Here is a 115,343-nt window from a genome sequence, read left to right as displayed (position 1 = left end):
CTTCGGTTGAGGATATCCAAGACGAGAAAGTACCGAAAGCAAAACGGCTTGTATTTCTATCGGTTTATCATTGGTGAGATTGTAGTCTCCCTGAATAGAGTCAGACTGCGCAGCAAACAACATGTAGTCTGTTAAGCAATCAATATAAATTAAATCACCTATCACAGGCTCTTGTGTCGTAAATAGTGGCAATTTTCCTTTTTCAGCTGCTTTTAGAATACGAGGAAATAATACTTCATCACCAGGACCAAAGATTGCCCGAGGCCTTAATATAACTTTTTTTCCAGAATACTTTTGAATACACTGTTCACCAGCATATTTAGTCGCCGCATAATCGTTAATAAAATCAGGGCCAATTGGACTATTTTCGGTAATATCAAACTGCGGTTTATCGTGATAAAAAACCGAACTGGATGATATATAAATAAGTTTGGGATGGCCATTTTTTTCACAAAAATCAATAACATTTTCAGTAGACAAAATATTGCCTTCAAAAAAAGTTTTCTTACTTCCCCATGGAGATACATGTGCTGCAGCATGAATCACAACATCGGGTTTAAAGTCGATATCAATACCTTTAGATAAATCCACCTGTGAATAATTATCCCAAGGCATAGGGCGTCTAGATATCCCGTGAATCTCAATGCCTTCTTGATCAGAGAAGCGTTTCAAAAAGCTACCACCGACAAAACCAGAGGCACCCGTAATTAAAATTTTCATCATTGTTTTAGTCCACAAAACTTGGTTTTTGATAACAGGCAATCCGGCGCTGCTTCTTCATAAGATCTTGTTTAATGCCCACGTTAAAGTTTATTTCAGGCTTATCAACATTCAAGCCGGTAAATAATTCTGTCAATGTAGCCGTAATATCTTGCTCAGCCTTAGCTGCGTCATCACTTTTATAAGTAAAAGAAATAACGCCACCGTGTTGTGCGATACGGTAGTCAGATACCTGGGTTTGACATATATACATTGCTCGGCGTATCAAATCAGGAAAAATAGCAACTAGTGACCCGTTAGTCGAATGAGGTAACCACAACATATCATCCTCTCGCCCCTCAATTTTTTGTAATCGAGTAAAATGCGAACCACAAGGACAAGACGCTTTTTCTTCAATCAAAATATCATTTAAACGGTATCGAATAATAGGTAAAGTGCGTCGATTTAAGTCAGTGATAATGGGAGCAAAGCGACCACTCTCTTTATCTATCCATTCCTTTTCGACAATCAATATATCTTCATTAATATGTAAGTTACCATGAGAGCAACTAGAGGCAATATAGCCCTCAGTTGCTTGATATATCTCGTGCAATTTACAAGGAAAACAATCTTCTACTCTGTCTCTCATCGAATTTTCCAATACTTCGGCAACAGATATTATTTTATCCGGTTTAATAGTGCTCTGGTGTTTGGCAATAATATCAAGCACATGAGCTGGGGCGATCAAAATATGAGGGTTATACGCTTCAAGCTCTGCGATTAAATCATCAAACGATTTGGTAAGATCAAAAAAACGAAAGTCCATAAATAGTCCGTTCGTCGACTCATAGAGGTTACTGTTAGCCCTTAGAAATAATGCAACCTTCTTTTTGCGAAAACTAAATGGGATGTTTTTAGCAATAATATACCCTGCCCACAAAGCTTGTTCACAAGGCGAGACGAGAAAAACACCTCTCTGATTACTAGTACCAGATGAAAGACCAACTGAAACCCCCTTAAGAACAGCGTTAAAATCACGGTCACTTTCAGCTTTAAGTCCGTGCTCTTCGCACTGTTTGAGATCTAACCCTACAGTATTAATTTCATCAAAATGAGCTAAAAATAACGGTTTATCGATTATTGGAAATTTACTTAAGGTTTGATTTTTAAATCTACTGTAAAAATGAGATTTATCTGCAACATGATTAATTAATTTTTGAAAGCGTTGCTGCTGTCGATTAGCCGTTCGTTCTTGCGAGGCAGTCCTACACTTGATAGCAATCATATAGCCATAAATAAAGTAGCAGGCCTGCTTAACTTTCCCCAGCATAAAAGGCCTTATAACTTTGGGTGCAATGTGAAGGTAAAAGCGTTAACTCTGAATTTTGACTATGTAACCGACTCAGCTTGTCTAGTGTGTCGTAGTACTCTCTCGTATTACTAAGAATTATCTGACTGATCGGGTGAGGATATCTCTGCTCTTTGATCGATTCAATGGACCAGCATGCATCACCAATCAAAAAAACGGGTTGTTTATTGCGATAGACCATCAAACCATAATGTCCATGGGCATGCCCAGGTAAAGCTATTGCTATTAGAGAGCCGTCATTAAATACATCATAGCCATATTGAAATGGCGATAACTTACCTGATATTTTTATGGTTTTACACTCTTCGATAAAAATAGTACGTTTAGAAAAGTCATCAGGTAATAAACTCAACAAGCTACCTTGCAATAGATTACCCAAACGAGATCCCTGCATTATGGTTTGTAAAGCCAATTTAGAACATATAAAACGAGCGTTAGGAAAGTCTTTCAAACCAGCAATATGGTCTGCATGAAAGTGCGATATATAAATATACTTAATATCTTGTGCTGCAATATTCTTCTTTGCTAACTGATTCACAAGGCGCTCTGAATCAGGAAGACACATCGGCGTTATCCAGCGATAAAAACGCTCTGGAAACGGCTGAGTAGCAGTCGTAAAGTGGTCGGCATATCCTGTATCAAATATAATATAGCCCTTACTCGGATGCTTTATTAAGCTGACAATCGAAGGAAACTCCGTTGGTTTCCAACTCGCCCCTTTTAACACCATCCTTTCTGGATGAAAGCAGTGACCTACTTTTAATAACTCTAACCTCATAGCGTTAGAATAACTCCGCCAATGCTTAAACCCGCAGAGGTTCCAAGCATTAGTACTTTATCTCCAAATTTAGCTTTACCTGATTGTCGCAACTCATGTAAACCAGATGGAAGAGAGACGGAAATTTGATTGCCTCGATCGTGGAGCAGGTTTATCACTTTTTCTGGCTTAATTCCCAACTTTTTGAAAAGATGTTTCATTGCTAGACCACTAGCCTGATGAGGAATAAGCCAATCAATATCCGCCAACGTCAGCTCTGTTTTGGCAAACAACTCATCCAAAAAAGGCCCTATAACGCTAACAACAGTACGGTAAAGCTCCTTACCCTGCATTTCAAAATAACAGTAAGGAGTGTAATCTTCATTAATTTTGCTAGGATGATTTAAACTACCGCCTCCTCGAACCTGGCAAAGATTAAGACCAACGGGGTATGTTTTAAATTGAGATGCAAGAATTGTTTGATTGGTTTCAGATTCTAGTGAGGGACTGGTCAAAATCAATGCAGCGGCACCGTCACCAAATAAACCAGCACATTCAATATCTTCCCAATTAAGAGCTGGCGAAGCCAAGTCACTCGAAACAACAGCAATGCATTTGTATTGTTTAGTGAGCAATAAAGATGATGCTAAGTCCATAGCTAACAAGCCACTAAGGCAGGTGGCATTTACATCAAAACCAGTAATCGGTTCAAGTAAATTTAACTCGGCAAGAATATTAGCAGCATTACAGGGAATAGCTCGCTCCATAGTACCTGAGGCAGCAATTAAGCAGTCAATATCACTAAGGCTTATATTGGCATCAATTGAGGCTTGATTCAGTGCCTCAACAGCCATAACAGAAGCGGTTTCTATCTGTGCAAAGTGTCGATAGGAAACCCCTGTTCTTTTAACAATGGTGCCCTTTTTTAAACCATGTTTTTTATCGAGTTCTTCGGACGAAACTTGTAAAGGAGGTAGATAGACTCCACTGCCTAAAATTTTAAAAGTACGCATATTTCAAATAGTTTCCAACGGTATATTCCTGCTCTATCGGTATTATCAGAGGAGTTAGGTATAGCTTTTAGCCCTATTTCAAAACGGCTTATTATAAGACTTTAAATGAGCATAGTAACACTTTGTAGATCACTTACAAACACATGTAATTAAGAGGATTTCGTTGACTTGATAGCCTTTAAAGCCCACACCAACGTAGGAAGCTGAGTATTCAGGTTAGACTTCCCAGATTTCACTAAGCCTATTTATAGAAAGATATCTAACTAATTGACTATTAAATCTATCTCGCTCTGTGCCCCTAAACGCCTCAGGAAGCTAAATCGCGAAGTATCCTAAAGTGCACTGACTAACGAAAATTAAAGTTATCACTATAACTGGTTACTCAAAATGAAACATTAGCTCCATCAAAATATCATTAGAAAAACGAGTAAATGTTCCGTTAGGCAATTGCTGCATATAACCAACTTACCTAAGTTCCAGCCTACCGACTAAAAAGTTTCCACAGAATTCAGCTGCCTCGTATTACTGCGTGAAAAGGCTGATGTTGCTAAGCATAAGAAAGAGATCAACAACCATCAATCAGGTATATCAACAAAGTATTTTCAGCTAACCTAACTATATATGCAGATTAAAATCAAATAATACTAACCACGTCACATTTTGGTGGTGTAAACCGTTCTATTACACCAAAAATAAATATTTATAGTCACTCCCGAACTGCAGCGAACCGCAGTATAAGGAAACAAAACTATGACTGATTTAAATGACTTTAATACACACGCAACAAACCTCAATAACTGGCAACCCATGACTAAGGTTGCCGAGGTTTTCCCTCAATTTACTCACACGCAATTAAAACGCCTGTTTTGGCAAAGACAACTACACCAAGGATTATCGACTTGTTACAAACAAGTGGGTAAACGTGGTTATGTTTGCTTGCCATTATTTGGCTTATGGCTAGCTGGAAAATTACCAGAATAAACCACGCAACGGATAAAAAATCCGACACTACCTCCCTATTTACAAGGCCTGCCAAGATATTAGGCGTAAACGAGGCGTAAATAGGGGGTAATTTGAAGGGAGAAACTATAAATACAACATTATTTTAGATAGCAAAATGAAACAAATATTGAAGGCCAGCAATCACACGTAAAAAGTTTAGCTAATACGCAACAATGAACAAGGAAAAATAAATGAAAGTATTATCAACGGCAGAAGTCTGTCAAATAACAGGCCGTCCATACAGCACGATATATCGATGGTGGAAAATTAAGAAGGTTTTCCCAAAACCAATATTACACCACGAGCGAGCTGTTGGGTGGCGTCAAGAGGATGTTGCAGAATGGATGCGAGGTAAACAACCTATGCGTTAACTCAGCAATGACTGTGAAAACGAATGAACGCAAATGAAATACTTTAATCTAGTTTGCTATGTTTATACCCAGTTCTATTAATCAGCTATTGATTAACTAATGCCTATGAACACTATGCATAAAGCTATTAATACAATGAAAACAACTGGGTATTTAATAATATCTATGGTCTTGATCGATTCCTGAAATGTCAAAATATAAAAGTGAAAACCCCATATACAGAACCAAAAACAAAGTGTTTAGAGTAAATAGCGGTAAGAACAAGCCTATTTTTACACATCAAATGAGGAAGATTATTGAGCAAATGGAAAATACTATCACTAAGCATAGTCGAACATTTATTGTCGTATTTGATTTACGAGTTGCCACTTTTTCGTCTGATAACAACGGTCTAAAAATATTATTGAGTAAACTGCGCTTTTACTTAAGACGCTATTACAACATAAAAAGACTAGGTTACACATGGTGTCGAGAACAATATAAATCATCGAAGCAACATTATCATATGGCATTAATGCTTGATGGTTCAAAAATACAATACCCCCACAAACTACTTAAAACAATAAGCAGTATGTGGCATGACATAACAGATGGCGGTCATTTATATACCCCAAAAAATTGTTACTACATGATAAAAAGAGGAGATCCATCATTTGAAGAAACTAAAGCCGAAGCAATTTATCGATTATCGTATCAAGCAAAAGTAAAAACAAAAGAAAAAAACACAGCAAGTACAAATGACTATGGCACGAGTCAATTGAAGCAAAACAAGTAACAGCTAGATAGCTTCATGGTATGCACTAAACAAATAAATACACATTATAGAGTAGATAAATAATAGGAGTCCTTATGGCAACACAATGGCACAAACTACATCAACAGTTTTTAACGGAGTATGCTTACTCAGGAATATCAGTAAAAGCATGGTGTAAAAAGGAGCAAATAAATTATGCAACAGCCCGAAGACATATAAAAATAAATGCGCAGATTATGCCCCCTACGGTGCGCACAATGCGCAGTGATGAAAATGTAAAAACTACGCATTTACCGCTTATTACAGAATCGAATAAGATCAAAAATCAATTAGTTAACGAAATTAACATTGACACTTCTACACACAAAACCACAGATAAAGAAGCCAGCGCCAAGAAACGAGTTGCATCATTGGCTAATCAGAATGCACGTACTTTTGGTCATTACAGTGAATTCATTACGACAAGCGAAGATGCTGTACGATATGCTTCAGCCGCAACGACGAAATTAAATGACGAACTGAAGTTAATGCGTATGCAGCTATCTAATTTAATGGTTGCCATCAAAATGGTTGAAGAAGAGCTACATAGTAATGCCTCCGTTGATCAAAAAATACCATTACATGAATCCTATGAAAAATACCAAACAGCTGCCAGCGTTAAAGTTGCTCGCATAGAATCATTAGAAAATTCAATTATTCGCAACGAAAAAATGAAAGTTGATATACAAAAAACCATTGTTTTAACAGAAAAAGCGCAATTAGAAGCTGATAAATTACGTGCAGAATCAAGTAATGGGAACACCCCCCTTCAAGATATTTATAATGAGATTCTAGCGATGGATAATGATGGTATGATGAATAATATGGACTATTGCATTAACTGTTCAGCCAAAAACAATAATAAGTAAACTACACTTTACTGGACTGTAACCAAATCAAACTCACCTATGCTGGGGGGTATTGCCAATTAGCCCCTTATTTATGGGCGTATGACGCCCCTTAGTGAGCTAGATTGATAGAGCGCTACAACGCAATATATACAATCAATTTCACATATTAAATACAACGAAAAAACATTATTTATGCATCAAAAAGCCCACATTTAACATAACAGTCATTTTGTGCATTTATATCTAACGTGTGCGTCTGGGGTCAAATATTGCTTTTTACCTAAAAAGAAAAGGCAATCCCCTCCCCAAAATAATCACGCATTAAGCCAAGGGCGACGCCCTCCCCCCCCATAATCCAACCTAATTAAGCTAATTCAGCGAACTATCACTCCATTTAACCAACTAATTAATAAGAACAATTAATCAAGCAAAGATCACGACCTGTGAGTTATTGTATTTTTTATTTAAAATAATCAGGTAAAAATGAAAAATTATACAGCCTAGTTAGCCACTCAGACACTTGAAATGTAGGCACCCATAACCAACAAAAAAAATAATCATAAAAATAAAGTAATTATCAACTTTATTTTTATGTGATATATTTGTTATTTAATTAACGTCCTCTATATGGAATTAAAATGAGCATGCATGACACATTTCGATTTAATGAAAATCAGCTTAAAACTAAACTTTTATATGATTTAAATCAAAATAAACTATTTAAAAATATAGACAGCATACCCGAACTTAATGGCGCGGCTGTGATTTATATTGATAGCAGTTATACCATCGTAGAATTGAGACCATTTATTCCTACTTGTAGTTTACACCCTATTAAAGTTGTATTGCGAGAACCTCCAAAAATGATGAGTCAAAGTGAATTTGCCGCACATTTAAAAGGTGGTCAAGGGAATATTAGAGAGTCAAAACTTGTAGAAGAGGTTGCTGGTACTGTTTTGAGTTGTGGCGCAGCTTTTTTAGGTTGGATTGTTGTGCTTGGCAGTAGTGCTGCGATTCCTTTGTCGGGCGGAACAAGCTCTGCAATTACTTATCTTGCTGTAGCCGCAAGTGCAGCTAGTTCTGCACAATGCTTCAATGGTATTGCGCGAAGTGGTCTAGAAGTAGCAGCCCCTCAAGTTAATGATTTTCTTGATTCACAAGAGTGGTATCAAAATATGACTACTGCCTTAGATATTATCTCACTAGCAGGAGCTGTAGCTGCTGGTGCCGCTACATTAAAAACCGTAAAGCTTTTAATGGCTAATAGTGGAAAAAGCGCTTCATCAATTTTAAAAGGGTTATCTCGTTCTGAAAGAAAACGATTAACTCAAGAAGTTATTCGTTTAAATAACCCTGGTGTATCGAACAAGCTATTAAAAAGTATGGTGAACAGTGGGAGTTTTCCTAAGCGCTATTCAGGCATACAAATAACACAGTCTCTTAAATTGCAGTTAAAAGATACCATTGGTGCTGCAATGAGTTTTTCAGGTAGTGGATTATCTGGTAATGTTAACTCTATCGCTATAGGGATATATGAGGAGTTAGCTCAATAATGACAAATCAAGAAGGAAAAACAAATTTTCTATTTCCGCCTTGGAAACTGATGAGTAGGTTTCTTTTAGTTACTATGCTAATTATTATCGGGACAGCTCTTTCAGCTGTTATGATTTTTTTTGAATACTTTAACATGCACCCCTCATGGTTATTTGGAGTCGGCTTTCCTGTCATTATTATTTTTTCCATAATAAATTTCAGGGTAATTCGAGGTTCTTTTTTTTGTACTAAAGCTCTAAAATATTACACGTATTTTTTGATAACTGTATAGGGTCATAAAGAATGAGATTTAAAGAGAGATATGGAATTTGGTGAAATTTTACGGTGGTATGTGGTTGAATAAGTAAGTGTGGTGATGATTTTGGCGATAGTTTTATTGTGGTGTTCTAACGGCTGTAAAGCCTGTTGTGGCTTAGTTTAGAGGGGGTCTCTTCTGTTTGATTGCGTGCTGTCCTGGTGCGCTTTAATCTTCCTTTTTGTAATATGGTTATTTGGTTAGATCGTGATCTTGTAAAAATGAGATCTTTTAATCTGATTTGGGGAAAATGCCGTTTAAAATGAGAAACGGCATTTTTCTGTTAAACAAATTTAATGAATGTTTAAACGCTGTTCTTACACATCTTTTGCGATGTGTACTACCTTGCCGATTACATCAAATTGTTCCATGTCTGCTTTTTTTATTTCCATTGGTGGGTAGTGAGAGTTATCGCTGATTAACAGGTAACTACCGAATAAATTTACCTGCACTCTTTTGACTACCAGTTGATCTTCAAGCCTAAATATATAGATATTGCCATCTACAGGTTTGTTTTCTGCTGTATGGACGATTAACGTATTGTTATCACCAATACTTGGCTCCATCGAATCACCTTTCGCCCATAAGGCAATTAGGTCTTGTGGCTTGAACCCCTTGTACTGCAACCACTTCTTACGAAACGCCAAATGTCGAGTAGGAATTTTTTCATCATTACCTACTGAACCAAATCCAGCTGAAACTTGCACGCTATACCCAGGTATTAGTACAAAATCATCAAAATCAGATGGTTCACCTACCGTTGGCGCTTCAAGGTATTCAACCCTTTCAGCTACTTCTTCACCTGTTGCTAGCCACTGAACAGATACACCACCTGCATTAGCGATTGCAATCAACCTTTCAAGATTTGGTGTTGATTCACCATCTATATATTTTCGCAAAGCTGTTGGAGATACTCCAGCTTTCAAGGCTAAAGAGCGAGCGCTGTTTGTGCCAATGATTTTATTTAAGCGCGACTGGAAACATTCAAGTTCACCAGGTTTACTTGAACGAGTGCATTCAAGTTCTTTTTTATCAGTCATATTCTTTTAATCCATTGATAAATATGCTTTTTTGCCTTATTTAAGAGCAAAAGAGACAGTTACTAACTTGAATGGGTTCGTGAATCTCGCATTCAAGTTCAAAAACAACTTGCAATTAAACCCATACAGGTTTATCTTAATTGAAATCGTAAGCAAATGAGTTCACGAAAACAGTTAAATCAAGGAGCAAAAAAAATGCAAGCATTAAACTCACATCAAAATACAAAGCAGGATATGCATCGTGCCGACATTATCGCTGGTCTAAAAAAACGTGGCACCAGCCTCGCAGCCCTAGCTCGTGCACAGGGTTATTCTTCATCTACTTTGCAAAATGCACTTAACAGCAAGTGGCCTAAAGGCGAGCGGATTATTGCCAACGCCCTTGGCCTTGAACCAGCTGAAATTTGGCCAAGCCGTTATAACAAACCTGCTTTCGGAGGTTGCCATGCTTAAAATTCAAGTTCTTACTGCAATAAATCGTATTGTTCGACCTTTGCAAGTTGCAATCGTCCCTCTCCAATCAGCACACCAAAGCGAGCTGGAAACGTTGTTGGTAACAGACACACAATGTCACGACGACCGCCTTGAGCCTCAAACTCATAATTCACAATCTCATTCATCCGCTGGATTGCGCTGCTCAACCTTGCATGAAGCGTTTGAACCAATCGGTAATCTACATCGCGCATCAACTGCCTCACGCTATCGCTTTCGGGTGCAGCCGTACCAAGACGCGTTGTGATTTCATACATGAAATTTGACCACTCTAATTCAGAAAGATCATGTTTGCTGTTAGGTGGCATGTCGATTCCATCAATGAAACGTTGTAATTCGATCTCTATTTCGCCAGCAAAAAATAGTGAGAGGGTTTCTTCTCTTGGTAAAGGCATTGATCTGGTTACAGGTGGTTTCATTTTTAACTTCCTTGGTTATAGGTGTGCCTAGAAGTATATAACAGTTAAGTGTTATAGCGAAAGATGTTAACGAAACAGTTAAAGGGATTAGTAAAATGAAATATTGGTTTTCAGCAACAGAGTTATGTGAGGTGCCTAACCTGCCTAGCACTGTGCAGAACATAAATGCAAAAGCCAACAAAGAGCAATGGCAATCTCGTCCTCGCTCTGGTCAAGGTGGTGGTAAAGAGTTTCACATCGACTCATTACCAACCGAAACACGCGCTCATTTAATGCTTCAAGCATCACAAATTGAAGTGAATGGCACTGTGTTTGACCTACCGAAAAAAGACAGTAGCGAATTAAGTTACTGCCCTGAAGCGCTCTGGTATAGCTATGAAAAAGCAACCAGTAAGCATAAAGAAAAAGCACAGCATAAGTTTACTATTGCCTGTGCAGTCGCAGACTTACGTAGCCAAAACATTCCTATTAAAAATGCATTAGAGATGGTGGCTGAAAAGTTTGAATCTAGTGTGGGGACCGTTCGTCGTACTTTCTATACCGTTGATGGTTATGAACGTTGCGATTGGATCACCTTATTTGTTCCCAAATATAAAGCGCGTAAAGCAGCATTAGATGCAGAATTTACACCTGAAGCATGGGAGTTTTTAAAGGCTGATTATTTGCGCCTTGAGCAACCTTGTTTAACAACAAGTATCGAACGCACCATTATTGCAGGTGAAGATAAAGGTTGGGTTGTACCATCGGAATCTTCCATTATTCGCAAAATAAAGCGTGAAATCACCAAAGATGAAATCGTGCTACTTCGTGAAGGCGAGCATGCACTGATGAGCCTTTACCCATCGCAACGCAGAACGGTTTTAAACATGCATGCAATGGAGCATATCAACGGTGATGGTTACCAACACAATGTGTTTGTTCGTTGGCACAATGGTGAAATTGTTCGCCCTAAAACATGGTTTTGGCAGGACATTTACAGCCGTAAAATTGTGGGTTACTACACCGATATATCAGAAAACACCGACTCTATCCGCCTTGCTTTAATGAGTGTGATTGAACAGTACGGCATCCCGAAAGAAGTCACGATAGATAACACCCGTGCTGCCGCCAATAAAAAAATGACAGGTGGCGTTAAAAACCGTTACCGCTTCAAAGTCAAAGAGGATGACCCAAAAGGGATCATTCCGTTACTTGGCATTAAATTGCATTGGACAAGCATCAACTATGGCAAAGGTCACGGCCAAGCAAAACCGATTGAGCGTGCTTTTGGTGTGGGAGGTCTTGAAGAGATGATCGATAAGCACCCATTAAATGCGGGTGGTTATACAGGCGCTAACCCAATGGCTAAGCCTGACAATTACGGCTCTAAAGCGATTGCAGTTGATGCTTTTTTGCAATCAGTTGAAGCAGGTGTTGCTCAATTTAACGCACGTGCTAAGCGTGAAACTGAAGTCTGTATGGGGCTTTCCTCTTTTAATGAAGTGTTTGATGTGAGTTATCAAGCTTCACAAATCAAAAAAGCAACCAAAGAACAGTTACGTTTGTTAATGCTGACAGCTGAGAGCGTCACGCTACAAAAAGATGGCTCATTTACTCTGCAATCCGGTGGCACGATAGCTAATCGTAAAAACCGTTATAGCAACCTTGAGTTGATTGGAATGCAACTTAAAAGCAATAAATTAGAGATCCGCTTCGACCCAAGAAACCTACATAAAAGCGTGCTTTGCTACAGCCTTGATGGTCGTTTTATCTGTGAAGCTGAATGTATTGATATGGCTGGCTTTAATGATACTAGCGCTGCGCGTGAACAACATAGACACCGCACCCAATACACCAAAGCGACCAAGAAAGCAGCGCAAGCACAGCAAAAAATGGATATAGCAGAAGTGGCTGCACAAATGCCTGCTATTGAACCACCGCCACCGCCAGAAACAAAAATTGTAGAAATGTTCCAACAGGTGGGTAACACCCTACGTAAGCAGCAAGTAGAAGTAGATGAGCGGGAAGATGCATTTTGCAGAGCGATGGACTTAATCCAGCTAGGCGATGAGATATAAAAAAGCCTGCTTATAGGGCAAATATAAACAGGCTTTAAATAACAATTAACTTTCAATTAAGGACAATATTATGACAGAAGAAAATGTAATTTCAATTAACAGTAATGCCAATTCACTGCGTGAGTCAATTAACACGCTTATTAATAGCTCAAGCTACACACAGGCACAGATATCACGTGAAACATCGATTGGTAAAACACGCTTGTCGCAGTTTTTATCTAACAGTTATACCGGTGATAACGCGCCGATTATTAGCACATTAAGTCAATGGCTTGAGCTTCACACTAACAAACAAAGCGTCATGCCCAGTGCACCTGACTTTGTAAAAACAACGACTGCAAAGCAAGTTATTTCAACACTGCGTTATGCACAAGCGAGCCGTGGTGATGGTATGAGTGTCGTAATGGGGGCTCCTGGTGTTGGTAAAAGCGCAGCCGCTAAATATTACGCCGACAATGCACCAAACTGCTGGCTAGTCGTTGCTTCACCAAGTCTTTCTAGCCTTGTAGGTTTTTTCTATGAACTTGCAATGGAGCTAGGCATTGATAATCCACCGCGTCGTGCTAACTCACTTTGTCATGTTATCCGCCATCGTTTAGAGGGCACTAATGGTCTGATCGTGATTGACGAAGCCGACCACCTGCAGCTAGAAGTGATTGAAGAATTGCGCGTGATGCAACAAAAAGTGGGTGTTGGTCTTGCGTTAGTAGGCAACCCAACGGTGTACGGCAAGATGGTTGGCGACTCTCGCAAAGTTGACCTTTCACGCCTTGAATCACGCATTGCAAAACGCCTTTCTATTCCAAAAGTAAAGCAAAGTGATATTACCTCTATCGCCACTGCATGGGGACTAACCAGTGATGTAGAGCTTGATCTTATTAATAACATTGCAGGAAAACGTGGGCAGTTAAGAAAGTTAAGTCACACATTACGCCTTGCTTCAATGATTGCCCAAGGTAGTAACCAGCGTATGAATGAATCACATATTCGATCTGCTTTTAACGACCTAAAACAAGAGGGAGCCGACCATGTTTAACCGCCGTTTACCTAAAATTCGTGGTGAGTTTATCGTCACCACAAGCAACGATCAATACCTGCTTGATGATGGCTTGCAGTATGAAATATCTGTATCAACAGAAACCGAGTTTGACCTTGATATTGATCTTGATGAAGATTTTAACGTGTGTGAAAAATTAGTGGTCACCTTCCGCCCGAACCGTGCAGGTTGGAAAAAAGCGTACCGCCGTTTACGTCAACAGTTTAAAGGACGTATTCAGTGCTTTGACAAGCGCGTACCACCTACATTAGCAACACGTTTACGTCATAAAAAAATGCTTGAGCAGTTTCACGGCATTAAACAAGGAGCCACACCATGTGCCTAGTTAACAAACTTTTTACTCAGCAAGGTTTTGAAGTGGTCAACGTGAGCCGTACAGGTAAACGCCCAATGGTTTTAGTGCGAGGCATTCCTCATCACTACCGAATTAAAAAAACAGCCTCTCACTGTACTGATGAGTCAGGCATTCAATACCGTCTTGGCATGTGGCTTGGTTGCCATGTTGCCGTTATCCAATAACCAATAGTGCAATCAAAGGAAAACAGCATGAAAGATGAAAAAAACAACATCCCAGAGGGATACCGTCGCAACGCTCACGGCAACCTCGTTCGTATCGAAAACATTAAACAGATTGACCTGTTACGTGATGAGTTAGTCCTGAAAATCGCTGAAAAAGCACAAGGTTTACAAACCCTTATTGCCGAGCATAAAGCCTGGGCGATGGGTGAAATTAACGCCTTTGTTGAGTTGAGCGCCAACGAGTACGACAAAACATTGGGTGGCAAAAAAGGCAATGTGACGTTGCATAGCTTCGATGGTGAGTTTCGCATTAACCGTTCAAAAGCCGATGTACGTCATTTTGATGAACGTATTCAAATAGCAAAAGAGCTTATCGATGAATGTATTCATAGTTGGTCAGATGGTGCAAACCCGAACTTAATGACCATGGTTGATATGGCCTTTAAGGTAGATAAACAGGGCAATATTGATGTTAACCAAGTGCTGGCATTAGGTCGCTTAGATATTCAAGACGATAAATGGGAACAGGCAATGAAAGCCGCACGTGATGCGATTCAGGTCACGGCTTCAATACCTTACCTGCGTATTTATCGACGTGACAAAAACGAAGAGTACCGCCCTGTGGTGCTTGAATATTCCAAACTTTAACCGAGCGAAACACGCTCACTTAATTTAGTGGTCGTGTCTGCCTAGCGTTGTGGCTGGGTACTGATGAGCAGCAAGGAGAATTTTATGAGCTTTAAGATAACAGCATTGCAGATTGCATATGAAATGCAGCGTAATAGAAAATTTTATACCCGTAGAGGGTTAGCAACAGATATGGGTATCCAATACCAGTATTCGGCAAAAATATTTAAAGAGCTGGAAGAAAACCCTATTTATATTATACGCATTCAGGCATCTCCCTACTCAATCAAAGTGCTGAAAATATCTGCAGCGGCGCCAAGCGTTCAATATGACGCAGCTAATAGCCGCGACGCATTAGCAAAATTACGCAAACGTTGTTGGGATTTAGCACTTGGCATGAATGCCTCTCAAGGAGTGTGAACATGGCTTACCCCGTATCAATCAAAACATTAATCACCAAAATCCACATAGCAAAAGGTCAGTTGGGATTAGATGACGACCTTTACCGTGCAATTTTAAAAGAAGCAACAGACAAAACAAGCTGCTCTGAGATGAACTTTGCTGAACTGATGATGGTATTGCATTCTATGGAAAAACGCGGGTTCAAAGCGAAAGCCCCAACGAATAAAAACGGTAAACGTTTCTCTCGCCCAAGCGACCAAACCGCTTATAGCCGTAAACCACAGGATAAAATTGTGGCAATTTGGATAACCATGCAACGTCATGGGTTTGTGAAAGATGGTAGCGAAACGGCGCTTGATAAGTTTATCAACAATCAAACCCGTCAAACGGGCATGTTTGCCGTTACTAGCTTACGTTTTTTAAGCCCACAACAGGCAAGTAAAATCATCGAAACGCTAAAAAAATGGCATATCAGAGAAATGACAAAAGCATTAACGCCACACGAAGTAGTGGGAGTCATGCCTTATGCAGATTTAGTTAATCATTTCAATAATATGTTCCCTGGGCGTGATAGTACCCACCCAAGGCATGATATAGATGCAGAGGATGAAAAATAATGAAGCTAGGTCGTTGCCCGATTTGTCGCACCCACCTGCATTTAGATGCGTTAATCAGCGATGATGCAGGTCGTGAATTATTGGGTGCAATCAGCAAACTTGATAAGCGTTTAGGGCAAGCCGTGGTGAGTTATATCAGCCTGTTTCGTCCTGAAAAAAGCGATTTAAGCAATGCCCGCGCTCATAAATTAATGACCGAAACGCTGGATTTACATAAAAACCCAGCGTGTTTGGCTAAAGCACTCAATGACACAGTGCAAAGTTTACATGCAAAACGTCAGCAACAGCTTAGTTATAACCAAGTGCCTAAACCGTTGGCTAATCATAACTACCTCAAGCAAGTGTTAAACACCATTCAAGGTGAGTTTACTGCCAGTTCAACGCCGGTTAAACAAGGCTCAAGTATCGAGATTAAAGAGTTTGGTGGTGCAGTGACCGATGCCGAAAACGATGCAAAGAGAGATGCTTTGTTTAAGAAATTCAACGCAAAAGTAGGAGTGAAAACCAATGCCTGAAGAGAACCAATTAAGCCTATTGGGTGAGATTGACGAAACCGAGTTGAACGCCCTCAATAAACAGCTTGAAGCGCTGAGCGACGACGATCATCAATGGTCGGTATTGCGCTGGCCAGAACGACTACAAACCTTATATGCCGTGGTATTGCGTGAGCTACAAAGCTTAACATTTGACGATAACAGCAAACATCGTTTAGCGGTCAGCATCATCACTGCGCAATCACACTATTTAGGGGGGCGCGAATTATACCTGCCAACCAACAAAACCTTAAAAGAAGCGTTACGCGACTTGCACATATTCAATCGTTTTAGAGGCAATAACATTAGCCAGCTAGCCCGAGAGCATGATCTCACGGAACGCACTATTTACGACATTCTTGCTAAACAACGCAAAATTCAACTTAACCGCAGACAGAAGAGTTTGTTTTGAAGAAAGCGGTTAGCCGTTAGTTGTTAGTTAAACCACCGCCCCTTCATTGGGGCTTTTTGGTGCAAACCCACCACTTTTGATGGGTGAAAATAGGAAATTTATATGACATTAGAGCAATTTGATAAAACTAGTTTTGGTGCATCAATGAAGTGCATTTATAAGGGAAAGGAAAGATTAATTGGAGGAGTTGAATTTGAAGAGCGATTAATTGGCCTTGTAAATGAGTGTGATGAAGATGACCGCGATTGGGTGAGGTGTGAAAATATTAAGTTGATTTAATTAACCAAATATTTCAGCCCCTTCATTGGGGCTTTTTGGTGCAAACCCACCACTTTTGATGGGTGAAAACAGGAAATGAATATGAAACATGAATTAATTGCTAAACAAGCAGAGGCACAACTAATAGAGTCCAAAGCCATCCAGGCTAATTTAGAAGACCGATTTGGCGCGACTATTCCAGTAGATGAAACCGTCAGCGTATCAGCTGCAAACCTTGCGTTCATGAATGAAATTGTCGCAGAGTATGCACAGTTAAAGCTATCACTCGTTAAAATGATGGATCTTAAAACGATAAAAGCAGGCGAATTAACATTAGAAGGAGTTCATGCTGATATATTTAAATTTGGAATGTCTACTGCACTTGAACTTGTTGGCTCTCCCTGCGTCGAATGACGAAATCTAACTAAACAGATTAACCCTCGCCCCTTCATTGGGGCTTTTTTATGTATTAAATTCTGTTTTACGTGTCATTTAATTTATTAAATAATTAATCTATGTATGATTAGATTCATTATGAATAAAAACAGTCTGCTTGTTCCATACAAGGATATATATGATCAGCAAAACTAATACTTTTGAATTATTCAGATATCAAATTCTACCCGTAGATAGATATTTTCAAGGCGATTTATTTAGTGGAGCTAATAACATTGAAGATATCATTGCTCGTAAGAACTCTTTCTTTAAAGACGCTCTTGTAGGACAAAAAGATTTTTCAAATCAGACCTGTAAAACTGCGGTTAAGCTTTTACATCAGGAAGAAGATTTCTTCTTATATAGACTAGCACATAACAAAACACTACATCTTGAAACTCGGGATTTTAAAAACGAAGCTGTTGATAGTTGGCCATCAATCATGGTTGCAATCTGGAACCATCCAGAAAAGCAATACATTGCTGTACAGAAACGTACAACTGCGTTTGCAAAATGTGAAACGGTGGCGAAGTTAATCCTTGAAAAACTTGAACCTCAATTAACACACTTTCACCTCCGTGCAATCTATGAGCCTTTATTTGAGAAACAGCAATTTTGGACACTCTTAAGGCGGCATAGAGGGAAAATAAAATCAGTTGATTTTGAAATAATAACCCCTAACATGGCAAATATATCAGGCACATTACCTGATGATTTAAAACTATTCGCAAAATGCACCAATTCAACTCGAAACCATTTGAAAATTGAATCGGAACCAGATGCAGCGCTTTACTTAGAAGAAGATAATGCAGCCCTTAAGGGTTTAGTTGACTATAGCAGTGAAGGAGGTGGCAACATTTCAGTTAAAATAGATGGAATTAAAAAGCATCATCAAACCTCTCGCACAGTTAAAGAGTTAACATTAGGAGAAATAGAGATGACTGGCGGTGCAGAACAACTAGCCTCAATTTTAAAAGAGTTACTCAAATGATTTCGCATATTGTAAAAACTTCATTCTTAGCATTAGGTATCGGCTTTATCGCTGAAATTCTAAACCTGTGGCTTTGTTCTGAGTTTCTACATAAGTTTCTTAGTGAAAATTTAATAACAATTCTTATTGCATTGTTGGCAATAAACGCAACAACAATGGGAATTGTTTTAACCAAAGTTAGAGAAATGGTTGATGCGAAAGGTGGAGCTAGTTGTTTTAAAAGAACTAGGGATCAAATGCTTCTTTCCATAAAAGAGCAGATTTCTTTAATTGTTATTTCTATCATAGTTTTAAGCGTAAAAGGTTCTATTCATATATCTTCAATTGAAAACTTACCATTGCTTTTAAATGTTTTGATTATTGGAGTTTTTGCCTACTCGCTACTTGTGCTTTATGATACTGCAAAAAGTGTCCTTATCATTATCGACCATGAAGAATAATTAGAAGAATTAATCACCTACAATATTTTAAGAACACCTACAGCAAGTTATATATCCCGAATCACTTCAAATCCAATAAATCCCCAAGTTCAGCATACTCGAACCATTACCTAATTGGGATTGAGGTCATTCGGGATTAACAATGAAAATTACAAAACACTTCTCAAAAACAGAGTTTCAATGCGCCTGCTGTGGGGAGCAAAAGATAAATTTAGGCTTAGTTATCATCCTTGAAGACCTACGCGCTCACTTCAATGCCCCCGTTTACATCAACAGCGCCTACCGTTGTGAAAAACACAATAAAGCAGTGGGAGGTGCTGAAAATAGCCAACACGTTAAAGGTAATGCCGTTGATATTGTGATGCGCGGTGTTTCACCTCGTCATGTTTATGCCTATTTAGAAGATGCACCTTATGCCAATCTTTTAGGGTTAGGGTTTTACGCAACGTTCACCCATGTAGATTTGCGTGGCACCAAAGCCCGTTGGGGGGAAGTTAATGTGGGATAACATCAAAAATATTATCGGCAGTAGCGCACCATTAATCGGCACCTTAATTGGTGGTCCTGCTGGCGCTGCCGTTGGGGGGATGGTTGCTTCTGCACTGGGTTGTGACAATACGCCCGAAGCGATAGAGCAATCGCTTAAAAGCAATCCTGATGCGTTAATCATCCTTAAAAAATTAGAATTGGATAATCAAATTCAGTTGAAAAACCTCGCCTTTAAACATGCAGAGCTTGAAAGCGATGAACGCAAACATGCACTGCAACAGCAACACGTCACTATGCAAGCTGAACTCGCCAGTCACGATGCCTATGTCAGACGCTGGCGACCGACCTTTGGTTATGCAATGTGCCTCGCGTGGTGCTTGGTTTTTTTTGGGTTGACCTATGCCATGGTCTTTCATCCAGAAAAAGCAGCTGATTTAGTGAATAGCGTGGTTGCGCTTACGCCCCTGTTTGGTATCGCGCTGTCTGTGTTGGGCATTAGCATTCATAAGCGCTCGCTTGATAAACAAGTTGCAGCAGGTATTCAACCAGTCGGCATTTTACAAGGGATAAAGCAGGCCATTGTGAAAACTGGCACACAGGGAGATATAAGCAAATGAGCGACATCATTGATAACGCCAATCAACAGAATGAAGTGTGGTTAGAAAGTCATATCGCTGCACAAAGAGCGCATAAAAACGAGCCAGTACATGTGATTGGTAACACACATTATTGCATTGATTGTAACGAGCCGATTAATCCTGAACGCGTTGCAAAAATGCCATCCGCATCTCGTTGTGTTGACTGTCAAAGCGCAATAGAGAAAAAGGAAAAGCACTTTGTTTGAATTTATTGGGAAATACTGGGTACAAATCTATGCGCTTTTGTCTGTTATTTTTTATGGCACAACGTGGGCGATGAGAAAAACTTACGCTAGCAAAACACATGTTGATGATTTAGAGCGACGAATTACCCAAGTTGTCAATGATGTCAAGCAGTTGCCAACAGATAAAGACATGCACCAACTCGCACTAAAAATAGTTGAAATAGGCGGAAAAATGGATGGTGTGTCAGTGCAGTTATCAAAACTACAGCGCACTACCGAAATGTTGGTTGAAAACGAAATACAGGGAGAAAAAAGATAATGTCGATGAAACAGATCATGCAAGAGCATCAACGCTTGGTGGTTTTGCGCTTATTAAGTGAAGACTTAGGTTATGACTTAAATGAGTCAATTTTACAAGATGGCCTTGGTGTTTATAGCCTTTCTATTAGTCGCGACGCACTGAGAACACAGTTAGCATGGCTTGAAGAGCAAGATTGCATTGAGTTGACGGTATTACAAAACGGCACTCATTTAGCCAAATTAACCTCTCGTGGTTTGGATGTTGCAAAAGGATTGGCAATTCAACCAGGCATTAAGCGTCCACGTCCGGGGGAATAATATGAGCGATAAAGCCACGCGTGGAAAGCGCTCTAAAATTGATTTGCTTCCTGATGACGTTAAAAAACTGTTAGATAGCTTATTGCGTAACAGTAAGCATTCACAAAAAGAGATCGTCGAGGCGGTGCATAGCTACATTGACGAACAAGGTTATGACGAAAGCATTAAACCTTCAACATCGGGCGTTAACCGCTATTCATCGAAGATGGAAAAAGTAGGTAAAAACCTACGTGAAATGCGTGAAATATCACAAGTATGGGTCGCTGAATTGGGCGACAAACCAACGGGTGAAGTCACTAAGTTAGTGCTTGAAATGGGCCGTTCCAGTTATTTAAAGCGATGATGAACAGCGATGGTGATACTGACGTTGATGTTGGCATGATTAAAGATGTGATGCTTGCATGTCAGCGCTTAGAGCAAACCGCCATGCTCTCTCATAAGCGTGAAAAAGAGATCCGCAAAGCTTTTGCAGAAGAAGCTGCCGCGGTGGCTGATAAAGTAGTGAAAGCAGCTGGCTTAACCAAAGAAGCCGTTGACCAGCTGAAAGCTGAAATATTAGGGATTGCCTAATGGCACAACCAGATCTTACCAAACCCAATATATTTGATGGCACCTCTTTTGATGAAAAGGAAGTGCTATTAGGTTATCAAAAGCGTTGGATTGCTGATGAATCACCTTTAAAGATTGCCGAGAAATCACGTAGAACCGGTTAACTTGGGCGGAAGCAGCTGATGGAGTATTGACCGCCTCAGCACAAAAAGCGCACGGTGGTTGTCATCATTTTTACGTTGGCTCAAACAAAGAGATGGCGCGTGAATTTATTGATGCAGCCGCTATGTGGGCCAAGGTATTCAATAAAGCCGCAGGCGAAATTCAAGAAGAAGTATTCATCGATGCAGGTGATGGTAAAAGCGGAGACAAGGAGATATTAACCTTTGTTATCTACTTTGCCAGTGGCTTTAAAATTCAAGCGCTATCAAGTAACCCATCAAACCTACGGGGTATGCAAGGTAACGTGACCATTGATGAAGCCGCCTTTCATGACAGACTCGCGGAAGTATTAAAAGCCGCCTTAGCCCTGACTATGTGGGGCAGTAAAATTCGCTTAATCAGTACCCACAACAGCGTTGATAACCTCTTCAACCAACTGATTCAAGATAGTCGAGCAGGTAAAAAAGATTACAGCGTGCATACCATCACCCTTGATGATGCCTGCGCGGATGGGCTTTATAAACGTATCTGCCAAATCACTAAAAAGCCCTGGTCGCAACAAGCGCAAGACGATTGGATTGCAGGGCTACTCAAAGCCACAGCCAGTAAAGAAGATGCGCTAGAAGAGTATTACTGTGTGCCCAAGCAAGGCGGTGGCGCTTACCTGTTGCGAAGCCACATTGAACAGGCAATGAACGCCGATTACCCCATTGTTAAATATGAAGCAGGCGATGAGTTTATTACGTGGAGCAAGCACCGTCGCGAGTTAGAAATTGAAACATGGTGCGATGAAGTTTTAGCGCCCTTGCTTGAAACCTTGAATGATGACCATAGCCATTCCTTTGGGGAAGATTTCGCCCGTAAAGGCGATTTAACCGTTTTGATTCCGATGGAAATCCGCAAAGATTTAAGCAAACACGTGCCGTTTCAAGTAGAGCTGCGCAACCTGACCTACGACCAACAGCGACAAGTACTGTTTTATATGCTCGATTCTATCCCTCGCTTAGTGGGCATGGCCTTTGATGCAACGGGTAATGGCGGTTATTTAGCCGAGCAAGCGTTACTGAAATACGGCGCGGAGATGGTCGAGTGCATCATGCTCAATGAAAAATGGTATCGCGAATGGATGCCCAAACTTAAAGCCGAGTTTGAAGATGGCAATATTCAGCTACCTAAACATGCCGACAATCTTGATGATTTACGCCATATCAAAGTGATCAACGGTGTACCGAAAATAGAGAAAGGCAAAAGCAAAGGTGAAGACGGCAAACAGCGTCATGGTGATATGGCCGTTGGGCTGGCAATGGCAAATCGTGCCAGTGAGATGGAAGGTAGCGCCATTGAGTTTGAAGCGATTCCCGAAAGCGCTTCACGCTTTGACCCGTCAAACGATGACGATGATTTTAACGAATTTCAGCCTAGAGGTTGGTAGGAAAAACAATGCTAATAGATATTCACGGTAACCCGATTAAATCGACCAAACAGCTTGAGCAGCAACAAAGCGATGAATCACAGCTTGCACACTTGCATCAACATATTGATGAGCACCCAACCAGTGGGCTAACACCTACGCGACTGGCGACCATTCTAAAAGAAGCGGAGAGCGGTCATTTAATCTCACAAATGGAACTCGCTGAAGACATTCTTGAAAAAGATGCGCATGTGTACTGTGAAGTTGAAAAACGTCGCAAAGCTTTGTTATGTGTTGAATGGGATATCACCCCACCACGCGATGCAACGCCTGCTGAAATTGAAGATGCGCAGATGATTAAGCAGTCGCTAGATGACTCGATGCTGATGGATGATGCCATTTTAGACATGGCAGATGGTATCTTTAAAGGGTTTTCATGCCTTGAAATTAAATGGCGTAAAGACAATAACCAATGGGTAATTGACGATTTGCTGTTTCGCCCACAGTCTTGGTTTCAGCTAAACCCTGAAAACCGTGAGCAAATCATGCTTCGAGATAACTCGCTATTGGGTGCTGCATTACAACCGTTCGGTTGGGTGGTGCATCAACATAAAGCAAAATCAGGCTACTTAGGGCGTGCGGGTTTAGTGCGTCAAATCGCATGGCCGTTTCTGTTTAAAAACTTATCGGTGCGTGACTTAGCGGAGTTTTTAGAGATTTATGGCTTGCCACTGCGATTAGGTAAGTACCCAAGTGGAGCAAGTAAAGAAGAAAAAGCCACGTTGTTACGCGCAGTGATGAGTATCGGGCATAACGCGGGTGGCATTATTCCCAAAGGCATGGAGCTGGACTTTCACAGTGCTGCCGTGGGTGGTGCTGAGCCCTTTGAAGCGATGATAAGCTGGTGTGAGAAGTCACAATCTAAAGCGATCATTGGTGGAACGCTGACCTCACAGGCCGATGGGAAATCATCAACCAATGCATTAGGTAACGTACATAACGAAGTGCGCTTAGAGTTTCGTAACTCCGACTTAAAGCAGATAGCCGCCACTATTACCCGTGACATTGTTTACCCGTTATACGTAATGAATGGCTCAACGTATCAATCAGAGCGCCGATTACCACGCTTTGAATTCAATCTGGTTGAGCCTGATGATATGAAAAGTGTCGCTGACTCATTACCTGCATTGGTTGGCTTAGGCGCACGTATTCCCGTAAATTGGTTACACGATAGATTACAAATTCCGATTGCCGATAAAGACGAGGCGATATTAGGCACGCCAACTGTCGAGCCTGGTGAAACCAAAACAAGCAGAGTTAGTGGCATTAAGTGCCAAGGCAACCCTTCACAAAATTAAACAACTCAGTGATGAGCACGATGCCCCTAGTCAGTTCGCTAAACAATTAGGCGCACAGATGAGTGATAACCTAGACGCGATGAACCAAGCGATTTACCAGCTTGTTGAGCAAGCCAATAGCTTAGATGAGTTACAAACCTTATTGGCAGATACCCATTTATCACTGGATGATGTCACGGAGTTGATGGCGCAAGCGATGGCAACCAGTGAATTAGCGGGTCGTGCTGATGTAGCAAATGAAGCAGAGAGCGAAGCCAATGAGTAGCGCCCGTTATGGCTCGTTACCCTTTAAAGAGCAGATAGACTTCTTTCGGGCCAAGCTCAATATCAGCACAGAAGCGTGGGACGATATTTGGGGCAACGCCCATAACAGCGCATTTATGGTGGCTGGCGCAATGGAAAACGATCTGCTTAATAGTTTTCGTAAAGCGGTGGATATTGCCATTAGTGAAGGCAAAGGCATTGGCTGGTTTAAGTCTGAGTTTAACGAAATCGTAAAGAAGAACGGTTGGCAACATACGGGTAATAAAGATTGGCGTGCGCGTATCATTTACAATACCAACCTACGCCAAAGCTACAACGCAGGCCGATGGGCACAGTTGCAACAGTTTGAATTTTGGCAGTACCAACATGGCGATAGCTTTAATCCACGTATTCAGCACAAAGCGTGGCATGGTCTGACCCTGCCCAGAGATGATTCTTTTTGGCAAACGCATTTCCCATCAAATGGTTGGGGGTGTAAATGTAAAGTGTCTGGTAAACGCAAAGGCACAGATGACAAAGCACCTGATATTGAACTGGTTGATTACATCGACAAGAAAACGGGCGAAGTGATTAAAGTGCCCAAAGGGATTGATCCAAGTTTTGACTATGCGCCTCATGCAAGCGAACAATTAACGCGTCAAAAACAAAAGCTGATCGATTCTGCCGTACCTTATCAAACACCAGAGCGGATTGTGCCCACGGCATTTAGTAGTGTTGAAAAGGTGGATATTCATCGTTTAAATGATGTGTTAGATAAATTAATGTTAACGGATGCAGCCCCTCAAATTCAGCTGTTAAGTGCATTTATTAAAAAGAATAATCGCAAAACGCTATTTATTAAAGAGTCTGAAATGACGTTGAATGCACAGGCGGCTTTGATTGCTAATGACGTTGCTAAGTACCTTGATGTTGAACCTATGGATGCTTTAAAACTGTTTACTGTGAGAAGAGCAAATAAACCATTAGGCTTTACCCGTGCTGATTTTCAGCATATTGTGATCAACACTTTTTTAAACGCAGATCTTAAAAAGGTGAATACACAAGCTATACTTGATGATGTTAAGCTGATTATTCAGCAAGGTATTATGAAAAAAGGTCGTCACCATTTTGATGATGGAGATGAACGTTGGTATGCTTTTGCAGAGGCTGGCGGTGACCTCTATGACAATGAGGCTGTTTTTCTTACTTGGCTACATGAGATGGGGCATCAAGTGCATTACAAGTTAGGCGTTCCTGAGCGCCCAACTGATTTATACTTAACACGCTACGCCAACAAAGACAGCAAAGAGTGGTTTGCAGAGCATTTTACTGCTTACGTCTTAGATCGTAATGAGTTAAACAATCACTGGCCTGATATCGTGGCATGGTTTGATAATATGATGGAAAAATTAAATGAATAAGCTTTCTCTTTTACAGCAGTCAGAGTTAATTTTTAAACAAGATCCTTTAGCTGATGATGCATGGCAACAGCTTGAAGCATTAGAAGCGCAAGCGACAGGTAAAGAAAAAGAGTACATTTCTCTGAGCTTTGAAGCACTGATTGCCAGCGCCACACCTGAACAGTTTGAGCGTTGGAGCCCAGCGCCCACGATTGAAGAGATGGAAGCATTAGGGCTTAACGTATAATGGCAGGCGCATTCCTCTCAGTTGATTTAGTCGGTCAACAATCGATTGCTGATACATTGCAACAACTCGCCAACCGCACCAACAACCTCACCCCTGCACTCAGTGAAGTGGGTGAATACCTTAAAGAGATTCACGCGCAACGCTTCAAAGACCAAGTAGCTCCCGATGGCACACCTTGGCAAGCGGTGAGAGCTGAAACCTTAAAAAACAAAAAACGACCCGATCGTATATTACGTGAAGAGGGAACGCTTGCCGATTTGCTGACTTACCAGATTGGCGATCAACAACTCAGCTTTGGTACTAATATGGTTTATGGTGCGACACACCAATTTGGTCGAGAAGATGCCAATATCGTTGCGCGTGAATGGTTGGGGTTGAATAGTGAACAGGAGCAATCTGTACTCGATATCTTGGTGGGTTATATTCAAACGGCTTAAAGCTCAAAATCGCACGCTAAGCGTCGCAAACAACAAAACCACACAACGAGCGCTTTAAAAATAGTTAAACAAATCTGAGCGTTTTTAAACGGGTTTTAAACGCGGTTCTAATATAAATTGTATTTGCAAAATCCTCTGTTTCCATTTTTACGCAAAAAAGCCTTATAGCACTTCCTGAATCACTTCAATCACAACTCGATTGGCAATCTCGCTAATCTAGCCTCATGAAAAAATTAAATAGCACAAACATCGCGGCACTGGTTGCTGAAATTCTCGACGTAAATGATGGTTGGCATCAACTGCTACCTGCTGGCTTTTTTAAAGCGGTTGATGGTCGCCCTCATGATGTTGCCACTGGTCAATGGTATTTAGATGCGCAGGTTTTCGAGCAGATGAAAGCGCGCACACCGCACCAAGCTTCTGATTTGGTTATCGACTACGAACACCAGACCTTGAATGCTAAAAGCAATGGCAACCCAGCCCCTGCATCGGGATACTTCAATTTAACTGAGCTTGAATTTCGTGAAGGTGAAGGTCTATTTGTGAAGCCTCGCTTTACTGACAAAGCCCTCGCATTCATCAAAAACAAAGAATACCGCTATCTCTCTTGTGTTTTTGCATACGACACAGAGACCGGCAAACCCACTTACCTTCACAGCGCGGCATTGACTAATCGTCCTGGTGTGGATGGCATGGCCCCCCTTGCTGAACTCTCAGCACAACTTTTAATTAATTCACCTCAACACAAGGAAGCAACAATGAACAAACTGCTCATTGATATGCTCGCAAAACTGGGTATTGACCTGCCCGATGCGAACAATGTCACCCCCGAACAAGCCACGGCAGCGCTCTCTGCTCTGGATAATTTACAAACTGATGCCGCTAAGGTCGAGGGCTTAAAGACACAACTTGTTGCGTTAACGGCAGAAAGTACGGGCGTTGATTTAACAAAGTTTGTGCCCGTTGAAACCTATAACGCCTTGAACACTGAATTTGCAGCACTCAGTGCAAACAGCGGTAAAGCGCAGGTTGAAGGCTTAGTAAAGCAAGCTTTTGATGAAGGCAAAATTCGTAAAAGTGAAATGGGTTATTTAACCGATTTAGGCAATCAACACGGTATTGCTGCGCTAACGGCCTCACTCGATGTACGTGTACCGATTGCAGCACTCAATGCAACACAAACCGATGGCAAAGCCCCAACAGATAAAGTTGCTGGTCTTGCTCAACTCTCAGCAGAAGATGTTATTGCAGCCGATTTATTAGGCATTAGCCATGCAGACTTTGCTCAATCAAAAGGTGAAAAATAATGGCGTTAGTAACTCCTGCATTAATTTCAGCCCTGTTCACAGGCTTTAATCGTGAATTCCAAGGTGGCTTAACGGGTGTAGAAACGCAATACACTAAAATCGCCTCTGTTATTAAATCAAGCAGTAAAAGCAATACCTACGGCTGGTTGGGTAAATTTCCATCATTGGCTAAATGGGTCGGCGACCGTCAAATCAAGTCGATGCAAGCACACGGCTACCAAATCGTGAACGAAGATTACGAGTCAACGGTCGGTGTTGATAAGAACGATATCGAAGATGATGAGCTAGGTATCTATTCGCCACTCTTCCAAGAGATGGGTAATGCCGCCGCGATTCATCCTGATGAGTTAGTGTTTGGCATGTTGAGCGCCGGTTTCACGACCCTGTGTTATGACGGACAAAACTTCTTTGATACCGATCACCCCGTGAATGATGCCGTTGATGGCAGTGGTGCGGATGTGTCTGTGGCGAACATGATTGTCGATGGCGCTTATGTCGGTGCACCTTGGTTTATTTTGGATACCTCTCGCGCTATTAAACCACTGATTTATCAAGATCGTAAAGCACCGTCATTAGTCTCAATGACCAAGAATGACGATGAAGCGGTGTTTATGTCGCGTGAGTTCCGCTACGGCGTGGATAAACGTTGTGCGGTGGGCTTTGGTTTCTGGCAAATGGCCTTTGCGATGAAGAAAACACTGAACGGTGATTCTTTATGGGAAGCGATTGAAGCAATGCGCGCTATTAAAGGCGATGGTGGTAAAAAACTGGGTATTAAACCAACGATTCTAGTGGTCCCAACCTCACTTGAAAAAGTGGCTACGCGTTTGCTTGAGCGTGAATTAGATGCAAATAGCTCTAATGAACTCAAAGGTCGAATTGAGTTACTGGTGGCTGATTACCTTTAACCCTTACATTTTTAACTTAGTTCCCATGCTTTGCGTGGGAATTCAGACTTAACATGGAGTAAACATGAAATGGCTAACAAAAGTATTACTGTTTTTAATTCTTCCCATTCTGGCTATCGTCGTGCTGGCCTCGTCTTTAACAAAGGCGATAACGTCATCGACGATGCAACGGATGCGCAAATACACGCGATCACAAATGATAAGCGCTTGGTATTACAAGGAGCCGATAAAGCAGACACCGCTACGTCAGCGGACTTGGTGGCAGGGAATAACAGCCTACAGCAAAGCGTAGAAGGTGATGGCTCAGGTGACGCATTACCACCTGTAGTTGTACCACCTGAAAGTATCGCGTTTCTTGTTGCGATCATGCAATGGTTACAACGTGCAGGCACGTTAGAGCTGACAGGCTCAGGCGCACCTACTACAAAGTGTTTAGAAAATGCGATTGAAGATGATGTGCAAATCAGTGCAGCAATGCGTGATGAAGCGTGGAATTGGTTAAAAGAAAATCCCACTTATCAGGCAGAGCAGGAATCACCAGAAGTTGACGTGACAGAAGACGAAGTAACAGACGTTGAAACGCCTGAAACTGAGCCTGCGACAAGTGAAACTTCAGAAAGCGAAGGTAACGCCTAATGTATTGCAGTGTGAACGAGATGGCTAAGCGGTTCGGCCAAAAAGAGCTAGACAAATTAGCGCGAGCTGATGATAACTCCTTTGATGCCACGCAGGTTGAGCAAGCCATTACGGATGCCACAGACCGTATCGACGGTTATTTAGCCTCTCGTTATACACTGCCGTTTATTAGCGTTCCCACCGTGCTGAACCGTTTGTGTGCGGATATGAGTCGTTACTTTCTCTATGACAGTAACGCGCCAGAGCAAATCAAAACACGTTACGACGAAGCGATTAGCTTTCTGAAAAGTGTTAGCACTGGACAAGCATCATTAGGACTTACCGATGATAACAGCACTCCCGAAAGTAATGATCTGGCGGAAATACAATCCGCAGGCACTTTGTTTGGGCGTGCTGACTCAAAAGGGTTTATCTGATGAACTATTTAGCCTTGGGGGAATTGTTGATCTCGCGTTTAACCGATATCACCGAGTTTATTGATGTGCTATCAGGCGAACAGCTCAGCAAAGTCACGGAAGAGAACCTTAGTACCCCTGCTGCGCATGTTGTGTACCTTGGTGATGCGATTGATAAAACAGCCCAAGGCGGTGTTATCAGCAAAATCAAACAACGCTGGATGGTGGTCATTGCGGTGCAGACCTTTGATAGCCGTGATGCTCAGCAAGAAGCGGGTGAATTAATGGGCAAGGTATTTGAGCAATTACAAGGCTGGAAGCCTGCCCCTGAGTTCACCAATTTACACCGTGAAAGCGCAGGCACGCCACCCCTTTACAAAAATGGCTACGGCTATTTTCCCTTACTTTTTACAACCCACATGACCATTAAAGGAAAACGAACATGAGTGAATCTACAGGCCTGCTCTGTGCAGGTAACTTTTACCTTGAGAAGCTAAACGCCCAAGGTATCGGCGGTGGCTTAATCGGACCGATTAATACCACTAAACTTGAAATTAAACCCACCAGTGAAGATAAAACTCGTAAATCCACTAAAAAAGCCAATTTTGGGCAAACAGCGGATAGTGTAACGATTCCTGGCGCAACAGAAATTAGTATTGCCCTCGATGAACAACCCACTGAAGTAGTTGAAATTGCCCTTAATGGGACCAGTGAAGCGATCAATGTTGGCGCAGGTAGTATCACTGAAGAGTCGGTAGTCTTAGTAAAAAATCGTTGGACAGAGTTTTCACTGAGCAATGTTGTTTCTGATGGATTGGTTATTACTGACACTGATAATGCCGATGCACCGTTAGTGGTTGGTGACGACATTGAAATCAACTACCAGATGGGCATGGTCAAGCCGATTGCAGGCGGCGCAGTGGAAGATGGCGGTAACATCAAAATCACTGCCACCTCAAATGCGATCACCGGCACACGTGTTAAAGCAGGCGCTGCATTAGGCACTAAATACCGTGTTTTATTAGATGGTCAAAACCTTGCTAATGGCAAAAACGTTAAGCTTACCGTGGGTAAATGTACGCTTTCAGCTAGTAACGGCACGGACTTTATGGCGGGTGATTTTGTCAGCACCGAGCTATCGGGCCAAATCGAATTGAGCGCACAAGGTGTGGCTCCGTACTTCTTTGATGAAACGGATGCATAAGTAGAGAGTCGTCATGAGTAATTTATCCTTATCCCTTAATATTGATACGCGCACCACTGGCAGTGAAAGCCTTAAAAAACTCTCTGGTTTGATTGATGAGCTAGGTGAAGAGGCACAGCACACCCACGGTGAGGCGAAGCAGTTAGGGGCGAGGATAAATGAACTTGAGCAACAAAAAGGGGCAATCGCCTCTTTTCGTTCGCTTAAAAAAGAGCTGGGTGAAACCACCGCTAGGCTTGAACAGGCAAAAGCGAAAGCCACGGCATTAGGCCGTGAAATGGGCGAAACTGATAAACCCACTAAAGCGCTTAGCAAATCATTTAACGATGCCAAGAAAAAACTCACTGCACTTAAAACCGCAGAACAGCAGCAAACCCAATCATTACAAGCGATGCGCGGACAGCTTGAGCAATCTGGTATTAAGACCAATCAGCTTAATAACGCCCAAAAGCAGTTAGCTATCCAGTTGCGCGCTACTGACCAGTGGGCAGAGATGTTAAGCAATGAGCTTGAACATCAAAAACGCACGCTTGATAAAACAGCCACTTCAACAGAAAAACTTACCACTAAAAATAAGAAAACTAACCAAAGTTTCAAAGAAGTGACCACGGGTGGTAAAGGCTTTAACGGTCAACTCAATAAAATTACCACAGGGTTGGTTGCTGCAGGTGCTGCCTATGTGGGTATTAATACCGTTACTGGTAGCATTAAAGACCTATTAGCAACGGGTGGTAAGTTTGAAAAATTAGATACACAGATGCGTGGCATCATGGGCAGTATTGAAGCGGGTGATAAAGCAACCGAGTGGGTGAAAGACTTTGCTAAAAATACGCCACTGCAATTAGATGGTGTGACTAAAGCATTCATTAAAGCCAAAGCCTACGGACTCGATCCGATGGATGGCACGCTCCAGGCATTAACCGATTCAGTCTCAAAATTAGGCGGAGGTCAAGAAGAGCTTGAAGGTGTTGTATTAGCCGTTGGCCAAGCATGGAGCAAACAAAAGCTACAAGCTGAAGAAGTTAACCAGCTCGTTGAGCGCGGCATCCCTGTTTGGTCATTACTTGAAACGGCGCTAGGAAAAACCACCGCTGAACTTCAAAAAATGAGCGAAAAAGGTCAAATCGGCCGTAAAGAGATGAAACTGCTGATTGATGAGATGGCAAAATCATCGGCTGGTAGTGCTAAAGCGATGATGACCACCTGGGACGGCATTGTCTCTAACTTGTATGACAACATTGATAAAGTTAAAAATACCATCGCTAAAGCGGGTCTGCTTGATACCTTCAAAGCGGAGCTGTCTGGCATTAGCACTGCGATTGATGAGATGGCCGCCGATGGTTCATTGCAAACCTATGCCAAAGAGATAAGCGATGCGATTGTAGGCACATTAAAAACCCTGAAAAATGGGCTAGTGACTGTTTATGAGTGGCGTGAGGAATTAGCCACGCTTGCAAAAGTGGTGTTAGGCATCAAATTAGCCTCTATGTTCGGTGGGTTCGTTAGTAGCGCAGCAACCGCGACGACTGCATTAGCTGGATACAGTGCAGGATTACTGGCAACTGCGAGTAGTGCTAAAGCATTTACCCTTTCAATTGGTGGTATCGGCCTTGCGATTGCGGCAGGACACTTTGCAATCACCGAAGTGACTAAATACCTCATTGATTATGACAAATCCATCAATGCGGCTAAAGAGTCACAAGCTCGTTTAGTTGAATCAAATAAAGAAGTAAAAGCCAAATTCGCAGAATTCAGTGAACAAGTTGGCATCACCATCAAAGATATCGATCAGCTTGACCAGTTGATTGAGCAGGGGGTGATTGCGTGGGATAACACTGCAAATGCTTACGTCAATGTAGCGAACGCAGCCAAAGCGAAAGCAGACGCGATTAGAAAAGCACGCCAAGAAGAAAAACAAGCAATCCTTGATGCTAGCCCAATGCTTGCGCAGATTGATGCGATTAGCACTGCTATCACCAATCAAGTTAGCGCAATAGAAACCGCCGCATCATCGAACAAATTAGGCGAATGGGCGGAACAATTTTTTATTCAGTTTAACCCTGCATCCATTGAGCAAGTAGCAACATTAACTGGCACGCTAGATGAGATAAACAGTCGTAGTGACCAGTTAGGTAATAAGTTACAAAGCCAATTAATTGATAAATTAAAGGATCTAACGGGTACGCAGTTACTTGCTTTTCAGCAATCAGCACATAAAGCCTTTGAGCAAGGCCATTTAAGTGCGGACGAACTAAGCGATACATTAACAATTAGTTTGTCTTCTGCACTGAAGAAAGTCGCTGTCGATGCTCAGGTGGTAAATGGTGAATTTACCGATATGGGCGTTGATATTGTCAATACCTTTGATGCGATTGTTAGTAACGCAAATGCTTCTTCTGCTGTTATTAAAACTGCCTTTAATGCGGCTTTAAATAAGGTTTCAACACAGGCCGATTTAAACGAATTAAGCACCTCATGGGAGAATTACGCAAAATCTGCCAAGTTGTCAGCCGATGAGTTAGCCCTTGGTTTATTAGAAACCAAAGTAAAAGCGCAGGATTTAACCTGCGCTTATGACTTACTGGGTATCACCTCCGCTGAAAAATTAGCCCTGACCGCGGAGCGTCATAAACAAGCTTACGAACAGATTAAAATCCATTCTGCTAATACGAACGATCATAAGTTAGCGGTGTTAGCCTGGGCGGAAGCTGAAATAGAAGCTGCAACAGCGCAAGGCAGAAGCGTTGACCAATCAGTAGTGCAACAAGCCGCTATTTTAGGCGTCACGCTTGAAATTGATAAGCAAAATAAAGCACTAAACGAACAAGGCAAGCAGCTCGATAAAAACAGGGACAAATATATAAACCGAGCTGCAGCCAGCAAAAGTATTGTTGATGCTGCCGTTGAAGAGCGTAATGCGACAAAGGATACCAGTGAAGCGGTAAAAGAAGGTGGTGACATTATTGTTAATGTTACCAACCGCACAGTTGATGCAAGCGTTTCAATGGCTGGCGCATTCATGGCGGTCGCTGACCAAGCCGACTTAACACAGCTGAGTATTGGCGGGTTAGCGGATAAAATAGAAGAGCTTGAGGGACGTATTTACCAGAATCGTCAAGTTCACAGTGAGTGGTTTAGTGATATGGCTCGCGATCAGATTGTGCTTGACCAGCAATCTCTGAAAATTGCACGCCAAACAAAAACACTACGTGAATTAGAGCAAGCGTTGGGGCGACTGAAAACCCAACACTGGCAATGATTAATAATACTGAGCATGCAATTGGTAGCTTAAACCGTTTAGATTCAAGTCAGCTTTCTGCGCTTCATAGCCAGTTAGATAGCGCGCGTCAAAAACTAGAATCACTAAAAGCCAGTGCTGAGTCTGCATTAAATAGTGTTCAGGATGAAGTTGATCGGATTGCTGGTAATGAAGCAGCTATCGAAAAGCGTAAGTATGAAACTAAATTAGCTTCATTAAATAACCAGTTACGTGATGCAAAGCTATATCAAGATACACAATCGATTAATTCTTTAAAAGAAGCAATTCGTTTAACAGAACAGCTATACAAACAAAAGCTAACGGCAATTAAAACTGAAAATAAAAATCAAACTCAAGCACAAAACGCCAATATTTCATCACCTGTTTCAGCGTCACAGCAAACTGTGGTAGTAAAGTTAGAGCTTGGCTCTCAGTCAGCGAATATTCAAACCAATGAGGCGGGTAAAGATGATTTATTACGCTTGTTACAACAAAGTAAATTAACAACTATATAATCATTTTACGCATCATCACGAAGCGCCTCAATCCCCCTCGCCCCTCCATTTTTGCAATACTAATTCCACACCAATATAGGATTTAGTATTGCATGATTTCATTAGATGGCATTGAACTACCAGATGGTTTGCGATGGCAAGCTGATTTGAATTACTGCCCCATTAAACAAGAAGGCAAGCCCTCTATTACGGGCCGACTGGTGCTAAACCGTGGGCGTATGAAAGATGGACGCCCGATTGTTTTGACCAGTGGCAACGCCTGGGCCCCATATTCAAAAATAAAGCTACTCAGTGCATTGCGCCTTACCCCAACAATGATGCAACTCAGCTATCACGGCACGATTTACAACGTGCGTTGGGATTATGCAGATGCAGAGCATTTTGTTGCTACCCCTTTAGTTGAACACACCGACGAACCTACTGACGACGATATCTACCTGCTCCCACTTATTAAACTAATTGAGGTTCTAGATTAAATGCCAATATACAAATCAGATATAAAACTATTTGCCTCCAAAGTCATGACCGATGAAAGTGATGGCGGCGGTGAAATGACGGGCAATGAGATAATTTCAGGCGAGCATAATAGTATCTTTCCTGATGTATCCGACCTCGATAGAGCCTACGGCGTAGTCAATATTCGTAGCGTTCATGCTGCGGTTAAAAGTGCCTTGGCTGAGACTTATTTTGGTGCGACTGTTGGCGTATTAAAGCAACCAGACGATCCCAATGTTTCTATCACGTTAATGAGCCAAAATTCACCTTACGTTATGCGTGACGAGTCCCGCAACGTTATCGAAAGCTATCTTGCGCGCGGCGTAAAATGGCAAGGGGAATTGATGTACGATCAATTAAAAGGCTCTCGCTCTATCCGTCTCATTCAGCGCATCGGCATCAAATTACCTGTTAGCGGTGAAGTGTTAGTGGCAACCGACAAACAAACAGGTAATGAACAATTCGTTAAAATAGTGAATGTGCAATCAGCGCTTCAAAGCTTTTCCTATCCCGGTGTGCCAGATTTCACCCGCCGCGTTGTGACTTGTGAAATATCCGAACCGCTACGTTATACATTCAAAGGTGTTGAACCCAGTCCGTATGATCCCATTAGCAGTAATAGCGCGTGTTATGAAACGATGGTTGCCGATGCAGCAAAATACTACAGCGTAAAACCGCTACGCGAAGATGCCCAATTTGCAGCTAACGAAGTCACGGTGCCGAGTGTTTATAATCAACTTGTACCGAGCGCGTTAATTGAAACCGCGCATGTAAACAAACCCATTGTTGATACGATGGAGATCACCATTAAAAGCAATTCGGCAGGGACGCGCAGCGTTTTAGCACCTGTTTCTCTCGAATCGCAGCTATTACAAGTTACCAAAGAGAATCAAGGCTATGTTTACACGCAAACTCTTGTTCCTACACCATCCCTAGGTACTGTAATAGTATCATACATGGTACAGGGGAAATGGTATGAATTACGCGACCGCGGGGACGGAGTCTTGGAAGGTTTTGACGAAAGCTATGGGACTGGACAGCTCGATGAATTCGGTAATATTGCAATCACACTTGGCGCATTGCCTGATGTAGATAGCCCTATCTTATACCAGTGGGCCAATACCAGTATTACAACAAGACTAATCACTGATATTGCCGCTGATGCAGGATTTAACGTTAATCTGCCAAGCTATCCGCAAGCCGACACGTTAACAATTACGTGGGATGATAAAATGGCAACCGTGAGCAATAACATTATTAGCGGCGATGCAGCGGGCGTCGTTCAGGGAGAAAAGTTTCATTAATACCCAATGCCTTGCCACCAGGTTGGAACCGCTTATCAATTTGATTGGACAAATAAGGCGAATAATAACAGCTATAACTTGCCGTTGAATCCATCAAACAATAAATTAACTTTTACATTAGATGGCAGCACAGACATTAGCCCTAACTCTGTTGAGATAAATTACCCCGTTTCACCAGCAGGCTATCTTGTTACCGATGGACGAGAAAATTTTCAAGATGAATTTATTCAAGTTCATATTATTGATGATGGTAGCGGCAATCTAACTTACAACGGTAATGCGGTTGGTACTATTGATTACCAAACCCGTGAATGTGTGATTAATACCGGTTTTAACGTTGAAGCGATTGCGATTGAATGGACCAAAAACCGTTTAAGTTTTTATGGTCAAGACACCTATAAACGCACCAAATTAACGACTGTTACCGTAATGGGCGAAATTATTGCATTACCACACCATATTAATATTGCGTATACCAATATTAATATAGGCTCTGAAGTAGGTACTCATATTGAAACGCCTGTGTCAATTAACGTTAATATCCAAACAGGTGGCTTTAATGTGATGGCATCCTCGCTTGAATTTATCTTGGCTGGGCTTACATATACAACGATTGGTAATACATTGTACGCGGGGGGAACTCAAGCAGGAACAATTAACCTTGTTAGCGGTGAATGTGAATTAACGTACTGGGACTCAGGCAGCACAGACGTTGCCTTGGTTGCTGGTTTACTAAAAGCGGCGTTACCAGATAAAACACAAGATCTCGCTTTTGTGACAGCAGGAAATCCCGTTGCCTCTCTTTCATTACAAATAAACGCGATTGCCGCTGATGGTACACCTATTAACTGTACCGTTGATGCCGATGGTAATATTTTAGGTAACGGATTTAGCGGCAAAATAAATTATCAGTTAGGTGTGGTTGAAATCGTTAACTCGATGCAGCTTGATAGCAGTTCCATCAAATACAATTGTGTATCGTACAACTATTTGCCTCTTGATGCCGACCAATTAGGACTCGATCCAATTCGTTTGCCGAGCGATGGCCGTGTAGTTATTTTCAGTAAGGGCGATGTGTGCGTCATTCACCAGGATGAAACAATTACAAAAACCGTTGCCGTTAATGAAGTTGTTAATTTGCCACACGTCCGACTAACAGAATTAACCGTAACCGGTGCCGATTACACTGCCGATTTAGATGCCGGAACAGTAACATTTACAACGGAAGGTGCGGTTACTATTACTTACCGATTTGAAGATATGTTCTTAGTGACGGATGTTGATATTTCCGGTCGCTTAAAAACATCGCGGCCATTAACTCATGCCTACGATGCCGATAAAGCGATGGTTTCCAGTGTGTTGATTGCCGGTGATTTGTTTGCGAGATACACAAATCTGTTTGATCAATCAACGTGGACTGGAGAATTTAGTGATGAACTCATAGGTGGTGAACCTGCCGCTGAATATAACGACACTATTTACCCGTTAATTATGACTAATGACGGTGCAATCACTGAGCGCATGGCCATTGTTTTCACATCCAGCACAAACTTTAAATTGATTGGTGAACATATAGGACAAATTGCCGTGGGGGATGTTAATACCAACTTTGCGCCTATTAATCCAATTTCCGGCAAACCGTACTTTACGCTCAATAAATTAGGCTGGGGAACGGGCTGGGCGACCAATAATGTATTGCGATTTAATTCCATTGGCGCTGTTTATCAGCTTAATGTTATCCGCACTATCTTACAAGGTGAGTCAGAAAACCCGATAGATACAGACACTTTTGCTCTGCAAATACGCGGCAATATCAATAAAGAGGTTGCCTAATGAAAGCACAAATAAAAAAAGCAGGGTTTGGTTTTTCCATCAATGCTGTTGTTGATGTGGTATGCGATGTAGACAACAAGAATTTATTCGTTAAATCAAAACACCTAGCTCGTTCAATCCCAAAATCAGCAGTAGAAATTATCAAGGAAATTACACAATGAAAACATATCCAGTTAAGTTTTATAACGACAAAATGCAAGGCGCACCAACGCATGAAGCATACGGTCTAAAACAGTTGATAAATACGTTAACACCTGTTTTGGTAACAGGGTTTGGCGAGACTGTTTGTGATTCGTTAGTGTTTGACGCAACAAAAGGATGGGCTAAAGCAACTTTTGCGAGTGGTCATAAGTTCCAAAAGCACAGCGTCATTGAAATATTAAACGCCAGTGTTGCAGACTATAACGGTGAGCACCGCATTATGTTGATCGATACAAACAACGTTTGGTTTGAGTTAGACACAGTGCCAAGTGGTGACGCAACTGGCTCAAGCATGAAATACCCATCGCTAGGATGGGAAATCACACATGAAAGCGGCAATGGTGAACAGGTTATTTACGCACCAAAAGGCGATCAGGGTGACGTTAGCTTATATATTGATAACAGCGAGTATAGCGGTGTAAAAGTAGGTTATGGGCGCACAGCAAGAGTAATCATGGTTACTGATGTAGTTGATATCAACACATGGACTAAATGCTTTACAGCTAATGAAAACGCAGATTATTGGCAAAGCGGTGGTGATAATGAGGTAAATATAAACGGGAATGGAGCTGATCGTTTTGCTTGGCAATTGATTGGCAATGGTTCGATATTTAACTACCTACCAGCTATGGCTCATCAACAATACAGATATTGTGGGTACACGGCAGGTTATATCGACTCTTATCGTGTGGCAGATCGCTTTCATTTTGTAATGTTTTGTGGACACGCTAAATCCACTCAGTTATCTGGTAATTCTTGGGGTTACAAAGGGACTGCCGCAAATTATTGTCAAATAGCTAGGGATCACCACCAGCAGTCTGGCGATTGTGTTGCTTACGTTCCATCTATTTCATCTTCTACTGCTAATGTACAATTTAGTCAGTCATCGCCAAATGTAGTTGATAATGGCTTCTACGTTAGCGGTGAAAATCAAATGGTGCTAACTAAAGCAGGGTCTACTTATCTTAGTCACACTAATAACCATGACAGTGCAATTAGAGGAGAAATGCCAATATTGAGAGAGGTGATTGCGAGAATTAGCAGCGGATTCATAGAAAAAAATAACTCACTGCTTTACATAGAGCAGCAGTGTTCAGCGGTTAATTCCACACAAAGTGGTGACTCATATGAAAAAACTTGCGCTTTTGATATTTCAACGGTTGAGGTGTAGTTATGGGGATTCCTTTGGATTTGGGCGATATTATAGTACGGTTTACACCAGACTCTTTGCCTGTTTTCTCAAATAGCAACCAAACAAAAGAGGAGGCTTACCCTAGCCCCACGGTTAGCTTTCAGATTCTTGAGTGTGGCGAGTTAACCAGCTTCCCGACACACGACAGGCTAACGCTAATTGATCCTAATGGCGAACAATACCCAGCAGGTAGAATCAAAGGAACGGTAAAACTGCAAGGAACACCAGTATCGAAAAAGGTGATGTGCTTTACGCAATACGGTCAAATTGTTGCTGAGACTTACAGTGATAAGTTTGGTAACTTTGAGTTTACTGAGTTGCGCCACGATAAAAAGTACATGATAACGGCTCAAGCAGGTCATGAACCTAATGAACCACCAGAACATCACCCTGATACCGTAGGCTACATGACACCAGAGGTTTACAAGTTATGAACTTGAGTTTAAGTTTGAAAACCAAAAGGGCGCAAGCGTTGGTTGATGAAATAGACTCAACCAACGGCAAGCTAAATATGCTTAGCATAGGCGGTGAAGTAATTGTGTCTTTGCCGTTTGCTATACCTTGCGCTTACGCTGTTGAGGATGGGGTAATTACTTTTAATCCTATCACCGAGCAAATGGCGCTACTTAGCTTGGAAGTGTCGAGAGCTGAAATAGTGAGTGATACAGATGGAGTTATCGCAACATTATCCGTTACTGATGCAGATGGCAATGGTGACATAAAACTTAGTCGCACGATGTTTTTTGCAGGGGATTTATTCAAAATGACAAACTGGACTGTATCAGAGCTATGAGCAACGAGCTATCTTTCAGTAAAGCATGGTCTGATGAAGCAACGCTTGATATTGGTGGTAACAGTGGTGAACCCATTGATGTGCCTCAATGGTCAGGCGAGGCTGATTTAAACCTTGAATTTGCGTGGGATAGCGAACCAGAGCTTGAGTTTGTCAGGGTTAATCCGATCCCCCCGACTAATGTTTGGTCGGATAAAGCAGACTTAGATATTGTAAAAGTGTGGTCTGCTGATGTGGATCTTGATATTAGCCCTATTGACGATAGCGATAAGCCACCTGTAACAATTATTGAGGGCATGGGCGAGTCTTATCTTGCATCGCCTATCACCGATTCAACTACGTTTGTTTTTGTAACTGGAGAGTCACACGCAACACTTGATGGTGTATCAACCAACTCAGAAACGAACATTGATATTAATGTTTACCGTGGAATTAGTTTAATAACTGAGTCAAAAACCAGTAATGGAACTAATGTTGATTGTGCGAATGAAAGTCTATTTAGCGATAGTCCAAAACAGCACAACTCAAACGTAGTTAGTATTTTTGATGGTGAAAAATTGGCTAACGGCATCGTTCACTTGGCTTACAACTCACCAAAACTCAGTGATAGCAAAGAGGTTGGGTTTTTTGATGGCGAAAAGCTAGCAAGCAATGAGATCGTTCATCTAGAGAATAGGATGAGCGATATTGACAGTGCCAAATTAATTCAATTTAATGATGCACCAAAACTCAATGCCGACCAATTATCATCACTGTACAAGCACCCACCAAGAGCTGATTGTGAAAGAATCATCTCTATGGTTAGATGCTGAGAAATACCATAGAGAGTGGAACTCAGGTTTTGAAAGTGGCTTGCCAATAAAAAGAGAGTGGCTAAGTTACTACGAGGATGCGATAGACCCAACTGGTATAAGGCCAGTTTACCCCATTGAACCCCCATTACCATTGCCAGAGACATTGGCTGATTTAGATATAAAAGTGTTATGGTCTAAATTAGCCAATCTTGAATTTGTACGAATAGAACTGGATGCGTTAATTATTATGAATGAAATAGATATTTTTCATGTGGCCAGTGATGGCAAAAAAACAGCTATTCACCCTATAAATGCCACCCTCGACTTTGATATAGATTCATTTGTATGGAGCTTCAATGGGCAATTGTTAGGCAAAGATAACCTGTCATTTTTAACTCATCGCGCCAAGTTTGAGATCAATGTAAATGGTCATCAATTACGCTTCACATTGCGAGAATTTAGTAGAGCAGGCAGTTTTGCTAATGATGCTTATTCATTTACATGTGTAACTAATTCTCAATGGTTAGGTCAGCCGTTTGCCGCGCTGCATAACGGCACAGTTGATAACCCAATCGGAGCATGGCAATTAGTCGAAGAAAAGTTTGCAACTGAAGCCTTTACTTTAAACAGATCATTAACGCCAGAATGGACGCTGCAGACTGATTCATTTAGTTACTTAAATAAATCACCAATCGAACTAGCATTGCAAGTCGCACAAGCATGCGGCGCAATACTTCAACCAGATAAGCTACAGAACATTATTCATGTGCAACCGCGTTATAAAACCAGTCCATGGAATTGGCATGCGTTAACCAATGAAGAATGTGATCATGTTATTAATGCCGATTATGTAGATACAGAATCAAGCAATGATAACACTACGCCACAAGCCAACAGCGTGTTAGTCAGTGGTGAAACCCATGGCGTGATCACCGAAGTGGTGAAAGCAGGAACCGCTGGCGATGTTCGTGCTAAAGATGTGCTAAGTCCATTATCACAAGATCACAATGTTAATGCAGAGCTAGCGCGTAATATCATTGCAGACAGCGGCGAGCAGGAGGTTCTTGGTTTGAATATTCCATTGTTACCGCCTGATTCATCGTTTGGGTTGCTATTACCAGGGGAAATAATCCGTGTCATTTACCCGGATAAAACCATTACAGGGTTATGTCTCAGCAACAGCGTACCGATTCAATCAATCACAGACGTTTCTCAAACCGTAAAATTGGAGCTAAATAATGGCTACAGTTAATATCACCAAACAGTTTAAATCACTGCTAACCGAAACCGTTCGTTTTCGTGCAAAGGTGTTGCTTATTGATAACGGCTTAAATCGCGTGAAAGTACAATGGGGCCAATCATCTTTGTGGGTAACAGCCATAGAAGCGCTGGCTGTTGATGATCAGGTATTGGTGGAAGATAATAAAGTAGTAACCAAGTTGCCAGAACTGCCTTTTGCGCAAATAGCGATAATTTAATTTAAACGCACATTAAGCATGATTTAAGCATTGATTAATTTTTCTATATTGTGACATCAATCACCTCAGAAAACTCGTTAGGATGCAATCTGAAGCCTCTTTTTAAAAGTTCACTGTAATATAGCATCGTAATCACGCGCATTAAAATGATAAACTACACCACTTAAAACGAGAAAAACCGCAAAGAATGAGATCATCTAGCGGTTTTCATTTTAAGTGGTGATGCGTCTCATTTTTCAAAACGCGCTACAATAACCCTGTGCGCCCCTCTTTTGTTTATAGTTGTTGATAGAAATTATTACCTACTTATATTACTAAATTTCGTAGTGCTAATAAGTACGGTATATTTAATATCAGGAAAGACATATCAGAAATTTGTTCAGTATCAGAACGACTTTTTTAAAGAAATTAAAGAAGCGAAAAATGCGGTAGAAAACGAATTAGCAAAACCATGCAAGCTCAAAAATCGCAGCTAATACAATTTACCATAACACCCGTTATGCGAAGTATTTAAAGCTACCAAAATGGTAGCTTTGTTCTATTTGCAATCTATTAAATCACGAACGCATCTGGCACTAATATTTTCAGGTAAGCAGTTGTATCAACGACAGTTTTTTAGTGCTCAGGTATCAGAAATCTAAATAGCGGTTAGACTTATTTCTTTAAATGGCTTTTATTAACTAATTTTGAGTTTGCACAATGAAAAATAATAGGTGCCGCACAGCCCACACCTTACAATCAATGCTTAGCTTTACAGTGCAATTTTTTTTAGATATCCCCGTACAGTGATCATACTGACACCAATATCTGCAGCAATCTGCATAGCAATAGCATTTTTAGATATTTTAGGATTTTCTTCTTTTAATTTTTTCGCTTCAATTATCGTTTTCTTTATGCGTTCCTCTTTAAGTTTAATTTTAGCCTCACATGCATCTTCTATACGAGACTGACCAGCACAGATCTCTTTTTGATAAGCAGCTATGCCTGTCGTAAGGCCGCCAAAGTAAGCATAATCAATAAGCCCTGATAATTGCTTAAAGTCTCCGTTAAATATAAGCCATGCTTTTTTAAAAACAATATTAATAATATAAGCTATTGCAACCATTAATGCGTTGTTTTCAATGGATCCACGAGCCTCCAAATAAAAACGAAGAGATAACTCCACGCCCTTGTAATTATATAATTTAAATAAATCAGGAGTGATTCCTAATAATTCCAAATCCTTGTAAATTGAATTCAAAATGGACATCTCCTTATCAACAGTAAAAAGGTGCGGGGCACCTTCTCGTACTGGCTTTATTGCTTCGATTTCAATTCGGCTTTGCTCTACGTACTCAGCTTTCATTTTATCGGTAAACGTTTTAAACGGCTTTTCAATAATGCCATCTTTACCACTTTTGGTTTTTAAATATTCTTTGGTAGCAACAGGTATATTAAACACCTTCATATTATCCATTTACAATTCCTCCAAAGACCCTGTCGGTTAATTTTGCTTTATGCGATACGCAAAGATGACTATACCTTTGCGTCATTGTTATCGATTTATGCCCTAGTACTTGAGCTATTTCAAGTAAACTCGCACCATTCATGGCAAGTAAACTTGCGCATGTATGACGTAAATCATGAAATCTAAAATCACTAATTTTTGCATCAGATAATGCAACTCGCCAGTGAATATCAAAATTACGGAAATATCTTTTAGGCTCCCGTGGATGTGGAAAAACATACCCACTTATATTTCTATACTTCATTAACTCAGCAATGACATCAGCGGTTAAGGTTAAAATACGCTGATCACCATTCTTAGTTATAGGAAGGTGTGCTGTTTTGCTTTTAAAATTAATATTATCCCATTTTAATGTAAGCATTTCTGTACGCCTAGCCCCTGTTGTTAGCGCCATTAATACTAATAGATACAACTGTCCCCATGTAGATTCTTTTACAGTAATAAACAGCCTAGATATCTCTTCTGCAGTTAAAAAACGAGTTCGGCCATTATTTTCTGCATATTGCCTAATGCCTTTAACAGGGTTGTAGTCAATATCAAATTCATCGGATAGGTAACTATACAAGGCGCCAATGGCTGCCTTATATCTATTTAAGGTGGCAAGTGCTTTATCATTCGATAGAAGCTTTAATTCATCTTTAATTTGCTGGCGCGTAATTTTACCGACAGTTTTATCAGCAAAGATAGAAACCCAATAATTCAAACGTTGATGTTTACTCGAATCTTTCCCTAAATCTTGAGCTAAAAATTTTTTTACTGCATCAGAGAAAGTTAATGTGGTTAAAATATGATTTGTTAAACTATTAGCGAGATCATCATCCACCAGCAATAATGCCATGAATTTTTGAGCATCTTTTTTAGTTTAAATGATTTTGAAATTCGATTACCTTCTCGCATGAATTCGACACGATAAGTAATGCTTTTTTTGCCCTTACGGACTTGAAGAGTTGCCATATTATTTCCTTTTACGCCAAATTACGCCAAAAACGTAACCGTGTATCTGGAAAGCAAAACCATATTGACTGTTTAATGTTCCTAACTAGTTGACTAGACTAGAAAAAAAAACATGGTGCCCGAGGCCGGACTTAACCGGCACTTCTCTCGAAAACGGATTTTGAATCCGTCGCGTCTACCAATTTCACCACTCGGGCATAAAACGTTAGTAAATAGAAAAGATTATTTACTAAGTGCGCCGATTATACCTAGTGATAATCTTCTGACAAGGTTTTTCATACACTAACGGATCAACTGCTCAAAAAGAGAGCAAGTTAACTCTTTACACTGCTAATTCACAGTCAAAAAAGAGAGTAAACTCTTATCACTACCGAATAATCAATGCTAACTGTTTTGCCTTTTGTTACACTTCAAATTCACCCATTTAAGGAGCTATCATGAGCACGAAGAAGCAAAAAAGTACAACGATACTTACCTCACAAGAACAATATCAGAGCTGCCCAAGAGCTAATTTACTTCGCCGTTTAGGTGCATACATTTATAATCTGTTAGCCGTTATAGCCTTACTCATGCTAGCAACCGTTATTGCCCTTGTCGTTGTCGTGATTGCAGAGGCATTATCAATAATCGACACCAGCGCTTACCCTGACGTTGCAGGCTATCTATCTAATAGCTTGATATTCGCCTCTTATTTAGCTGCAGTTATTATCATCTTTTTTGCTTACTTTTGGAGTACTGCCAGGCCAAACGCTTGGTATGAAAGCTTGGCGTTTACGAGTGCAAAATAGTGACGGTAGTAATATCACTATTACGCAATCTTTAATTCGCATGTCTACTTCTGCATTTGGCTTAGGTAACTTGTTTTCCGTCTTTAAGGACAGAAATGCTTTCCAAGATCTATGGGCTGAATGTGAAGTTATTGTATTAACGAAAGAATTAAATAACTGGAAAGGGTTTAAAGGTTTATCGTTTTTACAACAGAAAGATAAATAATTATTACGTAATAAATATCAGTTAAAATAACCGCTGAAACAGATAGTGGTCAGCGGTTATTGCAATTAATGAGTTAGAAAAACGGGTTTAGCATGGTAAAGCGGGATCGTTGTCTGCGTAAAATCATCACAGCCATTGTTTATTAACTGTTCTCTATCAAGCAGATCACTATATTGCACTAAGACCCAAGTACGTCGGTGACGAGTATCAACATCAATCCAGCTATCTTCATTAAAACATTTTTCTACGTGCTCTGCTGGCGATAAAACCCAGCGTTTTTCAGGACCTTCACTTAACCATTTCGCGGCAGCTTTAGTCTGCTTTTCACGGAGAGTATGAAAACCAAACTGCACGACATCGCGCTCACTATGTAGTAGCAACTGCTCTTTAAAGTTAATAATAGCAAGTTCACTTTGCGGTCCGGTGATGGTATTTATCTCAGCCATCATATCTTTAGGAGAGCGTGTAGGCTCCATAAGCCAATAACCAAAAACAGAATAAATCCCCCAGCCTAAAGCCAAACTAATAACGGCACCTCGAATCGGGTTGCGTACACGCCAATATAAGGTTGGCAACAAAAATGCCCCCCCTAAGGCAATAATACAAAGCAGCGTTGCATTGGCTTCCGTCGGTAATTTATCTAAGAGTTGCGGCATAAAAAAGAAACTAATTAACGCGCTGGAAATGAGTGTGGTTGCAATGGCTAAAGGCATTACCCAAGCGATTGCTCTGATACGAATATTGGCGGTTAATTCATCTAAATAGGGTGCTGCAATAAGAACTAGCATTGGGACAATGGGTAAGATATAGACACCACGTTTACCTGGACTATTACTAAAAAAGAGCAACACTAAAATCGCCCAAATCACGGTAAGAAAAACAAGGCGATCACCATTTTTTATCGCTTTAAACCAACGCGGAGCGAGCCACGGCAATAATATGCTTAATGGTAACCAGAATAATGGAATAACAGAGACAATATAATAATAAAAAGGTTTTTGATGGCCGAGAGAATTAACATATCTTTCAGCGGTTTGTCGTAACATAATATTGTCACGATAGGCTAAGTAACTGGCATCTTGATTTACTTCAACGGCGTAATACATGGGGCCCACCCATAAGGCAATCGCTAATAACATGACGATTAATCCCACCGAATGCTGGACAATGCTTTTTATATTAAAGCGACACTGCTCCTGCTTAATCAGCAACCAAATATAAGGGAGGCATAATAAGATAGGTAAGAACCCGACTCCTTTTGTTATAACACCTAACCCCATTGCAAACCAACCTAAATAGTATAATTTCCAACAAGGCCCCTGCAAAAAATGGCGTAATAAGGCGTAATTACCAATCGTTATCCACATACATACGGTCATATCAATTTGAGCAAGCTTTGCTTGCACCATAAACTGAATGGTACATAGCAACAAAATAACAGCATTACGGCCACTATTTTGCCCATAAAAACGTTGTGCCAAATCGTATATTAACGCAACACACACTAAGGCACCTAACAGCGATGGTAATAAAAAAGCAATCTGCATCGAGCCAGTAAGAAGGTAAAAAATGGCTTGCATCCAGACGAAAACAGGGGGTTTATCTGGATAAAGTTCACCACCTCGATGTGGGAACAACCATTCGCCACTGTTAACCATCTCTAAGGCAATCAAGGCAAATCTAGGTTCATCCGCTGGCCAAGGTGAGCGTAGGCCAATACCAATGGCAATGATTACAAAACTTGCAAAAAGTAACCATAATAACTCGCGATAGGATCCATTTTTATCGGTAAAAGAGCGATAGGTGGCGATCATTTATCATCTTCCTTGTTTAATGATGATTGTCGAATTAACCATATATTTCTAAAATAGATAAAAAAACCAATTGATTGCCCAAGAATAAAGACCGGGTCTTGACGATAAATTGCATAACTTAACAACACCGCACTACCAGCAATACTTAGATACCAAAAAGCCATTGGAATAACACTTTTTTTCAGTTTTTCACTCGCCAGCCATTGCACTAAAAAACGGGCTGAAAATATCCCCTGCCCTATCAGACCGACAATCACCCATAGGCTATTGCTCATTCTTGTTTCTCCGTATTTTCGGCGTAACAAACGGGATTTTTTTTACGAGCACAAAGCCATTTCACACCAATTAGGTCAACAATACCAACCCATAGGCGGTTTGCTATACCATACTTGGAGGTACCCGCTGTGCGGTGGCGATGATTAACTTCAACAATGATCACCTCTCCACCATTACGTTTAATTAACGCAGGTATAAATCGGTGTACATGGTCAAAAAATGGCAATGCAAGAAATGCGCTGCGTTGCATCGCTTTTAATCCACACCCAGTATCAGGCGTATCATCGTGTAGTAAACGAGCTCGTATATTATTCGCAATCAATGATGACCAACGTTTCGATGTGGAATCATTGCGCTTTTTACGATAGCCAGCCGCACATTGATAACGCGGATCGTGCTTGTTGGCATCTAACAGAGCTTGATAGATCGGTAATATATCCACCGGGTCATTTTGCCCATCACCATCAAGTGTAACAATCCAATCTGCACGCGCATTACGAATACCCGTTAAGACAGAGGCACTTTGTCCAAAACAGCCATTATGACGGAGCACCCTTAATTGCGCATAGCCTTCAGTTTGCAAAGCCGTCAGTTCACTAAAGGTATTATCATTACTTCCATCGTCAACATAAATGAGTTCATACTCAATTTTGTCCTCTAAATGAGATTTTATCTCATTGACTAATGAACGAATGTTTTCCTGCTCATTGTGTACCGGTATAACAATAGAAAGTTGCAAAATAAATTCCCCTTGTATATTTTGCTTTCGAATATCAATGAATGTTAGTTCATTTATATGCAAAAATGGTTGTAAAATTTATGTTTATAAACAGCGCTCAATAAAACAGTCGATTTGCTTTCCAAGCAAATGCTGAAAATAGTATTCAACAAGATTGAGGGACTTACTCGACTGACCAGTACAAACTCATCATGTTTGCCTTTGTAGTAGGTACATAGCGATAGCTAACACGATGAGACTTGGCAACAAGGCTCCTAACAGTGGGGGCAGTGAAAAAACTAGACTAAAGGGGCCAAAAAGCTCCCCCATAATATGGAAAGTAAATCCACTAACAATGGCAAATATCAATCGTGTCCCCATCGTAACACTGCGCAATCCACCAAAAATAAAGGAGACGGATAACAACATCATCACCAATATCGTAAAGGGCAGTACCGCTTTTCGCCACAGAATAAGCCAAAACCCACTTGCTTCTTGTTCGTTTGTTTCTAAGTACTTAATATAGTTATAAATATCACGCATCGGCATGATATCTGGATCGCTTAATACCACTTGTAATTTTTTCGGTGTTAATTCGGTATTCCAAACAGATTCATCATAATGTGTTGTCGCGGTTTTATCCTGAAAAAAAGCTGTGCTACTGACATTTTTTAAAAGCCATTGGCCATCTTGATAAACCCCATTTTGGGCAAGTTTCGCCTCAATCAGCTTCATCTGTTCATCGAAAAAATAGATCTGTATCGAAAATAGTTGCGCATTGGAGTTCATGCGACCAATGCTAATAAATGAATTTGCATCTTTAACCCAAACACCATAGGTATTAGTGACACTCTCTTCACCATGTTTGGCAATTGCTCGCGCTGAATAGGCTTCTTTATCTGCGGCTGGAGCAACAAATTCTCCGACCAACATAACCGCAATAACCATAGGAATAGCTGTTTTTAACACTGAGCTAGCAATGCGTAATTTCGATAAACCAGCAGCCTGCATAACCACCAGTTCACTGCTACTCGCAAGCGTTCCTAAACCAATAAGAGCCCCGATTAAAGCCGCCATAGGAAAGAAAATAACCAACTCAGCGGGGATCTTTAAGACAACAAAATAAGCTGCATCCCATACTCCATAAGTGCCCTTACCGACACCTTTCATTTGCTCAACAAACTTAATAATACTGCTTAAGCCCAGTAAGACAAATAAACTTAACATGGTCGCAGAAAAAATTATTTTGCCAACATAGCGATCTAAAATACCCATACTACAATTCCGTTAACCTACTGTTAGGTTTATTTGCGAAAACCAAAAAAAGAAATCTTGCCTAAACTTTGCAGATGTAAAATAACACCAACCGATAAAAATATAATTTGCACAAACCAGATGCTATACACCGGAATAGCGGCCTCTTCAATGAGGCTCTTGGCAGTACTGAGCAATAAGAAATAGGATAAATAGAGTGCTAAAGCGGGTAATAATTTTGCGTAGCGCCCTTCTCGTGGATTCACTTTCGCCAACGGCACAGCCATAAAAGTAAGTAGCAAAATAGATAATGGAATGGCAATTCGCCACTGCAATTCAGCCTGATATTCAGGATCATCGATGCCCATTAATTGCATTGTGGATAATGCCGAAACACCACGCGTTTTCGTTTCAACTTCACGACTAGCAATATGCACTTCAAAACGGTCAAAATTACTCACATCAAACTCATTATGCCCCACATACCCCGCATACCTATCGCCATCAAACAAAGAGACCCAAATACCATCCTTTCTTTCCTCGACAGTACCCGATAGCGAGGTGATTACGGAAGGTTCTTTATTTTCTGGCCAATGTGCGGCAAAAACTTTGTCTAATTGTTGTCCCTTTTTATATTTCTCAACGTAGACCACACCTCCATCGACGGAAGTTTTATGAAAACGACCTTCAATTAAAGTGGCAGTACCCGCATCAGATTCAGCATTTTCAATAACAGCCACCATTTTATCCTCCGCAGAGGGGGCTAGATAAAAGGTGTTATAAATAGCAAAAACAAATGTAAATAGAGATAACAACAGGGCTGATTTCAATGTGCGATTAGGGCTAAAACCACAGGAGGTCATTGCAACCATTTCACTTTCGCTATGTAATCGTCCTAGGGTAAATAAAAGGGCAAGATAAAAACTGATTGGCAGCATTAATATCGCCAACGACGGTAAATTCAGATATAACAGCGTCATCACTAAATCAGTAGGGATCACGCCATTAATAGCCTTCGCTAAAATAGCAATAAATTTTTGACTCACAAAAATAAGTAATAAAACGAACAGGATACCCACCTGGCTTTTAAATATTTCCAGCATTAAGTAACGAAGAAGTATCACCCTGCTCTCCTGTTTAATATGTCTAAGGTTCTGTGAAAAATAGTAAAGATGCTATTTTTAGTGGATTAAGCAAACAAATACGGTAAAATTACTGATTTGATAATAGTTACAAGAATTGTAACACTCCACTCACTTCTATAATAACTGCATTTTAAAAAAAATAGCACAGTTAATATCAACATAATCACAGCATTAAGGATAGATATGGAATTTTTTGTAAAAAGTGGCAATCCTGAAAAACAACGCAGTGCATGTATTGTTGTCGGAGTTTTTGAACCACGTCGCTTATCCCATGCTGGCGAGCTATTGGATGAAATGAGTGAGGGCTACCTAAGTACCCTATTACGCAGAGGTGATATTGAAGGTAAAGTGGGTCAAGTATTATTTCTACATCATGTACCCAATGTATTAAGTGAACGTGTTCTATTGGTCGGTTGTGGTAAAGAGCGCGAGCTAACTGAAACGCAATACAAACAAATCATTACTAAAACCATTGCCACACTAAATGATACGGGCTCTTTAGAAGCCATTTGTTTCCTTTCTGAATTACATATCAAAGGGCGTGATAGTTATTGGGCAGTGCGACAAGCCGTAGAAGCTGCAAAAGATTCTCTATACAGTTTTGACCAATTCAAAACCAACAAAGAGAACACTCGTAGACCATTGCGCAAATTAACTTTTAATGTGCCTAGCCGTAAAAATCTAACACGTGCCGAGCAGGCATTACAGCATGCGTTAGCTGTCGCCCAAGGCAGTAAAGTGTGTAAAGATCTTGCCAATATGCCGCCAAATATTTGCACGCCACTTTACCTATCAGAACAAGCAAAAGGTCTTGCCGAACGTTTTCAAAAGATTGAATGTGAGATTATTGATACCGCGCAGATGCAAGCGTTGCAAATGAACAGTTATTTAGCTGTTGCACAGGGGTCAAAAAATCCAGCTTACATGTCATTAATTCACTATAAGGGTGGTAAAGAAGAGCAAAAACCCATTATCTTAATCGGTAAAGGATTAACCTTCGACTCTGGCGGTATATCACTCAAACCCGGTGAAGCGATGGATGAGATGAAATACGATATGGGAGGCGCAGCTAGTGTCTTTGGTGCAATGCAAGCTCTAGCGGCGTTGGACTTACCTATCAATGTCATCGGTATCTTAGCGGGCGCTGAAAATATGCCAAGCGGTAATGCTTATCGCCCAGGTGATATACTGACAACGATGTCTGGGCAAACCGTAGAAGTGCTTAACACTGATGCTGAAGGTCGCTTAGTATTATGTGATGTTTTAACCTACGTAGAACGTTTTCAACCTGAATGCGTTATCGATGTTGCAACACTGACCGGTGCTTGTATTATCGCACTCGGGCATAATATCAGTGCATTAATGACACCGCACAAAGGGTTGGCCAATGAATTATTAAATGCATCAAACCAGGCCAGTGATAAAGCATGGCAACTACCGATGGATGATGAATTTCAAAAACAGTTAGATAGTCCCTTTGCCGATATGGCTAATATTGGTGGTCGCCCAGCAGGTTCGATTACAGCCGCTTGTTTCTTATCGCGCTTTACTAAAAATTACAATTGGGCACATTTAGATATCGCCGGTACGGCGTGGAAATCGGGAGCCAATAAAGGCTCAACAGGTCGCCCGGTTCCTTTACTTACACAATTTTTAATTAATCGCAGTGAAAGTGATCAAAATGAGAGCCATATTTAAGTGGTAAAGATTTCATGAGCCAAGTTGTTTTTTACATCATAGAAGCGCAACAGGCGACAAGACATAACATGATTAGCGACCATTTTGCCTATGCCTGCTCGCTGGCATCCTTTTTTTATTTACAAAATAAAAAAGTGTTCATCTATACGGACAATCAACAGGATGCCTTTGCTATCGATGAATATCTATGGCAATTTGATGGTGATAGTTTTGTACCACATAACTTACTCGGTGAAGGACCTCGTTTTGGTACCCCCGTAGAAATAAGCTGGCACGCACCGACTCACCCTCGCTCAATATTAATCAATTTAAGTGCGAACGCACCTGAATTTGCGATTAATTTTCAACATATTGTCGATTTTGTGCCCGTTGCAGAACCGTTAAAAATTAACGCGCGAATTCGCTATAGCGCCTATAAAAAAATGGGCTTAACTCTTTCCACTCAATCTGCAGTCAATAACGATGCGATTGAGTTAACCAACCATACAGAAGATTAAAAAATGGAAAAAACATACACCCCCAGTGCTATCGAACAAAAGAATTACCGAATTTGGGAAGAAAAAGGTTATTTCAAACCACATGGTGATACCAGTAAAGAGAGCTACTGCATCATGATACCACCGCCCAATGTCACGGGTAGTTTACATATGGGGCATGCTTTCCAAGATACCATTATGGACACGCTCGTCCGCTATCAACGTATGCAAGGTAAAAACACGCTATGGCAAATGGGTACCGACCATGCGGGTATTGCCACTCAAATGGTCGTTGAACGTAAACTATTTGCAGAAACAGGACAAACTCGCCAAGAGCTAGGTCGCGAAACCTTTATTGATAAAATTTGGGAGTGGAAAGCGGAGTCTGGCGGAAATATATCTCAACAATTACGTCGCTTAGGCACATCCGTTGATTGGGATCGCGAGCGCTTTACGATGGATGAAGGACTTTCTGAAGCGGTAAAAGAAGTGTTTGTGGACCTTTACAATGATGACCTAATCTACCGTGGTAAGCGCCTGGTGAACTGGGATCCAAAACTGCATACCGCAATCTCTGATCTCGAAGTAGAAAATAAAGATGTTAAAGGGTCAATGTGGCATTTTCGTTATCCACTCGCCGATGGTGTTAAAACAGCCGACGGTAAAGATTACCTCGTTGTAGCAACAACGCGTCCAGAAACTATGCTCGGTGATACCGCCGTTGCCGTCAATGGTGAAGATCCTCGCTATAAAGATCTTATCGGTAAAGCTATCATTCTGCCATTTGTAAATCGTCGTATTCCAATTATTGCTGATGAACATGCGGACATGGAAAAGGGCACTGGCTGTGTAAAAATAACGCCGGCACATGACTTTAACGATTACGAAGTTGGTAAACGCAATCAACTGCCCATGATCAATGTATTGACCTTTGAAGCTGCAATTCGCAATGCAGCAGAAGTCTTTAACAGCAATGGCGAAATAAGCGATGTTTATGACACCGCCCTACCAGCACAATTCCAAGGTTTAACCCGTGAAGAAGCACGTAAGTTAGTCGTAAGCTCCCTTGATGATTTGGGGCTATTAGATGAAGTGAAAGCACATGATTTAACCATTCCCTATGGTGACCGTGGCGGAGTTGTCATCGAGCCGATGCTGACAGACCAATGGTATGTACGTGTTGCACCGTTAGCTAAAACAGCAAAAGAGGCCGTTGCTAATGGCGATATCGAGTTTGTACCTAAGCAGTATGAAAACATGTATAACTCTTGGATGAATGATATTCAAGACTGGTGTATTTCGCGACAATTATGGTGGGGACATCGTATTCCTGCTTGGTATGATGAAACGGGCAAAGTTTATGTCGGTCGTGATGAAGCAGAAGTGCGCGCTAAACATGATTTAGGTGATGATATTGTCTTACGTCAAGATGATGATGTACTCGATACATGGTTCTCCTCTGGTCTATGGACATTTTCAACCTTAGGTTGGCCGAAACAAACTTTAGATCTAAAAACCTTCCATTCGACGGATGTACTCGTAACGGGGTTTGATATTATTTTCTTCTGGGTAGCCCGCATGATCATGCTCACCATGCATTTCATGAAAGATGAGAATGGTAAGCCACAGGTGCCCTTCAAAACCGTCTATGTAACGGGACTTATCCGCGATGAAAATGGCGATAAAATGTCTAAGTCAAAGGGTAATGTACTCGACCCCCTCGATATGATTGACGGTATCGATTTAGAAAGCTTAGTGGCTAAACGTTGCGGCAATATGATGCAACCGCAATTGGCTAAAAAAATCGAAAAAGACACGCGTAAAACATTTGAAAATGGTATCGAAGCACATGGTACTGACGCCCTGCGTTTCACATTAGCGGCAATGGCATCAACGGGTCGTGATATCAACTGGGATATGCATCGCCTTGAAGGTTATCGTAACTTCTGTAATAAGTTATGGAATGCTAGCCGTTATGTATTAATGAGTGCTGAAGGTCAAGATTGTGGTTTCTCTGGCAATAACGATATGCAATTTAGTTTGGCAGATCGTTGGGTCCAAGGACAATTGCAAACCATGATTAAAGAGTTCCGTCATGCCTTAGATACTTTCCGTTTTGATATCGCCGCGAATATTTTATATGAATTCATATGGGATCAATTCTGTGGTTGGTATTTAGAGTTAACTAAACCGGTACTATTTAAAGGTAGTGAAGCAGAACAACGCGGCACGCGCCACACATTAATTTCCGTATTAGAAACGTTACTGCGTGTCGCACATCCAATGTTACCTTTTATGACAGAAGAAATTTGGCAGCGAGTTAAAGAACTAACAGGGCAAGGTGGTGAGACGATCATGCTCGAAGCATACCCAGAATTTGATGCAGCTAAAGTTGATACCCAAGCGGTAGAAGACCTAGAATGGGTTAAACAAGTCATTGTCGCAGTTCGTAACATCCGCGGTGAAATGGACATTAGTCCGAAAACCCCTTTAAATCTACTAATCAAAAATGCCTCTGCAGCCGATCGCCGCCGTTTTACAGAAAACGAAGCATTCTTAGCTGCATTAGCAAAACTAGAAAGTGTCACTATTGTTGAAGCTGGACAAGAAACACCCGTTTCTGCAACGGCATTAGTCGGTGATTTAGAAATATTAATTCCAATGGCAGGGTTAATTGATACAGAAGCGGAGCTATCTCGTTTAAATAAACAGCTTGAAAAAGCTGAAAAAGAACTTGATAAAATTTCAGGAAAATTAAGTAATGAACGCTTTGTTAGTAATGCACCCGAAGCGGTCATTGCTAAAGAGCGAGCTAGAGAAGCTGAATTACAAACGGCCTGTGATAAATTAAATGAGCAGATATTAGTGATAAAAGCGCTATAGCATTAGCATTGATATGCTAATTATAAAGGGGAGATATTTTTTGATATCTCCTTTTTTATGACATTTTATTATCCTAAAACCTTGTGATATAGCGTTACTTATTAGTATTTTTCCTTCATCTATATTCAATAAACAATCTATAGTTAAGTATCAGCACCAATAAATAAAAGGGGAAATAATGGTAAAATATCTGAGTTTTTTTCTACTACTGTATTGCTCTCTCAGTTCAGCACAGGTAAGCAAAATAAAAGTATGGGAAAGCCTTTATAATAACCCAGATAGACTTATGATGGATTATTTACAAAGAGCCTTACAGGTAACTATACCTGAGTATGGTGATTATGAATTAACTGCATCGGCTCAAATGGAGCAAGGGCGTTCATTAGTAGAGATAGCCAAATTAGAACATTCAAAACTGGATATCGCCGTTTTTGGATCTACGAAAGAACGAGAAGAAGTTGCTATCCCTATACGTATTCCTGGGCTAAGTGGACTGATGGGTTATCGTATATGCCTCATTAAAGAAGGTAATCAAACCATTTTTGATGGTATTAAAAATAAACATCAATTAATCGAAAAAAATATCACAATTGGACAACATCAAGATTGGCCTGACACCACTATTTTACGCGCTAATCATATTTCGGTGCAAACAACCCATAAAAAACAGTTACTTTTCCAACAATTAATTCGAGGACGTTTTGATTGCTTTAGTCGAGGAACTAGCGAAGTTTATGCTGAATATTTGAAATATAAAGAGCAAGGAATCATTATCGAAAAGAACTTGATGATCTACTATCCGCTGCCTTTATTTTTCTTTGTTAATAAGTCTCGCCCTGAGCTGGCAGCACGATTGCAATTAGGGCTACAACGATTAATTGAATCGGGTGAATTTGATAGTATGTTTGAGCAGGTATATGCACCTATAATCAAAGAGCTGAAACTCACTGAACGTACCGTTATTGATTTAAACAACCCGACGTTATCAGATGAAACAGTTGAAGCAATGCGCGAACCCACTCAAAGATTTAGAAATAAACATTTACTCCAGGATTAATATGCAAACTATTTATGCTATGGCGCAGGAGTATGAAAGATGAAACAAAAAAAGATATTCGTTTTAATTATGATGCTAATTTGCTCTGTTAGCCATGCAGGTATAACTAAAGTAGTCGTCTGGGAGCATACATTATACAAGCCCAATTTAATTAGCACTACGTTATTTCAGGCATTAGATATAACTAAAGCAGAGTATGGCGACTATGAAATAATATCATCGCACCCTATGCCGCAAGACAGAGCGCTTAAAGAAATTTCCAATGGAAAACTCGATGTCGGCCATTTTATTGCCACCGAAGAAAGAGAAAAAAATGCTCTCGTTATTCGTATTCCCATTATGCAAGGGTTACTCGGTTATCGTATCTGTTTAATCAAAGAGGGCAACCAGCATATATTTGATAACATCACTAACCAAGTAGAGTGGATTGAAAAAAACATCACGATTGGACAGCAAACCAACTGGCCCGATACTGAAATATTAAAAACGAATGGTTTTAACGTGGCAACTACCTTCAAGTATGAACTCCTCTTTCAGCAACTCGCTAAAGAACGCTTTACTTGTTTTGCCAGAGGTGCAAATGAAATAAATAGAGAATTTATTGAATATGATACGCTAGATTTAGCAATTGAAAAAAATATCGTTATTTATTATCCATTTCCACTATTCTATTTTGTTAATCCGCACAATAAAATGTTAGCAGAACGTTTAGAGTTAGGGCTCAACCGTTTACAGCAAAATGGAACTGCAAATAAATTATTTGAGCAAAATTTCAGCTATATTTTACATGAATTATCGCTCGACAAACGCCATATTTTAAAACTTAACAATCCAACGTTATCAACGGAAACCATCAATGCAATCAATCACTTTCCAATGCTAAAAAAATAAATGCCATTAATTAGCAACACTTTTTAACAAACGATCCATGGCTCTATAATTTAAAGATTCTAATAAATGTGCACGTTGGATATCTTCACTACCAGCGAGATCCGCAATTGACCTCGCTACTTTTAATATACTATGCCAAGATTGCACAGATAGCCCCATTTTATTAATTGCATTCTCTAAAAATTCAGCATCCTTAAAACTTAATTGACAAACATTAGCAATCGCCTGTGTAGTTAATCCATTATTAAGGCATTGTTGTCGTGATACTTGTATATGACGAGCCTGTTGCACTCTTGCTTTTACCTCTGCTGTCGTTTCACCTTTGTTTAATCCTCCAGCCTGTGATGCCGCTAACATCCCCTTTGGCAGTAGTGGCACCATTATTGATAATGCAAACCTATCTAAAAAAGGGCCCGATAAACGACCTAAATAGCGCAATATTTGATCCGGTGTACTGCGCCTCAACTCACCACTAATATGACCACAAGGGCTCGGATTCATCGCTGCTATTAATTGAAAATTTGCAGGAAATGTCACTTGATTGGCGGCACGAGAAATGGTCACTTTATTTGTTTCTAGGGGCTGACGCAAATTATCTAGTACACTTTTTGGAAATTCAGGTAATTCATCTAAGAACAAGACACCATTATGAGACAAGGATATTTCTCCGGGTTTCGGTTTTCCTCCTCCACCAACTAGCGCAACGGAAGAAGCACTGTGATGTGGCGAGCGAAAGGGAGGTAAATACCAATTATCACGTTGTTTACCGCATACAGAATATATAGATGCTGTCTGCAATGCTTGCGCCTCGTTCAACTCTGGTAATAATCCCATAAAACGTTCGGCCAACATGCTCTTACCAGTACCAGGAGGGCCAACTAATAGTAAATTGTGCCCGCCAACAGCTGCTATTTCTAACACCCGCTTAGCTTGCTCTTGACCTAAAACATCACAAAAATCTGCTTCCTTAGTGGTTTTAAGCGGCCTATTTGCCTGTGCTTTAGGTAACTCTTTTACACCTTGTAAAAAAGCACAAACGTCACTAAGCGTCTCTGCAACAAATGCCGTTACCCCCGTTAGGGCACTTTCATACTGATTTTGATTACAAACTATCAATTGACGGTGCTGGCTTTTAGCAGCTAGTGCACAGGGGATCATGCCATCGATTGCGCGTAGCTGCCCCGATAATGCAAGTTCGGCAAAACACTCAAAGTTATCTATTTTGCAATCCGTTAACTGTTCAGAGGCGATTAAAATAGCCAATGCAATAGCCAGATCAAAACGCCCCCCCTCTTTTGATAAATTAGCAGGGGCGAGGTTAACGGTAATGCGTTTATTTGGAAATTTAAAATTGCTATTAATAATGGCACTACGGACACGCTCTTTAGCCTCCTTAACCGATGTTTCAGGTAGCCCGACCAAAGAAAAACTAGGTAAGCCAGTCCCAAGGTGCACTTCCACCTGCACCTCTGGTGCATCAACACCAATTAATGCACGACAATACAATGAAGATAACGACATAAAATAACCATACTAAAAACATAAAAATTTAGTATAGTTTATTTTGGGTCATTGATTAAGTAAAAGGAAATTAATCAAGGACTAAGCGCGTTTTAGCAACAAATAAGAAATGTGACAAATATTGAATAAGCCACCGTATTTTGCTATAAAGACCCACTTTTTTAAGAATAAGTATCTATTAACTTGTCAAATATACAATTTAAACCAACGTCCAACCTTCACTAAATTCAGGAAGAAACTAATGAACGGTGCCAATTTCGTTGTACAAATATTAAAACAAAAACAGATCAAACAAGTCTTTGGCTATCCTGGCGGTGCCATAATGCCACTTTATGATGCGCTTTATGACGCAGAAATTGAGCATCTATTATGTCGACATGAACAAGGTGCTGCTATGGCAGCAATTGGTTATGCACGCGCAACTGGTAATGTAGGTGTATGTATTGCCACTTCTGGCCCGGGGGCAACAAACCTTATTACTGGCCTGGCAGACGCCCTACTTGACTCGATTCCTATTATTGCTATCACAGGGCAAGTTCATAGCCACTTAATTGGTACTGATGCCTTTCAAGAAATAGATGTATTAGGGCTTTCTTTAGCCTGTACCAAACACAGTTTTATGGTACAAAGTATTGATCAACTTTCCGATATTTTTGATCAAGCTTTTGAAATAGCTACAACAGGACGTCCAGGGCCTGTATTAATTGACCTCCCTAAAGATATTCAACTAGCCGATATCGTCGATTACGCTTTATTTAACAAACAAGAAAAGCAGCATAAAAAACACCCAATTGATCCTTTTTTAATCAAAAAATCGAGGGAGATGATCCGCTCAGCTAGTAAGCCTTTACTTTATATCGGTGGCGGCGTTGGTATGGCTGATGCGACTCAAGAACTGCGTAATTTCATTGCCTACACCTATATTCCGAGCGTCTGTACTTTGAAAGGAATTGGTGTTATCGCACATGACTCAGAATATTTCATGGGCATGGTCGGCATGCATGGTAGTAAAGCAGCTAATTTAGCCATCCAAGAATGTGATCTATTAATTGCTGTCGGGGCAAGATTTGATGATCGAGTAACGGGAAAGCTCGATGAATTTGCCAGTCATGCGGCAGTTATCCATATTGATATTGACGCCGCCGAAATTAATAAAATTCGTAAAGCCGATCTTGCCATTTGCGAGGATCTCAAGGAAATTTTACCCGCCCTTGAAGTTGAAACATTCATTAGTGCATGGCAAAAAAATATAGTCAGTATGAAGAATAAGTTTGCATTGAATTATAATCATCCAGGAGAACGGATATACGCACCAGCACTGCTCAATCAATTATCCAAATCAATGCCTAAGAACACGGTCATCTGCAGCGACGTTGGGCAGCATCAAATGTGGGTTGCACAACATATGTTTGTTAGCAACCCTAAAGATCATATTTCTAGTTCAGGATTAGGCACAATGGGCTTTGGCATTCCTGCTGCAGTAGGAGCAAAGCTAGCACGACCTGATGATACCGTGATTGCGGTTTCTGGTGACGGCTCATTTATGATGAATGTACAAGAACTTGGCACAATTAAACGCCAACAACTACCCATTAAGATAGTGCTTATTGATAACCAACGCTTAGGTATGGTACGACAATGGCAAAAATTATTTTTTGAGGGACGCTATAGTGAAACTATTTTAACCGACAATCCTAATTTTGTAACACTTGCGAGTGCTTTTGATATACCAGGAGAAACGATTGTTGCCAAAAGGGAGATACAATCCGCGTTAAAACGGCTATTAGAAAGTGAAGGTCCTTATCTACTTCATGTCTCTATTTCAGAAGAAGATAATGTCTGGCCGCTTGTTCCACCGGGTGCAGCAAATGATAAAATGATGGAGAGCTTATCGTGAAATATTTTTTAATTATTCAGGGTAATAATAGCCCTGAATTTCTAGAGCGCATATTAAGGATTTGTCGACACCGTGGTTTTACTGTGCAAAATTTAAATGCAGAGACAACACAAAACGAAGAATCACTACATATTACGATAACGGTTTGTAGTGAGCGGCCAATTAATCTATTAACGAAGCAGTTAGAAAAAACATTCGGTGTATCGCAAGTTGTCATATTAACACAAAATATAAAAATTCAGGCTAGCGCATAGGCTTGTTAAATGACTTCTTATCTGTTTAAATCAGTTAATAATAAATGAACAAATAACACGCATAAAGCGATGTTTATTATCAATACACAAGGAACTCAAATGCCACAATATCGCTCAAAAACCTCCACTCATGGACGCAATATGGCTGGTGCACGCGCTTTATGGCGTGCGACTGGCGTTAAAGATGATGATTTCGGTAAACCCATTATCGCGATTGCAAACTCATTCACCCAATTTGTTCCCGGCCACGTACATTTAAAAGATATGGGACAACTAGTAGCTGGTGCTGTTGAAGCTGCTGGTGGTATTGCTAAAGAGTTTAATACTATCGCTATTGATGATGGTATCGCAATGGGACACTCAGGAATGTTATATAGCCTTCCTTCTCGTGATCTTATTGCTGATTCAATCGAATATATGGTTAATGCCCATTGTGCCGATGCAATTGTCTGTATTTCTAACTGTGACAAAATAACGCCTGGAATGCTAATGGCTTCACTACGCCTTAATATTCCCGTTATTTTTGTTTCAGGTGGACCAATGGAAGCAGGTAAAACCAAGCTTTCAGATCAAATCATAAAACTTGACTTGGTTGATGCTATGGTGATGGGACCTGATAAGAATGTGTCCGACGAAGATCTTAATAAAGTTGAGCGCAGTGCTTGCCCGACATGTGGTTCATGCTCAGGTATGTTCACCGCAAACTCGATGAACTGTTTAACGGAAGCATTAGGGCTATCTTTACCAGGTAATGGTTCAATGCTTGCTACTCATGCAGATCGCGAACAACTATTTTTAGATGCAGGGCGTCATATTGTCGATATTACACGTCGCCACTATGAACAAGATGACTACTCTGTATTACCGCGCGCAATAGCAAGCAGACCAGCATTTGAGAATGCGATGGCACTCGATATTGCAATGGGTGGTTCAACCAATACCATTCTACATTTATTGGCCTGTGCACAGGAAGCAGAACTAGATTATACCGTCGCTGACATGGATGAAATGTCGCGCCGTATACCACAACTTTGTAAAGTCGCTCCTTCTACACCACTGTATCATATGGAAGATGTACACCGCGCGGGTGGTGTAATGGCTATCCTTGGTGAGTTAGATCGTGCAGGCTTATTGAACAGCGATATACCTACGATCATAAGCCCAACAATGAAAGAGCAATTGGCCAAATATGATATTATGCAAACGACAGATCAACAAATAATTGATTTTTATCGTGCAGGCCCTGCAGGTATTCGCACAACGCAAGCATTCAGTCAATCATGTCGTTGGGACACTGTGGATAACGATCGTGAAGCAGGTTGTATACGCTCAATCGACCATGCTTTTAGCCGCGAAGGTGGTCTCGCTGTATTATTTGGTAATATGGCTATTGATGGTGCCGTTGTCAAAACAGCTGGCGTTGATGATGACAATCTTACCTTTACAGGTCCAGCTAAAATATATGAAAGCCAGGATGATGCTGTTGCCGCAATTCTAGGTGGCGATGTAGTCGAAGGTGACGTCGTAGTTATACGCTATGAAGGCCCACAGGGTGGACCAGGCATGCAAGAAATGCTCTATCCAACCAGTTACTTAAAATCCATGGGGCTTGGTAAAAAATGTGCATTAATTACTGATGGACGTTTCTCTGGAGGAACATCGGGACTCTCTATCGGTCACGTTTCCCCGGAGGCAGCGGCAGGCGGTGTAATTGGTTTAATCGAAAATGGCGATATCATTGCTATAAATATCCCTACTCGTGATATTACGCTGCAAGTTTCTGAAGAACTCCTAGCAGAGCGTCGTATCAAAATGGATGCGCATGGCTGGAAACCACGAGATCGTCAACGTTACGTCTCAACAGCACTGAAAGTTTATGCATCGATGGCAACTTCTGCAGATAAAGGTGCGGTACGAGACTTAAGCAAAATTAAGTAAGTACGATAGTAAATCGCATATAATAAAGCCCGTTGATATCACTATCAACGGGCTTTTTAATTGTAATAATGTCATTACACCTATAAAATCAGCATATTATCATGATGTCCCCTTAGTTTAATGGATAAAACAAAAACCTCCTAAGTTTTAGATACAAGTTCGATTCTTGTAGGGGACACCAATTAATAATACGGAATAGTATTTCGCTACACTCGCCATAATGGAATGCCACACGTAACTACACTCTATATCCAATGTTCCAGTATTCATCGCAATCAAACGCCAGTAATAAAAAAAACAACCCTTAAAGACGGACTGGGGCTATCTTATTATTTATACCAATTCCGATAAGTATGTGATCTAGATTTTGCGCAGGAAAAACAGCTTAATTCAAGGCGTAATTTGACGTAAATGGTTATTCCCTTTGCGAAAATTACAACGCAGCAGTAAGTTGTTTTAACCAGTAAAATAGATCAGCTATTTATCGGAATTGGTATTATAGGCAAAGAAGGGCGCTGGCGGAACAGGGGTAGCAGTACTCACCCGCTCATGACAAGATGCTGTCGCATCATTCTGCCCTATCTATCACATGATTTGAATGCCACTGCGTAGATCTATTTTATAGCCAATATTCGAGTAGCTCATAAATAAACAGAAATACTTGAACGAGGTTCAAGGAAACAAGGAGCAACTAAGTACCATCAGCGCAGCTGCGTTTCACTTCTGAGTTCGGAATGGGAAGGAGAGCAAGGTCCATTAGTCCTTACTTGACGTTGATGGGCCACTTTTATCGTCTCTAAAAAGCAAAAAAGCCCTGATATTTCTATCAGGGCTTCTTCTAAATAGGTGTCTAGCAATGGAAAGTCGTCGCAGAGCACCGAAGCTCGTGACACATCGCTATCGCGATACTCGCCCTACTCTCGAGCAGGTCATCCTCGTCAGTACCCTAAAAAGAAAAAATCCCTGCTGACATCGTCAACAGGGATTTTTCGTTTATTAGGCGCTTGGCGATGACCTACTCTCACATGGGGAGACCCCACACTACCATCGGCGCAGCTGCGTTTCACTTCTGAGTTCGGAATGGGATCAGGTGGGACCACAGCGCTATAACTAGCCAAGCTAAAAAGTTAATTAGAAAAGCTGTCTATTATTCTTTAATCTTGCAAGTTGTAAAATATATTGTCGCAAACGTACTTTTTCTTGGTTACATCAACACGTCTTAGGTGTTGTATGGTTAAGCCTCACGGGTAATTAGTACAAGTTAGCTCAATACGTTACCGCACTTACACACCTTGCCTATCAACGTTGTAGTCTCCAACGGCCCTTTAGGGGACTTAAAGTCCCAGTGAGAACTCATCTTGAGGCTCGCTTCCCGCTTAGATGCTTTCAGCGGTTATCGATTCCGAACGTAGCTACTGGGCAATGCCATTGGCATGACAACCCAAACACCAGCGGTTCGTCCACTCCGGTCCTCTCGTACTAGGAGCAGCTCCTCTCAATTCTCAAACGCCCACGGCAGATAGGGACCGAACTGTCTCACGACGTTCTAAACCCAGCTCGCGTACCACTTTAAATGGCGAACAGCCATACCCTTGGGACCGACTTCAGCCCCAGGATGTGATGAGCCGACATCGAGGTGCCAAACACCGCCGTCGATATGAACTCTTGGGCGGTATCAGCCTGTTATCCCCGGAGTACCTTTTATCCGTTGAGCGATGGCCCTTCCATTCAGAACCACCGGATCACTATGACCTACTTTCGTACCTGCTCGACGTGTCTGTCTCGCAGTTAAGCTGGCTTATACCATTGTACTAACCTCACGATGTCCGACCGTGATTAGCCAACCTTCGTACTCCTCCGTTACTCTTTGGGAGGAGACCGCCCCAGTCAAACTACCCACCAAACAATGTCCCAAACCCCGATTCAGGGGCCATGGTTAGAACTCAAAACATACAAGGGTGGTATTTCAAGGTTGGCTCCACGTCATCTGGCGACAACGCTTCATAGCCTCCCACCTATCCTACACATGTAGGCTCTAAGTTCACTGCTAAGCTGTAGTAAAGGTTCACGGGGTCTTTCCGTCTAGCCGCGGGTACACTGCATCTTCACAGCGATTTCAACTTCACTGAGTCTCGGGTGGAGACAGCATGGCCATCATTACGCCATTCGTGCAGGTCGGAACTTACCCGACAAGGAATTTCGCTACCTTAGGACCGTTATAGTTACGGCCGCCGTTTACCGGGGCTTCGATCAAGAGCTTCGACCTAAGTCTAACCCCATCAATTAACCTTCCGGCACCGGGCAGGCGTCACACCGTATACGTCATCTTGCGATTTAGCACAGTGCTGTGTTTTTAATAAACAGTTGCAGCCATCTGGTATCTTCGGCCGCCAATAGCTCCATCCGCAAGGGACTTCACCGTCAGCGGCGTACCTTCTCCCGAAGTTACGGTACCATTTTGCCTAGTTCCTTCACCCGAGTTCTCTCAAGCGCCTTGGTATTCTCTACCTGACCACCTGTGTCGGTTGGGGTACAATCCTTATATTTCTGAAGCTTAGAGACTTTTCCTGGAAGCATGGCATCAATGACTTCATCACCTTAGTGACTCGACATCGTATCTCAGTGTTAAGAAAACCCGGATTTACCTAAGTCTTCCACCTACATACTTGAACCTGGACAACCATCGCCAGGCCCACCTAGCCTTCTCCGTCCTCCCATCGCAAAATATAAGGGTACGGGAATATTAACCCGTTTCCCATCGACTACGCCTTTCGGCCTCGCCTTAGGGGTCGACTCACCCTGCCCCGATTAACGTTGGACAGGAACCCTTGGTCTTCCGGCGGGGAGGTTTTTCACCCCCCTTATCGTTACTCATGTCAACATTCGCACTTCTGATACCTCCAGGATGCCTTACAGCTTTCCCTTCGACGGCTTACAGAACGCTCCTCTACCATGCCTATAAATAAGCATCCGCAGCTTCGGTGATATGTTTAGCCCCGTTAAATCTTCCGCGCAGGCCGACTCGACTAGTGAGCTATTACGCTTTCTTTAAAAGATGGCTGCTTCTAAGCCAACTTCCTAGCTGTCTAAGCCTTCCCACATCGTTTCCCACTTAACATATACTTTGGGACCTTAGCTGGCGGTCTGGGTTGTTTCCCTTTCCACGACGGACGTTAGCACCCGCCGTGTGTCTCCCGTGATTGCACTTGTTGGTATTCGGAGTTTGCATGGGGTTGGTAAGTCGGGATGACCCCCTAGCCCAAACAGTGCTCTACCCCCAACAGTGATACACGAGGCGCTACCTAAATAGCTTTCGAGGAGAACCAGCTATCTCTTGGTTTGATTGGCCTTTCACCCCCAGCCACAAGTCATCCCCTAATTTTTCAACATTAGTGGGTTCGGTCCTCCAGTTGATGTTACTCAACCTTCAACCTGCTCATGGCTAGATCACCAAGTTTCGGGTCTAATCCCAGCAACTATTCGCCCAGTTAAGACTCGGTTTCCCTACGGCTCCCCTATACGGTTAACCTTGCTACTGAAATTAAGTCGTTGACCCATTATACAAAAGGTACGCAGTCACCGAACTAAGTCGGCTCCTACTGCTTGTACGTACACGGTTTCAGGTTCTATTTCACTCCCCTCACAGGGGTTCTTTTCGCCTTTCCCTCACGGTACTGGTTCACTATCGGTCAATTAGGAGTATTTAGCCTTGGAGGATGGTCCCCCCATATTCAAACAGGATTTCTCGTGTCCCGTCTTACTCGTTTTCACTGTAAAGAAGTTGTCATATACGGGACTATCACCCTGTATCGTCGGACTTTCCAGACCATTCTACTAACTTCTAAACAGCTTAAGGGCTGTTCCAATTTCGCTCGCCGCTACTTTCGGAATCTCGGTTGATTTCTTTTCCTAAGGGTACTTAGATGTTTCAGTTCCCCTCGTTCGCTTCGTTAAGCTATGTATTCACTTAACGATGACACTAAGTGCCGGGTTGCCCCATTCGGAAATTCCAGGATATAACGCTTGTTATCAACTCCCCTGGACTTATCGCAGATTACCACGTCCTTCATCGCCTCTAATTGCCTAGGCATCCACCGTGCACGCTTATTCACTTAACCATACAACACCTAAAAAGTGTCACGCAGTGACGCGTTTTAGGTGTTGTTCCCAACAAGAGATTGACGTCTTTTTGTCAATGTCTGAGTGGGCAACACCATTTGGCATCACTACTTAATACTGATTTTTGTTTTGTATGTCGTTTCCAAGACGCTTGCGATTTCTCATATTTTACAATACAAAAAACAACATTCGTTTTTCGTGCACCTATCAATCATATGATTGAGTAGATACGTACTGTTCACATTTCACTACGTGAAAAATGAACTTTTTATTTTTGCTTGATTACAATAACTAGAATAAATTCTAATCATTGAGAACAATTTCGTTTCGTTTAAACATATTGATATTAATATCGATACGTTCAAACAGAACTTTATCAGCTTTCCTAATTGTTAAAGAGCAGTGTTAAAAAACACTTTATAAGCATTGTTGCTTATAAAGTACTTTTCACTTAAAACGTAAACTTAGTTCCTACCAAAGGATGGTTAAAAAAGATCACCTATCTTTTTTATCGTATTGGTATCCCCAAGGGGATTTGAACCCCTGTTACCGCCGTGAAAGGGCGGTGTCCTAGGCCTCTAGACGATGGGGACATAGAACTTCTGCACTTCTTCAGTCTAATCAAACAATCTGTGTAGGTACTCATTGTTACTTGCGCTAATGCACCTAAGTACAAAAGATGTGTCTCGATACGTAAGGAGGTGATCCAGCCCCAGGTTCCCCTAGGGCTACCTTGTTACGACTTCACCCCAGTCATGAACCACACCGTGGTCATCGCCATCCCGAAGGTTAAGCTAATGACTTCTGGTGCAGCCCACTCCCATGGTGTGACGGGCGGTGTGTACAAGGCCCGGGAACGTATTCACCGTGGCATTCTGATCCACGATTACTAGCGATTCCAACTTCACGGAGTCGAGTTGCAGACTCCGATCCGGACTACGACAAACTTTATGAGATTCGCATACCCTCGCAGGTTAGCAACCCTTTGTATTTGCCATTGTAGCACGTGTGTAGCCCATCCCGTAAGGGCCATGATGACTTGACGTCGTCCCCACCTTCCTCCGGTTTATCACCGGCAGTCTCCCTAGAGTTCCCGGCTTGACCCGCTGGCAAATAAGGATAGGGGTTGCGCTCGTTGCGGGACTTAACCCAACATTTCACAACACGAGCTGACGACAGCCATGCAGCACCTGTCTCAGAGCTCCCGAAGGCACTCATCAATCTCTTGGTGATTCTCTGGATGTCAAGGGATGGTAAGGTTCTTCGCGTTGCATCGAATTAAACCACATGCTCCACCGCTTGTGCGGGCCCCGTCAATTCATTTGAGTTTTAACCTTGCGGCCGTACTCCCCAGGCGGTCTATTTAATGCGTTAGCTTTGAAACCCACGGCATATAGCCACAAACTTCTAATAGACATCGTTTACTGCGTGGACTACCGGGTATCTAATCCCGTTTGCTCCCCACGCCTTCGCGCCTCAGTGTCAGTCTCTGTCCAGGTGGCCGCCTTCGCCACTGGTATTCCTTCAGATCTCTACGCATTTCACCGCTACACCTGAAATTCTACCACCCTCTACAAAACTCTAGTTAACCAGTTTCAAATGCAGTTCCAAGGTTGAGCCCTGGGCTTTCACATCTGACTTAATTAACCACCTACGCGCGCTTTACGCCCAGTAATTCCGATTAACGCTCGCACCCTCCGTATTACCGCGGCTGCTGGCACGGAGTTAGCCGGTGCTTCTTCTGCGAGTAACGTCACAGATACAGGGTATTAACCTGCACCCTTTCCTCCTCGCTGAAAGTGCTTTACAACCCGAAAGCCTTCTTCACACACGCGGCATGGCTGCATCAGGGTTTCCCCCATTGTGCAATATTCCCCACTGCTGCCTCCCGTAGGAGTCTGGACCGTGTCTCAGTTCCAGTGTGGCTGGTCATCCTCTAAGACCAGCTAGGGATCGTCGCCTTGGTAGGCCTTTACCCTACCAACTAGCTAATCCCACTTGGGCTCATCTTGTCGCGATAGCTTATAAATAGAGGCCACCTTTGGTCAAAAGACATTATGCGGTATTAGCAGTCGTTTCCAACTGTTGTCCCCACAACAAGGTAAATTCCCAAGCATTACTCACCCGTCCGCCACTCGTCAGCAAAATAGCAAGCTATTCTCTGTTACCGTTCGACTTGCATGTGTTAAGCCTGCCGCCAGCGTTCAATCTGAGCCATCATCAAACTCTTCAATTTAAAGTTTAATTAGGTTATTTTCTACGAAGTAGAATTTAACCAAGCTCAATATTACTGACTAAAACTAAGTACCGAAGTACTTGTTATTCTGAATTAATCACCAAATATAAATATTTGGCCTGTTAATCATTGAAAGATAAATCTTTCAATGTAAATGAATTAATTCGTGTGTCACTTCTATTGATGTTACCTAAACAAGTTAGGTGTAACTTTCTGCAAGCAGAAGCGTTACTTTTTGATTATTTGAAATCACATCAACAATAAGTGCCCACACAGATTGTTTGATTAAATTGTTAAAGAGCTGCCTTGCGGCGAGGTGCGTATATTACGCGCCTTTCGAACAATGTCAACGTCTTATTTTACATTTCTTACGAAGCGATAAATGCGTTTGTTTTATTCTCAAACCGGCGGCTAACTTGCGTTACGCCCCGTGTCTGTGGATGCGCATTATAGGGATTCAGATCACATTGGCAAGCATTTATTAACAACACTTAACTGATTGCTTATTTTACAACCAACGTACTAATTTCTTTCATTTATATGCTAATTTTAAATTATGGTTAAATTCATAGTTTTATGATTAGCATCTAGCCATGTGATTTAGGTAACATATACTCTTTTATTTTCCCGTATTTTTTTGAGTGGTATTTTATGACATTTTCTTTAGGCCAGCGTTGGATTAGTGATGCAGAATCAGAATTAGGCTTAGGCACTATAGTATCCATTGAAGGTCGTATGTTAACCTTACTTTTTGCAGCTTCTGGCGAATCAGCGCCTTTATTCACGTGAAGAAGCTCCCATCACACGTGTCCGCTTTAATGTTGGTGACGAAATTCTTAGTCATCAGGAATGGAAGTTACTAGTAAAAGAAATTAGCGAAATTGATAACTTAATCACCTATCACGGGATTCGTATCGATACTAATGAAGAATGCCAATTAAAAGAAACTTTTTTAAACAACTTTATTAAGTTTAATAAACCACAAGATAAAATGTTTGCAGGACAAATCGACAAATTTGAACGTTTTGTTTTACGTTATAAAGCACTGTCCCACCAACATCAACAACAAAAATCTAAATTACGAGGTTTACTCGGCGCCCGAGTCGATTCTATTCCCCATCAATTTTATATTGCAGAAGAAGTCGGTAAACGTCACGCACCTCGTATTTTATTAGCCGATGAAGTGGGGTTGGGAAAACGATTGAAGCAGGATTAATTCTGCATCAACAATTAATTACAGGCAGAGCTAAGCGAGTACTCATCGTATTACCAGAAAATTTGCAACATCAATGGTTAGTTGAAATGGTGCGCCGCTTTAATTTACATTTTAGTATCTTCGATGATGCTCGTTGTAATGAAGCCTACCTAGATGCAATCAACCCATTTGAAACTGAACAATTAGTGTTATGTAGTATTAAATTATTATGTAAAAAACAACATTTTGAACATGCCTTAGAGGCTGATTGGGATTTACTTATTGTTGATGAGGCACACCATTTAGCTTGGGATAAAGAGAAACCAAGTCGCGAATATCAAGTTGTGGAAGCCTTAGCAAAGGATATTCCAGGTGTTCTACTACTGACAGCAACGCCTGATCAATTAGGACATGAAAGCCACTTTGCACGTTTGCGCTTGCTCGACCCTAATCGCTTTTTCGATTATCAAACCTTCGTTAACGAGGAGGCTAGCTATAAACCTGTCGTAACAGCGGTAAATCAATTACTTGATAAACAACAATTATCTGATGAAGCTAAAAACACCATTACTGAGCTTTTAAGTGAACAAGACATACAACCATTATTAAAAATCATTGGCGATTATCGATTGATGCGGATCAGCGACAACTTGCGCAGCATGAGTTGATCCGCAATTTACTAGATAGACATGGTACTGGACGCTTGCTTTTCCGAAATACCCGTACGGCTATTCAAGGTTTTCCCAAGCGTTGTTTAAAATCTGTTGCCATGCCTTTACCGGAACAGTATAAAACGGCAATTAAAGTGTCAAAAATGATGCCATCGGGTACGCTTGAACAACAAGCATTTAATGCGCTTTACCCCGAGCAAATTTACCAATCCTTTGAAGGTTCAAAAAGTAACTCTTGGTGTGCATTTGATCCACGTATCAGTTGGCTTATTGACCTCGTATTACAATTAAAAGATCAAAAGATATTAATTATCGCCGCACAAGCTGAAACAGCTCTAGCGATTGAAGAAGCGCTACGTACACGTGAAGCAATTAAAGTTGCGGTTTTTCATGAGGGATTATCGCTGATCGAGCGAGATAAAGCTGCCGCCTACTTTGCCGATGGGGAATACGGTGCCCAAGTGATGGTCTGTTCTGAAATTGGTTCTGAAGGTCGTAACTTTCAATTCGCACATCATCTTGTGCTATTTGATCTACCTATTAATCCGGATCTATTAGAGCAACGTATAGGCCGTTTAGATCGCATCGGGCAGCGTTGTGACATTCAAATCTATACACCTTATCTAAAAGATACCGCGCAACAATTTCTACAATCTTGGTATGAGCAGGGGTTATCAGCTTTTACACAGACGGCCCCAACGGGTCATACTATTTATGAAGCCGTTAAAACGGAGTTACTAGCACTATTAGCATCGGGTAACAATGATAACAATGAATTTAATAAATTAATTCAACATACGCGACAGCTTAATGAAGCACTGAAACTTCAGCTAGAACAAGGCCGAGATAGACTATTGGAAATAAATTCAAGTGGCGTGCTACAACCAAGTGATTTACTCGATGACCTGATTGAGGTCGATCAAAAACCCGATTTCACTCAATTCGCGTTGCAATTGTTTGATGTGATAGGAATACAACAAGAAGACCAAAGCGCACATTGTATCGTACTTAAACCGACAGGGCACATGTTGACCTCTGATTTCCCGGGATTACCAGAAGATGGTATTACGGTTACTTTTAATCGCCAAACAGCATTAAGCCGTGATGACGTCCAGTATTTAACTTGGGAGCATCCAATGATAACCGCAGGTATGGAAATGATTCTAAGCGCGGATACTGGCACAACATCCGTTGCAATTTTGAAAAATAACTCATTACCACCCGCTTCCACGTTTTTGGAATTAATTTATGTCGTTGAAGCATTAAATACCGATAATGCACAGCTAAGTCGTTTCTTGCCGACAACGCCAATTCGTCTTTTGGTAGATAAAAATGGCAAAAATTTAGGCGAAAGTGTGACATTTTCAAGCTTTGATCGTCAATTGACTCCTATTAATCGACATATAAGCCGTAAGATTGTAAATACCTCACAGACATTAATACATCAACTTATTAAAGAGTCGTTACCTAGCGCTCAGACTTTGATGAATGATATCTTAGTTGATGCTCGCCAAAATATGCAGCAGACGTTGCAACAAGAACGTAGTCGTTTACAAGCTCTGCAAGCGATTAATGCCAATATTCGTGAAGAAGAGATCCAATATCTACGCGATCAACAGACAAATTTTGAGCAGATTCTAAATCAAACACAGTTGAAGTTAGACGCTATCCGCTTTATCGTCTCAACACCATCATAAAATGTTGTGTGCTGACAGCGAATGCTGTCAGCTTTAACTTAATTCATTAATAAGAAATACTATGCCCAATTTTGTTTACTACCCACCGCAAGCCCCCTATTTGGATATTCTTTATCAAGATGAAGATATTGTTGTATTAAATAAACCCTATGGGTTGTTAAGTGTACCTGGCAGAGAGAAAAAACATCGCGATAGTATCGCACTGCGTATTTTAAGAATATGGCCGAACGCTTGCGTTGTACATCGTCTCGATTTGGCAACCTCAGGTATTCTTATTTTAGCCATGCGTAAATCTGCTCAAAGCCATATTGGACGACAATTTCAACAGAAAATAATAGCAAAAACTTACTATGCTTGCGTTGAAGGCGTTATGAAAGAAGATTCAGGGTTGATTGACCTCCCTTTACGCTGTGATTGGGAAAATAGACCACGACAAATTGTTGACTTTGAACAGGGAAAAAGTTCACAAACACAATGGCAAGTTGTTGCACGAGGCAAACAAACAACGCTCGTCTGCTTAACACCATTGACAGGCCGAACCCATCAATTACGCGTGCACATGCAAGCGATAGGTCATGCCATTATTGGAGACGATTTTTATGCAAGCCCATTGGGCATTAATTTATCTCCAAATAGACTTGCTCTGCATGCAGCAAGTATTACATTGACTCATCCTACTAGCGAAGAAAAAATCACCTTCGATTGCCCACCACCGTTTACGGAATTAGTAAAATAGGCGAGCTCTATTAATCGCATAGGAATAAACATAGGTGAACAGAATAAATTAATTACCCAAAAATTGTTTTTTTGCATATTATTAACTTGATATAGCGATTTGCTATATCAAGTAACGATTTTATTGCAAAAAACTTCTATATAAGTGTTCAAAATAGTAGCCGTAAAGGTATAAATTCTCTAATATTCAGCGCTGGTTTTTTATAACAATAAATAATCACTGATTTTCAAGGAATGGCTATTTTGTCGTTCAGAAAATGACAAAATAACACCAAGGTGTAGGGACACCGACAAAGGCTGACAAAGGTATTAAAATAAATAAATACAAAGACGTATAAATAGATGATGAATATGATCCAGATTATTTTTCCCTTTTTATTGTACGTAAAATCGACTATTCATAATAACAAGTGATCATGGACTTAACTATGCAAATAGGTATACCTAAAGAGATCCAAAGAAAATGAAAACCGCGTTGCAGCGACTCCTAAAACAGTGGAGTTACTGATCAAACAAGGTTTTAACTTTCTTGTAGAAAAAAACGCCGGAGCAGCTGCTAGCTTTTCCGATCAAGCTTACCAAGATTCTGGTGCTGAAATCGGCACTGATACCGATTTAGTATGGCAATCCGATATTATCTTTAAAGTTAATGCGCCGACGGACAGTGAAATTGCAAAAATGAAAGAAGGGGCAACGCTCGTTAGTTTCATTTGGCCTGCACAAAACCCTACATTATTAACCAAGCTAGAAGCTAAAAAAATTAGCGTAATAGCAATGGACAGTGTGCCTCGAACATCTCGCGCTCAAGCTCTTGATGCCTTAAGTTCTATGGCAAATATCGCAGGTTACCGTGCGGTAATTGAAGCTGCAAATCAATTTGGTCGATTTTTTACAGGGCAAATTACAGCTGCTGGTAAAGTGCCACCAGCCAAGGTGTTAATTATTGGCGCAGGTGTTGCGGGACTGGCTGCTTTAGGTGCAGCGGGAAGTTTAGGTGCAATTGTACGCGCATTTGATACCCGTCCAGAAGTTAAGAGCGAAGTTGAAAGTATGGGTGCGGAGTTCCTCGAAGTTGATTATACCGAAGAGGTAGAAGTTAGCAGCACAGGTTACGCAAAAACCATGTCGGAAGGTTATCAACAAGCACAAGCATTGATGATGGCTGAACAAGCAAAAGATGTTGATATTATTATTACCACCGCGCTTATTCCCGGTAAACCAGCCCCACTACTGATAACTGAAGAGATGATTGCTTCAATGAAACCTGGTAGTGTTATTGTTGATTTAGCAGCACAAGCTGGAGGCAATGCCGCACTTACGGTTAAAGATGAAATATTCCAAACCGAAAATGGTGTGAAAATAATTGGTTACACCGATTTACCAAGTCGTCTACCAACTCAATCAAGTCAACTATATGCAACTAATTTAGTTAACTTAATGAAGCTACTTTGTAAAAATAAAGATGGTCAAATTGACATTGACTTTGAGGATGAAGTACTACGTGGCGCTACTGTCGTTAAAGATGGTGAAATTTCTTGGCCACCACCAGCAATCAGTGTTAGTGCCGCGCCAGCAGCCAAACCAGTAGAAACAAAAGAAACTGTGGTTGTTGAAGAAAAAGCACCAAACAAGTGGATTAAACCAGTTGCCGCAATTGTCGTTGCAGGTCTCTTTGGATGGCTTGCAGATGCTGCGCCAACAGACTTTTTAGCACATTTCACTGTGTTCATATTAGCCTGTATCGTGGGTTACGGGGTTGTTTGGAATGTAGCTCATTCTCTACATACTCCACTAATGAGTGTAACTAACGCTATCAGTGGCATCATTATCATCGGTGCACTACTGCAAGTAGGTAGTGATAACGCGGTGGTCACCATTCTCTCTACGATTGCAATATTAATCGCAACCATCAACATAGTGGGCGGTTTTACTGTCACGCACCGTATGTTGAAAATGTTCCAGAAGGATAAATAATCATGTCTCAAGGATTAATTACAGCGGCTTATATTGTTGCAGCTATTCTCTTTATCGGCAGTCTTAACGGCTTAAGTAGCCAAGAAAGTGCCAAACGTGGCAACCTGTTTGGTATTATCGGTATGATAATCGCAATTTTTGCGACTATCGCCAGTGCACAGGTTTCTGGGTTAGGTTATATCACCGTGGCAATGGCGGTTGGTGCAGGTGTTGGTGTTCGTTTAGCGTTAAAAGTTGAAATGACTTCAATGCCTGAATTAATTGCCGTTTTACACAGCTTTGTAGGCCTTGCAGCCGCCTTTATCGGCTTTAATTCATACCTTGACCATGGCGTGTTGTTAGGGGTTGAAAAAACGATTCACGATGTAGAAATATTCCTCGGTATATTTATTGGTGCAGTTACCTTCACAGGTTCGATTGTTGCTTATGGCAAATTAAGCGGAAAAATCAACAGTGCCGCATTATCATTACCAGGTAAAAACTGGATCAACATCGTTGCCGTTGCAGCATCGGCATTCTTACTAGTTGCCTTTGTCAGTGGTGATTTGGGTCTATCGGCTCTGATTATTATGACACTTATTGCATTAGCTTTCGGATGGCACTTAGTGGCATCAATCGGTGGTGCTGATATGCCAGTTGTTGTTTCCATGCTTAACTCCTATTCTGGTTGGGCTGCTGCTGCAACAGGTTTCATGCTCGCAAATGACCTATTAATCATTACTGGTGCATTAGTTGGTTCAAGTGGTGCAATCCTCTCTTACATTATGTGTAAAGCAATGAACCGCTCTTTTATCAGCGTGATTTTAGGCGGCTTTGGTAATGAAGAGTTTAGCCAAGAAGATCAAGAGTATGGTGAGCATACAGAAGCGAGTGCTCAGGATGTCGCTGAAATGTTAAATGCAGCTAAAAACATCATTATCGTACCGGGTTATGGTATGGCGGTGGCACAAGCACAGTATCCAGTTGCAGATTTAACCAAACGTTTACGTGCTAAAGGCAAAAACGTACGTTTTGGTATTCACCCAGTTGCAGGGCGTTTACCTGGCCACATGAATGTATTATTAGCTGAATCTAAAGTGCCTTACGATATTGTATTAGAGATGGATGAAATCAATGAAGATTTTCCTGAGACTGATGTTGTATTGGTCATTGGTGCAAATGATACCGTCAACCCTGCTGCGAATGAGCCTGGTACACCAATTTCTGGTATGCCTGTATTGCATGTTTGGGAAGCTGAAAAAGTGATCGTATTTAAACGTTCAATGGGTGCGGGCTATGCTGGCGTACAAAATCCACTGTTCTTTAAAGAGAATTCAGATATGCTATTAGGCGATGCGAAATCATCGGTTGATGCGATACTTTCAGCTCTTTAATTACTTTGTTTCCATAAGCAATAAACAAGCTTAGAAAACATCGAGGCAGGTAGATTCAATCTACCTGCCTTTTTTATTTCTCTTGATAAGAGAAAACTCGCCTTACCCATTTTATTCCCCCTTTACAAAAACAGCCTATTACACTTTATTAAATAAAAATAACTTTATTAACTCAACTTGAAACTCTAGTTACTCCTTCCTATAGTTAAAGAGTCTTTGGATAGTAAAAATGGATCTTAACAGCCTAATAATTTCAAGTACGAGCGAATAGATTAACTGTAATTATTATCCTTAGCATAGCAAACAGTGATAACTAAATTATTACGCTATATTTTGCTTTCAGCCTTTAACAAGGAAGTGTATTAAATGGTCTCGAATAAGAGCAATCCGACAGCGTCTTTAGCTTCTTTTGAGGTAAAGTCCCCCACTCTTGAAATGTATTTAGATGCAGTTTTCAATAATGCAGGCGATCCTATATTCGTAAAAGATGAACACTCCAGATTACTGCTTGTTAATGACGCCTTTTGCAATATATTTAAATTACCGAGAGAGCAAATAATCGGAAAAACACTCGCTGAAAAAGTACCAGCAAACGAGCTAGAACATTTTTTATCTATCGATAGACAAGTGATGGAAACAGGAGAAGAGTGCTTATGCGAAGAAACAATAACAACTGCAGGGCAAAAAACTAAAACGATACTGACTAGAAAAAATCGATTTGTAGATCCCAAAGGTAGCTATTTTTTAGTCGGTGTCATACATGACATTAGTGCACGTAAACAAGTCGAAGAAAAATTAAAACTGGCTGCAAGCGTCTTCTCCCACGCTCGAGAAGAAATTGCTATCACCGACAATTACGCTACGATTATCGAAATTAATGACGCCTTTACAGATAACACGGGATATAGCCGTGAAGAAGCGATTGGTCAAAATCCTCGTATATTAAAATCAGGCCGACAATCCCCCGATTTCTATCGTAATATGTGGAAGTCGCTACGCAAGAAAGGGCATTGGTCAGGTGAAATGTGGAATAAGCGCAAAAATGGTGAAGTATATGCGGTAATGAAAACCATCAGTGCTATATATGATAAGCAAGGAAACACGACCCATTATGTCTCCGTAGGTAGTGATATCACCACCTTAAAAAAGCATCAAGAGCAATTAGAGCACGTTGCTCAGTATGACACACTCACTAACCTGCCAAATCGTTCATTACTTACCGACAGGTTAATTCAATCTATGCTGCAGTGTAGCCGCCACAATAAATCACTTGCAGTTGTCTTTTTAGATTTAGATGGTTTTAAAGCGGTCAATGATAACTATGGGCATGATGTGGGGGATGCACTGCTGATTGCACTGTCTAAGCGAATGCAACAATCATTGCGTGAAGGAGATAGCTTAGCACGCATTGGTGGAGATGAGTTTGTTGCTGTACTTGCTGACTTAGTTAAAGTTGAAGATTGTGAACCGGTTCTGGAAAGGTTGCTATTAGCTTCGTCGGAACCCATTACTGTCAATGATGTCATACTCAATGTATCGGCCAGTCTTGGCGTGACTATTTACCCGCAGGATAATGTCGATGCAGAGCAACTTATTCGTCATGCCGATCAAGCAATGTATATGGCCAAAGCTTTAGGCAAGAATCGTTATCACCTGTTTGATACGACTCAAGATGATGCAGTAAAAATGCAACGAGCATCCTTAGAGGCTATTCGCGGCGCATTAGATAACCATCAATTTATACTCCATTATCAACCTAAAGTTAATATGAAAACGGGGGCTGTTATCGGTGTTGAAGCACTCATCCGCTGGCAACACCCAACACGAGGACTACTCAGCCCAATTGAATTTTTGCCCGCCATTGAAAATAACCCGATGAATATAGAGATGGGCGAATGGGTGATTGATAAAGTATTAACCCAAATAAGTCTGTGGCAAAAAATGGGGCTAAATTTTACCGTTAGTACCAGTATCAACATTGCAGCGGTACAATTACAGCGCTCTGATTTTGTTAATAGACTCGCTTCATTGTTAGCGGCCCATCCCGATGTAGAGCCTTGCTATTTAGAGTTAGAAGTTTTAGAAACCAGTGCCTTGAATGATTTACATCATGTATCCGAAATAATGAATGCCTGTATCGCACTGGGGGTGAATTTTGCTTTAGATGATTTTGGCACTGGGTACTCATCTTTAACTTACCTGAGGCGACTCCCCACTAAATTAATTAAAATCGACCAGAGCTTTGTCCGAGATATGTTAGATGATGCCGATGATTTAGCCATTGTTGAAGGGGTAATCGCCTTAGCGAAGTCCTTCAAACGGGAGGTGATTGCTGAAGGTGTTGAAACTATAGAGCATGGTACAACCCTATTGCGATTAGGATGTGAATTAGCACAAGGTTACGGCATAGCCAGACCAATGCCAGCAAGCGATATTCCCGCATGGATTAACAACTGGAAAGCAGATCTTAATTGGCAAAGCAAAAAATAAATTTAACAACTGATCTACCTCCATACAAAACGTACACTATTCTGTTGCAATTAATTAGAGGAAGCCATTAATGTAAATGGTTATTGCCTTTACGAAAATTACAACATAAAGTAAGTTATTTTAACCAGCAAAATAGATCAGCTATTTACTCCGATTGGTATAATTGTGTAATAACAGGCTATTACGATTGAATGCAATGCTGTTATCTATTATTTTAAGCAACAGAATAGATCTGATACTTATGCAGCTTGCTATAAGTAAAAAACGTGATTTGCATACTGCTTAATCATTCCCCATATTACTGATTTTCTCCACCTTAAAACAACATATCAACTACCCCAACGCTCTTTTGTTAAAAAAAAGTTAAAATGTTTGAAATTTTTTTCACATTACCACGGTATCTATTATTGAATACAACAACAAAGCGTACATGGTACGCATTTCATTTAATAAACATACAGGGTATCCATTATGAAAAAATCTAATATGGCTTTAGCAGCGACAGTTTCTACATTAATTGCAGTGGGTAGTTCAATGATTTCAGCACCAGCAATGGCCGCTGGTAAAGAGAAATGTTATGGCGTTGCAGCAGCAGGACAAAATGATTGCGCGACTAAAACTAGCTCATGTGCAGGCACAGCAAAAATGGATCGTCAAGGTGATGCCTTTATCGCTGTACCCAAAGGGCTATGCGAAAAATTAGCAGGTGGCAGTTTAACACCGAAAATGTAAGATAATTGTTAGTAACTATCATGACGATGGTTAGTCGATATCAAGCTAGCCGTCGTCAATGTAAAGAGGCTGTTGTGAAAAAAATAAACAAAAGTGCATTCGGTATAGGATTACGCCCCATCCATCATCAAGCATTAATGACTGAACAACCATCATTGGGTTTTGTGGAAATACATAGTGAAAATTATTTTAATGCGCATAGTAAAAATCATTATTACCTTGAGCAAGCGGCCAGTTTATATCCGCTGAGTTTTCACGGCATTGGTTTATCCTTGGGCAGCGCAGAAGCAATAAGCATTAACCACTTGCAGAATTTAAAACAACTTGTCGATCGATTTCAGCCCGCTTTAGTTTCCGACCATTTAAGTTGGAGCTCCCTACAAGGCACATATTTTAACAATTTATTACCTATTCCCTATACGAATGACTCTTTGTCTTACTTTGTAAATAATGTCAATCAAGTCCAAGATTATTTACAAAGAGAGATAATTATTGAAAATCCCTCATCTTATCTACAATATCTCGACGGTGATTTCAGTGAAGCAGAATTCATCAATGAAATTGCAGAGCAAACAGGATGTGGAATACTACTTGATATTAATAATGTATTTGTTAGCGCAACGAATCATCAGTTTTCCGCAGAAAAATATTTGCATGCCATTAACCATAGCAAAGTAGAGGAGATACATTTAGCAGGCTTTACCAAAAAAGAAATCCAAGGCAGCACTATTTTAATCGATACCCACAGTACCTTTGTCAGTCCTGATGTATGGGCTCTTTATGAGCTCTATATCAAAAAGACGAAAACTGAAGCGGTGAGCTTGATTGAGTGGGATGGAGAATCCCCTGTTTAAATACATTGCTTGGCGAACAAAATAAAGCGCAAAATATTCGCAAAAAAGTAGAGGGGAGCTATTAATGGAATTAAAAATAGTTCAACAACAATTTAGCGACACACTGCGCTATAAAGAGTCGCTCATCACGACACAAATCAAGGAGTCGGCATCCTTTAAACAAGATGATTTATTACAAATATACCGAAATAATTTTGTTATGGGGGTAACGGAAGCACTATCAGCAACCTATCAACACTGTCTAGCATTAGTGGGTGAAGATTTTTTTAATATAGCGGCAAGAAATTTTATATTAGAACAGCCCCCCCATGAAAATAACATTATCAATTATGGTGATGGTTTTGCTACCTTTTTAAGTCATTTACCACAATTACAAACGCTACCTTATATTGCAGAAATGGCGCGCTTTGAATGGTTGCTTGAGCAGACAAGTAATAAACAGATAGAGCCGCAATCATTCGATTTTGAAAAACTAGTAAAACTACCAGAAACACAATTAGGTGATATTATCTTGCAAGTTCCAACGCAGGTTACCCTATTCTCAAGCGAACAAGATATTTACCAGTTATATAATATGATCATTAAGGATCAAGTAAAACATAGCGATTTAAATAGCAATTGCTATCTTGCCTTAAAAAAAGAGATTGATTTTACGGTTGCCCTGATCCCTTTACAAAAAGCACAATTTTTATTGTTACAACAAATAACTCAGCAGCGGACATTAGCAGAGATCCCCTCTGAATTTCATGCGCTATTACCCTCATTAATCGAACAAAAATTACTCAACGGGTTTACCATTAGGAAATCATTATGACAAAATTACTGCAGTTATATAATTTAACGGTCAATAAAATGATCTGTTTCTCTACACCATTAATATTACTATTTACGCGAATTTGGGTCGCATTAATCTTTTTTAAGTCAGGATATTTAAAAATAACGACATGGGATAGCACGTTATATCTTTTCGAAGAGGAGTATCAAGTACCTATTATACCATGGCAAGCCGCCGCATATTTAGCAACAGCTGCAGAATTAATTTTACCAATATTTTTAATTTTAGGGCTGTTTACTCGCCCCATGGCTGCCATCTTATTTATGTTTAATATAATCGCCGTTATCTCTTATCCAATACTATGGGAGAGCGGTTTCTACGATCACCAATTGTGGGGGTTAATGCTCCTGATTAATGTGATCTGGGGGCAGGAATATTATCCTTAGACCACCCATTGAGAAGGCACTTTTTTAATAAACAGGGTGTCACAATAGTGAACTAACTATAAAGACTATTGAACCATAAAATCAAAATGTAACCATTGTTCTTGACCATTCACTTGTAGCAAAATTTGCAACTGCCAAATCATGTTTTCAGTTGTACATGCCCCCACCAGGGTTTTAGCTACATAGTGGTGGTCGTTAGCGGCAATAAAAGTGACAGGTATTCGTCCCATGAACATACTTTTTCCTTCTATTTTAGCCTCGATCACTTGCCAATGCTCCACTTCCGATTGCAAACCAAACTGGATCCATTGCTCTGCTTTAATTGGCGGGTTGTTGACCTTCAGCCAAAACACCCCTTGTTCAGTAATATATTCACAGGGGGAAAAGTAATCACAACGAACCATGCTTGTTTGTGACGTTTGCTCCCCTAAAACTTCCACTTGTTTAGTTTTATCCGCAAGAGACATTAGCGTTCGCCAACTAAAAAGAGACACAAGAATAATTAATAATAGTAATAGCTGTAACACTCTCATTTTGTTTAACATTTAAAATCCCTATAAAAATAGTGAGTAAGGTGTGATTTTTAACATAAATCGTCAATTTATTAACAATTAAATAACCAATTTCTGTTCATTTAAAACGACTTCACGTAAACTCTATTGAAAATAAATATATTTTAGTGCTTTCACTATAAATACAATTTATTGTTCAAAAATGAAGCAGGATATTAACACTTCATCAACACGTACATTGTAAATACATGCATGGAATCAAAACAATGACAACCGCAACGATAACTCAACCTGACTACGACTTCAAAGTTGTTCGTCAGTTTACACTTACCACCATCTTCTGGGGTATTATAGGGATGGCAGTCGGCGTGCTAATAGCAGCACAACTGATCTGGCCTGCACTAAATTTTGATACTCCTTGGTTAACCTACAGCCGCCTACGTCCACTCCATACTAATGCCGTGATTTTTGCATTTGGTACCTCGGCGTTGATGGCTACATCATTTTATGTTGTACAACGCACCTGCCAAACTCGACTATTTGGTGGACCATTGGCATCCATTGTATTCTGGGGATGGCAATTAGTTATACTCAGTGCAGCGATCTCATTGCCTTTGGGTTATACAACATCAAAAGAGTATGCTGAACTGGAATGGCCGATAGACTTGCTTATCACTGCCGTTTGGGTTGTTTATGCGATTGTTTTTTTTGGCACACTAGCCATTAGAAAAACATCTCATATTTATGTTGCTAACTGGTTCTTTGGTGCATTCATTTTGACTGTTGCGGTATTACATATTGTTAATAGCTTAGCAATTCCTGTATCAATGGGCAGCATGAAGTCTTACTCCGTTTACTCTGGGGCCGTTGATGCGATGGTACAATGGTGGTACGGACACAATGCAGTTGGTTTTTTATTAACCGCTGGTTTCTTAGGGATGATGTACTATTTTGTGCCTAAGCAAGCAAACCGCCCTGTTTACTCCTATCGCCTTTCGATTGTCCATTTCTGGGCGCTTATTGCTGTTTATATCTGGGCTGGACCTCATCATCTTCATTACACAGCACTACCTGATTGGGCTCAATCATTAGGTATGGTGATGTCATTAATCCTATTTGCACCTTCGTGGGGCGGCATGATCAATGGGATCATGACCTTATCAGGAGCTTGGCATAAATTACGTACCGATCCTATTCTGCGTTTCTTAGTTGTTTCATTGTCTTTCTATGGTATGTCTACCTTTGAAGGGCCAATGATGGCGATCAAAACCGTGAATGCTTTATCCCATTATACCGATTGGACTGTCGGTCACGTTCACTCTGGAGCTTTAGGTTGGGTAGCGATGGTTTCTATTGGGGCATTATACCACCTTGTACCAAAATTATTCGGTCAAAAAGGGATGTATAGCGTTGCTATGATCAACCTACATTTTTGGTTAGCAACTATAGGCACAGTTTTATACATTGTTGCAATGTGGATATCGGGTGTAATGCAAGGCTTGATGTGGCGTGCCGTCAACGATGATGGCACATTAACCTATACCTTCGTCGAGTCATTAGAAAAATCCTATCCTTTCTATACCATCCGTTTTGTTGGAGGATTGGTCTTCTTATCGGGAATGTTGGTAATGGCTTACAATACCTATAAAACAGTTGTTGCTGAAGAAGGCTCTATCAAGCCTCAAGAACTTGGTTAAGTCAGGGAGTGAGATAATGAAGCACGAATTTATTGAAAAAAATGTGGGTTTACTAGCAATATTTATCATCATAGCCATTAGCTTTGGTGGTTTAGCTCAGATCACGCCACTATTATTCCAAAAAGAGACTAACGAACCTGTTGATACGTTACGCCCTTACACTGCACTCGAAATGGAAGGTCGTGATATCTATATCCGTGAAGGTTGTAGTGTTTGTCATAGCCAAATGATCCGTCCATTTAGGGCTGAAACAGAACGTTATGGGCACTATAGTGTGGCTGGAGAACATGTTTGGGAACATCCATTCCTATGGGGTTCAAAACGAACAGGCCCCGACCTTGCGCGTGTTGGTCAACGTTACTCCGATGCTTGGCATGAAGTACATCTACTTAACCCTCGTGATGTAGTACCACAATCAAATATGCCTGGTTTCCCATGGTTAGCAGAGAGCACCTTAACGGGTGAAGATACTGCGCGTAAACTAACCATATTTAAAGATAATTTTGGCGTGCCCTATAGCGATCAAGATATAGCAGGAGCAAAAGCAGCTGTACAAGGAAAAACAGAAATGCAGGCGCTAATTGCTTATTTACAATCACTTGGACACGCATTTAAATAATGACAAAGCTCAGTGATTGAGCTTTGATTTCGGACTACTGGAGGGCTTATGGATTACGCAACATTTAATGGACTATACACACTGTTCTTAATTATTATTTTCGTTGCATTGATTTTATGGGCGTACAGTAAAAAACATAAAAAGTCATTTGAGGATATCGCGAACTCGATACTCGACGAGCCTCAAGACTCAACAACGTATGGCAACGATAAAAACAAACATACGGGAGCTAAAAAATAATGAGCATTTTTTGGACAATATGGATCACAGTGATCACACTCATCGTTATTATTGGTTGTGCTGTATTGTTACGCGCAACATCAAAGAATAGTACTGGTGTTAAAGAAGGTGAACCAATGCCACATACTTTTGATGGCATTCAAGAATTGAATAACCCATTACCTAAATGGTGGACAGGTCTATTTTGGTTCACCATCGCGGTTGGGTTAGTATATAGCTTTGCCTTTCCAACCTATACAGCCAACTGGAATGGGTTACTTGACTGGACGAGTTCAGAACAGAGCGTTATGTCAATAGAGGAATCGCAAGCCTTATCGGAAACGTCACACTCTCAGTATCAACGAGAAATGAATGCGGCCGAAGAAAAATACGGTGAAGTATTCAAACAGCTAGCCTATGATGAAAATGGTGTTTATAAGGATTTAACGTTAGTAGCGAAAGATCCTGAAGCGGTTAAAGTTGGACAACGACTATTTTTACAAAACTGCGCACAATGTCATGGTTCAGATGCGCGTGGCAGTTTAGGTTTTCCAAATTTAACCGATGATGATTGGTTATATGGTGGAGAACCTGAAACGATTAAAAAAACCATCATGGCTGGTCGTAATGGCGTAATGACGCCATGGAAAGAGATTCTCGGTGAGCAAGGCGTCAAAGAAGTGGCTACCTATGCACTAAAACTGAGTGGTCGACGCGTTAACGCCGTTGAGGCTCAAGCTGGCGAAAAGCATTTTGTTATGTGCGCCGCCTGTCATGGCGCAGATGGTAAAGGTAATCATGCCCTTGGCGCACCAAATTTAACCGATAATATCTGGTTATATGGTGGGTCGAGAAAAGCCGTTGAAGCAACAATTAGCTATGGTCGTAATGGTGTTATGCCTGCTTGGGACAGCATTTTAGGTGAAGATAAAGTACACCTTATCGCAGCTTATGTTTACGCACTTTCGGCTCAGTAATAACCGCCATTAAGAAAATAATAACAGCCCCATTTTAAGCCTCGTTTTCGGGGCTTTTTTGTGGTATTAACGAGCACTAAATGTTAAATTTATGGCTATCATATTCCCCCTTTAGGCTTCCCATGCAAAAAATGAATAAAATTTGGTTTAAACAATTTTGGCCCTGGTTTCTCATCCTACTTCCAATGGCAGCCGTTGTCGGCGGTATTAGCACGCTGATTATTGCCAACAACAATAAACCCAATATGGTCGCCGATGATTACTATATAAAAGGAAAAGCAATCAATAGCGATTTAAGCCAGCTTAAAAATGCACAGCGTTTAAATATTAAAGCAGAGATCCAACAAGTTAATGATCAAATAGTGATCAGCTTAGGTGGTGTGAAAGATAATAGCTCGATATATTTTTCGCTGTTTCATTCAACGCTCGCCGATCAAGATATCACCACATTACTAACAGCAGATGCGCAAGGACGTTATCATTTTGATACAGGCAGTGAGTTAAAAGGTAAGTGGCTGCTACGCATTGAGCCCTTTGATAAAAGTTGGCGTTTACAACAAACCGTACAACTGCCAGCTACCACTATTAATTTATAATGGTAAAAATCGCAACCTGCTTTCATTGTGGAGAGCCAAATCCTCAAAATACGCCATATCAAGTGACCATTAATGGGCAACCACAAGATATGTGCTGCCCCGGTTGCGAGGCGATAGCACAGACCATTGTCGATAGTGGTTTAACCTCTTATTATAGCCACCGCAGCGCAACGGCAGAAAAATCCCCTTCTTTAATTCCAGAAGAATTACAACAACTTGAATATTATGATATTGATCAGATTCAAGCAGACTTTGTCGAACACCACGAAAAAATAAACGAAATAACACTAACGATAGAAGGCATAACCTGTGCAGCCTGTGCATGGTTAATTGAAAAGAAACTACGCTTCCTGCCAGGTTTACAATTCATTAATGTTAATACCACACAACATCGCGCCTTAATAAAATGGGATAATAGCCAACTTAAGCTGAGTACTATTTTAAAAGAAATACAAAAAATAGGCTATAAAGCCTACCCTTTTCAAGTTAACAAGCAGGAAGCATTATATACAGAGCAATCTAAATCTTACCTGCGCCGCCTCGGCTTAGCAGGCCTTGCGACCATGCAAGTGATGATGTTTGCTATCGCTTTATATGCTGATTTTTTTTCCGATATGGAGACGGAGTTTATTAACTATTTCCGCTGGGTAAGTTTAATTTTAGCCACGCCAGTATTGCTCTATAGTGCCCAGCCCTTTTATATAAATGCGTGGCGTAATCTACGCAACGTTAGCCTTGGCATGGATGTGCCAATTTCTATCGCCCTTTTAGGTGCCTATTGCGCCTCCGCTTATGCAACTGTTGTAGGCCGAGGTGAAGTCTATTTTGAATCCATTTCCATGTTCACTTTTTTACTCTTGCTTGGCCGTTTGCTAGAACTTCGAGCAAGACGCAAGGCGTCGGAAACAAGTAGTAATTTATTACGCTTATTACCCGCAATGGCGACAAGATTAGAAGATATTCAGCACCCTGAAAAACAATCTATTATTCCAGCTAAAACACTACAAATCGGCGAGACCATTTTAATCAAAGCCGGTGAGACAATCCCCATTGATGGCATCATATTAACTGGAGAGAGTCATATTGAAGAATCGATGCTAACGGGTGAACACATTCCGGTCAACAAAGGTAAAAATGCACAGGTTTATGCAGGCACAGTGAATGTTAGCAGCCCATTAACAGTACGTGTTGATAAATTAGCAGAGAATACCCTCATCGCTGATATTATTCACTTGCAAGATGTTGCCCAACTCAATAAGCCTCGGATTGAAATCCTTGCCGATAAAGTATCTCGTTATTTTGTAGCAACCTTATTAATTATCTCAGCGTTAACCTATATCGGTTGGAGTGTTATCGCACCAGAGCAGGCTTTTTGGATAACCTTATCGGTATTAGTGGCAACTTGTCCCTGCGCGCTTTCATTAGCAACACCGACCGCACTAACCTGCGCCACCGCACAGCTTAATAAACAAGGTATTTTAATCAAACAGCACCATGTTTCTAGAGACACTCTGTAAAATCAATCATATGTTTTTTGATAAAACGGGAACACTCACTCAAGGTGATTTTTCTTTATTAAAATGTATAACCTATGGTTCCTATTCAGAAGCGGAATGCATTAACTTAGCCGCGCAATTAGAGCAATATTCCGAGCACCCCATCGCACAAGCTTTTCATCAACAACAGCAGGCCCATCTCAATTTAAGTGCTGTAAAAAACATGCCTAGTCAAGGGTTACAGGCGCAATATCAAGGGCATGTAGTGAAACTCGGCAATGCGCTATTTTGTCAGGTAGAAACGCCGCTAAAAAGTGGCGAACAAGTTATTTATCTCACTCAAGGTAGCCAATTACTCGCCGCTTTTGAACTAGGTGATAAACTTAGAGAAAGTGCCACTGAAATTAGCGATTACTGTCACAATGAAAAAATAGAGACAACATTGTTAACTGGCGATATCTCCTTAAAAAGCGAAGAAGTAGCTGAATTACTGCATATTAATCATGTTATTAAAGGGGTAACACCGCAAGGAAAACTGCACCACCTGCAACAAGCACAGAAAAAAGATAAAGTGTTAATGGTTGGCGATGGCATAAACGATGCCCCAGTTTTAGCCGCTGCCCATATCTCTGTTGCACTAGCAACAGGAACCGATATAGCTAAAAACAGTGCCGATGTTATTCTACTTGGTGAAGATCTACAGAAAATAATTACACTACGACAACTAGCACAGAAAACACGCACGATTATTAAGCAAAACCTTGCCTGGGCATTAGGTTATAATCTACTCATTATGCCGCTAGCTATTCTTGGTTATGTTCCGCCATACATCGCAGTTATTGGTATGTCTTTTAGTTCTCTGATTGTAGTGAGTAACTCACTAAGGTTATTAAAATGAGTATTATCTATGTCTTAATTCCTATCGCCATGCTCTTCGTAGCAATCGCTGTCATGGTCTTTTTTTGGGCAGTGAAATCAAATCAATACGACGACCTTGACAGAGAAGGTGTCAATATTCTATTCGATGAAGATCAGCCATTAACAGATAGCGATAATAATAAACCATCTATACATAAAGCTAACAGTTTGACTAAGCAACATGATCAATAATGATTTTATCGCGGCACTCTTAATTGGCTTGTTAGGTGCAGGACACTGCCTCGGAATGTGTTCTGGAATTGCTGGTGCGATTACCTTTTCGATTCACGATAAGCAAAAAAAATCCACATCACTCTTCGCATTAATCTTATATAACCTTGGGAGAGTAAGTAGTTACACCTTAGCGGGAGCAATATTTGCAGGAAGCAGTGGCGCATTAATTGTTTTTTTCGGTGGCAAAGAAGCGTTAATTTACCTGCGCATGGTCGCCGCTATTTTAATGCTACTGTTGGCGCTATATATCTCGCGTATTTGGTTTGCGTTACAAAAACTAGAACAAGCAGGTCAATTGCTTTGGCGATTTATAAAACCCGTTGCGCAATTATTCATTCCCTTGAAACATCCACTCTACGCATTGCCATTAGGTTTTTTATGGGGTTGGCTGCCCTGTGGCTTGGTGTACTCAACACTATCTTGGGCAGCAAGCAGTGGCGGTATGAGCAATGGAGCTCTGATCATGTTCGGTTTTGGTTTAGGTACCATGCCAGCAATGCTAAGTGTTGGCACATTAAGCCACAAACTCAAATACTATTTGAATCATCACCTTTTTAGGTATGCAAGTGGCTTACTACTCGCAAGCTTTGCATTACACACTTTTTACGTGGCATACAAACAACTCATATTGTAAAGGTGCGAAATAAGTTTAGGTAACGTAGATATGGCAACACATCAAGATCCATTACCATTATGGATAATATCAGTTATATCTACCATCTCGAATATGCCCTGTACATTACGTAACAATGCATCAATGTCTTTAATTTTCGTTGCAGAAAATCTTTCTAAATAGGCTATTTCATCACGAAAATATTTGTTAAAAACACGCCCTTTCTTAGTACTACTTATGCGCAATACTCTCGGCTCACCAATACAACGAAGCACATCCAATAATTTTGTTAACTCAACATTTTTATCTGCGCATTGAATTTGTTTTATGAAAAAATATTTATCACCATTACTCTTTATTCTTGGCATAACAACACAGTAAAAAATATTATAGGGATTTTCCTTATTAATAATATCTAGCTGCTGAACAACCAAACTACGAAATGAATCAGTATTCATTAAATTCAATATTTCTAAGGGGGTATCACTTTTAACAGGAGGTAAATCAGAATGGCTTGATAGCGCTATATTCTGGATATATCGGCCTGCCCCATATCTTGCGGTAAGTCCATATGGAACATGAATATTATTTGCAAAGATATTTCTTAACGCGCGAGAAAGACCATAAATTTCATGTTCATTACTCATTGCACGTAAATTATTTATATTTTTACTTATGTAGGAACGTAATAATTTTCGCCCTGAATGATGCGCTGTATTTCCCTCAATATACAACCGATATTCAAGTGCACTATCTTGGCCTACAACATGATAGGGGTGATATTTGCTATTGCCACTATCTTTACTCAACAGTTCAGGAAAACGGATAAGAACATGATTACCAATGTTTAAATCAATAGGGCTTGTGAGTTTAATTTTTAATCCACGAGTAGAAATATTCATTGTTACGCCATCAATAAATTCATCCACGATCTCAGTACGTTTCTTAAGATGAATACTGATAGTATCAAAGAACCTATCTTCTATTCTAAAATCACTTGTTTCTGCATTTACACTAAATAGCTCACTCTGTTGTCCCGGCTTTTGTAATATATATTCGGGTAAATGAATGCTTTTATGGCTATTATCACAACATTCATCTAATAAATTTAGGTAATCAATGGCATCCGAAAAATCACTAATAACTAGCATACGTTTAAGTTTTTTTACCAGTGATTTAACATATTCGAAAGGAGCTTGATTTATGTTTTCAAATAATTCACTAGCAGGTAAAGGCAAACAACTTGGTACATAACACTCAGATTCAGGCGACGTTGTCCCCCCATCAATGCGATATAAGCGTAGTTGCTTTTTTTGTTTTGCCCCACGTGCTATTTTTTTAATGAAATTATTAACGAGAAGAACGGAGTGTGGAAGAGCAATGTAGTATGTTTTACCCTGTTTATCGGTAATTGGTAGAATGAAAATATACTCAATAAATCGTTCTCCAATAGAAAGCTTAGTTTGAATATAAGGCAAAGCACAGCAGGCTCGTAAAAAATCATTATTATCTTTTGAATTTTCGAATAAACCAATATCACCATTATTTTGTGTTTTAAATTGTGCACTAGGTAACCAATATCCCCTTTCAGATGATAAAAATACAGGCAGAGAATTTAAACGAGAGATAATGAACTGTTCCGCTGCTTTGCTCATAACTGCATTAAAAGTATTCTGGTTAGGAATATCAGCAAGTTTTTTTTGTATTTCTACATACTGACTGGCGTAAGCCAAAAATTGCTCTGTTACATTACAGAATTGTTGATAGTGATAATTAAGATTTAAATAAGTATCACTTTTTTCTGTATATGTATGCTCTATTTTGTAGGTAATAATCACGCGTTCAGAAAAATCATATTCATTTTCAATGCCATGCATCCACACATAGACTAAACCTGTGGCACGTATAATTTTATCTGTCGGCACCTTAATGGTTAAAGTGTTATTAGTAAGCACTTTTGCGAAAGCGCAAATAGCAAAATTTGTAAACGCAACCGAACTCATTTTTTCTGGGCTATTAAAAAACAAGCTAACTGGTTTATTAAAATCGAGTTGTAGCTCTTTACGCTGGATAAATTTAGTGAGGTGAATTGATTTAGTCGTAGGGAACGTCGTGGTGTTGCTGTTTAATTTGTGTCGTTTTTTTGCTTGCGATATTACGTATTCGTAAACACCGAGAGTATAAACACCTCGATATTTGCTAATCTCTGTTTCGAATTCTTTCATCGCAATCTGATCTAAAAAGTGAGATATTCCATTGTACTGATATTTATCACAGGCATTGCTAAAATAAGCACGTAAATCAATAACCCGAGAAACACTTCTAGAAAGATTCATTATTTCCATTTTAATCAGAAAACGCTTAGATGCGTTTTCTGTTGGCGCTAAATTCGCGATCTCATCTTCTAAAACAGGTGAATTATATTTATGTCGTAACTCAGTAATGATATCCATATCATTGTTCGCAAGCGATGTATCCATGATCTCACTTAAATGGTTAATTATTAAATAGCAGCTAGAACCCAGAATAAATAACAAAAAAATAGTTATCATTCGTTAATATCAATGAATGTACAAAACATAATCACAGCAGACAACAGAAAGCGCTTACTTTTTAGATCTGGGACATATTTATAATGGATAAATCAGACAGGTTGGGCTGCTTTTATATGAATCAACACCCTTTATTTATTGATTATATGCAACGACGTTAACCCTTTGCAGTGAATAATAGGCAGCAGAACACAAAAGCGATATTATGAAATAGTTAAACGACGATCTTTAACTGAAAAATAACTTAAGTTATGAAAAGACAAACCGCAAAAGACAATTAACGATAAAGTATTCAAAGCAGTCAAAAATAGTGTTAATATTGATTCAAGTCAATTCTGGAAACTAAATATCTATGGAAAAAAGCCATACCAACACCAATCGAATTCAAAATGGTGCCTGTGCCATACGTTGTCAAGACTGTAGTATCAATCAATTATGTATTCCTTATTCACTTAATGAAACAGAATTAAATCGTTTAGACAGCATTATAGAACGTAAAAAACCGATTCAAAAAGGGCAGGAGATATTTAAAGCAGGCCAAGAGATGAAGTGTCTTTATGCAATTCGTTCCGGTACATTAAAATCATACACCATCACCGAGCAAGGAGATGAGCAGATCACGGCATTTCATCTTGCTGGTGATTTAGTTGGTTTTGATGGCATTAGTACGGGGACACATCCTAGCTTTGCACAGGCCCTAGAAACAGCCATGATTTGTGAAATACCCTATGACACGCTTGATACCCTATCAACATCAATGCCAAAACTAAGACAACAGATTTTGCGTTTAATGAGTAGTGAAATTGTTGGGGATCAAAATATGATTTTATTATTATCAAAGAAAAATGCAGAGGAACGTCTCGCCTCTTTCATTCATAATTTATCGGTACGATTTGGTAATCGCGGATTTTCTCCAAGAGAGTTTCGTTTATCCATGACGCGTGGAGACATCGGCAACTATTTAGGGTTAACCGTTGAAACCATAAGTCGGCTGTTAGGGCGTTTCCAAAAAAATGAGATAATTTCAGTAAAAGGCAAATATATTAGCGTGTTAAACGAGCAGATGCTTGCTGAACTTGCCGGTGAAAAGAAAAAAGATTAATTCAATCAGCACAATTAAGAATCTTATCTAATAAATAGCCTTTTCGTGATCAAAAGGCTATCAGTTTCAATACATTTGATCTAAATTATAAGTATCTTGTTTCTATTTAATGAGGCTTACTATGTTTAATTATCATAATCTTTTAGTATTTATTGACCCAACTAAAATGCAACAAGCCGCGCTTGAACGAGCCGCAGATATTGCTGAAAAAGTAGAAAACGTCAAGATAACTTTATTTTTATGCTGCTATGACCTGAGTTATGAAATGACATCGTTAAGTTCAATAGAAGAACGACAAGCGATGCGTAATATTGTGATTAAAGAAAACAAAGACTGGTTAGAAACAGTGGCTCTCCCCTACCAAGAAAAAGGACTCAATATTGCCTGTGAAGTTATCTGGCATAATCGTCCTTTTCAAGCTGCAATTATTGAAGTTTTAAAAAACAACTATGATTTAGTCATAAAATCTACACATCAACACTCAAAGCTTAGCGCTATTTTATTTACCCCAACTGATTGGAATTTATTACGTAAATGCCCGGTTCCCGTACTATTAGTCAAACATCACAAATGGCCAGAAAAAGGTAAAATCCTTTGTGCAATTTCTTGCAAAAGCATTCAAGACGATGAGCATAACCAGCTCAATAAACTAATTTTATCGGAAGCTAAAACGATGGCAAACGTGATTAATGCAGAAGTGCATATTGTCAATGCCTATCCTAGCCCACCGATGAATATCATGTTAGAACTTCCCGAATTTGATCCTGTTAACTATGAAGATGGTTTAAAAAAATTTCATGAAACAACACTTAATGAATATGCACAGGAGTACAAAATATCAAAACAACGTACTCACCTTATGCAAGGCTTACCTGAGGATGTTATCAGCGAGGTTGCCAAAGAAATCGATGCTGAGCTTGTTATTCTAGGTACGGTAGGTCGTTCAGGACTAAGCGCAACATTACTAGGGCATACAGCCGAACAAGTTATTGATAACTTGAATTGTGATCTACTCGCTTTGAAACCAGAAGGTTTTATAAGCCCAATTACACTTTAACAGGAATAGCAATGAAACGATTGATTGCAGGTGATGCTGCACCACTATTTACATTACAAGATGACCAAGAAAATAACATCTCACTAGCCGATTTATCAGGTAAAAAAGTACTCATCTATTTTTACCCAAGGGCCTTAACACCGGGCTGCACTACTCAGGCATGTGGCTTACGTGATGTCAAAGAGGAGCTTGCCGCATTCAATACCGTGGTTTATGGTGTAAGCCCTGATCCAGTGAAAAAATTAGCGAGTTTCGTTGAAAAAAAATCACTGAATTTCCCCTTACTTTCAGATCCAGACCATGCCATTGCAGAGGCATTTGGCGTATGGGGCGAGAAAAAATTTATGGGGAAAATCTATGATGGAATCCATCGAATCAGTTTTTTAATTAATGAGCAGGGAGTCATTGAAAAGGTATTTGATAAATTCAAAACCAAGGAGCACCATCAAGTCGTGTTAGATTACCTACAAAAATAGCCTCATTACCTAACATAAAAAGGGCATTATGCCCTTTTTCTCTATTCTCAATTAACCATTTATTGATCTAATTGCTCTAAATGTTCTTGAGTGGGCCAAGCATTCAATACTGCTTTAACTAAAGTCGCCAAGGGGATCGCAAAAAATACCCCCCAAAATCCCCACAAACCACCAAAAACCAACACCGACATAATAATGACAACGGGATGTAAATTAACGGCTTCTGAAAATAAAATAGGCACAATTAAATTACCATCAATAACTTGAATTAATCCATAGGCGACCATTAAGTAAATAAAGTCGGCGGTCACCCCCATTGAAAAAGAGCAACAAGCGCAACCGGGATAGTAACAGCTGCAGCACCTATATAAGGAATCAGAACCGACAAACCAACCAACAAGGCTAGCAGCGCAGAGTAACGTAAGTCCATCAGTAAAAAGGTAATATAAGTGCTACCACCAACAATCAATATTTCTATGATTTTGCCTTGAATGTAATTCATTATTTGACCATTCATTTCCACCCAAACTTGATCGGTCAATTTACGGTTACGCGGTAAGAATTTTACAAAGCTAGCAATCAGAAATGTTTTATCTTTAAGCATGAAAACCATCATCATAGGCACTAATACAGCATAAATTATTAACGCGGCAATATTTAACAGAGAAGCAAAAGATTGTGATAATAAAAATCCACCACTCTCTAATATATATGAACGCACCTTTACAACGATTTGGTTAATGGTATTAGGATCAATGACATCCGGGTATTGTGCAGGTAAAGTTGAAACATAACCTTGTATTTGATTAAACATAGCAGGTAAATCTTTGATTAACTCAGCACCTTGTTTAAATACTGTTGGCAGTACCCCAAGGAAAGCAAAAATGGCAACAGATACAAACAAAAGCATCACTAAAAATGTTGCAACTGTCCGGTTTAATCTGCAACGCACAAGATAATTAACAGGCCAATCAAGAAGGTATGCAAGTACCAAAGCAACGAAAACAGGAACAAGAATATTTCCCAAGAAATAAAAAATCAAAATAGCGAATGCAAGTAATAGGAATAAAGCACTTAAATTAGGATCTTCAAAGCGATTTTTGTACCATTGTGTTAATTGACCAAACATAAATCCTTGCACCTCTACTCAAAAACTAACTAAAATGAATAACTAACTTTATTATATTCTCGTGCTCATTAATCACATATTGATAGCCCTTTTTATCAAAATAGTCTTTAATATCTTGCAGGCTTCGATAATTATCAAACAGTAAACAAGCTGAGTGGCTTTCAGTGATTGATATTACCTTTTTTTGCGCTAATAAAAACTGTTTAACAATGATTAAAGACATAGGACAACGCATTGATTGTAAATCTATTATTTTCATATCTCTTTACTGGTTAAAAACGACTAATAATTATTACCTTTCCACTGATATAAGACAATCATCGCTTGCAATATATTACAGCTTGTTTATTCTTTTATCATCTTTCTATTAGCTTGTGGTTACCGTGTTTAAGAAATCATTCCCGTTTTCACTTTATCTTTTTTCTATTTTATGGTGTTCAATTGCAACGGCCTCTCAAGAGCTGCCTGATATTGGTACCGTAGGATCTTCTGCATTAACCATAGATAAAGAAAAAGAATATGGTTGGGCCTTTCGAATGATGGCAAATCAAGCACTTCCTATTATCCATGATCCAGTGCTGAATAAATATATTGATGATTTAGGCGATAACCTTGTCGCGCATGCCGATTCAGTAAAATTACCCTTTCACTTTTTTCTTATCCAAGATAAAGAGATCAATGCTGCTGCATTTTTAGGTGGAAATGTAAAAATTCATACTGGATTATTTCTCTATGCAAAAAATGAAAGTGAATTGGCAAGTGTTCTCGCACACGAAATCGCACATATTACGCAACGTCATTTAGCGCGTATGTTAGAACAGCAGTCTATTAATAGCCCGACGACACTAGCCGCATTAGCTGGCTCAGTATTACTTACGTTAGTGAATCCTGCAGCAGGTATAGCCGCACTCAGTACAAGCATGGCAGTATCCATGCAATCACAAATAAATTATACACGCCAAAATGAATATGAGGCGGACAGGATAGGCATACAAACCTTGGCAAACGCAGGTTATGACCCCTATGGAATGGCTAACTTTTTTTCTAAATTAGCAGAAAAATATAAATACGCGACCATGCCACCACAAATGCTATTAACTCACCCAATACCAGAAACACGACTGGCTGAATCTCGCCTTCGGGCAAGCCAATTTCCCGTAAAAAAAGTGAAAAACAATTTAGCTTATCAGCTGAGCAAAGCACGAATCATCGTTCGTTACAATGATGCCCCTGCACAAACATCGATTAACTTTTATCAAAATCAATTAAAAAATAAAAGCTATCAACTTGAAGAAGCTGCTGAATATGGTCTCACTCTTGCTTATTTGCAAAATAAAGATTATGAAAAAGCTCATGAAATGACTTTAGCTTTGTTAAAAAACAATCCCAGCAACCTATTTTTCATCGACCTTTTAGCCGACACGGCGATCAGCGTAAAGAAACCCGAAGAGGCAATTAAGGTATTACAAGCCTATTATAAGCAATCACCTGAAAACCCGGTTTACACTCTGAATTTAGTTAATATATTGCAAATGACGAAACAGTACCAAGAAGCAGAAGAAAAACTAGCACTGTTTATTCGCACACATCCGAATAATATATTGGCACATCAATTAGCAATAGATTTATATCGTCAAATGAAAAAACCGGCAAAAGAGCATGCGAGTAAAGCGCAATACTTAGCTTTATTAGGTCAATTTAGAGAAGCAAGTCAAGAAATGGGCAGCGCACTTATTTATGCCGATAATAAGTTAGATCAAGCTCGTTATGCGGCTCAAATTGAAAATTATAAAAAAGATGATTTAAAATTAAGATCCTTACAAAAGTAACAATACTAATTTATTGGATGATTCCCATTGCTATAATGGCCCCACTTAATTAATTTCAATGAACCAACATGATGGATGACGATGCTAACTTTAGATAGCATCCTATGGAGCTGTAATGGAACTTTCCGTTTTACTTATCTTTGCCCCTACATTTTTTGCCGTATCAGCAACGCCAGGTATGTGCATGACGCTAGCGATGACGCTTGGCATGACTATTGGCGTTCGCCGCTGTTTATGGATGATTGTAGGTGAATTAGCAGGGGTCGCGCTCGTTTGTATTTCCGCGCTAATAGGTGTTGCCACTATTTTGTTAACTAACCCTGGGCTGTTCTTAACACTTAAATATATTGGTGGCAGCTACCTTGGTTATTTAGGCATTCAACTATGGTTATCACGTGGAAAAATGGCTCTCCAAGAGGATTTTTCCATCCCACAAAAAACATCTGCTCCAGCATTAGCAATGCAAGGCTTTATCACCGCTATTGCCAATCCTAAGGGATGGGCGTTTATCATTTCATTGCTTCCCCCATTTATTGACTCTAGCCAACCTCTACATCCGCAAGCAACGATTTTAATTGCTATTATATTATGCTTTGAACTTATTTGTTTGCTACTTTACGCAACCGGAGGAAGAACCTTACGTCACTTACTACAACAACGCGGTAATATCATATTAATGAATAGAATAGCAGGTACTCTTATGATAGGTATTGCACTTTGGTTAGTGGTAATTTAAGGCTATCTTTATACCCATGAGAGTTCAAGATGCAAAGTCAGCAAGAAAAAGAGTACCGAGATGCGAGGCAAAAAATTGAAGTATAGTTATTTTTGATTTATTGAGGAATTACCATGGAATATTCGACATTAGGCAGCAGTGGCCTTTCCGTTTCACGCATCTGCTTAGGCAGCATGACTTGGGGATTACAAAATAATCAACAAGAAGCCAATACGCAGATAGAACACGCTCTTGCACAGGGCATCAACTTTATTGATACTGCAGAAATGTATGCCGTGCCGCCCTCACCTGAAACTTATGGCAAAACAGAAACGATTATTGGTAACTGGTTGGATGCCAACAAAACAGAGAGAAAAAAAATTATTCTTGCCAGCAAAATTGCAGGAGCAGGACTCCCTTGGGTGCGTGATGGAGGCCCAATAACGGGCGCGGCCGTTGAGAAAGCGGTCGAGGCATCACTTAAACGTTTAAAAACTGATTATATCGACCTATTTCAGTTGCATTGGCCGAACCGCACTTCACCACATTTCGGCAAGCACTGGCCTAATCAGTTTAAATTCAGTGATGCTAAAAGCGCAGACCAAAATGCCCAAATGCTAGATATTTTAAAGGGTCTACAACGCTGCATAGCGGCTGGTAAAATTCGCTTTTGTGGACTATCGGACGATTCTCCGTGGGGAATAAATACCTACCTGAAGTTAAGTGCAAAACACGATTTACCCCGAATGGTATCCATTCAAAATGAATTTAACTTGCTACACACTAAAGATTGGCCCTATTTAATAGAAAATTGTGTGCATGAAGATATCGCCTACTTGCCTTGGTCCCCTCTTGCTGGAGGTATGTTAAGTGGCAAGTATCAAAATAATGCACGCCCAGCAGGGAGCCGTTGGACTTTTGCACAACGCAATAGTTTATTCAGAGACACAGCCACAGCGCACCAAGCAATCAAAGCTTATGGCGAAATTGCACAGCAAAACAATATGACAACGGCACAACTCGCGTTAGCATGGTGCAATCAAGTTGATGGCGTCACTTCGACTATCATCGGTGCGACAAGAATGGACCAATTGAAAGAGGATATAGAAGCCTTCTCTAAACCATTGAGTACACAAACACTTGGTGATATTAATAACGTGCTTAAACTTTATCCACAACCGTTTTAATTACCCTGCCGAATAAAAAGCTGTAATTTAATGAACAGCTTTTTATTCATCTTAGCCACGCTTACTTTATTAATTCTTGAGCGTGTTTAGGCAATGCCACATTCACTTCCAATACAGACATGTCATCATCAGCTTTATCTGTAAATTCACAGGTCACATCATTACTCGATATGTCCATATATTTACGTATAACTGCAATAATTTCTTGCTGCATTTCAGGTAAATAAGCGGGTCTAATGGCATTTGAATGTTCATGTGCAACAATAATTTGCAAACGATCTTTGGCAAGTTTAGCACTACCTTTCTTTGGTTTTTCTTGTCTAAAGTACTGTAATATTCCCATTTTACCCTCCAAATATACGGCTTAAAAAACTTTTCTTCTGGTGAGTAATAAAACGAAACTCTCGTTCAATACCCATTAAACGATCAACCGTATCTTGGTATGCTTTTCCTGCATCGCACTCTTGATTCAAAATAATTGGCTCACCTAAATTTGATGCATTTAGCACATCTTGAGATTCAGGAATAACCCCTATCAACTCAATACCGAGTAAATCATCAATATCCTCTATACTTAGCATTTCCTCTCTTTCAACACGCTCAGGACTGTAGCGAGTAATGAGCAAATGGACTTTAACTGGCGAAAGTTGTTGTTCTGAACGATATGATTTACTAGATAACATACCCGTTATACGATCAGAATCTCGTACTGAGGATACTTCTGGATTAGTCGTGACAATCGCTTCATCAGCAAAGTATAAAGCCATCATAGCCCCCTGCTCTATGCCAGCGGGGGAATCACAAATAATATATTCAAAGCCTTCCTCTTTTAAGGTGGAAATAACTTTATCAACACCCTCTTTAGTCAATGCATCTTTATTTCTTGTTTGTGATGCCGGCAGTATATACAAATCATTAATACGTTTATCTTTAACTAATGCTTGTTGTAGATTTGCTTCACCATTAATCACATTGATAAGATCATAAACAACACGGCGTTCACATCCCATAATTAAATCAAGATTACGTAAGCCTATATCAAAATCAATTACGACAGTTTTAGCACCACTCTTTGCAAGGCCACAGCCAATTGCAGCACTACTCGTCGTTTTTCCAACCCCACCCTTACCAGATGTTACGACAATAACTTTTGCCATTTTCATTCCTTAACTAATTAAATTTGAGTTAACTTGTTTAATACGATTTGTTCATCTTGTAATGAAACCATACAATTCCCACCTACAAAATGAGTATCAAGATCATCACTTAATTTATATACACCAGCAATAGAAACAAGCTCAGGGCTCAATATTTGACAGAATATTGCTGCACTTTTATTGCCCATAGCACCAGCCAATGCTTTACCGCGTAATGCACCATATATGTGAACACTTCCATCGGCAATCACTTCGGCTCCTGCGCCAACGTCACCATTGATGACTAAATCACTTTCCTTTGCATAAATCTGCTGCCCTGATCGTACACGTCCACTATAAATTGTTGTTTTTATGCTCGGCGGAATAAATGCACTGGGTTCAACGACAACCTCACCACTGCTTTCAATATCACTTTCAACTTCTTTTTCTACTTTATCACGACGAGGACTATGCTTAGAACTGCTCAATATAGCAATTTTTGCTGCTTTTAACTGCTCTTTTTGTGATACAGAAAGCTCTCCGGTCACCCCCACTAAAATAAATGCCTGCTCATGCACTATTGCTTGTAACTGGGCAAAATCGATGCTAATTGCTTCATTATCAACTTTAATAACAATCGGTGCACCATTAAAGAAATCTGGTGCCATAGCCCGTTTTTTAATAAGCACATCAGAAAAAACAGACAGAGATCTTCACTGTCAATATCCACCACCAACAAGGTGAAATTTAAAGATTTCAATGCCATAATCATCCTATATTTAAAATATTGTAAGTGCCTGACGTAAAAAATCAGTAATTTTCTATAAAAATTAATTATCTAGGCATGTTATAGTTTGCTATAACAATAGGCAAGTAAAGGGCTATATTACTATTATGTTATGTGCTGTATATAAAAGTATTCGTAAACAACAGACTTATCTTTTTATCGCCAAAAGAGATGACTTTTCGATGGTACCAGATGCGCTACTTACACAATTTGGTCCACCACAGCTAGTCTCTTTACTCAATATTAAAGAAGAAACCAAACTTGCGTTAACAGAGGCAAAAAATGTCCTTTCTGCGATCACAAAAACTGGTTATTATTTACAACTACCTCCCCCACCCATTGACCATTTAGCTGAGCACAAAAAATGGCAAAAAAAACAACAAGGACACAGTAATGAAATTGATTAACTCAGCACATCGCTGCACCTTACTAAAAAAGTTATATATTTCGGGATTAGTACTTTTATTTGGCACATCACTCGTGCAGGCCGAGGAACAGCAGAAAATACCATTTGAACAATATGTTGAGCAACTAAAGAGCGAAGCCAAGGCAGCAGGTATTGATGCCAATGTTGTCGATAATGCATTTCAAAACGTAGAGTTTCTTCAACGCAGCATTAAATCAGATAAAGCACAGCCAGAATTTAAACTCACCTTGGATACTTATATTCCTCGTGCTGTACCAAATTGGAAAATAGAACAAGCTCGGGAAGCTTATAAAAAACATTATCATCTACTACACAAAATAGGTAAAGAGTACGGCGTACAACCCCGCTTTATCGTTGCACTATGGGGAATCGAAACAAATTTCGGCAAACTAACGGGTAACCATTATATTATCTCCGCTTTAACCACCATGGCCTATGATGGACGTCGAGAAGCATTATTCAAAAAACAATTATTTGCTGCATTAACCATATTGCAACAGGGCCATGTTAGCCAAGATAACTTTTTAGGTTCATGGGCTGGCGCCATGGGGCAAGTACAATTTATGCCAACCTCTTATTTAAATTATGCGGTTGATTACGATGGTGATGGCAAAAAAGATATTTGGAATAATTATGCCGATGTGTTTGCTTCAGCGGCCAATTATTTAAAAACAGAAGGTTGGGATTCCACAGAAACGTGGGGCCGACAAATTTTATTGCCCGAAAATTTTGATGTAACGTTAGCGGGACTCGACAAACAAAAATCGTTACCCGAATGGCAAGCGCTAGGGATTCGTCGCTTTGATGGTAGCGCATTACCAAAAGTCGATATCATGGCCTCCATTGTTATTCCGGATGATGCTAGCGGTCGAGTCTACCTCGCTTACAATAATTACCGTGTATTAATGCACTGGAATCGTTCTTACTACTTTGCAACGGCAGTCAGCTATCTATCAGAACGAATTAACTACCCTCGCATAGCACCACCATTACAATAGGATCAACATGGCTAAATTTTGGCAAGAAAAAACACTTTCTCAGATGACTACCAGTGAATGGGAATCATTATGCGATGGATGCGGGAAGTGTTGTCTAAATAAAATAATTGATGATGATACAGAAGAGCTATATTTTACCAATGTAGCTTGTCATTTATTAAATACTAAATCATGTCAATGTAAAAAATATGATCAACGTTTTAAATTAGTCAAAGATTGCGTCAAAATTTCGCTAGATGATATTAACCAATTTCATTGGCTACCAGGCAGCTGTGCTTATCGCTTACTCGTTGAAGGTAAAGCATTACCGGCATGGCACCCCTTACTCACAGGCAGTAAATCAGCCATGCATAAAGCAGGTGCATCCATTCGTGGAAAAATTATCTCAGAGACAACGATTGATCCGGAAAACCTGGAAGATTACATTGTGCTTTGGCCTGCTGAATAATATAAGAAAGATACACTAAATAAGGAGTAACCATGACAGATATTATCATTTACCATAATCCCCGTTGTTCGAAAAGTCGCGAAACCTTAGCCCTTATTGAAGGTAAAAGTGATTCGATCGAAATAATAAAATACCTTGATACGCCACCAACGAAGGCGACATTACAGCAAATTATCTCACAGTTAGGCTTCACTTCTGCGCGACAACTGATGCGCACTAAAGAAGCGTTATATAGTACATTAGCTTTACAAGATGAGAAAGACGAATCGGTTTTACTGACGGCAATGATAAATAACCCTAAGCTAATTGAACGTCCCATTGTTATTGCCAATGGCAAAGCTGCAATTGGTCGCCCACCAGAAACGGTTCTTGCTATTATCTAAATGGTTAAAGGGGCAACAATCCCCTTTAATAACATCTATTATTGATTAAGTTACCAACATGAAAATAGAACATTACCGATTGTCAGCAAAAATAGGCTATTTTGGGCTATTGCTCCTCATACCTTGTTGGCATCTATGGTTATCACCACCTACATTAAACCTTTCTGGATGGCTTGTTAGTGCAATTTGGCTTATTCCTCTCTTATTTCCCTTGAAGGGAATAATCAAGGGTTCCCCCTATACTTATGCATGGAGTGGCTTTATTGCGCTATTTTACCTAATGCATGGGATTGTGATTTTAATTAGCTCTGAGACGGAAAGAATACTGGCAGGTATTGAGTTATTATTAACCCTTCTCTTTTTAATTGGGGGTATCTATTATGCAAAATATAAAGGGCAAGAGTTAGGGTTAAGTATCCGGAAAAAAAAACAATAAAATTAAAGGTCTAACACCTCTTTTACAAATGGAATGGTCAACTTACGCTTGGCCACCAAGGACGCGTTATCAAGACGGTCAAGAGTTGTTAATAATGTTTTCATTTCCCTCGATAGACGATTTAATAAGAACCGCCCAACATCTACGGGCAATTTCATTCCTTTTAATTGCGCACGAAGTTGCAATGCACCAAGTTTCTCTTCATCGCTCAAAGAGGCTAAGTGATAACAGGCCCCCCACTCAAGCCTAGATACTAAATCGTCAAGCTTAATCCCCAATTTTTTAGGTAAATTACTCGCACACAATACCAAACTTGAACCTGCTGGACGACTTTTTTCACTATCGGACCAACGATTATAAAAATCAAATAGCGCTTTTTCCCATTTGGCATTACCCGCTATCGCATCAATATTATCAATACACAGCAGTGTGACTGACTCCATATTCTCAAAAATATCTAAGGTCATCCCCTGATAATGATGCAAGGGGATATAGGCTACACTATCGCCCCGTTCATCAACTTCAGAGCAAAGGGCATGTAACAGGTGTGACGTCCACTTCCAGACTCCCCCCACATATATAAGACAGGAACACCTAGTCCAACGACACTGTTTTTTAGTTGCGTTAATAGATCTGCATTTTGTCCCGGGTAAAAACTAGCAAATGTTTCATCATCGGGTAATTTTAGTGCTAGTAATGGATATTGAAAGCGCAATTCATCCTGCGGCATATTGCTCCCCAATTAACGCCAATTAAAGTTAAATTCGTTACTATCTGATAGTTCTGCTTGTAAATGAGGCTGAGCAAGAAGGCCATTTTTGAAACTATCTAGTCCACCATTTACTTGTATATCTATAGTGACGGTAGAAACATCCACATGCGCAATTGAATAACTTGATACTGATAATAAATTCCCCAATAAGGCCGTCAATTCGGTGAGCTGGGCAAGAGACGTAATACCATTAACGGTAATCGTCTGACTCAACTCTCCATCTGGATTAATAGAAATCGCATATTGACCGGCATAATAATCAGCGACTTTATCAATCATCGCAGTTATCAATGACTCTTTACTACCGCGAGACTCTTCGTTTATAAGTACTCTACTCTGTTTATTTTGCTCATTATAAGTCACTAGCTGCCATGTTAACGTCCCCATCGAGGTACTATCTTCCTGCCATTGAGCGACCACAAAATGATTCGTATTGTAGCGCATTGAGGCTGAGGCTATTTGCCCATAAAAACGCCCAGAAACATCGGAAACAGAGATAGCCAAATTATCATCAAGATCCATCAAAGGAAACTGTAATTTAATACCACGATTTAGCTGTTCATTTTGCAACGTTTGTGACAAGACATTATCGCTCGCACTGGTGATCACATTGTCGGAAACAAGCTTTCGCTCACCTTGTCCATCACTAATTAACCAGACTAGCGTTATTGGTCGGGTATCTCCCCAAATAGATTGCTGCATATCTGTTAGCGCTTGATTAATTTTATGTTTATCAAAGACAGCCGTAAAATAACGTGTGCTACCTAAGTTCACATAACCATATTGAGAAAGCATGGTATTGATATTTTGAAATAAGCTATTACTATCGCTAAGCGCTGTTATTTCCTTATTACCAGAAACTTTTATCAACACTTGCTTAAGTGCTAATGACTTTAATTGCGCTTCATTTTGATTTTCGACAACAATATACCCTTGATAAGGGTCGTCAAATTGAGTGGCATTAATTAAACAACTAAATAAAAAAAGTAAAATACATAAACTGCGTAACACAACAATTACTCTCATTAATCTAACTACCAATAGCAAGGGACAAAATTAGATCATAAGCAGATCTAATTGTATTGCAAGGTGATAATAACAATAAAATGGTCAAACTTATCAATTCCCCTAAAACAGCTTCTATCTCAACGGAAAAAACGGCTAATTTCATCGAAAATAGAATAAATTCATAATCAAATTTAAAATCAATTGATAAATCATTAGATCCTGCTCATATAAATGCTAAAATACCCCCGGTCATAAATTCAATAAAAGCGACAATCGCTTTTAAATTCTGCGGGGATTGCAAGTGAGCAAGGAAAAAACCTCTTTAAGCTATAAAGACGCTGGCGTTGATATTGACGCGGGTACAGCATTAGTTGAACGTATTAAAAGTGTAGCAAAACGCACTAAACGCCCAGAAGTAATGGGAGGTTTAGGTGGTTTTGGTGCTTTGTGTCAGCTACCAACCGGGTATAAAGAGCCTTTATTAGTTGCAGGTACCGATGGTGTAGGTACAAAACTGCGTCTGGCAATTGATCTAAAAAAACATGATACCGTTGGTATCGATCTCGTGGCCATGTGTGTTAACGACCTTATTGTACAAGGTGCCGAGCCACTATTTTTCTTAGACTACTATGCAACAGGTAAACTTGATGTTGACGTAGCAGCAGATGTAGTAACAGGTATTGGCGCGGGTTGTGAGCTTTCAAATTGCTCACTTATCGGTGGTGAAACAGCTGAAATGCCAGGTATGTATGAAGGTGATGATTATGATATAGCCGGCTTTTGTGTTGGCGTTGTTGAAAAATCAGAAGTCATCGATGGGACAAAAGTGGCTGCTGGTGATGCATTAATCGCGGTTGCTTCAAGTGGCCCTCATTCAAATGGCTACTCTTTAATTCGTAAAATTTTAGAAGTCTCGGAAGCAGACACAAGCGCGGCATTTGGTGAGTCAACCCTTGGTGAAACGCTATTAACGCCGACTAAAATTTACGTAAAATCAACCTTAGAACTCATTAAAAACTGTCCAGTACATGCGATCTCACACATCACTGGCGGTGGTTTTTGGGAAAATATTCCACGCGTATTACCTGCCGGTAGCAAAGCTGTTATCGATGGGAAAAGTTGGCAATGGCCTGAAATATTTAATTGGTTACAAGAAAATGGCAATGTTGAAACAGAAGAGATGTATCGCACATTTAACTGTGGTGTTGGCTTAATGATCGTTGTACCTGATAGTGAAAAAGAGAAAGCAGTTGAGATTTTGTCAGCACAAGGCGAAAACGCTTGGGTATTAGGACACATAGAAAACGCAGCTGAAAATGAAGCGCAGGTAGAGATAAACTAGGTATTTATGACAACTTTAACAACTAAAAAGATAGTCGTACTTATTTCTGGAAATGGCAGTAATCTGCAAGCTATCATCGATAAAGTGCATAACAAAACATTTGCTCAGCAAACTGCTGAGCTCGTTGCCGTTATTAGCAATAAAGCTGATGCTTATGGTTTACAGCTAGCTCAAGAAGCCAACATTCCCACTAAAATCATTGAAAGTGTGCCAGGCATGCTACGCGAAGAGTACGATGCGCTATTAAGCGAAACAATTGATACTCTACAGCCTGATTTGATCGTAATGGCTGGCTTTATGCGCATTTTAAGTGCTGCATTTGTAAATAAATACTTTGGCAAAATGCTTAACATCCACCCTTCATTACTGCCCAAATATACTGGTGTAAAAACACATCAAAGAGCAATTGAAGCAGGAGATAAAGAGCACGGAGCAAGTGTGCATTTTGTTACACCAGAGTTAGACAGTGGACCGACGGTATTACAGGCCAAAGTGCCTGTATTTCCTGAAGATGAAATCACAGACTTAGCTGAACGGGTGTTAACACAAGAACACTTAATCTATCCCTTAGTTGTACAGTGGTTTATAACAGGCCGCTTATCCATGATTAATGGGCAAGCGGTGCTGGATGGTAATATCCTTCCTAGCAGTGGCTATGCCGCAGATTAATGTTTAATGTCATAGGTAATAAATAGCCGAGGTTTTACTCGGCTATTTTTTTGATTGGCATTTTTAAAATATTTTAAAAAAGTATTACGTAAAAAACAGGCATTAGTAGCGCGGACAATATCGCACAAAGTATTAACGCTACCGAAGAAAAAGCCCCTGACACTTGATCCACCTCAAGTACTTTTGCTGTCCCCAACGCATGCGAAGCGCAGCCAATGGCAACCCCCTGCGCCTGCTTATCGTGAACCCCCACCAAACTTAGAAAGCCCAGACCAACACTAGCCCCAATAATACCAGCAAAGATAACCATCGCAGCCGTTAATGAAATTATCCCACCTAAACTTCGGCTAATTTCCATTGCAATCGGCGTAGTAACTGACTGAGCGGCAACAGATGCCGACGTAACGAGATCGGCACCAAGCAATGGCATAATATAAAAAGCACAGCAAAAAGCACTCACCACCGATAATAAACAGGCGAGCAAAATCCCCTTTAATTTCGCCTTAATCAAATGAAGCTGTAAATAGAGCGGCAATGCTAACGCAACGACTGCAGGCTCTAATAAAGCGGTCAATGGATAGGCTCCGCGTTCATAATCACGAAAATCCAAAGCAAACAGATAATGAATAGCAATTAGAGAAGCGATTGACAATAGTACGGGATTAAAAATGGGCCATGCTCTTTTTGCATGTAAATGTCGGCATGCAAAAAAAACTAATAATGTTAACGGTAATGCAAGATAAAAAAACAAACTACATATCCTTTTCTTTATTCAAAAATTGATAAAAATGGCCAATAACAAACAAAATAAGAAAAGTGGTAAACAATAAAGAGCAAACAATAACAAGCCAATTATCAAGAATCAGTTCAAAGTAATTTAACAAACCGACTCCAATAGGGATAAAGAGCAATGCCATATATTTTAAAATAAAATTACCGGACATCATGATCCATTTACTTTTAACAAGTGAGGTAGATAGCCCAATAAAGAGTAAAACTAAGCCGATAATACTACCAGGAAAAGGAATAGGTAGATAAGCACTAATAACTTTACCAATGATTAAGAACAGTAGAATAAGCAGAAATCCACGCAAAAAATCAATGCTTGCATGGATAAAAGCGGACAAACGAGCAGTAATATGTATTTTTTTATTGTTATTAATCATAGTGAATGTTTTTAAAAAATAATCTCTAAATAATAGCAGTACACAGAAATAAAAACACTTATTCGTTAGCAGTTTACAGTAATTGCTAATAGCGACAAAAAATTAGAAGTAAAAAAAAACCTAAGCTTATCAACTAAGCTTAGGTTTCAAAGTGGCTCCTCTTGCTGGGCTTGAACCAGCGACACACGGATTAACAGTCCGTTGCTCTACCAACTGAGCTAAAGAGGAATTGTTTATTTTATTTATTTTTACGTGGTTTCACACGTTCAGCCTGATGCGAATCAAACTAAAGAAAGTGGCTCCTCTTGCTGGGCTTGAACCAGCGACACACGGATTAACAGTCCGTTGCTCTACCAACTGAGCTAAAGAGGAATTGTTTATTTTATTTATTTTTACGTGGTTTCGCACGTTCAGCCTGATGCGAATCAAACTGAAGAAAGTGGCTCCTCTTGCTGGGCTTGAACCAGCGACACACGGATTAACAGTCCGTTGCTCTACCAACTGAGCTAAAGAGGAATTGTTTATTTATTTTTACGTGGTTTCACACGTTCAGCCTGATGCGAATCAAACTGAAGAAAGTGGCTCCTCTTGCTGGGCTTGAACCAGCGACACACGGATTAACAGTCCGTTGCTCTACCAACTGAGCTAAAGAGGAATCGTTAAGACGGGCGCAGTATATTTTTTGCGTTTCTTTCTGTCAACCGAAAACAGAGATAAAAAAATTGGTTGCTGATATTTCAAGCAACCAATCACAAAATAACACCTTTAGTTGATATTTATTCGTCGCTTCCCATAAACGAATTTAAATATTCCAAACAACATTTGTTTCAAGCTTATGCTGCATTTTTTCTAGGGGTTCATTTTTTTCACCAACGATAACGACATTGGCACGCCCCATTTTTTCCGTAATACCTTTTAAATGCTGATTATTAAATTTTGCTGTTTCTGTAAACTGCGCATCTTCAGGGACAACAAAGACGGTCACTTTTCCCTTTTCACCTTGAACAATCATGTGCAAAGCCGGTATCCCTTCAAATGAGCAGTAATTAACATATAACACTTCACCAATGTCACTTTGCAATTGCGCGCCATAGCTCGCCAATTTGGCGTTAACTGTGGTGATGGACGCTTGTTCATTAAGTTTGTCAGTAAAATAGTACTCTTCTTGAACATGCTGCAGCGCTACCTGCCCTATATCGGCAGGTGCCAACTTAATGTTATTTAATAAGGGTAAACTAATGCCTATTATAAATGCAATGGATGCCGCGATAGCGACATGCCAACGACTGCTTAATACCCTTTCATGTTCAACAACAAAACTTTGTTCTAGCAAAATTTTATTACTTAGCTCTTCAGGTACATCTACTTTCAATAAAGACTGTAACTTCGCGTCAAACAGCTTAGCTTCTTTGACCAAGGCTTTATCTTGTTCTACGGCTTCTTGGCGCTGCAAAAATGCTTCACTTTTATCGTTTGGTGTGGCAACGGCTGTATGACGAAATAAGATATCATCCATTTGCTTTTTCACCTTCTTCTTGCACTGTTTCCAGTGATGATTTTAATAAATTTTTTGCTCTAAACAATCTTGTTAATACGGTGTTTTTATTGAGGTCCAACTGTACAGCGATCTCCTCAGCACTAAAACCAGCAATAAGTTGCAACAATAAAGGCTCTTTATATTCAACCGATAACATAGATATTTTACGTATTAATAGCTCATTATCCATATCACGATCTGAATCAGATGGTCCAGCCACCTCATAATCATCGATATCAACCAACGGCAACTGCTTTCGCTCAAAACGACGGGCATTTTCCCGACGCAAGATGGTAAACAGCCAGCCTTTAGCAGACTTATCATCTTGTAAGCTATCTAAATTCTTCCATGCACGTAAACATGTCTCTTGCACCAAATCTTGCGCAACGTCAGGATCATGACAAATCCAATATGCATAGCGATAAAGGTCTGGGCTGTAGATATGTACGAGTGCTTCGTAACGCTTTTGTTTTCTATTCATATCTAACAAGACCGTTGACACCACTTTTTTATTGCGCTGGCGAGTAAATAAATTCAATAACAGTGTCCCTTTGTAAAATTTTTAAATATGTAGAAACAAATACTAACATTGCAGTACACGAGCGAACACCCATTTTATATACTAAGTAATGCGCTTTACCATGCTTCGCCTATCTTCAAGCCTTACAATCCCATCGCATATTTCATTACTTTATTTTTTAACCCACCACTATGCTGAGCTGCCGATAACACCCCTTTACGTAAAATACGTAATAGTGGTAACTCTGATTTACTGCTTTTGTAAAACAAATCCATCGCAGTCTGCATCACTAAGTTAGCGGGTTTACGCATTGATTGATAGCGTTGTAATATATTATTGATAGGTAAATCAGCACAATGTTGCAATAAATCAACGAGGCATTGCACATCTTTAAAACCTAAGTTAACCCCCTGCCCAGCTAAAGGGTTAATGGTATGTGCAGCATCACCTAATAACACACAACGGCCTTGATAATAACGCTGAGCATGACGACGAGTTAACGGAAAGCCACCTTTATCTTGTACTGAAAAATCAAAGGATAGAGCAGGAAATTCTTGTAAGATAGCGAGCTTAAGTTGCTCATTAGAAAGTGATTGTAACTGTTTTATTTTTTGTGGTTTATGGTACCAAACTAAACAGGCATTGTTATTCGCTAAGGGTAAAAAGGCGCAGGGGCCGCTCTCTCGAAACTCTTGCCAAGTGATATTTTGCTGCGCAATATCTGTTTTAATTGTGATGAGCAGGCATTGTTGGCGATAATCCCAAGCCGTAATACCAATCTGCAATAATTGCCGAACCGCTGAATTCCCACCGTCACAGGCAATTAATAAGTCAGCTCTCAGACTCTGCTCGTCATCTAATAGGAGAGAGACCTCTGCATAACCATTGACAATTTTTTTTACCTGCCTTTTTTCGTACAAACAGACATTATCAAGCTGTTTTAATTTATCCCACAAAGCAGATTGAATAAGCCTATTTTCGGCGATATACCCTAAAGCCTCGAGACCAACAGCTTGACTATCAAAGCACAATTTTTCACTACTTTTCTCCCAGGTTTGTAATCTCTGATAGGCACATAACCGCGATTTGGGTAGATTATCCCAAATACCCGCTGCTACGAGTATATTTTTACTTTGCGCACTAAAAGCAGAAACACGTAAATCAAAACCATCATTTTCCATAGGTCTGATACAGGGAGACTTTTCGATCAACTTAACCTTATTACCTAGCTGTGCCAATAGCAAAGCAGTAAGCGCACCGACCATCCCACCGCCAACAACAATAACTTCTCTATTTTGCACTAAACCTTCCTCAACTAGGTATTTCAATTAATAGCGTTACTATAACAAAGCTTATTATAAGCAACTATCTTTCTTTATACTGAACTTAGGGAGGGATCAACTAAGATTAAACAAACAGTAGCAAGATCGCGTTGATGTGCGTAAAATGCCACCTCTATTTTTTTATAAGCACGAATGAGCAAGAAATTATGAGTATGAAGTTACACGTCAAAACTTGGGGTTGTCAGATGAATGAATACGATTCATCTAAAATGGCCGATTCTATTAAATTCAACTAATGGTTATATCGCGACCGATAGTGCCGAAGATGCCGACGTTATTCTACTGAATACTTGCTCTATTCGAGAAAAAGCGCAAGAAAAAGTATTCCATCAACTTGGACGCTGGAAAAAATTAAAAGATAACAAGCCAGACCTAATTATTGGTGTCGGGGGCTGTGTTGCATCACAAGAAGGCAAAGCTATCCGTACTCGTGCGCCCTATGTGGATATTGTATTTGGACCACAAACATTACATCGCCTACCTGACATGATAAAAGAGATAAGAGAAAATAAAGGGGCTGTGGTCGATGTTAGCTTCCCTGAAATAGAAAAGTTCGATTCCTTGCCAGAGCCAAGAGCGGAAGGAGCTACGGCTTTTGTTTCAATTATGGAAGGCTGCTCTAAGTACTGTACTTTCTGTGTTGTTCCTTATACTCGAGGTGAAGAAGTCAGTCGCCCTCTAGACGATGTACTGTTAGAAATTGCACAACTTGCAGAACAAGGTGTGCGTGAAGTTAATCTGCTGGGACAAAATGTAAATTCATACATTGGTGCAACACATGATGGCGATACCTGTAGTTTTGCAGAGTTATTGCGT

114 protein-coding genes, 7 tRNA genes, 3 rRNA genes, 1 other RNA gene and 6 pseudogenes (2 of these 131 only partly in view) are annotated in these 115,343 nt (G+C 40.3%); 94 read left to right on the top strand and 37 right to left on the bottom strand.

Annotated features, from left to right (window positions below):
- The 4 genes in view from AB1A03_RS12040 to AB1A03_RS12025 are tightly spaced (at most 4 nt apart) and all read right to left on the bottom strand, a layout consistent with a single transcriptional unit that may run on beyond the window.
- A protein-coding gene (locus AB1A03_RS12040; RefSeq protein ID WP_354624882.1) for an NAD-dependent epimerase/dehydratase family protein crosses the window boundary here: on the bottom strand, window positions 1-723 show its 5' portion. It extends 228 nt beyond the left edge of the window; only the first 723 of its 951 coding nucleotides appear in the window; it begins with the start codon at window positions 721-723; the stop codon falls past the left edge of the window.
- Between the two features lie 4 nt (window positions 724-727).
- Complete coding sequence (locus tag AB1A03_RS12035; protein ID WP_354624881.1) at window positions 728-2,029, bottom strand: F390 synthetase-related protein; 1,302 nt, start codon at window positions 2,027-2,029, stop codon at window positions 728-730.
- Complete coding sequence (locus AB1A03_RS12030; RefSeq protein WP_354624880.1) at window positions 2,013-2,846, bottom strand: MBL fold metallo-hydrolase; 834 nt, start codon at window positions 2,844-2,846, stop codon at window positions 2,013-2,015. The genes AB1A03_RS12035 and AB1A03_RS12030 overlap by 17 nt, the downstream gene beginning before the upstream one ends.
- A complete protein-coding gene (locus AB1A03_RS12025; protein ID WP_354624879.1) occupies window positions 2,843-3,838 on the bottom strand; it encodes a 3-oxoacyl-[acyl-carrier-protein] synthase III C-terminal domain-containing protein in 996 nt (331 codons plus the stop codon). Before AB1A03_RS12025 ends, AB1A03_RS12030 begins: the two co-directional genes overlap by 4 nt.
- Before the next feature lie 750 nt (window positions 3,839-4,588).
- On the opposite strand from AB1A03_RS12025, the gene AB1A03_RS12020 reads away from it, so the two are divergent.
- The 5 genes from AB1A03_RS12020 to ssp4 all read left to right on the top strand — a co-directional run bounded on the left by AB1A03_RS12020 (window position 4,589) and on the right by ssp4 (window position 8,408).
- Window positions 4,589-4,819 carry a hypothetical protein gene (locus AB1A03_RS12020; protein ID WP_354624878.1) on the top strand — a complete coding sequence of 77 codons (231 nt, stop codon included), beginning with the start codon at window positions 4,589-4,591 and terminating at the stop codon, window positions 4,817-4,819.
- Between the two features lie 212 nt (window positions 4,820-5,031).
- On the top strand, window positions 5,032-5,211 hold the full coding sequence (locus tag AB1A03_RS12015; RefSeq protein ID WP_354624877.1) for a helix-turn-helix transcriptional regulator: 180 nt from the start codon (window positions 5,032-5,034) through the stop codon (window positions 5,209-5,211).
- 187 nt (window positions 5,212-5,398) lie between these two features.
- Window positions 5,399-5,986 (top strand): YagK/YfjJ domain-containing protein, encoded by a 588-nt coding sequence (locus tag AB1A03_RS12010; protein ID WP_354624876.1) that lies wholly within the window; start codon window positions 5,399-5,401, stop codon window positions 5,984-5,986.
- A 74-nt stretch (window positions 5,987-6,060) separates the two neighbouring features.
- The gene (locus AB1A03_RS12005) at window positions 6,061-6,873 is read left to right on the top strand and encodes a cell division protein DivIVA (RefSeq protein WP_354624875.1); all 813 of its coding nucleotides are present in this window, start codon (window positions 6,061-6,063) and stop codon (window positions 6,871-6,873) included.
- Between the two features lie 620 nt (window positions 6,874-7,493).
- On the top strand, window positions 7,494-8,408 hold the full coding sequence (gene ssp4 / locus AB1A03_RS12000; protein ID WP_354624874.1) for an Ssp4 family T6SS effector: 915 nt from the start codon (window positions 7,494-7,496) through the stop codon (window positions 8,406-8,408).
- Between the two features lie 613 nt (window positions 8,409-9,021).
- Here ssp4 and AB1A03_RS11995 read toward each other — a convergent pair.
- Window positions 9,022-9,744: an XRE family transcriptional regulator gene (locus AB1A03_RS11995; protein ID WP_354624873.1), complete on the bottom strand. Its 723-nt coding sequence runs from the start codon at window positions 9,742-9,744 to the stop codon at window positions 9,022-9,024.
- A gap of 195 nt (window positions 9,745-9,939) precedes the next feature.
- Here AB1A03_RS11995 and AB1A03_RS11990 point away from each other — a divergent pair, with 195 nt between their 5' ends.
- Window positions 9,940-10,197: a helix-turn-helix domain-containing protein gene (locus AB1A03_RS11990; RefSeq protein ID WP_354624872.1), complete on the top strand. Its 258-nt coding sequence runs from the start codon at window positions 9,940-9,942 to the stop codon at window positions 10,195-10,197.
- 11 nt (window positions 10,198-10,208) lie between these two features.
- Here the strand turns inward: AB1A03_RS11990 and AB1A03_RS11985 are convergent, their stop codons facing one another.
- A complete protein-coding gene (locus AB1A03_RS11985; protein ID WP_354624871.1) occupies window positions 10,209-10,655 on the bottom strand; it encodes a hypothetical protein in 447 nt (148 codons plus the stop codon).
- 95 nt (window positions 10,656-10,750) lie between these two features.
- Here AB1A03_RS11985 and AB1A03_RS11980 point away from each other — a divergent pair, with 95 nt between their 5' ends.
- The 45 genes and pseudogenes from AB1A03_RS11980 (at window position 10,751) to AB1A03_RS11760 (ending at window position 43,054) form a co-directional block, all read left to right on the top strand.
- Window positions 10,751-12,712, top strand: a complete 1,962-nt coding sequence (locus tag AB1A03_RS11980; protein ID WP_354624870.1) for a transposase domain-containing protein — start codon at window positions 10,751-10,753, stop codon at window positions 12,710-12,712.
- A 70-nt stretch (window positions 12,713-12,782) separates the two neighbouring features.
- Window positions 12,783-13,748 carry an AAA family ATPase gene (locus AB1A03_RS11975; protein WP_354624869.1) on the top strand — a complete coding sequence of 322 codons (966 nt, stop codon included), beginning with the start codon at window positions 12,783-12,785 and terminating at the stop codon, window positions 13,746-13,748.
- Window positions 13,741-14,094 (top strand): hypothetical protein, encoded by a 354-nt coding sequence (locus AB1A03_RS11970; protein WP_354624868.1) that lies wholly within the window; start codon window positions 13,741-13,743, stop codon window positions 14,092-14,094. Before AB1A03_RS11975 ends, AB1A03_RS11970 begins: the two co-directional genes overlap by 8 nt.
- A complete protein-coding gene (locus AB1A03_RS11965; RefSeq protein ID WP_354624867.1) occupies window positions 14,085-14,288 on the top strand; it encodes a hypothetical protein in 204 nt (67 codons plus the stop codon). Before AB1A03_RS11970 ends, AB1A03_RS11965 begins: the two co-directional genes overlap by 10 nt.
- A 27-nt stretch (window positions 14,289-14,315) precedes the next feature.
- Window positions 14,316-14,936: a DUF3164 family protein gene (locus AB1A03_RS11960; RefSeq protein WP_354624866.1), complete on the top strand. Its 621-nt coding sequence runs from the start codon at window positions 14,316-14,318 to the stop codon at window positions 14,934-14,936.
- A gap of 2 nt (window positions 14,937-14,938) precedes the next feature.
- Window positions 14,939-15,013: hammerhead ribozyme type II (locus tag AB1A03_RS11955), an RNA gene on the top strand.
- A 7-nt stretch (window positions 15,014-15,020) separates the two neighbouring features.
- Complete coding sequence (locus tag AB1A03_RS11950; protein ID WP_354624865.1) at window positions 15,021-15,335, top strand: hypothetical protein; 315 nt, start codon at window positions 15,021-15,023, stop codon at window positions 15,333-15,335.
- Window positions 15,336-15,337: 2 nt separating this feature from the next.
- A complete protein-coding gene (locus tag AB1A03_RS11945) occupies window positions 15,338-15,934 on the top strand; it encodes a gp16 family protein (RefSeq protein ID WP_354624863.1) in 597 nt (198 codons plus the stop codon).
- Complete coding sequence (locus tag AB1A03_RS11940) at window positions 15,934-16,449, top strand: HI_1489 N-terminal domain-containing protein (RefSeq protein ID WP_354624862.1); 516 nt, start codon at window positions 15,934-15,936, stop codon at window positions 16,447-16,449. The genes AB1A03_RS11945 and AB1A03_RS11940 overlap by 1 nt, the downstream gene beginning before the upstream one ends.
- A complete protein-coding gene (locus tag AB1A03_RS11935) occupies window positions 16,442-16,879 on the top strand; it encodes a Mor transcription activator family protein (RefSeq protein ID WP_354624861.1) in 438 nt (145 codons plus the stop codon). The genes AB1A03_RS11940 and AB1A03_RS11935 overlap by 8 nt, the downstream gene beginning before the upstream one ends.
- A 102-nt stretch (window positions 16,880-16,981) precedes the next feature.
- The gene (locus tag AB1A03_RS11930; protein WP_354624860.1) at window positions 16,982-17,158 is read left to right on the top strand and encodes a hypothetical protein; all 177 of its coding nucleotides are present in this window, start codon (window positions 16,982-16,984) and stop codon (window positions 17,156-17,158) included.
- 81 nt (window positions 17,159-17,239) lie between these two features.
- Entirely contained in the window at window positions 17,240-17,551 is a 312-nt protein-coding gene (locus AB1A03_RS11925) for a hypothetical protein (RefSeq protein ID WP_354624859.1), read from the top strand.
- A gap of 160 nt (window positions 17,552-17,711) precedes the next feature.
- A complete protein-coding gene (locus tag AB1A03_RS11920; protein ID WP_354624858.1) occupies window positions 17,712-18,563 on the top strand; it encodes a hypothetical protein in 852 nt (283 codons plus the stop codon).
- Window positions 18,560-19,003, top strand: coding sequence for a hypothetical protein (locus tag AB1A03_RS11915; protein WP_354624857.1), 444 nt, complete (start codon window positions 18,560-18,562; stop codon window positions 19,001-19,003). The genes AB1A03_RS11920 and AB1A03_RS11915 overlap by 4 nt, the downstream gene beginning before the upstream one ends.
- 142 nt (window positions 19,004-19,145) lie before the next feature.
- A complete protein-coding gene (locus tag AB1A03_RS11910; protein ID WP_354624856.1) occupies window positions 19,146-19,511 on the top strand; it encodes a YcbK family protein in 366 nt (121 codons plus the stop codon).
- Window positions 19,501-20,109 (top strand): 3TM-type holin, encoded by a 609-nt coding sequence (locus AB1A03_RS11905; protein WP_354624855.1) that lies wholly within the window; start codon window positions 19,501-19,503, stop codon window positions 20,107-20,109. The genes AB1A03_RS11910 and AB1A03_RS11905 overlap by 11 nt, the downstream gene beginning before the upstream one ends.
- The gene (locus AB1A03_RS11900; RefSeq protein WP_354624854.1) at window positions 20,106-20,336 is read left to right on the top strand and encodes a TraR/DksA C4-type zinc finger protein; all 231 of its coding nucleotides are present in this window, start codon (window positions 20,106-20,108) and stop codon (window positions 20,334-20,336) included. Before AB1A03_RS11905 ends, AB1A03_RS11900 begins: the two co-directional genes overlap by 4 nt.
- Window positions 20,329-20,634, top strand: a complete 306-nt coding sequence (locus AB1A03_RS11895; RefSeq protein WP_354624853.1) for a DUF2730 family protein — start codon at window positions 20,329-20,331, stop codon at window positions 20,632-20,634. The genes AB1A03_RS11900 and AB1A03_RS11895 overlap by 8 nt, the downstream gene beginning before the upstream one ends.
- Entirely contained in the window at window positions 20,634-20,933 is a 300-nt protein-coding gene (locus tag AB1A03_RS11890; RefSeq protein ID WP_354624852.1) for a VpaChn25_0724 family phage protein, read from the top strand. Before AB1A03_RS11895 ends, AB1A03_RS11890 begins: the two co-directional genes overlap by 1 nt.
- Window positions 20,875-21,503: pseudogene (locus tag AB1A03_RS11885) on the top strand (DUF3486 family protein). Before AB1A03_RS11890 ends, AB1A03_RS11885 begins: the two are co-directional and overlap by 59 nt.
- On the top strand, window positions 21,503-21,646 hold the full coding sequence (locus tag AB1A03_RS11880; RefSeq protein WP_354624851.1) for a hypothetical protein: 144 nt from the start codon (window positions 21,503-21,505) through the stop codon (window positions 21,644-21,646). Before AB1A03_RS11885 ends, AB1A03_RS11880 begins: the two are co-directional and overlap by 1 nt.
- A 26-nt stretch (window positions 21,647-21,672) precedes the next feature.
- Window positions 21,673-23,076, top strand: a complete 1,404-nt coding sequence (locus AB1A03_RS11875) for a terminase large subunit domain-containing protein (protein ID WP_354624850.1) — start codon at window positions 21,673-21,675, stop codon at window positions 23,074-23,076.
- Window positions 23,077-23,084: 8 nt separating this feature from the next.
- The gene (locus AB1A03_RS11870; RefSeq protein ID WP_354624849.1) at window positions 23,085-24,413 is read left to right on the top strand and encodes a DUF935 domain-containing protein; all 1,329 of its coding nucleotides are present in this window, start codon (window positions 23,085-23,087) and stop codon (window positions 24,411-24,413) included.
- Window positions 24,376-24,678, top strand: a complete 303-nt coding sequence (locus tag AB1A03_RS11865) for a hypothetical protein (protein WP_354624848.1) — start codon at window positions 24,376-24,378, stop codon at window positions 24,676-24,678. The genes AB1A03_RS11870 and AB1A03_RS11865 overlap by 38 nt, the downstream gene beginning before the upstream one ends.
- Window positions 24,671-26,077 carry a phage minor head protein gene (locus AB1A03_RS11860; RefSeq protein ID WP_354624847.1) on the top strand — a complete coding sequence of 469 codons (1,407 nt, stop codon included), beginning with the start codon at window positions 24,671-24,673 and terminating at the stop codon, window positions 26,075-26,077. Before AB1A03_RS11865 ends, AB1A03_RS11860 begins: the two co-directional genes overlap by 8 nt.
- Window positions 26,070-26,303 carry a hypothetical protein gene (locus tag AB1A03_RS11855; protein ID WP_354624846.1) on the top strand — a complete coding sequence of 78 codons (234 nt, stop codon included), beginning with the start codon at window positions 26,070-26,072 and terminating at the stop codon, window positions 26,301-26,303. The genes AB1A03_RS11860 and AB1A03_RS11855 overlap by 8 nt, the downstream gene beginning before the upstream one ends.
- Window positions 26,303-26,740, top strand: a complete 438-nt coding sequence (locus AB1A03_RS11850) for a phage virion morphogenesis protein (protein ID WP_354624845.1) — start codon at window positions 26,303-26,305, stop codon at window positions 26,738-26,740. The genes AB1A03_RS11855 and AB1A03_RS11850 overlap by 1 nt, the downstream gene beginning before the upstream one ends.
- A gap of 224 nt (window positions 26,741-26,964) precedes the next feature.
- The gene (locus tag AB1A03_RS11845) at window positions 26,965-28,047 is read left to right on the top strand and encodes a phage protease (RefSeq protein ID WP_354624844.1); all 1,083 of its coding nucleotides are present in this window, start codon (window positions 26,965-26,967) and stop codon (window positions 28,045-28,047) included.
- The gene (locus tag AB1A03_RS11840; RefSeq protein ID WP_354624843.1) at window positions 28,047-28,955 is read left to right on the top strand and encodes a Mu-like prophage major head subunit gpT family protein; all 909 of its coding nucleotides are present in this window, start codon (window positions 28,047-28,049) and stop codon (window positions 28,953-28,955) included. Before AB1A03_RS11845 ends, AB1A03_RS11840 begins: the two co-directional genes overlap by 1 nt.
- A 69-nt stretch (window positions 28,956-29,024) precedes the next feature.
- Window positions 29,025-29,591: an HI1506-related protein gene (locus AB1A03_RS11835; RefSeq protein WP_354624842.1), complete on the top strand. Its 567-nt coding sequence runs from the start codon at window positions 29,025-29,027 to the stop codon at window positions 29,589-29,591.
- A complete protein-coding gene (locus AB1A03_RS11830; protein ID WP_354624841.1) occupies window positions 29,591-30,007 on the top strand; it encodes a gp436 family protein in 417 nt (138 codons plus the stop codon). Before AB1A03_RS11835 ends, AB1A03_RS11830 begins: the two co-directional genes overlap by 1 nt.
- Window positions 30,007-30,432: a phage tail terminator protein gene (locus tag AB1A03_RS11825; RefSeq protein ID WP_354624840.1), complete on the top strand. Its 426-nt coding sequence runs from the start codon at window positions 30,007-30,009 to the stop codon at window positions 30,430-30,432. Before AB1A03_RS11830 ends, AB1A03_RS11825 begins: the two co-directional genes overlap by 1 nt.
- Window positions 30,429-31,190 carry a phage tail tube protein gene (locus AB1A03_RS11820; RefSeq protein WP_354624839.1) on the top strand — a complete coding sequence of 254 codons (762 nt, stop codon included), beginning with the start codon at window positions 30,429-30,431 and terminating at the stop codon, window positions 31,188-31,190. The genes AB1A03_RS11825 and AB1A03_RS11820 overlap by 4 nt, the downstream gene beginning before the upstream one ends.
- 13 nt (window positions 31,191-31,203) lie before the next feature.
- A complete protein-coding gene (locus AB1A03_RS11815) occupies window positions 31,204-34,449 on the top strand; it encodes a tape measure protein (RefSeq protein ID WP_354624838.1) in 3,246 nt (1,081 codons plus the stop codon).
- Window positions 34,446-34,964 carry a hypothetical protein gene (locus tag AB1A03_RS11810; protein ID WP_354624837.1) on the top strand — a complete coding sequence of 173 codons (519 nt, stop codon included), beginning with the start codon at window positions 34,446-34,448 and terminating at the stop codon, window positions 34,962-34,964. The genes AB1A03_RS11815 and AB1A03_RS11810 overlap by 4 nt, the downstream gene beginning before the upstream one ends.
- Window positions 34,965-35,056: 92 nt before the next feature.
- Window positions 35,057-35,440, top strand: coding sequence for a hypothetical protein (locus AB1A03_RS11805; RefSeq protein ID WP_354624836.1), 384 nt, complete (start codon window positions 35,057-35,059; stop codon window positions 35,438-35,440).
- Entirely contained in the window at window positions 35,441-36,763 is a 1,323-nt protein-coding gene (locus AB1A03_RS11800) for a hypothetical protein (protein WP_354624835.1), read from the top strand.
- Window positions 36,764-36,769: 6 nt separating this feature from the next.
- The gene (locus tag AB1A03_RS11795) at window positions 36,770-38,596 is read left to right on the top strand and encodes a hypothetical protein (protein ID WP_354624834.1); all 1,827 of its coding nucleotides are present in this window, start codon (window positions 36,770-36,772) and stop codon (window positions 38,594-38,596) included.
- A complete protein-coding gene (locus tag AB1A03_RS11790; protein ID WP_354624833.1) occupies window positions 38,596-38,757 on the top strand; it encodes a hypothetical protein in 162 nt (53 codons plus the stop codon). The genes AB1A03_RS11795 and AB1A03_RS11790 overlap by 1 nt, the downstream gene beginning before the upstream one ends.
- A complete protein-coding gene (locus tag AB1A03_RS11785) occupies window positions 38,754-39,968 on the top strand; it encodes a hypothetical protein (protein WP_354624832.1) in 1,215 nt (404 codons plus the stop codon). The genes AB1A03_RS11790 and AB1A03_RS11785 overlap by 4 nt, the downstream gene beginning before the upstream one ends.
- Window positions 39,969-39,970: 2 nt before the next feature.
- Window positions 39,971-40,423: a hypothetical protein gene (locus AB1A03_RS11780; RefSeq protein WP_354624831.1), complete on the top strand. Its 453-nt coding sequence runs from the start codon at window positions 39,971-39,973 to the stop codon at window positions 40,421-40,423.
- A complete protein-coding gene (locus AB1A03_RS11775; protein WP_354624830.1) occupies window positions 40,420-40,782 on the top strand; it encodes a hypothetical protein in 363 nt (120 codons plus the stop codon). The genes AB1A03_RS11780 and AB1A03_RS11775 overlap by 4 nt, the downstream gene beginning before the upstream one ends.
- Complete coding sequence (locus AB1A03_RS11770; RefSeq protein ID WP_354624829.1) at window positions 40,779-41,594, top strand: hypothetical protein; 816 nt, start codon at window positions 40,779-40,781, stop codon at window positions 41,592-41,594. The genes AB1A03_RS11775 and AB1A03_RS11770 overlap by 4 nt, the downstream gene beginning before the upstream one ends.
- The gene (locus tag AB1A03_RS11765; protein ID WP_354624828.1) at window positions 41,563-42,828 is read left to right on the top strand and encodes a hypothetical protein; all 1,266 of its coding nucleotides are present in this window, start codon (window positions 41,563-41,565) and stop codon (window positions 42,826-42,828) included. Before AB1A03_RS11770 ends, AB1A03_RS11765 begins: the two co-directional genes overlap by 32 nt.
- Window positions 42,815-43,054 (top strand): hypothetical protein, encoded by a 240-nt coding sequence (locus AB1A03_RS11760; RefSeq protein WP_354624827.1) that lies wholly within the window; start codon window positions 42,815-42,817, stop codon window positions 43,052-43,054. Before AB1A03_RS11765 ends, AB1A03_RS11760 begins: the two co-directional genes overlap by 14 nt.
- Window positions 43,055-43,805: 751 nt before the next feature.
- Here the strand turns inward: AB1A03_RS11760 and AB1A03_RS11755 are convergent.
- The 3 genes from AB1A03_RS11755 to AB1A03_RS11745 all read right to left on the bottom strand — a co-directional run bounded on the left by AB1A03_RS11755 (window position 43,806) and on the right by AB1A03_RS11745 (window position 45,712).
- The gene (locus AB1A03_RS11755; protein ID WP_354624826.1) at window positions 43,806-44,510 is read right to left on the bottom strand and encodes a hypothetical protein; all 705 of its coding nucleotides are present in this window, start codon (window positions 44,508-44,510) and stop codon (window positions 43,806-43,808) included.
- Entirely contained in the window at window positions 44,503-45,399 is an 897-nt protein-coding gene (locus tag AB1A03_RS11750; protein ID WP_354624825.1) for a tyrosine-type recombinase/integrase, read from the bottom strand. The genes AB1A03_RS11755 and AB1A03_RS11750 overlap by 8 nt, the downstream gene beginning before the upstream one ends.
- A gap of 229 nt (window positions 45,400-45,628) precedes the next feature.
- A tRNA-Leu gene (locus AB1A03_RS11745) sits at window positions 45,629-45,712 on the bottom strand.
- A 240-nt stretch (window positions 45,713-45,952) separates the two neighbouring features.
- Between AB1A03_RS11745 and AB1A03_RS11740 the strand changes: the two genes are divergently transcribed.
- Both AB1A03_RS11740 and AB1A03_RS11735 read left to right on the top strand, forming a co-directional pair.
- A complete protein-coding gene (locus AB1A03_RS11740) occupies window positions 45,953-46,303 on the top strand; it encodes a hypothetical protein (RefSeq protein WP_354624824.1) in 351 nt (116 codons plus the stop codon).
- Window positions 46,293-46,508, top strand: a complete 216-nt coding sequence (locus AB1A03_RS11735; protein WP_354624823.1) for an RDD family protein — start codon at window positions 46,293-46,295, stop codon at window positions 46,506-46,508. Before AB1A03_RS11740 ends, AB1A03_RS11735 begins: the two co-directional genes overlap by 11 nt.
- A 65-nt stretch (window positions 46,509-46,573) precedes the next feature.
- Here AB1A03_RS11735 and AB1A03_RS11730 read toward each other — a convergent pair whose 3' ends face one another.
- From AB1A03_RS11730 to lptF, 5 genes are all read right to left on the bottom strand, one after another.
- Window positions 46,574-48,322 (bottom strand): ArnT family glycosyltransferase, encoded by a 1,749-nt coding sequence (locus AB1A03_RS11730; RefSeq protein WP_354624822.1) that lies wholly within the window; start codon window positions 48,320-48,322, stop codon window positions 46,574-46,576.
- On the bottom strand, window positions 48,319-48,597 hold the full coding sequence (locus AB1A03_RS11725; protein ID WP_354624821.1) for a lipid-A-disaccharide synthase N-terminal domain-containing protein: 279 nt from the start codon (window positions 48,595-48,597) through the stop codon (window positions 48,319-48,321). Before AB1A03_RS11725 ends, AB1A03_RS11730 begins: the two co-directional genes overlap by 4 nt.
- Entirely contained in the window at window positions 48,594-49,337 is a 744-nt protein-coding gene (locus tag AB1A03_RS11720; protein ID WP_354624820.1) for a glycosyltransferase family 2 protein, read from the bottom strand. The genes AB1A03_RS11725 and AB1A03_RS11720 overlap by 4 nt, the downstream gene beginning before the upstream one ends.
- Window positions 49,338-49,526: 189 nt before the next feature.
- On the bottom strand, window positions 49,527-50,591 hold the full coding sequence (gene lptG, locus AB1A03_RS11715) for an LPS export ABC transporter permease LptG (RefSeq protein ID WP_354624819.1): 1,065 nt from the start codon (window positions 50,589-50,591) through the stop codon (window positions 49,527-49,529).
- A gap of 29 nt (window positions 50,592-50,620) precedes the next feature.
- Window positions 50,621-51,694 carry an LPS export ABC transporter permease LptF gene (gene lptF / locus AB1A03_RS11710; protein WP_354624818.1) on the bottom strand — a complete coding sequence of 358 codons (1,074 nt, stop codon included), beginning with the start codon at window positions 51,692-51,694 and terminating at the stop codon, window positions 50,621-50,623.
- A 204-nt stretch (window positions 51,695-51,898) separates the two neighbouring features.
- Here lptF and pepA point away from each other — a divergent pair, with 204 nt between their 5' ends.
- The 5 genes from pepA to AB1A03_RS11685 all read left to right on the top strand — a co-directional run bounded on the left by pepA (window position 51,899) and on the right by AB1A03_RS11685 (window position 58,720).
- The gene (pepA, locus tag AB1A03_RS11705) at window positions 51,899-53,413 is read left to right on the top strand and encodes a leucyl aminopeptidase (RefSeq protein WP_354624817.1); all 1,515 of its coding nucleotides are present in this window, start codon (window positions 51,899-51,901) and stop codon (window positions 53,411-53,413) included.
- 14 nt (window positions 53,414-53,427) lie between these two features.
- A complete protein-coding gene (locus AB1A03_RS11700) occupies window positions 53,428-53,910 on the top strand; it encodes a DNA polymerase III subunit chi (protein ID WP_354624816.1) in 483 nt (160 codons plus the stop codon).
- A 3-nt stretch (window positions 53,911-53,913) separates the two neighbouring features.
- A complete protein-coding gene (locus AB1A03_RS11695; protein ID WP_354624815.1) occupies window positions 53,914-56,772 on the top strand; it encodes a valine--tRNA ligase in 2,859 nt (952 codons plus the stop codon).
- A 178-nt stretch (window positions 56,773-56,950) separates the two neighbouring features.
- Complete coding sequence (locus AB1A03_RS11690) at window positions 56,951-57,829, top strand: transporter substrate-binding domain-containing protein (protein ID WP_354624814.1); 879 nt, start codon at window positions 56,951-56,953, stop codon at window positions 57,827-57,829.
- 39 nt (window positions 57,830-57,868) lie between these two features.
- Window positions 57,869-58,720, top strand: a complete 852-nt coding sequence (locus tag AB1A03_RS11685) for a transporter substrate-binding domain-containing protein (RefSeq protein ID WP_354624813.1) — start codon at window positions 57,869-57,871, stop codon at window positions 58,718-58,720.
- A 6-nt stretch (window positions 58,721-58,726) separates the two neighbouring features.
- Here AB1A03_RS11685 and AB1A03_RS11680 read toward each other — a convergent pair whose 3' ends face one another.
- Window positions 58,727-60,241 (bottom strand): YifB family Mg chelatase-like AAA ATPase, encoded by a 1,515-nt coding sequence (locus tag AB1A03_RS11680; protein ID WP_354624812.1) that lies wholly within the window; start codon window positions 60,239-60,241, stop codon window positions 58,727-58,729.
- A 241-nt stretch (window positions 60,242-60,482) separates the two neighbouring features.
- Here AB1A03_RS11680 and ilvG point away from each other — a divergent pair, with 241 nt between their 5' ends.
- The 4 genes from ilvG (at window position 60,483) to AB1A03_RS11660 (ending at window position 64,511) form a co-directional block, all read left to right on the top strand.
- The gene (gene ilvG / locus AB1A03_RS11675) at window positions 60,483-62,138 is read left to right on the top strand and encodes an acetolactate synthase 2 catalytic subunit (protein WP_354624811.1); all 1,656 of its coding nucleotides are present in this window, start codon (window positions 60,483-60,485) and stop codon (window positions 62,136-62,138) included.
- A complete protein-coding gene (gene ilvM, locus AB1A03_RS11670; RefSeq protein WP_354624810.1) occupies window positions 62,135-62,392 on the top strand; it encodes an acetolactate synthase 2 small subunit in 258 nt (85 codons plus the stop codon). Before ilvG ends, ilvM begins: the two co-directional genes overlap by 4 nt.
- A 99-nt stretch (window positions 62,393-62,491) precedes the next feature.
- Entirely contained in the window at window positions 62,492-64,330 is a 1,839-nt protein-coding gene (gene ilvD / locus AB1A03_RS11665) for a dihydroxy-acid dehydratase (protein WP_354624809.1), read from the top strand.
- A 106-nt stretch (window positions 64,331-64,436) separates the two neighbouring features.
- Window positions 64,437-64,511: transfer RNA gene (locus tag AB1A03_RS11660), tRNA-Arg, on the top strand.
- A gap of 821 nt (window positions 64,512-65,332) precedes the next feature.
- Here the strand turns inward: AB1A03_RS11660 and rrf are convergent.
- The 4 genes from rrf to AB1A03_RS11640 form a co-directional block, all read right to left on the bottom strand.
- A 5S ribosomal RNA gene (gene rrf / locus AB1A03_RS11655) occupies window positions 65,333-65,449 on the bottom strand.
- A gap of 111 nt (window positions 65,450-65,560) precedes the next feature.
- Window positions 65,561-68,448: ribosomal RNA gene (locus AB1A03_RS11650) — 23S ribosomal RNA — on the bottom strand.
- A 518-nt stretch (window positions 68,449-68,966) separates the two neighbouring features.
- Window positions 68,967-69,042, bottom strand: a tRNA-Glu gene (locus tag AB1A03_RS11645).
- Window positions 69,043-69,143: 101 nt separating this feature from the next.
- Window positions 69,144-70,685 (bottom strand): 16S ribosomal RNA (locus AB1A03_RS11640).
- Together the 16S, 23S and 5S rRNA genes with 1 tRNA gene alongside form the textbook arrangement of a ribosomal RNA operon.
- Before the next feature lie 651 nt (window positions 70,686-71,336).
- Between AB1A03_RS11640 and rapA the strand changes: the two are divergent.
- The 9 genes and pseudogenes from rapA (at window position 71,337) to AB1A03_RS11595 (ending at window position 83,627) form a co-directional block, all read left to right on the top strand.
- Window positions 71,337-74,248: pseudogene (rapA, locus tag AB1A03_RS11635) on the top strand (RNA polymerase-associated protein RapA).
- Window positions 74,249-74,309: 61 nt separating this feature from the next.
- Window positions 74,310-74,984 (top strand): pseudouridine synthase, encoded by a 675-nt coding sequence (locus tag AB1A03_RS11630; RefSeq protein ID WP_354624808.1) that lies wholly within the window; start codon window positions 74,310-74,312, stop codon window positions 74,982-74,984.
- 427 nt (window positions 74,985-75,411) lie between these two features.
- Window positions 75,412-76,957 (top strand): annotated as a pseudogene (locus AB1A03_RS11625) (Re/Si-specific NAD(P)(+) transhydrogenase subunit alpha).
- Window positions 76,958-76,959: 2 nt separating this feature from the next.
- Complete coding sequence (gene pntB, locus AB1A03_RS11620) at window positions 76,960-78,330, top strand: Re/Si-specific NAD(P)(+) transhydrogenase subunit beta (RefSeq protein ID WP_354624807.1); 1,371 nt, start codon at window positions 76,960-76,962, stop codon at window positions 78,328-78,330.
- Window positions 78,331-78,696: 366 nt separating this feature from the next.
- Entirely contained in the window at window positions 78,697-80,820 is a 2,124-nt protein-coding gene (locus AB1A03_RS11615) for a sensor domain-containing protein (RefSeq protein WP_354624806.1), read from the top strand.
- Between the two features lie 471 nt (window positions 80,821-81,291).
- On the top strand, window positions 81,292-81,552 hold the full coding sequence (locus AB1A03_RS11610; RefSeq protein ID WP_354624805.1) for a BufA1 family periplasmic bufferin-type metallophore: 261 nt from the start codon (window positions 81,292-81,294) through the stop codon (window positions 81,550-81,552).
- A 74-nt stretch (window positions 81,553-81,626) separates the two neighbouring features.
- Complete coding sequence (bufB, locus tag AB1A03_RS11605; protein WP_354624804.1) at window positions 81,627-82,406, top strand: MNIO family bufferin maturase; 780 nt, start codon at window positions 81,627-81,629, stop codon at window positions 82,404-82,406.
- A 64-nt stretch (window positions 82,407-82,470) separates the two neighbouring features.
- Complete coding sequence (locus tag AB1A03_RS11600; protein ID WP_354624803.1) at window positions 82,471-83,220, top strand: HvfC/BufC N-terminal domain-containing protein; 750 nt, start codon at window positions 82,471-82,473, stop codon at window positions 83,218-83,220.
- A complete protein-coding gene (locus AB1A03_RS11595) occupies window positions 83,217-83,627 on the top strand; it encodes a DoxX family protein (RefSeq protein ID WP_354624802.1) in 411 nt (136 codons plus the stop codon). Before AB1A03_RS11600 ends, AB1A03_RS11595 begins: the two co-directional genes overlap by 4 nt.
- 65 nt (window positions 83,628-83,692) lie before the next feature.
- Here the strand turns inward: AB1A03_RS11595 and AB1A03_RS11590 are convergent, their stop codons facing one another.
- A complete protein-coding gene (locus tag AB1A03_RS11590) occupies window positions 83,693-84,172 on the bottom strand; it encodes a hypothetical protein (RefSeq protein WP_354624801.1) in 480 nt (159 codons plus the stop codon).
- 233 nt (window positions 84,173-84,405) lie between these two features.
- On the opposite strand from AB1A03_RS11590, the gene ccoN reads away from it, so the two are divergent.
- The 9 genes from ccoN to AB1A03_RS11545 all read left to right on the top strand — a co-directional run bounded on the left by ccoN (window position 84,406) and on the right by AB1A03_RS11545 (window position 91,529).
- Window positions 84,406-85,836 carry a cytochrome-c oxidase, cbb3-type subunit I gene (ccoN, locus tag AB1A03_RS11585; RefSeq protein ID WP_354624800.1) on the top strand — a complete coding sequence of 477 codons (1,431 nt, stop codon included), beginning with the start codon at window positions 84,406-84,408 and terminating at the stop codon, window positions 85,834-85,836.
- A 16-nt stretch (window positions 85,837-85,852) separates the two neighbouring features.
- Window positions 85,853-86,455, top strand: a complete 603-nt coding sequence (ccoO, locus tag AB1A03_RS11580) for a cytochrome-c oxidase, cbb3-type subunit II (RefSeq protein WP_354624799.1) — start codon at window positions 85,853-85,855, stop codon at window positions 86,453-86,455.
- Between the two features lie 48 nt (window positions 86,456-86,503).
- The gene (locus tag AB1A03_RS11575) at window positions 86,504-86,695 is read left to right on the top strand and encodes a cbb3-type cytochrome oxidase subunit 3 (protein ID WP_354624798.1); all 192 of its coding nucleotides are present in this window, start codon (window positions 86,504-86,506) and stop codon (window positions 86,693-86,695) included.
- Window positions 86,695-87,651, top strand: coding sequence for a cytochrome-c oxidase, cbb3-type subunit III (gene ccoP / locus AB1A03_RS11570; protein ID WP_354624797.1), 957 nt, complete (start codon window positions 86,695-86,697; stop codon window positions 87,649-87,651). Before AB1A03_RS11575 ends, ccoP begins: the two co-directional genes overlap by 1 nt.
- 122 nt (window positions 87,652-87,773) lie before the next feature.
- The gene (locus tag AB1A03_RS11565; RefSeq protein ID WP_354624796.1) at window positions 87,774-88,247 is read left to right on the top strand and encodes a FixH family protein; all 474 of its coding nucleotides are present in this window, start codon (window positions 87,774-87,776) and stop codon (window positions 88,245-88,247) included.
- Window positions 88,247-89,764 carry a heavy metal translocating P-type ATPase gene (locus AB1A03_RS11560; protein ID WP_354624795.1) on the top strand — a complete coding sequence of 506 codons (1,518 nt, stop codon included), beginning with the start codon at window positions 88,247-88,249 and terminating at the stop codon, window positions 89,762-89,764. The genes AB1A03_RS11565 and AB1A03_RS11560 overlap by 1 nt, the downstream gene beginning before the upstream one ends.
- A complete protein-coding gene (locus tag AB1A03_RS11555) occupies window positions 89,742-90,641 on the top strand; it encodes a heavy metal translocating P-type ATPase (RefSeq protein WP_354624794.1) in 900 nt (299 codons plus the stop codon). Before AB1A03_RS11560 ends, AB1A03_RS11555 begins: the two co-directional genes overlap by 23 nt.
- A complete protein-coding gene (ccoS, locus tag AB1A03_RS11550; RefSeq protein ID WP_354624793.1) occupies window positions 90,638-90,853 on the top strand; it encodes a cbb3-type cytochrome oxidase assembly protein CcoS in 216 nt (71 codons plus the stop codon). Before AB1A03_RS11555 ends, ccoS begins: the two co-directional genes overlap by 4 nt.
- Window positions 90,843-91,529, top strand: coding sequence for a sulfite exporter TauE/SafE family protein (locus tag AB1A03_RS11545; protein WP_354624792.1), 687 nt, complete (start codon window positions 90,843-90,845; stop codon window positions 91,527-91,529). The genes ccoS and AB1A03_RS11545 overlap by 11 nt, the downstream gene beginning before the upstream one ends.
- 41 nt (window positions 91,530-91,570) lie before the next feature.
- Here AB1A03_RS11545 and AB1A03_RS11540 read toward each other — a convergent pair whose 3' ends face one another.
- Window positions 91,571-93,988, bottom strand: coding sequence for a hypothetical protein (locus AB1A03_RS11540; protein WP_354624791.1), 2,418 nt, complete (start codon window positions 93,986-93,988; stop codon window positions 91,571-91,573).
- A 424-nt stretch (window positions 93,989-94,412) separates the two neighbouring features.
- On the opposite strand from AB1A03_RS11540, the gene AB1A03_RS11535 reads away from it, so the two are divergent.
- The 3 genes from AB1A03_RS11535 (at window position 94,413) to bcp (ending at window position 96,695) form a co-directional block, all read left to right on the top strand.
- Complete coding sequence (locus AB1A03_RS11535; RefSeq protein WP_354624790.1) at window positions 94,413-95,162, top strand: FNR family transcription factor; 750 nt, start codon at window positions 94,413-94,415, stop codon at window positions 95,160-95,162.
- 121 nt (window positions 95,163-95,283) lie between these two features.
- A complete protein-coding gene (gene uspE / locus AB1A03_RS11530; protein ID WP_354624789.1) occupies window positions 95,284-96,219 on the top strand; it encodes a universal stress protein UspE in 936 nt (311 codons plus the stop codon).
- A gap of 11 nt (window positions 96,220-96,230) precedes the next feature.
- A complete protein-coding gene (gene bcp, locus AB1A03_RS11525) occupies window positions 96,231-96,695 on the top strand; it encodes a thioredoxin-dependent thiol peroxidase (RefSeq protein WP_354624788.1) in 465 nt (154 codons plus the stop codon).
- 59 nt (window positions 96,696-96,754) lie between these two features.
- On the opposite strand, the pseudogene AB1A03_RS11515 reads toward bcp, so the two are convergent.
- Window positions 96,755-97,824: pseudogene (locus tag AB1A03_RS11515) on the bottom strand (AI-2E family transporter).
- A gap of 25 nt (window positions 97,825-97,849) precedes the next feature.
- Window positions 97,850-98,083, bottom strand: coding sequence for a sulfurtransferase TusA family protein (locus tag AB1A03_RS11510; protein ID WP_354624785.1), 234 nt, complete (start codon window positions 98,081-98,083; stop codon window positions 97,850-97,852).
- Between the two features lie 124 nt (window positions 98,084-98,207).
- Here AB1A03_RS11510 and bepA point away from each other — a divergent pair, with 124 nt between their 5' ends.
- From bepA to AB1A03_RS11495, 3 genes are all read left to right on the top strand, one after another.
- Window positions 98,208-99,653 carry a beta-barrel assembly-enhancing protease gene (gene bepA / locus AB1A03_RS11505; RefSeq protein ID WP_354624784.1) on the top strand — a complete coding sequence of 482 codons (1,446 nt, stop codon included), beginning with the start codon at window positions 98,208-98,210 and terminating at the stop codon, window positions 99,651-99,653.
- A gap of 115 nt (window positions 99,654-99,768) precedes the next feature.
- Window positions 99,769-100,389: a LysE family translocator gene (locus AB1A03_RS11500; RefSeq protein ID WP_354624783.1), complete on the top strand. Its 621-nt coding sequence runs from the start codon at window positions 99,769-99,771 to the stop codon at window positions 100,387-100,389.
- Window positions 100,390-100,502: 113 nt separating this feature from the next.
- Window positions 100,503-101,555 (top strand): aldo/keto reductase, encoded by a 1,053-nt coding sequence (locus AB1A03_RS11495; RefSeq protein WP_354624782.1) that lies wholly within the window; start codon window positions 100,503-100,505, stop codon window positions 101,553-101,555.
- A gap of 61 nt (window positions 101,556-101,616) precedes the next feature.
- Here AB1A03_RS11495 and minE read toward each other — a convergent pair whose 3' ends face one another.
- From minE to minC, 3 genes are read right to left on the bottom strand one after another with little or no spacing between them, the layout of a single operon-like run.
- Window positions 101,617-101,898, bottom strand: a complete 282-nt coding sequence (gene minE, locus AB1A03_RS11490) for a cell division topological specificity factor MinE (RefSeq protein WP_354624781.1) — start codon at window positions 101,896-101,898, stop codon at window positions 101,617-101,619.
- Window position 101,899: 1 nt separating this feature from the next.
- On the bottom strand, window positions 101,900-102,712 hold the full coding sequence (gene minD, locus AB1A03_RS11485) for a septum site-determining protein MinD (RefSeq protein WP_354624780.1): 813 nt from the start codon (window positions 102,710-102,712) through the stop codon (window positions 101,900-101,902).
- Window positions 102,713-102,729: 17 nt separating this feature from the next.
- Window positions 102,730-103,359: a septum site-determining protein MinC gene (gene minC, locus AB1A03_RS11480; protein ID WP_354624779.1), complete on the bottom strand. Its 630-nt coding sequence runs from the start codon at window positions 103,357-103,359 to the stop codon at window positions 102,730-102,732.
- Between the two features lie 226 nt (window positions 103,360-103,585).
- Here minC and AB1A03_RS11475 point away from each other — a divergent pair, with 226 nt between their 5' ends.
- From AB1A03_RS11475 to AB1A03_RS11455, 5 genes are read left to right on the top strand one after another with little or no spacing between them, the layout of a single operon-like run.
- Entirely contained in the window at window positions 103,586-103,885 is a 300-nt protein-coding gene (locus AB1A03_RS11475) for a YcgL domain-containing protein (RefSeq protein WP_354624778.1), read from the top strand.
- Window positions 103,872-104,903 (top strand): lytic murein transglycosylase, encoded by a 1,032-nt coding sequence (locus AB1A03_RS11470; protein WP_354624777.1) that lies wholly within the window; start codon window positions 103,872-103,874, stop codon window positions 104,901-104,903. Before AB1A03_RS11475 ends, AB1A03_RS11470 begins: the two co-directional genes overlap by 14 nt.
- A gap of 7 nt (window positions 104,904-104,910) precedes the next feature.
- Entirely contained in the window at window positions 104,911-105,351 is a 441-nt protein-coding gene (locus AB1A03_RS11465) for a YcgN family cysteine cluster protein (RefSeq protein WP_354624776.1), read from the top strand.
- A gap of 32 nt (window positions 105,352-105,383) precedes the next feature.
- Window positions 105,384-105,734, top strand: coding sequence for an arsenate reductase (glutaredoxin) (gene arsC / locus AB1A03_RS11460; protein WP_354624775.1), 351 nt, complete (start codon window positions 105,384-105,386; stop codon window positions 105,732-105,734).
- A 58-nt stretch (window positions 105,735-105,792) separates the two neighbouring features.
- Window positions 105,793-106,170 carry a DUF2069 domain-containing protein gene (locus AB1A03_RS11455; protein ID WP_354624774.1) on the top strand — a complete coding sequence of 126 codons (378 nt, stop codon included), beginning with the start codon at window positions 105,793-105,795 and terminating at the stop codon, window positions 106,168-106,170.
- A gap of 2 nt (window positions 106,171-106,172) precedes the next feature.
- Here the strand turns inward: AB1A03_RS11455 and hda are convergent.
- Both hda and AB1A03_RS11445 read right to left on the bottom strand, forming a co-directional pair.
- Window positions 106,173-106,900: pseudogene (hda, locus tag AB1A03_RS11450) on the bottom strand (DnaA inactivator Hda).
- A 12-nt stretch (window positions 106,901-106,912) separates the two neighbouring features.
- Complete coding sequence (locus tag AB1A03_RS11445) at window positions 106,913-107,968, bottom strand: DUF8605 domain-containing protein (protein ID WP_354624773.1); 1,056 nt, start codon at window positions 107,966-107,968, stop codon at window positions 106,913-106,915.
- A gap of 283 nt (window positions 107,969-108,251) precedes the next feature.
- Here AB1A03_RS11445 and purM point away from each other — a divergent pair, with 283 nt between their 5' ends.
- Window positions 108,252-109,292, top strand: coding sequence for a phosphoribosylformylglycinamidine cyclo-ligase (gene purM / locus AB1A03_RS11440; protein WP_354624772.1), 1,041 nt, complete (start codon window positions 108,252-108,254; stop codon window positions 109,290-109,292).
- 6 nt (window positions 109,293-109,298) lie between these two features.
- Window positions 109,299-109,961 carry a phosphoribosylglycinamide formyltransferase gene (gene purN, locus AB1A03_RS11435; RefSeq protein WP_354624771.1) on the top strand — a complete coding sequence of 221 codons (663 nt, stop codon included), beginning with the start codon at window positions 109,299-109,301 and terminating at the stop codon, window positions 109,959-109,961.
- Window positions 109,962-110,034: 73 nt separating this feature from the next.
- On the opposite strand, the gene AB1A03_RS11430 is transcribed toward purN, so the two are convergent.
- The 9 genes from AB1A03_RS11430 to AB1A03_RS11390 form a co-directional block, all read right to left on the bottom strand.
- On the bottom strand, window positions 110,035-110,712 hold the full coding sequence (locus AB1A03_RS11430) for an LrgB family protein (protein WP_354624770.1): 678 nt from the start codon (window positions 110,710-110,712) through the stop codon (window positions 110,035-110,037).
- Between the two features lies 1 nt (window position 110,713).
- Complete coding sequence (locus tag AB1A03_RS11425; RefSeq protein WP_354624769.1) at window positions 110,714-111,127, bottom strand: CidA/LrgA family protein; 414 nt, start codon at window positions 111,125-111,127, stop codon at window positions 110,714-110,716.
- A 152-nt stretch (window positions 111,128-111,279) separates the two neighbouring features.
- A tRNA-Asn gene (locus AB1A03_RS11420) sits at window positions 111,280-111,355 on the bottom strand.
- A 68-nt stretch (window positions 111,356-111,423) separates the two neighbouring features.
- Window positions 111,424-111,499 (bottom strand) — tRNA-Asn (locus AB1A03_RS11415).
- Window positions 111,500-111,567: 68 nt separating this feature from the next.
- Window positions 111,568-111,643, bottom strand: a tRNA-Asn gene (locus tag AB1A03_RS11410).
- 63 nt (window positions 111,644-111,706) lie between these two features.
- Window positions 111,707-111,782: transfer RNA gene (locus AB1A03_RS11405), tRNA-Asn, on the bottom strand.
- A 147-nt stretch (window positions 111,783-111,929) separates the two neighbouring features.
- Complete coding sequence (locus AB1A03_RS11400) at window positions 111,930-112,643, bottom strand: DUF3379 family protein (RefSeq protein ID WP_354624768.1); 714 nt, start codon at window positions 112,641-112,643, stop codon at window positions 111,930-111,932.
- Complete coding sequence (locus AB1A03_RS11395) at window positions 112,636-113,145, bottom strand: sigma-70 family RNA polymerase sigma factor (RefSeq protein WP_354625302.1); 510 nt, start codon at window positions 113,143-113,145, stop codon at window positions 112,636-112,638. The genes AB1A03_RS11400 and AB1A03_RS11395 overlap by 8 nt, the downstream gene beginning before the upstream one ends.
- Window positions 113,146-113,327: 182 nt before the next feature.
- A complete protein-coding gene (locus tag AB1A03_RS11390; protein ID WP_354624767.1) occupies window positions 113,328-114,485 on the bottom strand; it encodes an FAD-dependent monooxygenase in 1,158 nt (385 codons plus the stop codon).
- A gap of 188 nt (window positions 114,486-114,673) precedes the next feature.
- On the opposite strand from AB1A03_RS11390, the pseudogene miaB reads away from it, so the two are divergent.
- Window positions 114,674-115,343 (top strand): annotated as a pseudogene (gene miaB, locus AB1A03_RS11385) (tRNA (N6-isopentenyl adenosine(37)-C2)-methylthiotransferase MiaB); it runs 762 nt beyond the window's last position.

Origin of the sequence: Psychromonas sp. MME2 (assembly GCF_040566515.1) — a bacterium.
Taxonomy (GTDB): Bacteria; Pseudomonadota; Gammaproteobacteria; order Enterobacterales; family Psychromonadaceae; genus Psychromonas.
The sequence above is the reverse complement of the archived record's forward strand: the minus strand, read 5'-3'. Positions and strand labels throughout refer to the sequence as shown.

What these genes read in the sequence shown, in the direction of transcription:
- AB1A03_RS12035 (WP_354624881.1), bottom strand. Translation starts at nt 2,029, where the DNA reads ATGCTGGGGAAAGTTAAGCAGGCCTGCTACTTTATTTATGGCTATATG.
- AB1A03_RS12030 (WP_354624880.1), bottom strand. Translation starts at nt 2,846, where the DNA reads ATGAGGTTAGAGTTATTAAAAGTAGGTCACTGCTTTCATCCAGAAAGG.
- AB1A03_RS12025 (WP_354624879.1), bottom strand. Translation starts at nt 3,838, where the DNA reads ATGCGTACTTTTAAAATTTTAGGCAGTGGAGTCTATCTACCTCCTTTA.
- AB1A03_RS12020 (WP_354624878.1), top strand. Translation starts at nt 4,589, where the DNA reads ATGACTGATTTAAATGACTTTAATACACACGCAACAAACCTCAATAAC.
- AB1A03_RS12015 (WP_354624877.1), top strand. Translation starts at nt 5,032, where the DNA reads ATGAAAGTATTATCAACGGCAGAAGTCTGTCAAATAACAGGCCGTCCA.
- AB1A03_RS12010 (WP_354624876.1), top strand. Translation starts at nt 5,399, where the DNA reads ATGTCAAAATATAAAAGTGAAAACCCCATATACAGAACCAAAAACAAA.
- AB1A03_RS12005 (WP_354624875.1), top strand. Translation starts at nt 6,061, where the DNA reads ATGGCAACACAATGGCACAAACTACATCAACAGTTTTTAACGGAGTAT.
- ssp4 (WP_354624874.1), top strand. Translation starts at nt 7,494, where the DNA reads ATGAGCATGCATGACACATTTCGATTTAATGAAAATCAGCTTAAAACT.
- AB1A03_RS11995 (WP_354624873.1), bottom strand. Translation starts at nt 9,744, where the DNA reads ATGACTGATAAAAAAGAACTTGAATGCACTCGTTCAAGTAAACCTGGT.
- AB1A03_RS11990 (WP_354624872.1), top strand. Translation starts at nt 9,940, where the DNA reads ATGCAAGCATTAAACTCACATCAAAATACAAAGCAGGATATGCATCGT.
- AB1A03_RS11985 (WP_354624871.1), bottom strand. Translation starts at nt 10,655, where the DNA reads ATGAAACCACCTGTAACCAGATCAATGCCTTTACCAAGAGAAGAAACC.
- AB1A03_RS11980 (WP_354624870.1), top strand. Translation starts at nt 10,751, where the DNA reads ATGAAATATTGGTTTTCAGCAACAGAGTTATGTGAGGTGCCTAACCTG.
- AB1A03_RS11975 (WP_354624869.1), top strand. Translation starts at nt 12,783, where the DNA reads ATGACAGAAGAAAATGTAATTTCAATTAACAGTAATGCCAATTCACTG.
- AB1A03_RS11970 (WP_354624868.1), top strand. Translation starts at nt 13,741, where the DNA reads ATGTTTAACCGCCGTTTACCTAAAATTCGTGGTGAGTTTATCGTCACC.
- AB1A03_RS11965 (WP_354624867.1), top strand. Translation starts at nt 14,085, where the DNA reads ATGTGCCTAGTTAACAAACTTTTTACTCAGCAAGGTTTTGAAGTGGTC.
- AB1A03_RS11960 (WP_354624866.1), top strand. Translation starts at nt 14,316, where the DNA reads ATGAAAGATGAAAAAAACAACATCCCAGAGGGATACCGTCGCAACGCT.
- AB1A03_RS11950 (WP_354624865.1), top strand. Translation starts at nt 15,021, where the DNA reads ATGAGCTTTAAGATAACAGCATTGCAGATTGCATATGAAATGCAGCGT.
- AB1A03_RS11945 (WP_354624863.1), top strand. Translation starts at nt 15,338, where the DNA reads ATGGCTTACCCCGTATCAATCAAAACATTAATCACCAAAATCCACATA.
- AB1A03_RS11940 (WP_354624862.1), top strand. Translation starts at nt 15,934, where the DNA reads ATGAAGCTAGGTCGTTGCCCGATTTGTCGCACCCACCTGCATTTAGAT.
- AB1A03_RS11935 (WP_354624861.1), top strand. Translation starts at nt 16,442, where the DNA reads ATGCCTGAAGAGAACCAATTAAGCCTATTGGGTGAGATTGACGAAACC.
- AB1A03_RS11930 (WP_354624860.1), top strand. Translation starts at nt 16,982, where the DNA reads ATGACATTAGAGCAATTTGATAAAACTAGTTTTGGTGCATCAATGAAG.
- AB1A03_RS11925 (WP_354624859.1), top strand. Translation starts at nt 17,240, where the DNA reads ATGAAACATGAATTAATTGCTAAACAAGCAGAGGCACAACTAATAGAG.
- AB1A03_RS11920 (WP_354624858.1), top strand. Translation starts at nt 17,712, where the DNA reads ATGATCAGCAAAACTAATACTTTTGAATTATTCAGATATCAAATTCTA.
- AB1A03_RS11915 (WP_354624857.1), top strand. Translation starts at nt 18,560, where the DNA reads ATGATTTCGCATATTGTAAAAACTTCATTCTTAGCATTAGGTATCGGC.
- AB1A03_RS11910 (WP_354624856.1), top strand. Translation starts at nt 19,146, where the DNA reads ATGAAAATTACAAAACACTTCTCAAAAACAGAGTTTCAATGCGCCTGC.
- AB1A03_RS11905 (WP_354624855.1), top strand. Translation starts at nt 19,501, where the DNA reads ATGTGGGATAACATCAAAAATATTATCGGCAGTAGCGCACCATTAATC.
- AB1A03_RS11900 (WP_354624854.1), top strand. Translation starts at nt 20,106, where the DNA reads ATGAGCGACATCATTGATAACGCCAATCAACAGAATGAAGTGTGGTTA.
- AB1A03_RS11890 (WP_354624852.1), top strand. Translation starts at nt 20,634, where the DNA reads ATGTCGATGAAACAGATCATGCAAGAGCATCAACGCTTGGTGGTTTTG.
- AB1A03_RS11880 (WP_354624851.1), top strand. Translation starts at nt 21,503, where the DNA reads ATGGCACAACCAGATCTTACCAAACCCAATATATTTGATGGCACCTCT.
- AB1A03_RS11870 (WP_354624849.1), top strand. Translation starts at nt 23,085, where the DNA reads ATGCTAATAGATATTCACGGTAACCCGATTAAATCGACCAAACAGCTT.
- AB1A03_RS11860 (WP_354624847.1), top strand. Translation starts at nt 24,671, where the DNA reads ATGAGTAGCGCCCGTTATGGCTCGTTACCCTTTAAAGAGCAGATAGAC.
- AB1A03_RS11855 (WP_354624846.1), top strand. Translation starts at nt 26,070, where the DNA reads ATGAATAAGCTTTCTCTTTTACAGCAGTCAGAGTTAATTTTTAAACAA.
- AB1A03_RS11850 (WP_354624845.1), top strand. Translation starts at nt 26,303, where the DNA reads ATGGCAGGCGCATTCCTCTCAGTTGATTTAGTCGGTCAACAATCGATT.
- AB1A03_RS11845 (WP_354624844.1), top strand. Translation starts at nt 26,965, where the DNA reads ATGAAAAAATTAAATAGCACAAACATCGCGGCACTGGTTGCTGAAATT.
- AB1A03_RS11840 (WP_354624843.1), top strand. Translation starts at nt 28,047, where the DNA reads ATGGCGTTAGTAACTCCTGCATTAATTTCAGCCCTGTTCACAGGCTTT.
- AB1A03_RS11835 (WP_354624842.1), top strand. Translation starts at nt 29,025, where the DNA reads ATGGCTAACAAAAGTATTACTGTTTTTAATTCTTCCCATTCTGGCTAT.
- AB1A03_RS11830 (WP_354624841.1), top strand. Translation starts at nt 29,591, where the DNA reads ATGTATTGCAGTGTGAACGAGATGGCTAAGCGGTTCGGCCAAAAAGAG.
- AB1A03_RS11825 (WP_354624840.1), top strand. Translation starts at nt 30,007, where the DNA reads ATGAACTATTTAGCCTTGGGGGAATTGTTGATCTCGCGTTTAACCGAT.
- AB1A03_RS11820 (WP_354624839.1), top strand. Translation starts at nt 30,429, where the DNA reads ATGAGTGAATCTACAGGCCTGCTCTGTGCAGGTAACTTTTACCTTGAG.
- AB1A03_RS11815 (WP_354624838.1), top strand. Translation starts at nt 31,204, where the DNA reads ATGAGTAATTTATCCTTATCCCTTAATATTGATACGCGCACCACTGGC.
- AB1A03_RS11810 (WP_354624837.1), top strand. Translation starts at nt 34,446, where the DNA reads ATGATTAATAATACTGAGCATGCAATTGGTAGCTTAAACCGTTTAGAT.
- AB1A03_RS11805 (WP_354624836.1), top strand. Translation starts at nt 35,057, where the DNA reads ATGATTTCATTAGATGGCATTGAACTACCAGATGGTTTGCGATGGCAA.
- AB1A03_RS11800 (WP_354624835.1), top strand. Translation starts at nt 35,441, where the DNA reads ATGCCAATATACAAATCAGATATAAAACTATTTGCCTCCAAAGTCATG.
- AB1A03_RS11795 (WP_354624834.1), top strand. Translation starts at nt 36,770, where the DNA reads ATGCCTTGCCACCAGGTTGGAACCGCTTATCAATTTGATTGGACAAAT.
- AB1A03_RS11790 (WP_354624833.1), top strand. Translation starts at nt 38,596, where the DNA reads ATGAAAGCACAAATAAAAAAAGCAGGGTTTGGTTTTTCCATCAATGCT.
- AB1A03_RS11785 (WP_354624832.1), top strand. Translation starts at nt 38,754, where the DNA reads ATGAAAACATATCCAGTTAAGTTTTATAACGACAAAATGCAAGGCGCA.
- AB1A03_RS11780 (WP_354624831.1), top strand. Translation starts at nt 39,971, where the DNA reads ATGGGGATTCCTTTGGATTTGGGCGATATTATAGTACGGTTTACACCA.
- AB1A03_RS11775 (WP_354624830.1), top strand. Translation starts at nt 40,420, where the DNA reads ATGAACTTGAGTTTAAGTTTGAAAACCAAAAGGGCGCAAGCGTTGGTT.
- AB1A03_RS11770 (WP_354624829.1), top strand. Translation starts at nt 40,779, where the DNA reads ATGAGCAACGAGCTATCTTTCAGTAAAGCATGGTCTGATGAAGCAACG.
- AB1A03_RS11760 (WP_354624827.1), top strand. Translation starts at nt 42,815, where the DNA reads ATGGCTACAGTTAATATCACCAAACAGTTTAAATCACTGCTAACCGAA.
- AB1A03_RS11755 (WP_354624826.1), bottom strand. Translation starts at nt 44,510, where the DNA reads ATGGATAATATGAAGGTGTTTAATATACCTGTTGCTACCAAAGAATAT.
- AB1A03_RS11750 (WP_354624825.1), bottom strand. Translation starts at nt 45,399, where the DNA reads ATGGCATTATTGCTGGTGGATGATGATCTCGCTAATAGTTTAACAAAT.
- AB1A03_RS11740 (WP_354624824.1), top strand. Translation starts at nt 45,953, where the DNA reads ATGAGCACGAAGAAGCAAAAAAGTACAACGATACTTACCTCACAAGAA.
- AB1A03_RS11730 (WP_354624822.1), bottom strand. Translation starts at nt 48,322, where the DNA reads ATGATCGCCACCTATCGCTCTTTTACCGATAAAAATGGATCCTATCGC.
- AB1A03_RS11725 (WP_354624821.1), bottom strand. Translation starts at nt 48,597, where the DNA reads ATGAGCAATAGCCTATGGGTGATTGTCGGTCTGATAGGGCAGGGGATA.
- lptG (WP_354624819.1), bottom strand. Translation starts at nt 50,591, where the DNA reads ATGGGTATTTTAGATCGCTATGTTGGCAAAATAATTTTTTCTGCGACC.
- pepA (WP_354624817.1), top strand. Translation starts at nt 51,899, where the DNA reads ATGGAATTTTTTGTAAAAAGTGGCAATCCTGAAAAACAACGCAGTGCA.
- AB1A03_RS11700 (WP_354624816.1), top strand. Translation starts at nt 53,428, where the DNA reads ATGAGCCAAGTTGTTTTTTACATCATAGAAGCGCAACAGGCGACAAGA.
- AB1A03_RS11695 (WP_354624815.1), top strand. Translation starts at nt 53,914, where the DNA reads ATGGAAAAAACATACACCCCCAGTGCTATCGAACAAAAGAATTACCGA.
- AB1A03_RS11690 (WP_354624814.1), top strand. Translation starts at nt 56,951, where the DNA reads ATGGTAAAATATCTGAGTTTTTTTCTACTACTGTATTGCTCTCTCAGT.
- AB1A03_RS11685 (WP_354624813.1), top strand. Translation starts at nt 57,869, where the DNA reads ATGAAACAAAAAAAGATATTCGTTTTAATTATGATGCTAATTTGCTCT.
- AB1A03_RS11680 (WP_354624812.1), bottom strand. Translation starts at nt 60,241, where the DNA reads ATGTCGTTATCTTCATTGTATTGTCGTGCATTAATTGGTGTTGATGCA.
- ilvG (WP_354624811.1), top strand. Translation starts at nt 60,483, where the DNA reads ATGAACGGTGCCAATTTCGTTGTACAAATATTAAAACAAAAACAGATC.
- ilvD (WP_354624809.1), top strand. Translation starts at nt 62,492, where the DNA reads ATGCCACAATATCGCTCAAAAACCTCCACTCATGGACGCAATATGGCT.
- AB1A03_RS11630 (WP_354624808.1), top strand. Translation starts at nt 74,310, where the DNA reads ATGCCCAATTTTGTTTACTACCCACCGCAAGCCCCCTATTTGGATATT.
- pntB (WP_354624807.1), top strand. Translation starts at nt 76,960, where the DNA reads ATGTCTCAAGGATTAATTACAGCGGCTTATATTGTTGCAGCTATTCTC.
- AB1A03_RS11615 (WP_354624806.1), top strand. Translation starts at nt 78,697, where the DNA reads ATGGTCTCGAATAAGAGCAATCCGACAGCGTCTTTAGCTTCTTTTGAG.
- AB1A03_RS11610 (WP_354624805.1), top strand. Translation starts at nt 81,292, where the DNA reads ATGAAAAAATCTAATATGGCTTTAGCAGCGACAGTTTCTACATTAATT.
- AB1A03_RS11600 (WP_354624803.1), top strand. Translation starts at nt 82,471, where the DNA reads ATGGAATTAAAAATAGTTCAACAACAATTTAGCGACACACTGCGCTAT.
- AB1A03_RS11595 (WP_354624802.1), top strand. Translation starts at nt 83,217, where the DNA reads ATGACAAAATTACTGCAGTTATATAATTTAACGGTCAATAAAATGATC.
- AB1A03_RS11590 (WP_354624801.1), bottom strand. Translation starts at nt 84,172, where the DNA reads ATGTTAAACAAAATGAGAGTGTTACAGCTATTACTATTATTAATTATT.
- ccoN (WP_354624800.1), top strand. Translation starts at nt 84,406, where the DNA reads ATGACAACCGCAACGATAACTCAACCTGACTACGACTTCAAAGTTGTT.
- ccoO (WP_354624799.1), top strand. Translation starts at nt 85,853, where the DNA reads ATGAAGCACGAATTTATTGAAAAAAATGTGGGTTTACTAGCAATATTT.
- AB1A03_RS11575 (WP_354624798.1), top strand. Translation starts at nt 86,504, where the DNA reads ATGGATTACGCAACATTTAATGGACTATACACACTGTTCTTAATTATT.
- ccoP (WP_354624797.1), top strand. Translation starts at nt 86,695, where the DNA reads ATGAGCATTTTTTGGACAATATGGATCACAGTGATCACACTCATCGTT.
- AB1A03_RS11565 (WP_354624796.1), top strand. Translation starts at nt 87,774, where the DNA reads ATGCAAAAAATGAATAAAATTTGGTTTAAACAATTTTGGCCCTGGTTT.
- AB1A03_RS11560 (WP_354624795.1), top strand. Translation starts at nt 88,247, where the DNA reads ATGGTAAAAATCGCAACCTGCTTTCATTGTGGAGAGCCAAATCCTCAA.
- AB1A03_RS11555 (WP_354624794.1), top strand. Translation starts at nt 89,742, where the DNA reads ATGTTTCTAGAGACACTCTGTAAAATCAATCATATGTTTTTTGATAAA.
- ccoS (WP_354624793.1), top strand. Translation starts at nt 90,638, where the DNA reads ATGAGTATTATCTATGTCTTAATTCCTATCGCCATGCTCTTCGTAGCA.
- AB1A03_RS11545 (WP_354624792.1), top strand. Translation starts at nt 90,843, where the DNA reads ATGATCAATAATGATTTTATCGCGGCACTCTTAATTGGCTTGTTAGGT.
- AB1A03_RS11540 (WP_354624791.1), bottom strand. Translation starts at nt 93,988, where the DNA reads ATGGATACATCGCTTGCGAACAATGATATGGATATCATTACTGAGTTA.
- AB1A03_RS11535 (WP_354624790.1), top strand. Translation starts at nt 94,413, where the DNA reads ATGGAAAAAAGCCATACCAACACCAATCGAATTCAAAATGGTGCCTGT.
- uspE (WP_354624789.1), top strand. Translation starts at nt 95,284, where the DNA reads ATGTTTAATTATCATAATCTTTTAGTATTTATTGACCCAACTAAAATG.
- bcp (WP_354624788.1), top strand. Translation starts at nt 96,231, where the DNA reads ATGAAACGATTGATTGCAGGTGATGCTGCACCACTATTTACATTACAA.
- AB1A03_RS11510 (WP_354624785.1), bottom strand. Translation starts at nt 98,083, where the DNA reads ATGAAAATAATAGATTTACAATCAATGCGTTGTCCTATGTCTTTAATC.
- AB1A03_RS11500 (WP_354624783.1), top strand. Translation starts at nt 99,769, where the DNA reads ATGGAACTTTCCGTTTTACTTATCTTTGCCCCTACATTTTTTGCCGTA.
- AB1A03_RS11495 (WP_354624782.1), top strand. Translation starts at nt 100,503, where the DNA reads ATGGAATATTCGACATTAGGCAGCAGTGGCCTTTCCGTTTCACGCATC.
- minE (WP_354624781.1), bottom strand. Translation starts at nt 101,898, where the DNA reads ATGGGAATATTACAGTACTTTAGACAAGAAAAACCAAAGAAAGGTAGT.
- minD (WP_354624780.1), bottom strand. Translation starts at nt 102,712, where the DNA reads ATGGCAAAAGTTATTGTCGTAACATCTGGTAAGGGTGGGGTTGGAAAA.
- minC (WP_354624779.1), bottom strand. Translation starts at nt 103,359, where the DNA reads ATGGCACCAGATTTCTTTAATGGTGCACCGATTGTTATTAAAGTTGAT.
- AB1A03_RS11475 (WP_354624778.1), top strand. Translation starts at nt 103,586, where the DNA reads ATGTTATGTGCTGTATATAAAAGTATTCGTAAACAACAGACTTATCTT.
- AB1A03_RS11470 (WP_354624777.1), top strand. Translation starts at nt 103,872, where the DNA reads ATGAAATTGATTAACTCAGCACATCGCTGCACCTTACTAAAAAAGTTA.
- AB1A03_RS11465 (WP_354624776.1), top strand. Translation starts at nt 104,911, where the DNA reads ATGGCTAAATTTTGGCAAGAAAAAACACTTTCTCAGATGACTACCAGT.
- arsC (WP_354624775.1), top strand. Translation starts at nt 105,384, where the DNA reads ATGACAGATATTATCATTTACCATAATCCCCGTTGTTCGAAAAGTCGC.
- AB1A03_RS11455 (WP_354624774.1), top strand. Translation starts at nt 105,793, where the DNA reads ATGAAAATAGAACATTACCGATTGTCAGCAAAAATAGGCTATTTTGGG.
- AB1A03_RS11445 (WP_354624773.1), bottom strand. Translation starts at nt 107,968, where the DNA reads ATGAGAGTAATTGTTGTGTTACGCAGTTTATGTATTTTACTTTTTTTA.
- purN (WP_354624771.1), top strand. Translation starts at nt 109,299, where the DNA reads ATGACAACTTTAACAACTAAAAAGATAGTCGTACTTATTTCTGGAAAT.
- AB1A03_RS11425 (WP_354624769.1), bottom strand. Translation starts at nt 111,127, where the DNA reads ATGATTAATAACAATAAAAAAATACATATTACTGCTCGTTTGTCCGCT.
- AB1A03_RS11400 (WP_354624768.1), bottom strand. Translation starts at nt 112,643, where the DNA reads ATGGATGATATCTTATTTCGTCATACAGCCGTTGCCACACCAAACGAT.
- AB1A03_RS11395 (WP_354625302.1), bottom strand. Translation starts at nt 113,145, where the DNA reads ATGAATAGAAAACAAAAGCGTTACGAAGCACTCGTACATATCTACAGC.